General features: G+C 67.3%; 103 protein-coding genes, 1 tRNA gene, 2 pseudogenes and 1 riboswitch (2 of these 107 running past the window's edge). Of the genes and pseudogenes, 56 read left to right on the forward strand and 50 right to left on the reverse strand.

What is annotated here, in order from left to right:
• The 18 genes from SB786_RS12005 to SB786_RS12090 all read left to right on the forward strand — a co-directional run.
• A protein-coding gene (locus SB786_RS12005) for a DUF3683 domain-containing protein (RefSeq protein ID WP_410727648.1) crosses the window boundary here: on the forward strand, positions 1-2,142 show its 3' portion. 1,881 nt of this gene lie to the left of the window's left edge; only the last 2,142 of its 4,023 coding nucleotides appear in the window; its start codon lies beyond the left edge, outside the window; it ends in the stop codon at positions 2,140-2,142.
• Positions 2,143-2,227: 85 nt separating this feature from the next.
• A complete protein-coding gene (locus SB786_RS12010; RefSeq protein WP_006761593.1) occupies positions 2,228-2,671 on the forward strand; it encodes an HIT family protein in 444 nt (147 codons plus the stop codon).
• Complete coding sequence (locus tag SB786_RS12015; RefSeq protein WP_410727649.1) at positions 2,668-3,081, forward strand: gamma-butyrobetaine hydroxylase-like domain-containing protein; 414 nt, start codon at positions 2,668-2,670, stop codon at positions 3,079-3,081. The genes SB786_RS12010 and SB786_RS12015 overlap by 4 nt, the downstream gene beginning before the upstream one ends.
• Before the next feature lie 52 nt (positions 3,082-3,133).
• Positions 3,134-3,865, forward strand: coding sequence for a bifunctional demethylmenaquinone methyltransferase/2-methoxy-6-polyprenyl-1,4-benzoquinol methylase UbiE (gene ubiE, locus SB786_RS12020; protein WP_006751940.1), 732 nt, complete (start codon positions 3,134-3,136; stop codon positions 3,863-3,865).
• A 41-nt stretch (positions 3,866-3,906) separates the two neighbouring features.
• Complete coding sequence (locus tag SB786_RS12025) at positions 3,907-4,941, forward strand: Tim44 domain-containing protein (RefSeq protein WP_410727650.1); 1,035 nt, start codon at positions 3,907-3,909, stop codon at positions 4,939-4,941.
• Between the two features lie 162 nt (positions 4,942-5,103).
• Complete coding sequence (locus tag SB786_RS12030; protein WP_006761590.1) at positions 5,104-5,730, forward strand: SCP2 domain-containing protein; 627 nt, start codon at positions 5,104-5,106, stop codon at positions 5,728-5,730.
• Positions 5,731-5,742: 12 nt separating this feature from the next.
• Entirely contained in the window at positions 5,743-7,320 is a 1,578-nt protein-coding gene (ubiB, locus tag SB786_RS12035) for a ubiquinone biosynthesis regulatory protein kinase UbiB (protein ID WP_006761589.1), read from the forward strand.
• 17 nt (positions 7,321-7,337) lie between these two features.
• The gene (locus SB786_RS12040; protein WP_410727651.1) at positions 7,338-7,964 is read left to right on the forward strand and encodes an SAM-dependent methyltransferase; all 627 of its coding nucleotides are present in this window, start codon (positions 7,338-7,340) and stop codon (positions 7,962-7,964) included.
• 96 nt (positions 7,965-8,060) lie between these two features.
• Positions 8,061-8,396 (forward strand): FmdB family zinc ribbon protein, encoded by a 336-nt coding sequence (locus tag SB786_RS12045; protein WP_410727652.1) that lies wholly within the window; start codon positions 8,061-8,063, stop codon positions 8,394-8,396.
• 61 nt (positions 8,397-8,457) lie between these two features.
• Entirely contained in the window at positions 8,458-9,108 is a 651-nt protein-coding gene (locus tag SB786_RS12050) for a DUF502 domain-containing protein (protein WP_410727653.1), read from the forward strand.
• 67 nt (positions 9,109-9,175) lie between these two features.
• On the forward strand, positions 9,176-10,978 hold the full coding sequence (aspS, locus tag SB786_RS12055; protein ID WP_410727654.1) for an aspartate--tRNA ligase: 1,803 nt from the start codon (positions 9,176-9,178) through the stop codon (positions 10,976-10,978).
• A 157-nt stretch (positions 10,979-11,135) separates the two neighbouring features.
• Positions 11,136-11,630: a dihydroneopterin triphosphate diphosphatase gene (gene nudB, locus SB786_RS12060; protein ID WP_006751500.1), complete on the forward strand. Its 495-nt coding sequence runs from the start codon at positions 11,136-11,138 to the stop codon at positions 11,628-11,630.
• Positions 11,627-12,901 carry a cardiolipin synthase ClsB gene (gene clsB, locus SB786_RS12065; protein WP_410727655.1) on the forward strand — a complete coding sequence of 425 codons (1,275 nt, stop codon included), beginning with the start codon at positions 11,627-11,629 and terminating at the stop codon, positions 12,899-12,901. Before nudB ends, clsB begins: the two co-directional genes overlap by 4 nt.
• A gap of 187 nt (positions 12,902-13,088) precedes the next feature.
• On the forward strand, positions 13,089-13,688 hold the full coding sequence (locus SB786_RS12070) for a TetR/AcrR family transcriptional regulator (RefSeq protein WP_006751498.1): 600 nt from the start codon (positions 13,089-13,091) through the stop codon (positions 13,686-13,688).
• 58 nt (positions 13,689-13,746) lie between these two features.
• A complete protein-coding gene (locus SB786_RS12075) occupies positions 13,747-15,534 on the forward strand; it encodes an acyl-CoA dehydrogenase C-terminal domain-containing protein (RefSeq protein WP_410727656.1) in 1,788 nt (595 codons plus the stop codon).
• Between the two features lie 113 nt (positions 15,535-15,647).
• Positions 15,648-18,083 (forward strand): 3-hydroxyacyl-CoA dehydrogenase/enoyl-CoA hydratase family protein, encoded by a 2,436-nt coding sequence (locus SB786_RS12080; RefSeq protein WP_410727657.1) that lies wholly within the window; start codon positions 15,648-15,650, stop codon positions 18,081-18,083.
• Between the two features lie 22 nt (positions 18,084-18,105).
• Positions 18,106-19,305, forward strand: coding sequence for an acetyl-CoA C-acyltransferase (locus SB786_RS12085; protein WP_410727658.1), 1,200 nt, complete (start codon positions 18,106-18,108; stop codon positions 19,303-19,305).
• Between the two features lie 92 nt (positions 19,306-19,397).
• Complete coding sequence (locus SB786_RS12090; protein WP_410727659.1) at positions 19,398-20,165, forward strand: enoyl-CoA hydratase; 768 nt, start codon at positions 19,398-19,400, stop codon at positions 20,163-20,165.
• A 51-nt stretch (positions 20,166-20,216) separates the two neighbouring features.
• Here the strand turns inward: SB786_RS12090 and fdhD are convergent, their stop codons facing one another.
• On the reverse strand, positions 20,217-21,047 hold the full coding sequence (gene fdhD, locus SB786_RS12095) for a formate dehydrogenase accessory sulfurtransferase FdhD (protein WP_410727660.1): 831 nt from the start codon (positions 21,045-21,047) through the stop codon (positions 20,217-20,219).
• Between the two features lie 114 nt (positions 21,048-21,161).
• Here fdhD and SB786_RS12100 point away from each other — a divergent pair, with 114 nt between their 5' ends.
• Positions 21,162-21,644 carry a nitrate reductase associated protein gene (locus SB786_RS12100; protein ID WP_006757842.1) on the forward strand — a complete coding sequence of 161 codons (483 nt, stop codon included), beginning with the start codon at positions 21,162-21,164 and terminating at the stop codon, positions 21,642-21,644.
• Between the two features lie 49 nt (positions 21,645-21,693).
• Here SB786_RS12100 and SB786_RS12105 read toward each other — a convergent pair whose 3' ends face one another.
• Positions 21,694-22,089, reverse strand: a complete 396-nt coding sequence (locus SB786_RS12105) for an acyl-CoA thioesterase (RefSeq protein WP_006757841.1) — start codon at positions 22,087-22,089, stop codon at positions 21,694-21,696.
• A 175-nt stretch (positions 22,090-22,264) separates the two neighbouring features.
• Here SB786_RS12105 and SB786_RS12110 point away from each other — a divergent pair, with 175 nt between their 5' ends.
• Complete coding sequence (locus SB786_RS12110) at positions 22,265-24,136, forward strand: ABCB family ABC transporter ATP-binding protein/permease (protein ID WP_410727661.1); 1,872 nt, start codon at positions 22,265-22,267, stop codon at positions 24,134-24,136.
• Between the two features lie 138 nt (positions 24,137-24,274).
• On the opposite strand, the gene murU is transcribed toward SB786_RS12110, so the two are convergent.
• Both murU and SB786_RS12120 read right to left on the reverse strand, forming a co-directional pair.
• The gene (gene murU, locus SB786_RS12115) at positions 24,275-24,994 is read right to left on the reverse strand and encodes an N-acetylmuramate alpha-1-phosphate uridylyltransferase MurU (protein ID WP_410727662.1); all 720 of its coding nucleotides are present in this window, start codon (positions 24,992-24,994) and stop codon (positions 24,275-24,277) included.
• Between the two features lie 34 nt (positions 24,995-25,028).
• Positions 25,029-26,078 (reverse strand): aminoglycoside phosphotransferase family protein, encoded by a 1,050-nt coding sequence (locus tag SB786_RS12120; protein WP_410727663.1) that lies wholly within the window; start codon positions 26,076-26,078, stop codon positions 25,029-25,031.
• Between the two features lie 225 nt (positions 26,079-26,303).
• On the opposite strand from SB786_RS12120, the gene SB786_RS12125 reads away from it, so the two are divergent.
• The 4 genes from SB786_RS12125 to rsmA are packed head-to-tail and all read left to right on the forward strand — an operon-like array spanning position 26,304 to position 31,961.
• Positions 26,304-28,664, forward strand: coding sequence for an LPS-assembly protein LptD (locus tag SB786_RS12125; protein WP_410727664.1), 2,361 nt, complete (start codon positions 26,304-26,306; stop codon positions 28,662-28,664).
• Between the two features lie 51 nt (positions 28,665-28,715).
• Entirely contained in the window at positions 28,716-30,074 is a 1,359-nt protein-coding gene (locus SB786_RS12130) for a peptidylprolyl isomerase (protein WP_410727665.1), read from the forward strand.
• Positions 30,075-30,085: 11 nt separating this feature from the next.
• Positions 30,086-31,075, forward strand: coding sequence for a 4-hydroxythreonine-4-phosphate dehydrogenase PdxA (pdxA, locus tag SB786_RS12135; protein ID WP_410727666.1), 990 nt, complete (start codon positions 30,086-30,088; stop codon positions 31,073-31,075).
• A gap of 55 nt (positions 31,076-31,130) precedes the next feature.
• Positions 31,131-31,961 (forward strand): 16S rRNA (adenine(1518)-N(6)/adenine(1519)-N(6))-dimethyltransferase RsmA, encoded by an 831-nt coding sequence (rsmA, locus tag SB786_RS12140; protein ID WP_410727667.1) that lies wholly within the window; start codon positions 31,131-31,133, stop codon positions 31,959-31,961.
• Positions 31,962-32,105: 144 nt separating this feature from the next.
• Here rsmA and SB786_RS12145 read toward each other — a convergent pair.
• Positions 32,106-32,219 (reverse strand): annotated as a pseudogene (locus SB786_RS12145) (EamA/RhaT family transporter); the annotation flags it as partial.
• A gap of 370 nt (positions 32,220-32,589) precedes the next feature.
• Here SB786_RS12145 and gloA point away from each other — a divergent pair.
• Positions 32,590-32,979 (forward strand): lactoylglutathione lyase, encoded by a 390-nt coding sequence (gloA, locus tag SB786_RS12150; RefSeq protein WP_410727668.1) that lies wholly within the window; start codon positions 32,590-32,592, stop codon positions 32,977-32,979.
• 108 nt (positions 32,980-33,087) lie between these two features.
• Here the strand turns inward: gloA and SB786_RS12155 are convergent, their stop codons facing one another.
• From SB786_RS12155 to glyQ, 5 genes are read right to left on the reverse strand one after another with little or no spacing between them, the layout of a single operon-like run.
• Positions 33,088-33,999, reverse strand: a complete 912-nt coding sequence (locus tag SB786_RS12155; protein WP_006757832.1) for a M48 family metallopeptidase — start codon at positions 33,997-33,999, stop codon at positions 33,088-33,090.
• A gap of 46 nt (positions 34,000-34,045) precedes the next feature.
• Positions 34,046-34,810 carry a lysophospholipid acyltransferase family protein gene (locus SB786_RS12160; RefSeq protein WP_410727669.1) on the reverse strand — a complete coding sequence of 255 codons (765 nt, stop codon included), beginning with the start codon at positions 34,808-34,810 and terminating at the stop codon, positions 34,046-34,048.
• Between the two features lie 43 nt (positions 34,811-34,853).
• Positions 34,854-35,417 carry a D-glycero-beta-D-manno-heptose 1,7-bisphosphate 7-phosphatase gene (gmhB, locus tag SB786_RS12165; RefSeq protein WP_410727670.1) on the reverse strand — a complete coding sequence of 188 codons (564 nt, stop codon included), beginning with the start codon at positions 35,415-35,417 and terminating at the stop codon, positions 34,854-34,856.
• A 10-nt stretch (positions 35,418-35,427) separates the two neighbouring features.
• Positions 35,428-37,527: a glycine--tRNA ligase subunit beta gene (glyS, locus tag SB786_RS12170; protein WP_410727671.1), complete on the reverse strand. Its 2,100-nt coding sequence runs from the start codon at positions 37,525-37,527 to the stop codon at positions 35,428-35,430.
• 22 nt (positions 37,528-37,549) lie between these two features.
• Positions 37,550-38,554, reverse strand: a complete 1,005-nt coding sequence (gene glyQ / locus SB786_RS12175; protein ID WP_021161195.1) for a glycine--tRNA ligase subunit alpha — start codon at positions 38,552-38,554, stop codon at positions 37,550-37,552.
• 357 nt (positions 38,555-38,911) lie between these two features.
• Between glyQ and SB786_RS12180 the strand changes: the two genes are divergently transcribed.
• A complete protein-coding gene (locus SB786_RS12180) occupies positions 38,912-40,549 on the forward strand; it encodes a tetratricopeptide repeat protein (RefSeq protein ID WP_410727672.1) in 1,638 nt (545 codons plus the stop codon).
• A 16-nt stretch (positions 40,550-40,565) separates the two neighbouring features.
• Here SB786_RS12180 and lnt read toward each other — a convergent pair whose 3' ends face one another.
• The 8 genes from lnt to SB786_RS12220 all read right to left on the reverse strand — a co-directional run bounded on the left by lnt (position 40,566) and on the right by SB786_RS12220 (position 48,951).
• The gene (gene lnt, locus SB786_RS12185) at positions 40,566-42,254 is read right to left on the reverse strand and encodes an apolipoprotein N-acyltransferase (protein WP_410727673.1); all 1,689 of its coding nucleotides are present in this window, start codon (positions 42,252-42,254) and stop codon (positions 40,566-40,568) included.
• Positions 42,255-42,306: 52 nt separating this feature from the next.
• A complete protein-coding gene (locus SB786_RS12190) occupies positions 42,307-43,194 on the reverse strand; it encodes an HlyC/CorC family transporter (protein WP_410727674.1) in 888 nt (295 codons plus the stop codon).
• A 300-nt stretch (positions 43,195-43,494) separates the two neighbouring features.
• Positions 43,495-43,644 (reverse strand): hypothetical protein, encoded by a 150-nt coding sequence (locus SB786_RS12195; RefSeq protein ID WP_410727675.1) that lies wholly within the window; start codon positions 43,642-43,644, stop codon positions 43,495-43,497.
• A gap of 56 nt (positions 43,645-43,700) precedes the next feature.
• On the reverse strand, positions 43,701-44,333 hold the full coding sequence (locus SB786_RS12200) for a gamma-glutamylcyclotransferase (RefSeq protein WP_006761375.1): 633 nt from the start codon (positions 44,331-44,333) through the stop codon (positions 43,701-43,703).
• 14 nt (positions 44,334-44,347) lie between these two features.
• The gene (gene ybeY / locus SB786_RS12205) at positions 44,348-45,133 is read right to left on the reverse strand and encodes an rRNA maturation RNase YbeY (RefSeq protein ID WP_410727676.1); all 786 of its coding nucleotides are present in this window, start codon (positions 45,131-45,133) and stop codon (positions 44,348-44,350) included.
• A gap of 152 nt (positions 45,134-45,285) precedes the next feature.
• Positions 45,286-46,332, reverse strand: a complete 1,047-nt coding sequence (locus tag SB786_RS12210; RefSeq protein WP_175746034.1) for a PhoH family protein — start codon at positions 46,330-46,332, stop codon at positions 45,286-45,288.
• Between the two features lie 33 nt (positions 46,333-46,365).
• On the reverse strand, positions 46,366-47,739 hold the full coding sequence (gene miaB, locus SB786_RS12215) for a tRNA (N6-isopentenyl adenosine(37)-C2)-methylthiotransferase MiaB (protein ID WP_011657871.1): 1,374 nt from the start codon (positions 47,737-47,739) through the stop codon (positions 46,366-46,368).
• A 279-nt stretch (positions 47,740-48,018) separates the two neighbouring features.
• Positions 48,019-48,951: a LysR family transcriptional regulator gene (locus SB786_RS12220; RefSeq protein WP_410727677.1), complete on the reverse strand. Its 933-nt coding sequence runs from the start codon at positions 48,949-48,951 to the stop codon at positions 48,019-48,021.
• 146 nt (positions 48,952-49,097) lie between these two features.
• On the opposite strand from SB786_RS12220, the gene SB786_RS12225 reads away from it, so the two are divergent.
• From SB786_RS12225 to ribB, 3 genes are all read left to right on the forward strand, one after another.
• Positions 49,098-50,273, forward strand: a complete 1,176-nt coding sequence (locus SB786_RS12225; RefSeq protein ID WP_175790882.1) for an MFS transporter — start codon at positions 49,098-49,100, stop codon at positions 50,271-50,273.
• A 200-nt stretch (positions 50,274-50,473) separates the two neighbouring features.
• Entirely contained in the window at positions 50,474-51,157 is a 684-nt protein-coding gene (locus SB786_RS12230) for a helix-turn-helix domain-containing protein (RefSeq protein ID WP_410727678.1), read from the forward strand.
• Positions 51,158-51,324: 167 nt separating this feature from the next.
• Positions 51,325-51,473, forward strand: a riboswitch (FMN riboswitch).
• A 118-nt stretch (positions 51,474-51,591) separates the two neighbouring features.
• Positions 51,592-52,302, forward strand: a complete 711-nt coding sequence (gene ribB, locus SB786_RS12235; RefSeq protein WP_410727679.1) for a 3,4-dihydroxy-2-butanone-4-phosphate synthase — start codon at positions 51,592-51,594, stop codon at positions 52,300-52,302.
• Between the two features lie 90 nt (positions 52,303-52,392).
• Here the strand turns inward: ribB and SB786_RS12240 are convergent, their stop codons facing one another.
• The 4 genes from SB786_RS12240 to glpD form a co-directional block, all read right to left on the reverse strand.
• Complete coding sequence (locus tag SB786_RS12240; RefSeq protein WP_410727680.1) at positions 52,393-53,079, reverse strand: HAD family hydrolase; 687 nt, start codon at positions 53,077-53,079, stop codon at positions 52,393-52,395.
• A 209-nt stretch (positions 53,080-53,288) separates the two neighbouring features.
• Positions 53,289-54,005 carry an MIP/aquaporin family protein gene (locus SB786_RS12245; RefSeq protein WP_006751300.1) on the reverse strand — a complete coding sequence of 239 codons (717 nt, stop codon included), beginning with the start codon at positions 54,003-54,005 and terminating at the stop codon, positions 53,289-53,291.
• An 84-nt stretch (positions 54,006-54,089) separates the two neighbouring features.
• A complete protein-coding gene (gene glpK, locus SB786_RS12250) occupies positions 54,090-55,592 on the reverse strand; it encodes a glycerol kinase GlpK (RefSeq protein ID WP_006757966.1) in 1,503 nt (500 codons plus the stop codon).
• Between the two features lie 105 nt (positions 55,593-55,697).
• Entirely contained in the window at positions 55,698-57,221 is a 1,524-nt protein-coding gene (gene glpD / locus SB786_RS12255) for a glycerol-3-phosphate dehydrogenase (protein ID WP_410727681.1), read from the reverse strand.
• A 161-nt stretch (positions 57,222-57,382) separates the two neighbouring features.
• On the opposite strand from glpD, the pseudogene SB786_RS12260 reads away from it, so the two are divergent.
• Positions 57,383-57,753: pseudogene (locus tag SB786_RS12260) on the forward strand (hypothetical protein).
• A gap of 97 nt (positions 57,754-57,850) precedes the next feature.
• Here SB786_RS12260 and SB786_RS12265 read toward each other — a convergent pair.
• Both SB786_RS12265 and SB786_RS12270 read right to left on the reverse strand, forming a co-directional pair.
• Positions 57,851-58,048 carry a hypothetical protein gene (locus SB786_RS12265; RefSeq protein WP_006757968.1) on the reverse strand — a complete coding sequence of 66 codons (198 nt, stop codon included), beginning with the start codon at positions 58,046-58,048 and terminating at the stop codon, positions 57,851-57,853.
• A 301-nt stretch (positions 58,049-58,349) separates the two neighbouring features.
• Positions 58,350-59,129, reverse strand: coding sequence for a DeoR/GlpR family DNA-binding transcription regulator (locus tag SB786_RS12270; RefSeq protein ID WP_012364650.1), 780 nt, complete (start codon positions 59,127-59,129; stop codon positions 58,350-58,352).
• 223 nt (positions 59,130-59,352) lie between these two features.
• Here SB786_RS12270 and SB786_RS12275 point away from each other — a divergent pair, with 223 nt between their 5' ends.
• The 3 genes from SB786_RS12275 to SB786_RS12285 all read left to right on the forward strand — a co-directional run bounded on the left by SB786_RS12275 (position 59,353) and on the right by SB786_RS12285 (position 62,713).
• Positions 59,353-60,993 carry a gamma-glutamyltransferase family protein gene (locus SB786_RS12275; RefSeq protein WP_410727682.1) on the forward strand — a complete coding sequence of 547 codons (1,641 nt, stop codon included), beginning with the start codon at positions 59,353-59,355 and terminating at the stop codon, positions 60,991-60,993.
• Positions 60,994-61,309: 316 nt separating this feature from the next.
• A complete protein-coding gene (locus tag SB786_RS12280; protein WP_410727683.1) occupies positions 61,310-62,137 on the forward strand; it encodes a ferritin-like domain-containing protein in 828 nt (275 codons plus the stop codon).
• A 66-nt stretch (positions 62,138-62,203) separates the two neighbouring features.
• Positions 62,204-62,713, forward strand: coding sequence for a hypothetical protein (locus SB786_RS12285; protein ID WP_410727684.1), 510 nt, complete (start codon positions 62,204-62,206; stop codon positions 62,711-62,713).
• Here SB786_RS12285 and SB786_RS12290 read toward each other — a convergent pair.
• The 3 genes from SB786_RS12290 to SB786_RS12300 form a co-directional block, all read right to left on the reverse strand.
• Positions 62,707-64,149, reverse strand: a complete 1,443-nt coding sequence (locus SB786_RS12290) for a DEAD/DEAH box helicase (protein ID WP_410727685.1) — start codon at positions 64,147-64,149, stop codon at positions 62,707-62,709. The two genes, SB786_RS12285 and SB786_RS12290, sit on opposite strands and share 7 nt — an antisense overlap.
• A gap of 129 nt (positions 64,150-64,278) precedes the next feature.
• Positions 64,279-65,577, reverse strand: a complete 1,299-nt coding sequence (locus SB786_RS12295; RefSeq protein ID WP_006757973.1) for a c-type cytochrome — start codon at positions 65,575-65,577, stop codon at positions 64,279-64,281.
• Between the two features lie 19 nt (positions 65,578-65,596).
• Positions 65,597-66,361, reverse strand: coding sequence for a c-type cytochrome (locus tag SB786_RS12300; protein ID WP_034176448.1), 765 nt, complete (start codon positions 66,359-66,361; stop codon positions 65,597-65,599).
• A 377-nt stretch (positions 66,362-66,738) separates the two neighbouring features.
• Here SB786_RS12300 and SB786_RS12305 point away from each other — a divergent pair, with 377 nt between their 5' ends.
• Positions 66,739-67,671, forward strand: coding sequence for a copper resistance D family protein (locus SB786_RS12305; RefSeq protein ID WP_410727686.1), 933 nt, complete (start codon positions 66,739-66,741; stop codon positions 67,669-67,671).
• A 165-nt stretch (positions 67,672-67,836) separates the two neighbouring features.
• On the opposite strand, the gene dgoD is transcribed toward SB786_RS12305, so the two are convergent.
• A complete protein-coding gene (gene dgoD, locus SB786_RS12310; RefSeq protein ID WP_410727687.1) occupies positions 67,837-68,985 on the reverse strand; it encodes a galactonate dehydratase in 1,149 nt (382 codons plus the stop codon).
• A 134-nt stretch (positions 68,986-69,119) separates the two neighbouring features.
• Here dgoD and SB786_RS12315 point away from each other — a divergent pair, with 134 nt between their 5' ends.
• Entirely contained in the window at positions 69,120-69,824 is a 705-nt protein-coding gene (locus tag SB786_RS12315; protein WP_410727688.1) for a FadR/GntR family transcriptional regulator, read from the forward strand.
• Positions 69,825-69,850: 26 nt separating this feature from the next.
• On the opposite strand, the gene SB786_RS12320 is transcribed toward SB786_RS12315, so the two are convergent.
• Complete coding sequence (locus SB786_RS12320) at positions 69,851-70,096, reverse strand: DUF1272 domain-containing protein (RefSeq protein WP_410727689.1); 246 nt, start codon at positions 70,094-70,096, stop codon at positions 69,851-69,853.
• 154 nt (positions 70,097-70,250) lie between these two features.
• Here SB786_RS12320 and SB786_RS12325 point away from each other — a divergent pair, with 154 nt between their 5' ends.
• Entirely contained in the window at positions 70,251-70,598 is a 348-nt protein-coding gene (locus tag SB786_RS12325; protein WP_006757979.1) for a GFA family protein, read from the forward strand.
• Between the two features lie 34 nt (positions 70,599-70,632).
• On the opposite strand, the gene SB786_RS12330 is transcribed toward SB786_RS12325, so the two are convergent.
• The 3 genes from SB786_RS12330 to SB786_RS12340 all read right to left on the reverse strand — a co-directional run bounded on the left by SB786_RS12330 (position 70,633) and on the right by SB786_RS12340 (position 75,415).
• Positions 70,633-73,740, reverse strand: a complete 3,108-nt coding sequence (locus SB786_RS12330) for a transglycosylase domain-containing protein (protein ID WP_410727692.1) — start codon at positions 73,738-73,740, stop codon at positions 70,633-70,635.
• A gap of 244 nt (positions 73,741-73,984) precedes the next feature.
• Positions 73,985-74,872 (reverse strand): LysR family transcriptional regulator, encoded by an 888-nt coding sequence (locus tag SB786_RS12335; protein WP_410727693.1) that lies wholly within the window; start codon positions 74,870-74,872, stop codon positions 73,985-73,987.
• A gap of 195 nt (positions 74,873-75,067) precedes the next feature.
• Complete coding sequence (locus SB786_RS12340) at positions 75,068-75,415, reverse strand: hypothetical protein (RefSeq protein WP_410727694.1); 348 nt, start codon at positions 75,413-75,415, stop codon at positions 75,068-75,070.
• Positions 75,416-75,551: 136 nt separating this feature from the next.
• Between SB786_RS12340 and SB786_RS12345 the strand changes: the two genes are divergently transcribed.
• Positions 75,552-75,836, forward strand: a complete 285-nt coding sequence (locus SB786_RS12345; RefSeq protein ID WP_410727696.1) for a PAAR domain-containing protein — start codon at positions 75,552-75,554, stop codon at positions 75,834-75,836.
• A 43-nt stretch (positions 75,837-75,879) separates the two neighbouring features.
• Here SB786_RS12345 and SB786_RS12350 read toward each other — a convergent pair whose 3' ends face one another.
• Positions 75,880-76,191: a cupin domain-containing protein gene (locus tag SB786_RS12350; RefSeq protein WP_410727698.1), complete on the reverse strand. Its 312-nt coding sequence runs from the start codon at positions 76,189-76,191 to the stop codon at positions 75,880-75,882.
• 81 nt (positions 76,192-76,272) lie between these two features.
• Positions 76,273-76,956, reverse strand: a complete 684-nt coding sequence (locus SB786_RS12355) for a DJ-1/PfpI family protein (protein ID WP_410727699.1) — start codon at positions 76,954-76,956, stop codon at positions 76,273-76,275.
• A gap of 114 nt (positions 76,957-77,070) precedes the next feature.
• Between SB786_RS12355 and SB786_RS12360 the strand changes: the two genes are divergently transcribed.
• Together SB786_RS12360 and SB786_RS12365 are read left to right on the forward strand one after the other, a co-directional pair.
• The gene (locus tag SB786_RS12360) at positions 77,071-78,039 is read left to right on the forward strand and encodes a GlxA family transcriptional regulator (protein ID WP_175703016.1); all 969 of its coding nucleotides are present in this window, start codon (positions 77,071-77,073) and stop codon (positions 78,037-78,039) included.
• 197 nt (positions 78,040-78,236) lie between these two features.
• Positions 78,237-79,208, forward strand: a complete 972-nt coding sequence (locus SB786_RS12365; RefSeq protein WP_410727701.1) for a LysR family transcriptional regulator — start codon at positions 78,237-78,239, stop codon at positions 79,206-79,208.
• 105 nt (positions 79,209-79,313) lie between these two features.
• On the opposite strand, the gene SB786_RS12370 is transcribed toward SB786_RS12365, so the two are convergent.
• From SB786_RS12370 to SB786_RS12385, 4 genes are all read right to left on the reverse strand, one after another.
• Positions 79,314-79,390: transfer RNA gene (locus SB786_RS12370), tRNA-Met, on the reverse strand.
• A 117-nt stretch (positions 79,391-79,507) separates the two neighbouring features.
• Positions 79,508-81,166 carry an MFS transporter gene (locus tag SB786_RS12375; protein WP_410727703.1) on the reverse strand — a complete coding sequence of 553 codons (1,659 nt, stop codon included), beginning with the start codon at positions 81,164-81,166 and terminating at the stop codon, positions 79,508-79,510.
• Positions 81,167-81,399: 233 nt separating this feature from the next.
• Positions 81,400-82,953, reverse strand: a complete 1,554-nt coding sequence (locus SB786_RS12380) for a sensor histidine kinase (protein ID WP_410727704.1) — start codon at positions 82,951-82,953, stop codon at positions 81,400-81,402.
• Between the two features lie 16 nt (positions 82,954-82,969).
• On the reverse strand, positions 82,970-83,698 hold the full coding sequence (locus SB786_RS12385; RefSeq protein ID WP_410727706.1) for a response regulator: 729 nt from the start codon (positions 83,696-83,698) through the stop codon (positions 82,970-82,972).
• On the opposite strand from SB786_RS12385, the gene SB786_RS12390 reads away from it, so the two are divergent.
• From SB786_RS12390 to SB786_RS12435, 10 genes are all read left to right on the forward strand, one after another.
• Complete coding sequence (locus SB786_RS12390; protein ID WP_410727707.1) at positions 83,697-83,837, forward strand: hypothetical protein; 141 nt, start codon at positions 83,697-83,699, stop codon at positions 83,835-83,837. The genes SB786_RS12385 and SB786_RS12390 overlap by 2 nt on opposite strands.
• A 50-nt stretch (positions 83,838-83,887) precedes the next feature.
• Positions 83,888-84,973: a recombinase RecA gene (recA, locus tag SB786_RS12395; RefSeq protein ID WP_410727709.1), complete on the forward strand. Its 1,086-nt coding sequence runs from the start codon at positions 83,888-83,890 to the stop codon at positions 84,971-84,973.
• On the forward strand, positions 84,973-85,842 hold the full coding sequence (gene recX, locus SB786_RS12400) for a recombination regulator RecX (RefSeq protein WP_410727711.1): 870 nt from the start codon (positions 84,973-84,975) through the stop codon (positions 85,840-85,842). Before recA ends, recX begins: the two co-directional genes overlap by 1 nt.
• 145 nt (positions 85,843-85,987) lie before the next feature.
• Complete coding sequence (locus tag SB786_RS12405) at positions 85,988-86,596, forward strand: DUF2889 domain-containing protein (RefSeq protein ID WP_006759667.1); 609 nt, start codon at positions 85,988-85,990, stop codon at positions 86,594-86,596.
• Positions 86,597-86,664: 68 nt separating this feature from the next.
• Positions 86,665-87,831: an ADP-forming succinate--CoA ligase subunit beta gene (gene sucC / locus SB786_RS12410; protein WP_410727712.1), complete on the forward strand. Its 1,167-nt coding sequence runs from the start codon at positions 86,665-86,667 to the stop codon at positions 87,829-87,831.
• A gap of 69 nt (positions 87,832-87,900) precedes the next feature.
• Positions 87,901-88,782 (forward strand): succinate--CoA ligase subunit alpha, encoded by an 882-nt coding sequence (gene sucD, locus SB786_RS12415; RefSeq protein ID WP_006477916.1) that lies wholly within the window; start codon positions 87,901-87,903, stop codon positions 88,780-88,782.
• Positions 88,783-88,941: 159 nt separating this feature from the next.
• On the forward strand, positions 88,942-89,646 hold the full coding sequence (locus tag SB786_RS12420) for a TerC family protein (RefSeq protein WP_006749938.1): 705 nt from the start codon (positions 88,942-88,944) through the stop codon (positions 89,644-89,646).
• 97 nt (positions 89,647-89,743) lie between these two features.
• Positions 89,744-90,340, forward strand: coding sequence for a pilin (locus tag SB786_RS12425; protein WP_410727713.1), 597 nt, complete (start codon positions 89,744-89,746; stop codon positions 90,338-90,340).
• A gap of 161 nt (positions 90,341-90,501) precedes the next feature.
• On the forward strand, positions 90,502-92,280 hold the full coding sequence (locus SB786_RS12430; protein ID WP_410727715.1) for a PglL family O-oligosaccharyltransferase: 1,779 nt from the start codon (positions 90,502-90,504) through the stop codon (positions 92,278-92,280).
• A gap of 417 nt (positions 92,281-92,697) precedes the next feature.
• A complete protein-coding gene (locus tag SB786_RS12435; RefSeq protein WP_410727716.1) occupies positions 92,698-93,048 on the forward strand; it encodes a TonB family protein in 351 nt (116 codons plus the stop codon).
• A 75-nt stretch (positions 93,049-93,123) separates the two neighbouring features.
• Here SB786_RS12435 and SB786_RS12440 read toward each other — a convergent pair whose 3' ends face one another.
• The 5 genes from SB786_RS12440 to moaC form a co-directional block, all read right to left on the reverse strand.
• Positions 93,124-94,338: a hypothetical protein gene (locus tag SB786_RS12440; protein WP_410727742.1), complete on the reverse strand. Its 1,215-nt coding sequence runs from the start codon at positions 94,336-94,338 to the stop codon at positions 93,124-93,126.
• 494 nt (positions 94,339-94,832) lie between these two features.
• Positions 94,833-95,993, reverse strand: a complete 1,161-nt coding sequence (locus SB786_RS12445) for a WD40/YVTN/BNR-like repeat-containing protein (RefSeq protein ID WP_410727743.1) — start codon at positions 95,991-95,993, stop codon at positions 94,833-94,835.
• A 76-nt stretch (positions 95,994-96,069) separates the two neighbouring features.
• Entirely contained in the window at positions 96,070-96,975 is a 906-nt protein-coding gene (locus tag SB786_RS12450; protein ID WP_410727717.1) for a hypothetical protein, read from the reverse strand.
• Positions 96,968-99,655, reverse strand: a complete 2,688-nt coding sequence (locus SB786_RS12455) for a type VI secretion system Vgr family protein (RefSeq protein ID WP_410727718.1) — start codon at positions 99,653-99,655, stop codon at positions 96,968-96,970. Before SB786_RS12455 ends, SB786_RS12450 begins: the two co-directional genes overlap by 8 nt.
• Before the next feature lie 115 nt (positions 99,656-99,770).
• Positions 99,771-100,259, reverse strand: a complete 489-nt coding sequence (moaC, locus tag SB786_RS12460) for a cyclic pyranopterin monophosphate synthase MoaC (RefSeq protein ID WP_006759657.1) — start codon at positions 100,257-100,259, stop codon at positions 99,771-99,773.
• A 241-nt stretch (positions 100,260-100,500) separates the two neighbouring features.
• Between moaC and SB786_RS12465 the strand changes: the two genes are divergently transcribed.
• Positions 100,501-102,195, forward strand: a complete 1,695-nt coding sequence (locus SB786_RS12465; protein WP_410727719.1) for a M48 family metalloprotease — start codon at positions 100,501-100,503, stop codon at positions 102,193-102,195.
• Between the two features lie 32 nt (positions 102,196-102,227).
• Here SB786_RS12465 and SB786_RS12470 read toward each other — a convergent pair whose 3' ends face one another.
• The 6 genes from SB786_RS12470 to SB786_RS12495 all read right to left on the reverse strand — a co-directional run bounded on the left by SB786_RS12470 (position 102,228) and on the right by SB786_RS12495 (position 106,792).
• Complete coding sequence (locus SB786_RS12470) at positions 102,228-102,824, reverse strand: DUF2946 family protein (protein ID WP_410727720.1); 597 nt, start codon at positions 102,822-102,824, stop codon at positions 102,228-102,230.
• Positions 102,817-103,854, reverse strand: coding sequence for a hydrolase (locus SB786_RS12475; protein WP_410727721.1), 1,038 nt, complete (start codon positions 103,852-103,854; stop codon positions 102,817-102,819). The genes SB786_RS12470 and SB786_RS12475 overlap by 8 nt, the downstream gene beginning before the upstream one ends.
• A 33-nt stretch (positions 103,855-103,887) precedes the next feature.
• Positions 103,888-104,334, reverse strand: coding sequence for a nuclear transport factor 2 family protein (locus tag SB786_RS12480; protein WP_006749968.1), 447 nt, complete (start codon positions 104,332-104,334; stop codon positions 103,888-103,890).
• A gap of 115 nt (positions 104,335-104,449) precedes the next feature.
• Positions 104,450-105,487 (reverse strand): lipopolysaccharide heptosyltransferase II, encoded by a 1,038-nt coding sequence (gene waaF / locus SB786_RS12485; protein WP_410727722.1) that lies wholly within the window; start codon positions 105,485-105,487, stop codon positions 104,450-104,452.
• A gap of 136 nt (positions 105,488-105,623) precedes the next feature.
• Entirely contained in the window at positions 105,624-105,818 is a 195-nt protein-coding gene (locus SB786_RS12490; RefSeq protein WP_006749970.1) for a zinc-finger domain-containing protein, read from the reverse strand.
• 50 nt (positions 105,819-105,868) lie between these two features.
• The gene (locus SB786_RS12495) at positions 105,869-106,792 is read right to left on the reverse strand and encodes a branched-chain amino acid transaminase (protein ID WP_410727723.1); all 924 of its coding nucleotides are present in this window, start codon (positions 106,790-106,792) and stop codon (positions 105,869-105,871) included.
• 208 nt (positions 106,793-107,000) lie between these two features.
• Here SB786_RS12495 and SB786_RS12500 point away from each other — a divergent pair, with 208 nt between their 5' ends.
• The 3 genes from SB786_RS12500 to SB786_RS12510 all read left to right on the forward strand — a co-directional run bounded on the left by SB786_RS12500 (position 107,001) and on the right by SB786_RS12510 (position 109,552).
• A complete protein-coding gene (locus SB786_RS12500; protein WP_006761762.1) occupies positions 107,001-107,756 on the forward strand; it encodes an AzlC family ABC transporter permease in 756 nt (251 codons plus the stop codon).
• Positions 107,753-108,076 (forward strand): AzlD domain-containing protein, encoded by a 324-nt coding sequence (locus SB786_RS12505; protein WP_410727724.1) that lies wholly within the window; start codon positions 107,753-107,755, stop codon positions 108,074-108,076. Before SB786_RS12500 ends, SB786_RS12505 begins: the two co-directional genes overlap by 4 nt.
• Positions 108,077-108,355: 279 nt before the next feature.
• Positions 108,356-109,552, forward strand: a complete 1,197-nt coding sequence (locus tag SB786_RS12510) for a phosphoglycerate kinase (protein WP_410727726.1) — start codon at positions 108,356-108,358, stop codon at positions 109,550-109,552.
• Positions 109,553-109,709: 157 nt separating this feature from the next.
• On the opposite strand, the gene SB786_RS12515 is transcribed toward SB786_RS12510, so the two are convergent.
• Positions 109,710-109,838 (reverse strand): hypothetical protein, encoded by a 129-nt coding sequence (locus tag SB786_RS12515; protein WP_260428264.1) that lies wholly within the window; start codon positions 109,836-109,838, stop codon positions 109,710-109,712.
• Here SB786_RS12515 and pyk point away from each other — a divergent pair.
• The 3 genes from pyk to SB786_RS12530 all read left to right on the forward strand — a co-directional run.
• The gene (pyk, locus tag SB786_RS12520; protein WP_006762010.1) at positions 109,837-111,273 is read left to right on the forward strand and encodes a pyruvate kinase; all 1,437 of its coding nucleotides are present in this window, start codon (positions 109,837-109,839) and stop codon (positions 111,271-111,273) included. The two genes, SB786_RS12515 and pyk, sit on opposite strands and share 2 nt — an antisense overlap.
• Before the next feature lie 286 nt (positions 111,274-111,559).
• On the forward strand, positions 111,560-112,624 hold the full coding sequence (gene fba, locus SB786_RS12525) for a class II fructose-bisphosphate aldolase (protein ID WP_011657813.1): 1,065 nt from the start codon (positions 111,560-111,562) through the stop codon (positions 112,622-112,624).
• A gap of 222 nt (positions 112,625-112,846) precedes the next feature.
• On the forward strand, positions 112,847-113,190 hold the 5' end (the start) of the coding sequence (locus SB786_RS12530; RefSeq protein WP_006749977.1) for a phosphoribosylaminoimidazolesuccinocarboxamide synthase. It continues 547 nt past the right edge of the window; the window shows 344 of its 891 coding nt (coding positions 1-344); its start codon is at positions 112,847-112,849; its stop codon lies off the right edge, out of view.

The raw sequence follows: 113,190 nt of genomic DNA on the forward strand, positions 1-113,190 counted from the left end.
GCGCTGGAGCTGCTCAAGCGCGTGCGTGCACGCTGGGAATTCGTGCGCGACCGGCTCGACCAGCCGCTGCGCGAGGCGCAGCACTACCTCGTGCAGCTCGGCTACGAGGCGCTTGCCGAGAAGTTCGCCGACCGTGCTGACGACCAGCCGGGCGCGACCGTGTTCCACATCACGCAGGACCGCACGGTCCGCATCTCGTGGAAGCAGGAGATCCGCGCGGAGCTGCGCGCGATCTTCAACGGCGGCGCGTTCAAGCAGATCCTCGACGAAGCGCAGGCGATCCACAAGCGCGTGCTGCGCGGCCGCGTGTTCGTCGCGCTGCACATGCACGCGGGCGACGGCAACGTCCACACCAACATCCCGGTCAACTCCGACAACTACGAGATGCTGCAGGACGCGCACGCGTCGGTCGCACGCATCATGACGCTCGCGCGCTCGCTCGACGGCGTAATCTCCGGCGAGCACGGGATCGGCATCACGAAGCTCGAGTTCCTGACCGACGACGAGATCGCCGAATTCCGCGCGTACAAGCAGCGCGTCGACCCGCACGGCCGCTTCAACAAGGGCAAGCTGCTCGACGGCGCCGACCTGCGCAACGCGTATACGCCGAGCTTCGGGCTGATGGGCTACGAGTCGCTGATCATGCAGCAGTCCGACATCGGCGCGATCGCCGATTCGGTGAAGGACTGCCTGCGCTGCGGCAAGTGCAAACCGGTGTGCGCGACCCACGTGCCGCGCGCGAACCTGCTGTACAGCCCGCGCAACAAGATCCTCGCGACGTCGCTGCTGGTCGAGGCGTTCCTGTATGAGGAACAGACGCGCCGCGGCGTGTCGATCAAGCACTGGGACGAGTTCAACGACGTGGCCGACCACTGCACGGTGTGCCACAAGTGCGCGACGCCGTGTCCGGTGAAGATCGACTTCGGCGACGTCACGATGAACATGCGCAACCTGTTGCGCAAGATGGGCAAGAAGAAATTCAACGCCGGCAATGCGGCGGGCATGTTCTTCCTGAACGCGACCAATCCGCAGACGATCAACATCGCGCGCGGCGCGATGATGGGCGTCGGCTACAAGGTGCAGCGCTTCGCGAACGACATGCTGAAGAAGGTCGTGACGAAGCAGACGCAGCACCCGCCGGCGACGGTCGGCAAGCCGCCGGTGGTCGAGCAGGTGGTCCACTTCGTCAACAAGAAGATGCCGGGCAACCTGCCGAAGAAGACGGCGCGCGCGCTGCTCGACATCGAGGACAACAAGATCGTGCCGATCATCCGCAACCCGAAGTCGACGACGGTCGATTCGGAAGCGGTGTTCTACTTCCCGGGCTGCGGCTCCGAGCGCCTGTTCTCGCAGGTCGGCCTCGCGACGCAGGCGATGCTCTGGGAAGCGGGCGTGCAGACGGTGCTGCCGCCGGGCTATCTGTGCTGCGGTTATCCGCAGCGCGGCTCGGGCCAGTACGACAAGGCCGAGAAGATCGTCACCGACAACCGCGTGCTGTTCCATCGGGTCGCCAACACGCTGAACTACCTCGACATCAAGACGGTGGTCGTGTCGTGCGGCACTTGCTACGACCAGCTTGCAGGCTACGAATTCGACAAGATCTTCCCGGGCTGCCGGATCATCGACATCCACGAGTTCCTGCTCGAGAAGGGGATGAAGCTCGACGGCGTGACGGGCACGCGCTACATGTATCACGACCCGTGCCACACGCCGATCAAGACGATGGATCCGGTCAAGCTCGTCAACGAGCTGATGGGCGCGGAGAAGGACGGCTACAAGATCGAGAAGAACGATCGCTGCTGCGGCGAATCGGGCACGCTCGCGGTCACGCGTCCGGACATCTCCACGCAGGTCCGCTTCCGCAAGGAAGAGGAAATCCGCAAGGGTGCCGCGAAGCTGCGCAGCATCCCGGTCGTGGCCGGCAACGCGCCGGCGCCGGCCGCGGCCGCGAACGGCCCGGACGTGAAGATCCTGACGAGCTGCCCGTCGTGCCTGCAGGGCCTGTCGCGCTACAACGAGGACGCGAATATCGAGGCCGACTACATCGTGGTCGAAATCGCGCGCCAGGTGCTCGGCGAGAACTGGATGGCCGACTATGTCGCCCACGCGAACAATGGCGGGATCGAGCGCGTGCTGGTCTAATGCGGGCATGACGGCCGCCCGGCCGGGCTTGGGATGAGCGGGCGCCGGCGCACGAGCGCCCGCGCCCGTCCACATGGGAGCGACGATGGAATGCGTGTTTTGCCGTGAAGACGGCGGCGAGGTGCTCTGGCAGGACGACATGCTGCGCGTCGTCCTCGCGGCGGGCGAGCACGACTACCCGGGCTTCTGCCGGGTGATCTGGGGCGCGCACGTGGCCGAGTTCTCCGATCTCGGCGGGCCCGAGCGGGCACATCTGATGCGCATCGTGTATGCGGTGGAGCGCGCCGTGCGCCGCGTGATGCAGCCGAACAAGGTGAATCTCGCGAGCCTCGGCAACATGGTGCCGCACGTGCACTGGCACGTGATCCCGCGCTTCTCGAACGACGCCCATTTCCCGCAGCCCGTGTGGGCGCCGCGCCAGCGCAGCGTGTCCGAGGCGCTGCTGCGCTCGCGCGCGGCGCAGGCCTCGCTGCTGCACAATGCGGTGCGCGAGGAAATTCAACGAACGACCGATTCGAGGCAGCCATGAGCGGTTTGACTTCCACGACGCCGATTCCGTCCGGCGTCGTCGTGCACGCGGTGTCGCGCGTGCTCGAATTGCAGTACCCGAACGGGGAGAACTTCCGGATTCCGTTCGAGCTGATGCGCGTCTATTCGCCGTCGGCCGAGGTGCGCGGCCACGGGCCCGGCCAGGAGACGCTGCAGACCGGCAAGCGCGAGGTGACGATCACCGCGCTCGAGGGCGTGGGCAACTATGCGTTGCAGCCGACGTTCTCCGACGGCCATTCGACCGGCATCTACTCGTGGGATCTGCTGTACGAACTGGCGACGCAGCAGGACACGCTGTGGCGCGACTATTTCGACAAACTGAAGGCGGCGGGCGTCGAGCGCGACGCGCCGATGCAGGCGGCACCCGCGCCGCACGGCCACTGCCACTGAAAGCGACGGCGCCCGCTCGGCGCCGTCTTGCCATTTACTGAGGATCAACGCGATGAGTAAAACCCACTTCGGCTTCGAAAGCGTCGAGGAAACCGAAAAAGCGAAGAAAGTGGCAGGCGTGTTCCATTCGGTCGCGAGCAACTACGATCTGATGAACGACCTGATGTCGGCCGGCATGCACCGCGCGTGGAAGGCGTTCACGATCGCGCAGGCGAACGTGCGCCCCGGCTTCAAGGTGCTCGACATCGCGGCCGGCACGGGCGACCTGACCAAGTCGTTCGCGAAGGCGGCCGGGCCGACTGGCGAAGTCTGGCACACCGACATCAACGAATCGATGCTGCGTGTCGGCCGCGACCGGCTGCTCGACAAGGGCATCGTGACGCCGTCGCTGCTGTGCGACGCGGAGAAAACTCCCTTTCCTGACAACTACTTCGACGTCGTCACGGTCGCGTTCGGGCTGCGCAACATGACGCACAAGGACGCCGCGCTCGCCGAGATGCGCCGCGTGACGAAGCCCGGCGGCCGCGTGATGGTGCTGGAATTCTCGAAAGTGTGGGATCCGCTGAAAAAAGCGTACGATCTGTATTCTTTCAAAGTATTACCGTGGCTTGGCGACAAGTTCGCGAAAGATGCTGAAAGTTACCGGTATCTTGCTGAGTCTATCCGGATGCACCCCGATCAGGACACGCTCAAGACGATGATGGAACAAGCGGGCCTCGATGCCGTCAAATATTACAATTTGTCAGGTGGCGTGGTAGCTTTACACCTAGGAACCAAGTACTAAGGGGTTCTTCCCATACATTCGCCTTACATCTGGAGAAGCTGATGTCCGAATCGCGTTCGTTGTTTAACCGTAGCAAGCCGTCGAAGCCGTGGGCTCGACGGGCCGGCACGCTGCTGATGGTCGGCCTGCTCACGGCCGGCACGTTCGCATCGCTCGACGCCGAAGCCAAGCGCATGGGCGGCGGGCGCAGCATCGGCCGTCAGAATTCCACCGTCACGCAGCGCCAGGCCACGCCGCCCGCGCAGCAGCCGATGCAGCAGGCCGCACCGGCGCAGGCGCAGCGCGCGAACCCGGCCGCACCGGCACCGGCCGCGCAGCCGAACCGCTCGCGCTGGCTCGGGCCGATCGCCGGTCTCGCGGCCGGGCTCGGCATCGCGGCGCTGCTGTCGCACTTCGGCCTGGGCGGCGCGTTCGCGAGCATGATGGCGAACGTCATCGTGATCGCACTGCTCGCGATGATCGGCATCTGGCTGGTCCGCAAGTTCATGAACCGCCGCCGTTCGCAGGAGCCGGCGTATTCGGTCGGCGGCTCGGCATCGTCGTCGGGCGGCTACTCGCAAAGCCCGTCGTTCCAGCAGGGCAGCACCGGCAACAACTACGCGGGCAGCGGCAGCAGCTATGCGAACGAAGCGCAAGGCGTGTTCGGCGGCGGCGCGGCGGCTGCCGGTGCGGCGGGCGCGATGGCGGCCGCACCGCTGCAGGTGCCGGCCGGCTTCGACACCGAAGCGTTCCTGCGTAGCGCGAAGGTCTACTTCGTGCGCCTGCAGGCGGCATGGGACCAGGGCAACCTGGCCGACATCCGCGAGTTCACGACGCCGGAAATGTTCGCCGAGATCAAGATCGATCTCGATTCGCGCGGCAACGACGCGAACCAGACCGATGTCGTGCAGCTCGACGCGGAGCTGGTCGCGATCGAGGATCGCGGCATCGAGCAGTCGGCGAGCGTGCGCTTCCACGGGCTGATCCGCGAGTCGGCGAATGCGCCGGCCGCGCCGCTCGACGAGGTGTGGAACCTGTCGAAGTCGGGCAGCCAGGGCTGGCTGCTCGCGGGTATCCAGCAAATCAACACGCACTGAGCGTGACCGGCGGCCGGCTTGCCGGCTGCCCGGGCGACGATCGCCGCAGTGCGACCGCTTGCCGCCCGGCTGTGCGGTTGGCCGCGGTCCGCCGACGATCCGACGTTACAATAGAAACCCGCGTAGGCGCCCGGCCTGCGCGGGTTTTTCTTTCCCAGCCCGATGACCTTTGCCGCCAAGCCTTTTGCTGCTGCTGTCAATCACCTGCTCGCGCGCGAATCGTGGGCGCGCGACCGCTTGATCCCCTACGCGGGCAAGACCGCCCGGCTCGACGTGCCGCCCGTCACGCTCACGCTGCTCGTGCAGCCCGACGGCTATCTGTCCGCGGTGGACGCGCACGATGCGCAACACGTCGACGTGTCGATCGCGCTCGCGGGCGACACGGTCGCCGCGTTCCTGCAGGGCGGCCAGCCCGCCGTGATGAAGCACGTGAAGATCGAGGGCGACGCGGAGTTCGCCACGCAGATCGCGAAGCTGGCCGAGCACCTGCGCTGGGAACCTGAAGAAGATCTCGCGAAGCTGGTCGGCGACGCAGCGGCGTACCGGATCGCGACGGTCGTGCGCGACGCCGGCGCGCGCGCGCGCCGCACCGGCCGCAACGTGCTCGATTCCGTCGCCGAGTACTGGCTCGACGAGAACCCGCAAGTCGTTCGGCGCACGGTGCTCGGCGGCTTCGACGCCGAACTGGCGCGTGCGCGCGATGCGCTCGCGCGGGTCGAAAAACGGATCGAGCGACTCGAACAAAAAATCGGCGCGCGCACGGGTTCCGGCCCGCGCGGCGCGCACTGAGGGCCGCAGGGCATGCGCATTTTCCGTTTCATCAAGATTGTCTACACCGTCATCCGCTTCGGCCTCGACGAGGTGATGCTGTCCCGGATCGACGACCGGCGCGTGAAGCTGCTGCTGCGGATCACGACGATCGGCCGCCGCTATTCCGATCCGCCGGCCGTGCGGCTGCGTCACGCGCTCGAGAGCCTCGGCCCGATCTTCGTGAAGTTCGGCCAGGTGCTGTCGACGCGCCGCGATCTCCTGTCGGTCGATTTCGCGAACGAACTCGCGAAGCTGCAGGACCAGGTGCCACCGTTCGATTCGGCTGTCGCGATAGCGATCATCGAGAAGTCGCTCGGCGCGCCGGTCGACGAGCTGTTCGACGAATTCGAGCGCGAGCCGATCGCGAGCGCGTCGATCGCGCAGGTGCATTTCGCGAAGTTGAAGCAGGGCGTGCACGCGGGCAAGGCCGTCGCGGTCAAGGTGCTGCGCCCGAACATGCTGCCGGTTATCGATTCCGACCTCGCGCTGATGCGCGACATCGCGACGTGGACCGAGCGCATGTGGGCCGACGGCCGGCGCCTGAAGCCGCGCGAAGTCGTCGCCGAATTCGACAAGTACCTGCACGACGAGCTCGACCTGATGCGCGAGGCCGCGAACGGCAGCCAGCTGCGCCGCAACTTCGCGGGCCTCGACCTGCTGCTCGTGCCCGAGATGTTCTGGGATTTCTCGACGTCGCAGGTGCTCGTGATGGAGCGCATGACCGGCGTGCCGATCAGCCAGGTCGAGACGCTGCGCACCGCGGGGGTCGACATCAAGAAGCTCGCGCGCGAAGGTGTCGAGATCTTCTTCACGCAGGTGTTCCGCGACGGTTTCTTCCATGCGGACATGCATCCGGGTAACATTCAGGTGAGTCTCGACCCGAAAACCTTCGGCCGCTATGTCGCGCTCGATTTCGGGATCGTCGGCGCGTTGTCGGATTTCGACAAGAACTACCTCGCGCAGAACTTCCTCGCATTCTTCAAGCGCGATTACCACCGTGTCGCGACGCTGCACCTCGAATCGGGCTGGGTGCCGCCCGAGACGCGCGTGGAGGAACTCGAAAGCGCGATCCGCGCGGTGTGCGAGCCGTATTTCGACCGCGCGCTGAAGGACATCTCGCTCGGCCAGGTGCTGATGCGCCTGTTCTCGACGTCGCGTCGCTTCAATGTCGAGATCCAGCCGCAGCTCGTGCTGCTGCAGAAGACGATGCTGAACGTCGAGGGGCTCGGCCGCTCGCTCGACCCCGAACTCGACCTGTGGAAGACCGCGAAGCCGTATCTCGAGCGCTGGATGACCGAGCAGATCGGCCTGCGCGGCTGGTACGAGCGCTTCAAGGTCGAGGCGCCGCAGTGGAGCAAGACGCTGCCGCAACTGCCGCGCCTGATCCACCACGCGATGGCGGCGCGCCACGATGCGCCGCGTGCGGCGAGCGAGGACCTGATGCGTCAGGTCCTCGTCGAGCAGAAACGGACCAACCGGTTGCTGCAGGCATTGCTGATCTTCGGTCTTGCCGTCGGCGTCGGGGCGCTCGTCGCGCGCGTGCTGCTCGCGCTCGCGTACGGCGCGTGACCGAAAGGAGCCGCGCGATGTCCGAGCCGAAGCAACCGCCCGCGCCGGGCGCCGCCGATTTCGCGACGCGCGACCCTGGCAGCGCATCGTTCTGGGACGAGCGTTTCGCGCGCGGCGTGACGCCGTGGGAATTCGGTGGCGTGCCGGTCGGCTTTCGTGCGTTTGCGCAGCGGCTCGGGCCGTGCGCGGTGCTGATTCCCGGCTGCGGCAGTGCGCAGGAGGCCGGCTGGCTCGCGCAGGCCGGCTGGCCCGTGCGCGCGATCGATTTCGCCGCGCAGGCGGTGGCGGCCGCGAAGGCGCAGCTCGGCGCGCATGCGGACGTCGTCGAGCAGGCCGATTTTTTCGTGTACCGGCCGCCGTTCGACGTGCAATGGGCGTACGAGCGCGCGTTCCTGTGCGCGCTGCCGCCGAGCCTGCGCGCCGGCTATGCGACGCGGATGGCCGAGCTGCTGCCCGCCGGCGCGTTGCTGGCCGGTTATTTCTTCGTGACGAAGAAACCGAAGGGCCCGCCGTTCGGCATCGAGCGCGCGGAACTCGATGCGCTGCTCGCGCCGCACTTCGAGTTGATCGAGGATCTGCCCGTGACCGATTCGCTGGCCGTGTTCGAAGGGCACGAGCGCTGGCTCACGTGGCGCCGTCGCTGAAGCCCGGGGTGTCGCGGCCATTGCCGGAGCGCGCCGGGGTTTCGGATATAATTCAAGGTTTTGCAAGCCGTTTCCAGTTTCCGCGGGAAAAATATCATGCCGATCTACGCCTATCGATGCGAAGCGTGCGGTTTCGCGAAGGACATGCTCCAGAAGATGAGCGATGCGCCGCTGTCGCAATGCCCCGAATGCGGGAAGGATGCTTTTCGCAAGCAGGTCACCGCCGCCGGCTTCCAGTTGAAGGGTTCCGGCTGGTATGTCACCGATTTCCGCGGTGGCTCGGGCGGCACCAGCGCGCCGGCGGCGACGACGGGCGACGCGGGGGCCGCGGCACCTGCCGCCGCGGCGCCGGCGGCAGCCGCCACGAGTTCCGAAAGTGCGACGACGAGCGCCGCGCCCGCCCCGGCTGCGGCGCCCGCCGCCGGCAGTTGACAGTCGCGGCCCGTCCGGGCCGCGTCCACACCGCGCCTCCGGCGCGGTTCATTGACGGCAGATGATGAAAAAGACGACCCTGAAAACGGTGTTTCTGACCGGCCTGCTGGTTCTCGTCCCGCTCGCGATCACGCTGTGGGTGCTCGGTCTCATCATCGGCACGATGGACCAGACACTGCTGCTGCTGCCCGAATCGTGGCAGCCGGAGCGGATGCTCGGCTTCCGCCTGCCGGGGCTCGGCGCGGTGCTGACGCTCGCGTTCATCTTCGTCGTCGGGCTGGCCACGCAGAACTTCATCGGCCAGAAGCTCGTCACGTGGTGGAACGCGGTCGTGCGTCACATCCCGGTCGTCGGGCCGATCTACACGAGCGTCAAGCAGGTGTCGGACACGCTGCTGTCGAGCAGCGGCAACGCGTTCCGCAAGGCGCTGCTGATCGAATATCCGCGTCGCGGCTCGTATACGATCGCGTTTCTGACCGGCGCGCCCGGCGGCGACGTGGTCAACCATCTGACGGAAGAGTACGTGAGCGTGTACGTGCCCACGACACCGAACCCGACGTCGGGCTTCTTCCTGATGCTGCCCAAGAGCGAAGTCATCGAACTCGACATGTCGGTCGATGCCGCGCTCAAGTACATCGTCTCGATGGGCGTCGTGGCGCCTTCGGCGCCGGCTCCGGTGCCCGCCCGCCGCCCCGTCGAGCCGCCGCTGTAAGTAAAGAATCATCGCCCGGGCCGCGCGTTGCGGCACCCGTTGATCAAACCGAACGAAAGCAAACATCATGTCGATGCGTACTGAATACTGCGGTCTCGTGACCGAACACCTGCTGGGCCAAACCGTGTCGCTGTGCGGCTGGGTGCAGCGTCGCCGCGATCACGGCGGTGTGATCTTCATCGACCTGCGCGATCGTGAAGGCCTCGTGCAGGTGGTGTGCGACCCGGATCGCGCGGAAATGTTCGCGACCGCCGAAGGCGTGCGCAACGAGTTCTGCGTGCAGATCAAGGGTCTCGTGCGCAACCGTCCGGAAGGCACGGTCAACGCCGGCCTGAAGAGCGGCAAGATCGAAGTGCTGTGTCATGAACTGAACGTGGTGAATGCGTCGGTCACGCCGCCGTTCCAGCTCGACGACGACAACCTGTCGGAAACGACGCGCCTCACGCACCGCGTGCTCGACCTGCGCCGTCCGCAGATGCAGCACAACCTGCGTCTGCGCTACCGCGTCGCGATCGAAGCGCGCAAGTACCTCGACGAGCAGGGCTTCATCGACATCGAAACGCCGATGCTGACGAAGAGCACGCCGGAAGGCGCGCGCGACTACCTCGTGCCGTCGCGCGTGAACGCGGGCCAGTTCTTCGCGCTGCCGCAATCGCCGCAGCTGTTCAAGCAGCTGCTGATGGTCGCGAACTTCGACCGTTACTACCAGATCACCAAGTGCTTCCGCGATGAGGACTTGCGCGCCGACCGCCAGCCGGAATTCACGCAGATCGACTGCGAGACGTCGTTCCTCGGCGAGCAGGAAATCCGCGACCTGTTCGAGGACATGATCCGTCACATCTTCAAGACGACGATCGACGTCGAACTCGACGCGACATTCCCGGTGATGCCGTACTCGGAAGCGATGGCGCGTTTCGGTTCGGACAAGCCGGACCTGCGCGTGCAGCTCGAATTCACCGAGCTGACCGACGCGATGAAGGACGTCGACTTCAAGGTGTTCAGCACGCCGGCCAATGCGAAGGATGGCCGTGTCGCGGCGCTGCGCGTGCCGAAGGGCGGCGAGCTGTCGCGCGGCGACATCGACGGCTACACGGAATTCGTGCGCATCTACGGCGCGAAGGGCCTCGCGTGGATCAAGGTCAACGAGAAGGCGAAGGGCCGCGACGGCCTGCAGAGCCCGATCGTCAAGAACCTGCACGACGCGTCGATCGCGGCGATCCTCGAGCGCACCGGTGCTGAAGACGGCGACATCATCTTCTTCGCGGCCGACCGCGCGAAGGTCGTCAACGACAGCCTCGGCGCGCTGCGCCTGAAGATCGGCCATTCGGAATTCGGCAAGGCGAACGGCCTCGTCCAGGCCGGCTGGAAGCCGCTGTGGGTCGTCGATTTCCCGATGTTCGAATACGACGACGAAGACGCGCGCTACGTCGCGGCGCACCACCCGTTCACGAGCCCGAAGGACGAGCATCTCGAATACCTCGAGACCGATCCGGGCCGCTGCCTCGCGAAGGCGTACGACATGGTGCTGAACGGCTGGGAAATCGGCGGCGGCTCGGTGCGTATCCACCGCGAGGAAGTGCAGAGCAAGGTGTTCCGCGCGCTGAAGATCGGTGCGGAAGAAGCGCAGCTGAAGTTCGGCTTCCTGCTGGACGCGCTGCAGTACGGCGCGCCGCCGCACGGCGGTATCGCGTTCGGTCTCGACCGCATCGTCACGATGATGGCCGGTGCCGACTCGATCCGCGACGTGATCGCGTTCCCGAAGACGCAGCGTGCGCAGGACCTGCTCACGCAGGCGCCGAGCCCGGTCGACGAGCGTCAGCTGCGCGAACTGCACATCCGTCTGCGTCAGCCGGAACAGCCGAAGGCGTAACGCCTGTCGCAGGTCGTGCGCGCGGCGACGCGCGCGCGACACCCCAACGAAACAGGCGCCGCGATGCGCCTGTTTCGTTTTTTGCGGTACAGTCGCAGCACTTGCCGCACGTTCGGGCACAGGCCCGGCGCACGGCCCTGTGCCGCATGAAACAAAGATGACGAAGCCGCCGAAAATTCCCGAATCCGTTCTCGTCGTGATCTACACGCCCGAACTCGACGTGCTGGTGATCAAGCGTGCCGACCAGCCCGATTTCTGGCAATCGGTGACCGGATCGAAGGACACGCTCGACGAGCCGCTCGCGCTCACGGCCGCGCGCGAAGTCGCCGAGGAAACCGGCATCCTGGTCGGTACGCACGACGTGCCGGCCACCGCGCTGATCGACTGGCACCACCGGATCGAATACACGATCTATCCGCAATACCTGCATCGCTACGGGCCGGGCGTCACGCGCAACGTCGAGCACTGGTTCGGCCTGTGCGTGCCGCACCGCGTCGACGTGACGCTGTCGCCGCGCGAGCATGTCGACCATGCGTGGCTGCCGTACCGCGAAGCGGCCGCGCGCTGCTACTCGCCGTCGAACGCCGAGGCGATCCTGCAACTGCCGGTGCGCGTGTCGCTCGCGCGGGCGCCGCACGGCTCGTCCGCATGAATTCGGAAACCCGCAAGCGCTTCGCGCAATTGCGGCAGATGTTCCTGCAGGAACGCGGCTCCGCGTCGCGGCTCGCGTTCACCGCCGGCAACACGGTGCGGCTGTGCACGACCGGCGGCGAATTCTTCCACGCGCTGATCGAGCGGATCGATGCGGCGCGCGAGCAGGTGATGCTCGAAACCTACATCTTCTGCGACGATGCGGCCGGCCGCCCGGTGTCGGATGCGCTGATCCGCGCCGCGCAGCGCGGCGTGCGCGTGCGCGTGATTACCGACGGCGTCGGCACCGCGCGCCTGCCGCTGTTCGACACGTGGTCCGACGCCGGCGTCGAGCACTGCATCTACAACCGCTTCCTGTTCGGCCGCTTCGGCTTCTCGCGCACGCACCGCAAGCTCGCAGTGATCGATCAGGCGGTCGCGTACTGCGGCGGCATCAACATCGTCGACGACTTCACGCAGGGCAGCGCGACGCTGCCGTATCCGCGCTGGGATTTCGCAGTCGAGATGGCCGGGCCGGCGGTGTCGGACGTGCGCGCCGCGTTCGAGTTGCAGTGGCACCGCATCCAGTTCGGCCACAAGCCGTACGCGCAATATGCGGCCGGGCTGCACGGCGGCGAAGCGTTCCCGGACATGTTCCGGCGCTGGATGCGCAGCCACCGATGGATCAAGGCCGGGGCGCTGCGGGTCGTCACCGAGCCGAGCGTCGCGTTCGTCGCGCGCGACAACGTCGTGAACCGCCGCGCGATCGAGAAGGCGTATCTCGCCGCGATCGGCCAGGCGCGTCAACGGATCCTGGTCGCGAACCCGTATTTCATGCCGGGCCGCAAGCTGCGCCGTGCGTTGACGGGCGCCGCGCGGCGTGGCGTCGACGTGCGGATCCTGATCGGCCGCAAGGAGTTCACCGCGCTCGATACGGCCGTGCCGTTCCTGTATCACGCACTGCTGCGCGCGGGCGTGCGCGTGGCGGAATACGACAAGACGATCCTGCACGGCAAGGTCGCGGTGATCGACGACAACTGGGCGACGGTCGGTTCGTCGAATCTGGACGCGCTGAGCCTGATGCTCAACAATGAAGCCAATGTCGTGCTGGTGCGCTACGATGCGCTCACCAACGAGCTGCGCGACGCGATCACGATCGCGTTCTCCGAAGGCCGCGAAATCGACGCCGCCCGGTACGCCGCGCGGCCGCGCATCGAGCGTATGCTGAACTGGCTCGCGTACAACACGTACCGCGTCGTGATGAAGGCGTTGACGGTCGGCGGTTACGACTAAGCATCCGCTTCAAAAATCTGTCCGCACGTTCGTGCGGAAAAGCCGCTCCGGCCCCGCCGGAATCGCGCAAAATAGCGGCTCGGTTAGACACCGGTTTCTAATAATTTCCTTGTTTCGCGAGCGGCCGCACTCAATAATAGTACGGCCGTTCGATTTTATTCGAACCCCGAACGGTTAAGAAAAAGCTATGCGAAAAGGCGAACAGACGCGTGCCGCGATACTCGAAGCTGCTTTGGACCTCGCCAGCCGTGACGGGCTGGAGGGGCTGACGATCGGCCTGCTGGCCGAGCGCATGCAGATGAGCAAGAGCGGTGTGTTCGCGCACTTCGGATCGCGGGAAGACCTCCAGGTCGAGGTCGTCCGCGAATATCACCATCGTTTCGAAAACGAGGTGTTCTTTCCGAGCCTGCGCGAGCCGCGAGGCTTGCCGCGCCTTCGGGCGATGCTGGCTCGCTGGACGGAGAAGCGCATCCAGGAGGTGACGACCGGATGCATCTACATCAGCGGAGCCGTCGAGTACGACGACCGGCCTGACAGCCCCGTGCGCGAGCAGTTGATCGCAAGCGTGACGGCCTGGCGTGCCGCGATGCTGCGTGCCATTTCGCAGGCGAAGGAAGAAGGCCATCTGCGTGCGGATACCGATCCGGACCTGATGCTCTTCGAGTTGTACAGCTTCACGCTCGGCCTGCATCACGACGCACGCTTCCTGCATTCGCCGGATGCCGTGCGCCTCACGTGGGCCGCGCTGGAAAAGACGATCGTTTCGTATCAGAGCGAGAGCCGTTAGCGGCGCGTGACCCGCCCGCCAGGAGCTCGAGCCGTTTTGCCCACCTTTGGAGAGAGTCATGGGACAGTACGCCGCGCCGCTGCGCGACATGCAATTCGTGTTGCACGAGCTTCTGAACGTCGAAGCCGAGGTCAAGCAAATGCCGCGGCATGCGGACCTCGACGCCGACACGATCAACCAGGTTCTCGAGGAGGCGGGCAAGTTCTGCTCCGAGGTACTGTTCCCGCTGAACCAGGTCGGCGACCGCGAAGGCTGCACGTATGAAGGCGACGGCGTCGTGAAGACCCCGACCGGCTTCAAGGAAGCGTATCGGCAGTACGTCGAGGCCGGCTGGCCGGCGCTCGGCTGCGATCCGGACTACGGCGGCCAGGGCCTGCCCGCGTTCGTGAACAACGCGCTCTACGAAATGCTGAACTCGGCGAACCAGGCTTGGACGATGTATCCGGGCCTGTCGCACGGCGCCTACGAATGCCTGCACGCGCACGGCGCGCCGGAACTGCAGCAGCAATATCTGCCGAAGCTCGTGTCGGGCGAATGGACGGGCACGATGTGCCTGACCGAGCCGCACTGCGGCACCGACCTCGGCATCCTGCGCACCAAGGCCGAGCCGAACGGCGACGGCTCGTACTCGATCAGCGGCACGAAGATCTTCATCTCGAGCGGCGAGCACGACATGTCGAAGAACATTGTCCACCTCGTGCTCGCGCGCCTGCCGGACGCGCCGCAAGGCACCAAGGGGATCTCGCTGTTCATCGTGCCGAAGTTCGTTCCGGACGCCGCGGGCGAGCCGGGGGAGCGCAACGGCATCAAGTGCGGCTCGATCGAGCACAAGATGGGCATCCACGGCAACTCGACGTGCGTGATGAACCTCGACAACGCGAAGGGCTGGATGGTCGGCGAGCCGAACAAGGGCCTCAACGCGATGTTCGTGATGATGAACGCCGCGCGTCTCGGCGTCGGCATGCAGGGCCTGGGCCTGACGGAAGTCGCCTACCAGAACTCGCTGACGTACGCGAGGGAACGCCTGCAGATGCGCTCGCTGACGGGCCCGAAGGCGCCGGACAAGCCGGCCGATCCGATCATCGTGCACCCGGACGTGCGCCGCATGCTGCTCACGCAGAAGGCCTACGCGGAAGGCGCGCGCGCCTTCACGTACTGGTCCGCGCTGCAGATCGACAAGGAACTGTCGCACGGTGACGAAGCGGTGCGCAAGGAAGCGGCCGACCTCGTCGCGCTGCTCACGCCGATCATCAAGGCGTTCCTGACCGACAACGCGTTCGAGTCGACCAACCACGCGATGCAGATCTACGGCGGCCACGGCTTCATCTCCGAGTGGGGCATGGAGCAGTACGTGCGCGACGCGCGGATCAACATGATCTACGAAGGCACGAACTCGATCCAGTCGCTCGACCTGCTGGGCCGCAAGGTGCTCGGCGACATGGGCGCGAAGCTGAAGAAGTTCGGCAAGCTCGTCACCGAATTCGCGGAAGCCGAAGGCGTGAAGCCGGAAATGGCCGAGTTCATCAACCCGCTCGCCGACATCGGCGACAAGGTGCAGAAGCTGACGATGGAAATCGGCATGAAGGCGATGCAGAACCCGGACGAAGTCGGCGCCGCCGCCGTGCCGTACCTGCGCACCGTCGGCCATCTGGTGTTCTCGTACTTCTGGGCGCGCATGGCGCGCATCGCTCTCGACAACGAAGCGTCGGGAGATCCGTTCTACAAGTCGAAGCTCGCGACGGCCCGCTTCTATTTCGCGCGCCTGCTGCCCGAGACGGCAGCGACGATCCGCGCCGCGCGCGCCGGTTCGAAGACGCTGATGGAAGTCGACGAATCGCTGTTCTGACGCGAGGTCGGGCGGTGCGCGCCGCGCGCCGCCCGGACGCAACGGTTCCTGGTACTCACTTCGCCGTGCAGCCCTCACAACCCGCGCTGCACGACACTATCCGGAGACATCCCGTGAGCAATTTCCTGATTCGCAAGGTCGCCGTGCTGGGCGCCGGCGTGATGGGCGCGCAGATCGCCGCCCACCTCGTCAACGCGCGCGTGCCGGTGCTGCTGTTCGACCTGCCGGCCAAGGAAGGCCCGAAGAACGCGATCGCGCTGAAGGCGATCGAGAACCTGAAGAAGCTGTCGCCCGCGCCGTTTGGCGTGAAGGACGACGCGAAATACCTCGAAGCCGCGAACTACGAGGACGACATCGCGAAGCTCGCCGAGTGCGATGTCGTGATCGAAGCGATCGCCGAGCGGATGGACTGGAAGCACGACCTGTACAAGAAGGTCGCGCCGCACATCGCACCGAATGCGATCTTCGCGACCAACACGTCGGGCCTGTCGATCACGAAGCTGTCCGAAGGTTTCTCGGACGAGCTGAAGTCGCGCTTCTGCGGCGTGCACTTCTTCAACCCGCCGCGCTACATGCACCTCGTCGAGCTGATCCCGACCGCGCATACGCGTGCCGACATCCTCGACCAGCTCGAAACGTTCCTGACGAGCATCGTCGGCAAGGGCGTCGTGCGCGCGAAGGACACGCCGAACTTCATCGCGAACCGCGTCGGCATCTTCTCGATCCTCGCGGTGATCACCGAGGCCGCGAAGTTCGGCCTGCGCTTCGACGAAGTCGACGATCTGACGGGCAGCCGCCTCGGCCGCGCGAAGTCGGCGACGTTCCGCACCGCGGACGTGGTCGGCCTCGACACGATGGCGCACGTGATCAAGACGATGCAGGACAACCTCGCCGACGATCCGTTCTTCCCGGTCTACCAGACGCCTGCCGTGCTCGCCGAACTGGTGAAGCAGGGCGCGCTCGGCCAGAAGACGGGCGGCGGCTTCTACAAGAAGGAAGGCAAGGCGATCAAGGTGCTCGACGCGAAGACGGGCAGCTACGTCGATTCCGGCGCGAAGGCGGACGAAACGGTCGGCCGCATCCTGAAGCGTCCGCCGGCGGAACGCCTGAAGCTGCTGCGCGAGACGGATCATCCGCACGCGCAGTTCCTGTGGTCGATCTTCCGTGACGTGTTCCACTACATCGGCGTGCATCTCGAGTCGATCGCCGACAACGCGCGCGACGTCGACCTCGCGATCCGCTGGGGCTTCGGCTGGAACGAAGGCCCGTTCGAAGGCTGGCAGGCCGCCGGCTGGAAGCAGGTCGCCGAGTGGGTGCAGGAAGACATCGCTGCCGGCAAGGCGCTCGCGAACGTGCCGCTGCCGTCGTGGGTGCTCGAGGGTCCGGTCGCCGAGCAGGGCGGCGTGCACACGGCCGAAGGCTCGTGGGCGCCGGCGTCGAAGCGCTTCGTGCCGCGCTCCGACCTGGCCGTCTACGGCCGGCAGGTGTTCCGCGCGCCGCTGATCGGCGAAACGGGAGCCGATCCAAAGACGTACGGCAAGACGCTGTTCGAAACCGACGCGGTGCGTGCGTGGGTCGATGATCGCGCGGGCGAGGACGACGTCGTGATCGTGTCGTTCAAGTCGAAGATGAACACGATCGGGCCGAGCGTGATCGACGGCCTCGTGCAGGCGATCGAACTCGCGGAGAAGGATTACAAGGGCGTGGTGATCTGGCAGCCGACGTCGCTGAAGCTCGGCACGCCGGGCGGCCCGTTCTCGGCCGGCGCGAACCTCGAGGAGGCGATGCCCGCGTTCATGATGGGCGGCGCGAAGGGCATCGAGCCGTTCGTGAAGAAGTTCCAGGAAGGCATGCTGCGCGTGAAGTACGCGAACGTGCCGGTCGTCGCGGCCGTGTCGGGCATCGCGCTCGGCGGCGGTTGCGAGCTGATGCTGCACAGCGCGAAGCGCGTCGTGCACGTCGAGAGCTACATCGGTCTCGTCGAAGTGGGCGTCGGCCTCGTGCCGGCGGGCGGCGGCCTGAAGGAAGCGGCGCTGCGCGCGGCGGAGGCGGCAACGGCCGCGAACGCGACCACCGACATCCTGAAGTTCGTCACGAAGTCGTTCGAGAACGCGGCGATGGCGAAGGTGTCGTCGTCGGCGCACGATGCGCGCGCGATGGGCTACCTGAAGCCGTCCGACACGATCGTCTTCAACGTGTTCGAACTGCTCGACACCGCGAAGAAGGAAGCCCGTGCGCTGGCCGACGTCGGCTATCGCACACCGCTGCGCGCGAAGGACGTGCCGGTGGCGGGCCGCTCGGCGATCGCGACGATCAAGGCATCGCTCGTCAACATGCGTGATGGCCGCTTCATCAGCGATCACGACTACCTGATCGCGAGCCGCATCGCCGAAGCCGTGTGCGGCGGCGACGTCGAAGCCGGCAGCCTCGTCGACGAGCAGTGGCTGCTCGCGCTCGAGCGCCGCGCATTCGTCGAGCTGCTCGGCACGCAGAAGACGCAGGAACGGATCATGGGCATGTTGCAGACCGGCAAGCCGGTGCGTAACTGAGCGAGCGGATAAGGAGCTTCAAATGAGCAAACAACTGCAAGACGCATACATCGTCGCCGCCAGCCGCACCCCGATCGGCAAGGCCCCGCGCGGTGTCTTCAAGAACACGCGCCCCGACGAGCTGCTGGTTCACGCGATCAGGTCGGCGGTCGCGCAGGTGCCCGGCTTCGACACGAAGCTGATCGAGGACGCGATCATCGGCTGCGCGATTCCGGAAGCCGAGCAGGGCCTGAACGTCGCGCGGATGGGCGCGCTGCTCGCGGGCCTGCCGCAGACGGTCGGCGGCGTGACGGTCAACCGCTTCTGCGCGTCGGGCATCACGGCGCTGGCGATGGCGGCCGACCGCATCCGCGTCGGCGAATCCGACGCGCTGCTCGCGGGCGGCTGCGAATCGATGAGCATGGTGCCGATGATGGGCAACAAGCCGTCGATGTCGCCGCACATCTTCGATCGCAGCGAAGACTTCGGCATCGCGTACGGGATGGGGTTGACCGCCGAGCGCGTCGCCGAGCAGTGGAAGGTGAGCCGCGAAGACCAGGACGCGTTCTCGGTCGAATCGCACCGCAAGGCGCTCGCCGCGCAGCAGGCCGGCGAGTTCGGCGACGAAATCGCCGCGTACACGCTCACCGAGCGTTTCCCGAACCTCGCGACGGGCGAGGTCGACGTGAAGACGCGCGAGATCAAGCTCGACGAAGGTCCGCGCGCGGATACGTCGATCGAAGGCCTCGCGAAGCTGCGCACGGTGTTCGCGAACAAGGGCTCGGTCACGGCCGGCAACAGCTCGCAGACGTCGGACGGCGCGGGCGCGCTGCTCGTCGTGTCGGAGAAGGTGCTGAAGGAATTCAACCTGACGCCGCTCGCACGCTTCGTGAGCTTCGCGGTGCGCGGCGTGCTGCCCGAAATCATGGGCATCGGCCCGAAGGAAGCGATTCCGGCCGCGCTGAAGGCCGCGGGCCTGAAGCAGGACGATCTCGACTGGATCGAGCTGAACGAGGCATTTGCCGCGCAGTCGCTGGCGGTGATCCGCGATCTCGGCCTCGACCCGTCGAAGGTCAACCCGGTCGGCGGCGCGATCGCGCTCGGCCACCCGCTCGGCGCGACCGGCGCGATCCGCGCGGCGACCGTCGTGCACGGCCTGCGCCGCCGCAACCTCAAGTACGGGATGGTCACGATGTGCGTCGGCACCGGCATGGGTGCGGCGGGCATCATCGAACGCCTGTAGGCGGGACGCGACGACAAGCGACGACGGTGCGCGGGCCACGAGCTCGCGCACCGTTTTTTTCATTCCGGTAGAGGACGTCAAAGGAGACGGTTGTGGCCGAAATTCAAGTGGAACGCGCCGACGGCGTGATGACGATCACGATCGCACGCCCGGCGAAGAAGAACGCGCTGACGGCGGCGATGTACCAGACGATGGCCGATGCGCTCGCCGACGCGCAGGAAGACAAGGCGATCCGCGTGATCCTGCTGCGCGGCAGCGACGGCAACTTCAGCGCGGGGAACGATCTCGAGGATTTCCTGAAGGCGCCGCCGAAGGACGAGAACGCGCCGGTGTTCCAGTTTCTCGCGCGGATCAGCCAGGCGAGCAAGCCGATCGTCGCCGCGGTGCCGGGTGTCGCGGTCGGCGTCGGCGTGACGATGCTGCTGCACTGCGACCTCGTCTACGCGGCCGACGTCGCGACGTTCTCGCTGCCGTTCGCGCAGCTCGGGCTGTGCCCGGAAGCCGCATCGAGCGCGCTGCTGCCGCGTCTGGCCGGCCATCAGGTCGCGGCCGAGAAGCTGCTGCTCGGCGAGGCGTTCGATGCGCTGGAAGCGCACCGGATCGGCATCGTCAATCGCGTGCTGCCGGCCGCCGAACTCGACGCATTCGCGGCGAAGCAGGCCGCGAAGCTCGCGGCGCTGCCGGCGTCGTCGCTGCGCGTGACGAAGGCGCTGCTGAAGGATACGGGCGGGATCGCGGTTGCCGCGCGGATCGCCGAGGAAGCCGGCCACTTCTCCGCGATGCTGCGCGCGCCGGAAGCGCGCGAGGCGATGACGGCGTTCTTCGAGAAGCGCAAGCCGGATTTCCGTCAGTTCGACTGACGCAGCGGCCCGCGCCGGCACCAATCCGCCGGCGCGGCCGGACGGCCGGCGTCAGGCCGTGCCGTAATCGACGTGGCCGGTTTCGCGGCAGAAACTGACGAGCCGCAGACCGGCCGCCTTTGCGATCTCGATCGCGAGCGACGACGGCGCGGAGATCGTCGCGACCATCGGGATGCCGACCCGCGCCGATTTGCGCACGAGCTCGTAGCTCGCCCGGCTCGACAGGAACACGAAGCCGTCGGTCGCGTCGGCGCGTGCCAGCACGAGCGAGCCGATCAGCTTGTCGAGTGCGTTGTGGCGGCCGACATCCTCGAACGCCATCTGGATCGTGCCTGTTGCATCGCTCCATGCGGCCGCATGCAGGCCGCCGGTGAGCCGCGTGAGGGCCTGATGGGCCGGCAGCGCGTGGGCCGCGCGCGCGAGCGCGTCGGGCGCGAGGCGCGCGAGAAAGCCGGTGTCGGGCACCCGTTCCGGCGCGAGATCGAGCAGGTCGATGCTTTCGATCCCGCACACGCCGCAGCCGGTGCGCCCGGCGAGCGCGCGGCGCCGGTCCTTCAGCGCCGCGAACGCCTGCTGGACGACCTCCAGATGCACCTCCGCGTGCGGCAGCGGGGCGTCGGCGTGCAGGATCACGTCGATGTCCTTGATGTCGCTGCCGCGTTCGACGATCCCTTCCGAGATCGCGAAGCCGACCGCGAACGCCTCGAGGTCGCGCGGGGTGCACATCATCACCGCGTGCGAGATGCCGTTGAAGACCAGCGCGACCGGCCATTCCTGGCCGACGTAGTCGTGGGCGGTCTCGACCGCGCCGCCGCGCGTGCGGCGCACGGACAGCTCGATCGCGCCGCGCGGTTCGTCTGTTTCAGTCGGATTCACGAGCACTCCCGTTGATTCGATGCAGGGGCGGCGACGATCGTGTGCGCCGCCCGCGCGCAGAGGTTCTAAAATACCCCAGGCAGGCCGGCCGCGCCGGCATCCGCCACTCGGGTAACGACCATGGGACTCAGCGACGCTCCGCTGCTATTCAATTTCGAACACGATTCGTCGGAAAACCTGACGTACATTCCGATGATCGTGCGTTTCAATCTCGACCGCTTCGGTCTGCGGATTTCGCTCGAGCAATGGCAGTTGCTGCCGCTCGAGGACCGCAAGCTGCTCGCGCGCTTTCCGGCTGACGACGACACCGTGATCGAGCCCAATTTCGATCACGCGCTGTTCGAAATGCTGCGCACGCATGCCGATCTCGAGCCGTCGTGGTTCCAGCCGGACGAGCAGCCGAGCTGGCGCGCGACCGACACGGTGCCGGACGCGCTCGTGCAGCAGAGCGCGCTGGCCGGGCTGCCGGCGCCCGCGCTTGCGCAGTGGCAGCGGCTCGCGCCGTTCCAGCGCTACGTGCTGATGAAGCTGTCGCGCAAGCCGACGCTCAATCACGACTTCGTGCCGGCGATGCGGGAGTTCGGGCTGACGGCCACGCATTGACGGGCCCCGGGGAGCGCCGCCTGCGGCGCCGCGGCGCGGCGCGTGCGGATCAGAGCGGCGGCAGTTGACGCGGCTTGCGGTCGGGTCCGGTCGCGACATAGGTGAGCGTCGCTTCGGTCACCTTCACGATTTCGCCCATCAGGCGCATGCGCTGCGCGTACACCTCGACGTCGACCGTCACCGACGTGTTGCCGGTGCGCGTGATGGTCGCGTAGAAGCTCAGCAGGTCGCCGACGAACACCGGCTGCTTGAACACGAACGAATTGACCGCGACCGTCGCGACGCGGCCGTTCGCCCGCTGGCTCGCGGGGATCGAGCCGGCGATGTCGACCTGCGACATGATCCAGCCGCCGAACACGTCCCCGTGGACGTTCGCGTCGTGCGGTTGCGGGACGACGCGCAGCGCGGGCTGGTGTTGCGGAAGTTCGAGGGTCGAATCGGTCATGGCGGGGGCTTTCATCCTGTAATAAATGCGCCGCCGCGCGCAGCCGAGCCGGCGAGGGCGCCGGCAGCGGCGCGAAGCGGCTTCTGCGACAATACAACGTTCGCAAATTGTACGAGAAAGCGGGCGAGTCGGCCGCCGCAGCACGCGTCCGGCAGCGCCGCCGATCCTTCCCCCCATGCGCCGATATTCCACTTCCGGCGAGCCCGCGCCGGCTCCGACCGGGCCACGCAACGACTGGCAGACCATCCGGTCGCTGCTGCCGTACCTGGCCACCTACAAATGGCGCGTCGCGCTCGCGCTCGGCTGCCTGATCGGCGCGAAGGTCGCGAACCTCGGCGTGCCGGTCGTGATGAAACGCATCGTCGATCACCTGTCCGCCGTGCAGCAGCTCACCGCGCTCGGCCGCGCCGAGCAGTCGGCCGGCATCGTGCTCGCGGGCGGCGTCGGCCTGCTGGTCGTCGCGTATGCGTTCGTGCGGCTGTCGACGTCGCTCTTCACCGAGCTGCGCGAGATCCTGTTCTCGAAGGTCACCGAGAGCGCGGTGCGCCAGCTCGCGCTGCAGGTGTTCCGGCATCTGCACGGGCTGTCGCTGCGCTTCCATCTCGAACGCCAGACGGGCGGCATGTCGCGAGACATCGAGCGCGGCACCCGCGGCATCCAGCAGCTGATTTCCTATTCGCTGTACAGCATCCTGCCGACGCTCGTCGAGGTCGGGCTCGTGCTCGGCTTCTTCGTGGTCAAGTACGAGGCGTACTACGCGTATGTGACGTTCGCGGCGCTCGTCACGTACATCGTGTTCACCGTGAAGGTCACCAACTGGCGCACGCATTTTCGTCGCACGATGAACGAGCTCGATTCGCGCGCGAACTCGCGGGCGATCGATTCGCTGATCAACTACGAGACGGTGAAGTACTTTGGCAACGAGGAGTGGGAGGCGCAGCGCTACGACGAGAACCTGAAGCGCTACCGCAAGGCCGCGATCCGCTCGCAGAACTCGCTGTCGGTGCTGAACTTCGGCCAGCAGGCGATCATCGGCACCGGGCTCGTGTTCATCCTGTGGCGCGCGACGCAGGGCGTGCTGGCGGGCAAGCTGACGCTCGGCGATCTGGTGCTGATCAACACGTTCATGCTGCAGTTGTACATTCCGCTGAATTTTCTCGGCGTCGTGTATCGCGAGCTGAAGCAGAGCCTCACCGACATGGACCGGATGTTCGGGCTGCTGGCGGCCGCGAAGGAAGTCCCGGACGCGCCCGACGCGCGGCCGCTCGCGGTGGCCGGCGCGCAGGTGCGCTTCGAGCACGTGAACTTCTCGTACGAAGCGTCGCGCCAGATCCTGCACGACGTGACGTTTACGATCGACGCGGGCACGACAACCGCGGTGGTCGGTCACAGCGGCTCCGGCAAGTCGACGCTGTCGCGCCTGCTGTTCCGCTTCTACGATCTCGACCGGCAGGCGGGCGGCGCGATCCGGATCGACGGCCAGGACATCCGCGACGTCACGCAGGACTCGCTGCGCGCGTCGATCGGGATCGTGCCGCAGGACACCGTGCTGTTCAACGACTCGATCTACTACAACATCGCGTACGGCCGGCCGAGCGCGAGCCGCGACGAAGTGATCGCGGCCGCGCGCGCCGCGCACATCCACGACTTCATCGAAAGTTTGCCGAAGGGCTATGACACGCCGGTCGGCGAGCGCGGGCTGAAGCTGTCGGGCGGCGAAAAGCAGCGCGTCGCGATCGCGCGCACGCTGCTGAAGGATCCGCCGGTGCTGCTGTTCGACGAGGCGACGTCGGCGCTCGATTCACGCTCGGAGCGTGCGATCCAGCACGAGCTCGACCAGATCGCGCGGCACCGCACGACGCTCGTGATCGCGCATCGGCTGTCGACGGTCGTGCATGCGCAGCAGATTCTCGTGATGGACCACGGGCGGATCGTCGAGCGCGGCACGCACGACGAGCTCGTGCGCGCGGACGGCCTCTACGCGCAGATGTGGGCGCTGCAGCAACAGCGCGCGGCGGCGGGCGGGGAAGCGGCCGAGGCCGCGTGAGGATGGATGGCTGCCCGCGCGCGGCGCGAGCGGGTGGGTTGCTGGACGGCCGGTATCGGACGGCCGGTGTCGGAGGGCCGGTATCGGACGGCGTTGCGCGGTCACCGCCGGATCGCCCGGCGGTCGGCCGCGAAACGATCAGCCCGCGGCGCGCAGCCGCGCGTCGAGCTCGCCGAGCTGCGCGGGCGTGCCGACGTTCTCCCAGATACCTTCATGCAATTCGCCGGTCGCGCGGCCGGCCTCGATGGTCGCCCTGAAGTAGGGCGACAGCGCGCGGTGCGTGCCGGGCACGATGTCGCGGAACATCCGCGTGTCGTACACGCCGATGCTGCCGAACGTGACGCGCGGGGCGCCGGCGAGCGCGAGCCGGCCGTCGTCGCGGAGCACGAAATCGCCGTCCGGATGGAACGGCGGGTTCGGCACCATCACGAGATGCATCGCGGGCGCGTCGAGCGCGGCCATTCGAGCGGCGCGGGCGCCGAGCGTCCGGTAGTCGAATGTGCAGTACAGGTCGCCCGCGACGCCCGCGAACACCGTGGGCCGGCCGTCGCGCTCGAGCAGCGGCAGCGCCTGCGCGATGCCGCCGGCGGTTTCCAGCGCTTCGCCTTCGGCCGAATATGCGAGCCGCACGCCCCAGCGCGAGCCGTCGCCGAGCGACGCCTCGAACTGTTCGCCGAGCCACGCGTGGTTGATCACGATCGTCTCGATGCCCGCGCGGGCGAGCGCTTCGATCTGCCAGACGATCAGCGGCTTGCCGCCGGCTTCGAGCAGCGGCTTCGGGCGGGCGTCGGTCAGCGGACGCATCCGTTCGCCGCGCCCGGCGGCGAAGATCATCGCCGTGGTCAAGGTAGTGCTCATGTTGTTCGGCTGAATGTGAGGGCGGTCAGAACGGTCAGAACGTATAGCCGACGTCGGCCGCGGCGTTGCCCTCGAGCTCGTCGAGCAGCTTCGCGAACGGCACGAGCGGGCGGTAGCGCAGCGCGACCTTGCGCGCATAGGCGAGAAAGCGCGGCAGGTCGTTCAGATAGTGCGGCTTGCCGTCGCGGTAGTTGATGCGCGCGAACAGGCCGAGGATCTTGATGTGGCGCTGCAGCCCCATCCATTCGAGCTGGCGGTAGAACTCGCCGAAGTCCGGATCGACCGGCAGACCGGCCTTCTTCGCCCGTTCCCAGTAGTACGCGAAGCAGTCGAGCTCGAACTCCTCGTCCCAGCTGATGAACGCGTCGCGCAGCAGCGACACGACGTCGTACGTCAGCGGCCCGTACACGGCGTCCTGGAAGTCGAGCACGCCCGGGTTCGGCTCGCAGACCATCAGGTTGCGCGGCATGAAATCGCGCAGCATGAAGCCCTGCGGCTGCGCATGGGCGCTCGCGACCAGCAGCGCGAAGGTGCGCTCGAGCGTGCCGCGCATCGCGTCGGTGACGGGCCTGCCGAGGTGCCGGCCGACGAACCATTCGGGCAGCAGCTCCATCTCGCGGCGCAGGAACGCCTCGTCGAACGGCGGCAGCACGTCCGGCCGCGACGTCAGCTGGAAGCGGATCAGCGCATCGAGCGCGTCGCGCATCAGCGGGCGTGCCGCGACCGGATCGGCCGGATCGAGCACCGAGATGTACGACGTGCGGCCGAGGTCGGTCACGAGCATGAACCCCGCGCCGAAATCGTGGGCCAGCACGTCCGGCACGTGGTCGCCAGCCGCGGCGAGCAGTTGCGCGACCTGGACGAATTCGCGGCACTTCTCGGGCGGTGGCGCGTCGACCGCGATCAGCGAGCCGCCGGGGCTCGTGGCCGACGCGACACGGAAATAGCGGCGGAAACTGGCGTCCGACGACGCGGGTGCGAGGGTCGACAGGTCGAGGGCGAAGCGCTCGGCGAGCGGGCGCAGCCACGCGGTCAGTGCTTCGAGGCGGGCGTCGGGCTGGGATGCGGCGGATGGGGGCGTCATGAAACTCGGCGGAGGGGGGAACGTCTTGCCATATAATACCCCACGACTTTTTTGACGCGCCCCGCGTCAGCTTGCGCCGCGCAGGCCCGCCGCCTGTCGCGCCGTCCGCCCGATCGCCTCCCCGGTTTGCGCTCAGCCGCAGTCGCGGTGCGTCGGCGTGGCCCGCCGCGCGCGAACGAATGTGCCGCAGGCGCGGTTGACAAGGGGCGATTCGCCAAACGATAGATGCCGCCCAAACCGCTATTCCCGAATGTCTTCCCCGGTGACGGGGCGCCGCGCAAACGGCGGCTCGCGCTCGCGCTCCTGGCCGTGCCGGGCCTCGTGCCGGCCGTGTCGTACGCGCAGCTGTCGGGCGCGGCCGCGCAGCCGCAGCCGCTCGACTCGCCGTGGGATCTGCGTCTCGCCCCGCAGCTCGAGGATCATCCGCTGAAGGACGGCGCGAAGCCGGCCGCCTTCGTGATTGCCGATCATACGAGCGGCACGGCCGAACAGGACCTGGCCGCGAAGGGCTCGGCCGAGCTGCGCCGCGGCGACGCCGTCGTGAAGGCCGACGCGCTCCACTACGATCAGGATACCGACATGGCCGATGCGTACGGCCAGGTCCGGGTGATCAACGGCGGCACGTCGTTCGCGGGCCCAGAAGCGCATCTGAAGGTCGAGGCGAACCAGGGCTTCATGACGGCGCCGAAGTACCACTTCAACATGACGGGCGGGTCCGGCAGCGCGGAGCGCGTCGACCTGCTCGACAGCGAGCGCTCGGTGTTCGTCAATGGCACCTACACCGCGTGCCAGTGCTCGACGAACCCGGCGTGGTACATCAAGGGCAGCCGCTTCGACTTCGATACGGGCGCCGACGAAGGCACCGCGCGCAACGGCGTGCTGTTCTTCCAGGGCGTGCCGATCTTCGCGAGCCCGTGGATGACGTTCCCGCTGTCGGGCGAGCGGCGCAGCGGCCTGCTGCCGCCGACGTTCTCGATGAACTCGAACAACGGGTTCGAGCTGACGCTGCCGTACTACTTCAACATCGCGCCGAACCGCGACCTGACGATCACGCCGCGCATCATCTCGCGGCGCGGCGTGCAGACCGAAGCGACGTTCCGCTACCTGTCGCCGACGTATTCGGGCACGCTGACGGCCAACTACCTGCCGGATGACCGGCTCGCGCACCGCAACCGCTACGCGATCTACTGGCAGCACCAGCAGAACTTCGGCGGCGGTTTCGGCGGCTACGTCTACTTCAACAAGGTCTCGGACAACACGTATCCGGAAGACCTCGGGTCGACGAACGAGTTCATCAACGGGACGCAGACGCTGTACCAGCAGGAAGCCGGGCTCACGTACAACAACGGCCCGTGGTCGGTGCTCGCGCGCTACCAGCACTGGCAGACGCTGCCGCCGTCGATCGCGCCGTACAGTCGCGAGCCGCAGTTGAACGTGAAGTACACGAAGTACAACGTCGGCGGCTTCGACTTCGGCGCGGAAGCCGACTATTCGCGGTTCCGCATCACGACCGCCGATGCGACCGAAGGCGACCGGATCGTCTTCAACCCGTACATCGCGTACGGCGTGTACGGCCCCGGCTACTTCGTCGTGCCGAAGGTCCAGTACCACTTCGCGTCGTACGACCTGAACTACCTGTCGTCGAGCACGCCGAACAGCCCGAAGCGCTTCACCGAGTCGATCCCGACCGTGAGCTTCGACACGGGCCTGATCTTCGACCGCTCGGTGCGCCTGTTCGGCCAGGACTTCATCCAGACCCTCGAGCCGCGCCTGTACTACGTGTACACGCCGTATCGCGACCAGTCGAACGCGCCGTTGTTCGACACCGCGGAATCGGACTTCGGCCTCGCGGAGATCTACCAGCCGAACACGTTCGTCGGCAACGACCGGATCGCGGACGCGAACCGGATCACCGCCGGCCTGACGTCGCGCTTCATCGATCCGCGCACCGGCGACGAACGCGCGCGCTTCGTGATCGCGCAGCAGTACTACTTCGCCGATCAGCGCGTCACGCTGAACTCGGTGCAGGCCCCCGTGCAGGCGCGCCACTCGGACCTGATCGTCGGTGCGGCGCTCAAGCTCGGCTCCGGCTTCATGTCGGAAACGGCGTTCCAGTACAACCAGAACAACAACCAGCTCGTGAAGTCGAGCCTCGGTTTCGGTTTCAGCCCGGGCGAGCGCCGCGTGATCAACGTCGGCTACCGCTATACGCGGGCGAACACGACGCTCGACAACCAGCCGATCAACCAGTTCCTGGTGTCCGCGCAATGGCCGCTCACGCGCCGCCTGTACGCGGTCGGCCGCTTCAACTACGACCTGGCCGCCAACCGGGTCGTCGACGGTCTGCTCGGCTTACAATACGACGCGGATTGCTGGGCGCTCGGCGTCGGTGCCCAGCGCTTCGCGAACGGCGTGAACTCGTCGGGGCAGCAGAACTCGTCGACGCGATTCATGATGCAGCTGACGTTGAAGGGGCTGTCGAGCATCGACAACGGTCTGGTGGCGGCATTCCGCGCCGGGGTGCCGGGCTATACGGCGCTGCCGTCCGCGCCGCCGCCGATGTCCCGCTTCAGTAACTACGAGTAACGCCGGCTTGTCTGCACCGGTCAGCACGATTTCAATGGAGTATCAGTGGCAATGAAGAAAACCCTTCGTTTCGCGGCAGTCGTGTCCAGCCTCGCCGCGTCCGCCGCGCTGCTCGCCGCCGCGCCGGCCGCGGCGCAGGCGCTTGGTTCCCAAGGCGCGCAGCTCGCCGACGAAGTCGTCGCGGTCGTCAACAACGACGTGATCACGGGCCGCGAACTCGACCAGCGCGTCGGCCTGATCGCGCGCCGGCTGCAGCAGCAGAACGCACCCGTGCCGCCGGCCGACCAGTTGCGTGCGCAGGTGCTGAACCAGATGGTCCTCGAACGCATCCAGGTGCAGAAGGCCAAGGACGACGGGATCCGTATCGACGATGCGACCGTGCAGTCCACGCTGCAGCGCCTCGCGCAGGCGAACGGGATGACGCTCGAACAGTATCGCGCGCGTCTCGAGGCGCAAGGCGTGCCCTGGAGCGTGTTCACGAGCGACGCCCGCACCGAGCTGATGCTGTCGAAGCTGCGCGAGCGCGAGGTCGACGGCAAGATCACCGTGTCGGACGCCGAGGTCGCGAACTACATCGCGAGCCAGCGCGGGCCGAGCGCGTCGCAGCAGCAGGACCTGCGCTTCCAGCACATCTTCATCAAGGCGCCGACCAACGCGCCGCAGGCCGAGATCGAAGTCGCGCAGAAGAAGGCCGAAGCGCTGCTGCAGCAGGCCACGTCGGGCGCTGATTTCGAGAAGCTCGCGAAGAACAATTCGGAAGCGAACGACGCGAAGAAGGGCGGTGACCTTGGCTTCAAGGCGCCGGGCGCGCTGCCGGCCGAGGTCGTCGACGCCGCATCGAAGCTGCGCCCCGGCCAGGTCAACCCGACGTTGATCCGCGTGCCGGACGGCTTCGAGATCGTGCGTCTCGTCGACCGCCGCCAGAGCCAGGGCACGAGCGCCGCGGCACCGAAAATCGTCCAGACGCACGTGCGCCACATCCTGTTGCGCGTCGGCGAAGGCAAGTCGGAAGGCCAGGCCCGTCAGCAGCTGCAGGACATTCGCCGGCAGGTCGAGGCCGGCGGCGATTTCGCGAAGTTCGCGCGCACCTACTCGCAGGACGGTTCGGCGTCGCAGGGCGGCGATCTCGGCTGGATCAGCCCGGGCGAGACCGTGCCGGAATTCGAGCGCGCGATGAACAACCTGCAGGACGGCCAGATCAGCCAGCCGGTGCGTACCGAGTACGGTTATCACCTGATCCAGGTGATCGATCGCCGCGAGGCGGAAGGCTCGGTGCAGCAGCAGATGGATATCGCGCGCCAGGCGATCGGCCAGCGCAAGGCCGAGCAGGCGTATGCCGACTGGCTGCGCGAGCTGCGCGATTCGTCCTACGTGCAGTACAAGATCGGCGGCGTCGGCCCGGCGAACTGAGCGAGCTTCACATGACGGCATCCGCGCTGCAGATCGCGATCACGACCGGCGAACCCGCGGGTGTCGGCCCGGAGCTGACCGTGCAGGCGTTGCAGGATGCCGCGCGGCGCTGGCCCGGCGCGCATTTCACCGTGCTGGGAGACGCCGCGCTGCTCGACGCGCGCGCGGCGGCCGTCGGGGCCGACCGGGCGGTGCTCGCCGGCGGCGGCCCCGTGTCGGTCGAGCATCATCCGCTCGCCGCGCCCGCGCAGGCGGGCAAGCTCGACGCGGCCAACGGCCGCTACGTGCTGGGGCTGCTCGATGCCGCGATCGACGGCGCGCTGGCGGGCCGGTTCGACGCGATCGTCACCGCGCCGCTGCAGAAGAGCACGATCAACGATGCCGGCGTGCCGTTTACCGGCCATACCGAATACCTGGCGGAGCGCACGCACACGCCGCGCGTCGTGATGATGCTGGCGGGCACGGGCGAGCGGCCGCTGCGCGTCGCGCTCGCGACCACGCACCTGCCGCTGAAGGACGTATCGGCCGCGCTGACGATCGACGGGCTCGTCGAGACGCTGGCGATCGTCGATCGCGACCTGCGGCGCGACTTCGGTCTCGCGGCGCCGCGCATCCTCGTGACGGGGCTGAACCCGCACGCGGGCGAGAACGGCTATCTCGGGCGCGAGGAGATCGATGTGATCTCCCCGGCGCTTGCACGCGCGCAAGCGCAGGGCATCGACGCGCGCGGCCCGTATCCGGCCGACACGCTGTTCCAGCCGCGCCATCTCGAGGACGCCGATTGCGTGCTCGCGATGTTCCACGATCAGGGCTTGCCCGTGCTGAAGTATGCGACGTTCGGCGAGGGCATCAACGTCACGCTGGGGCTGCCGATCATCCGCACGTCGGTCGATCACGGCACCGCGCTGGATCTCGCCGGCACGGGCCGCGCGGATCCGGGCAGCATGGTCGCCGCCCTCGACACGGCCGTCGCGATGGCGCGCCATCGCCGCGCGTCGTGACGCACACAGGCGCAGGCCTGACCTAACTCGTCGTATTTTTCGTTTTTCTCAGTCGATGTCGAACAGCAGACAGCACCAAGGCCACTTCGCGCGCAAGCGCTTCGGGCAGAACTTCCTCGTCGATCACGGTGTGATCGATTCGATCGTCACGACGATCTGCCCCGCGCGCGGCCAGCGAATGGTCGAGATCGGCCCGGGGCTCGGCGCGCTGACCGAGCCGCTGATTGCGCGACTCGCGACGCCCGAGTCGCCGCTGCATGCGGTCGAACTCGACCGCGACCTGATCGGTCGCCTGCAGCAACGCTTCGGCCCGCTGCTGGAACTGCATGCGGGCGACGCGCTCGCGTTCGACTTCCGCTCGCTCGCGGCACCCGGCGACAAGCCGTCGCTGCGGATCGTGGGCAATCTGCCGTACAACATTTCCAGCCCGCTGCTGTTTCACCTGATGACGTTCGCCGATGCGGTCATCGACCAGCATTTCATGCTGCAGAACGAAGTCGTCGAACGGATGGTCGCGGAGCCGGGCACGAAGGCGTTCTCGCGGCTGTCGGTGATGCTGCAGTATCGCTACGTGATGGAGAAGATGCTCGACGTGCCGCCGGAATCGTTCCAGCCGCCGCCGAAGGTCGATTCGGCGATCGTCCGGATGATTCCGTACGAACCGCACGAGCTGCCGGACGTCGATCCCGTGCTGCTCGGCGAACTCGTCACGGCCGCGTTCTCGCAGCGCCGCAAGATGCTGCGCAATACGCTCGGCGACTACCGCGAGACGATCGATTTCGACGGGCTCGGCTTCGATCTCGCGCGACGCGCGGAGGATGTGAGCGTGGCCGAATATGTCGGTGTCGCGCAGGCGCTGGCGGCCGTGCGCAAGGCCGCGGAGTAACGGCAAGCCGCGGGCAACGCACACGGCGCGCGCCGGCTCGAGATTCATGAGGCTGTCCTGACTGACGGGCAGCCTTTTTATTTTTCCGAGCCGTTTGCGTTGATTTCGTCGCTTTCGTCGATGAAGGACCACGGCCGTGCGCCCTTACGCGCGCCGGCGTGGCGGCGTGTTGACGAGCGCGATCCCACTCAGCACCAGCGCGGCCGCCGACATGAAGCGCCAGCCGACCGATTCGCCGAGCAGCAGCACGCCGAACGCGGTCATCGGCGGACCTCGCCGAGGCGGCGGGCAGGGGGCACGGACATCGGCAGGGGCAGCGGCGAACGGATGGCGGGTCCGGCACGCCCGAATCGGGGGTTTCGCACGGCAGGCGGTGGGGCTGAATGGGGTGGTGGTCGCGTTCCGGCGGCGGCGGGCATGCCCGCTTTTGGTGCGAAGTGGGAGGATGTTACCCGATCGGCCGGGATGGCGGGAATCGTCGAACGGGGTGGCTTCCACCGGCGCACGGGCGCGGGGCCCACTGCGCGGCTGCGCGATATCAGCGGGCGGCGGACGAGGCGCCGGCGGCGAGATTCACGTGACTCCGGTAGAATTTCCGGCTCTGGAAAGTCCCCACAGGAGTACAACAATGCGTTTGCTGCATACGATGCTGCGAGTCGGCGATCTCGACCGCTCGATCAAGTTCTACACCGAATTGCTCGGCATGAAGCTGCTGCGTCGCGAGGATTATCCGGAAGGCAAGTTCACGCTCGCGTTCGTCGGCTATGAAGCGGAAAGCACGGGCACCGTGATCGAGCTGACCCATAACTGGGATACGCCGTCCTACGATCTCGGCAACGGCTTCGGCCACCTGGCGCTGGAAGTCGACGACGCGTACGCGGCCTGCGACAAAATCAAGGCGCAAGGCGGCAAGGTGATCCGCGAAGCGGGCCCGATGAAGCATGGTACGACCGTGATCGCATTCGTCGAGGATCCGGACGGCTACAAGCTCGAGTTCATCCAGAAGAAGGCGCATTGAGCGCGGGATGAGCGGCTCGCGGCGCACGATAGGCGTCGCGGGCAACGAAAACGGGCGATGCGGAGGAATTCGCATCGCCCGTTTGCATTGTGGGTGCCACTGATCGCGTTACAGCGCCGGCAGCAGTTCGGGCGGGTGATGCTTGAGCGTGTGCCGTGCCTCGCGGAATTCCGGGAAGATCGATTCGACGGTCTGCCAGAAGGCCGGGCTGTGGTTCATTTCGCGCAGGTGCGACAACTCGTGCGCGACGACGTAGTCGACGATCGACATCGGGAAATGGATCAGCCGCCAGTTCAGCCGGATCTTGCCGTCGCTCGAGCAGCTGCCCCAGCGCGTCGCGGCCGACGATAGCGCGTACATCGAATACGTGACGCCAAGCTTTTCCGCGTAGACCACCAGCCGTTCGCCGAAAATCCGCTTCGCTTCGCCCTGCAGCCAGCCTTGCACGCGATCCTTGATCTGCTGCATGTCCGCCTGCACGGGCAGCGGCAGCGACAGCCGCAGCGCGTCGGCGTCGAACGCGACGGCGCCCGCGCCGAGCGCGATCGTGATCGTCTTGCCGAGATACGGGAGTTGCGCGCCGTCGCGCCAGTCGATTTGCGGCAGCGCACGCTGCTCGGTGCGGGTCTTCCACTCCGCGAGCTTCGCGAAGATCCAGCGCTGCTTCTCGGCGATCGCCGCTTCGATGTCGGCGAGCGTGACCCAGCGCGGCGCGGTGATCGACAGCCCGCTGCCGTCGATCGTGAAGCCGATCGTGCGGCGCGCGGAGCGCTTGAGCCGGTATTCGAGCACGCGGCTGTCGAGTGCGAACGTACGGACGCGGGAGCGATCGCGCACGGGGCCCGGATCGAGCGGCGCCGTGGGCACCGCGGGAGCCGCGGCCGCTTCAGGTGACGTGGGCGGCGCGGCGGGCGCCGACGGTGCCGGCGAGGCTGCTGCCGGCCCGTCGAAGAGCGGCAGGTCCATCTGGCGATGATCGAGGGCCACGACGGCAGGCCGTGGCCGCGGACGCTTTTTCATCAGTTCGCTTCGTTTCGTCGTTCGCAACGGCTGCAATCCGGGTGATTCAGACGCGCGCGGCATCGCGCGTGCCGGCATTGCCCGGCTGGCGATACGCATCGGGATCGATGCGGCGCATCTCCGCTTCGATCCAGGCTTCGACCTGCGAGTTCAATACGTCGGGCGTCTTGCCCTCGACGGGAATCGGCTTGCCGATCGACACGGTGACGACGCCCGGGAATTTCGTGAACGAATTGCGCGGCCACACCCGACCTGCATTGTGCGCGATCGGCACGACCGGCGTATTGGTTTCGATCGCGAAGCGCGCGCCGCCCGTCTTGTACTTGCCCTGCTTGCCGACCTGCGTGCGCGTGCCTTCCGGGAACATGATCATCCAGGCGCCTTCCGACAGGCGCTTCTTGCCCTGGCGGATCACCGACGTGAACGCGTTCTTGCCTTCCTTGCGGTCGATGTTGACCATGTGCAGCAGCCCGAGCGCCCAGCCGAAGAACGGCACGTAGAGCAGTTCGCGCTTGAACACATAGCACAGCGGCTTCGGCATCAGCGCCGGAAACGCGAGCGTCTCCCACGCCGACTGGTGCTTCGACAGCAGGACGGCCGGGCCGTCGGGCAGGTTTTCCATCCCTTCGAGCCGGTAGCGGATGCCGTTCAGCCAGCGCACGACCCACAGCGTCGACTTGCACCAGCCGGCCGCCATCCAGTAGCGCGCGTCGGGACGCATGAACGGAAACGCGATGAAGCACGCGGTGGCGTACGGCACCGTGTACAGGATGAAGTAGATCAGCAGCAGCAGGGAGCGGACGAAGCGCATCGGCGTGGGTCTGGTTGTATGGAGGATGCGCGCGGCGGCCGCATCACTCGTGTTCGTGTGAAAGGAAGTCGAGCGCGAACGCGCGCAGGTCGTCGTGGACCTCCGTGCCGTCCGGCAGATTGCCCGCGGCGAGCGTCTTCTTGCCCTTGCCGGTGAGTACGAGGTGCGGCCGGAAGCCGACCGCGACGGCGGCCTGCAGGTCGCGCAGCGAATCGCCGACGGCCGGCGTGTGATCGGGATCGATCTCGAAGCGCTCGGCGATCATCTGCATCATGCCGGGTTTCGGCTTGCGGCACTCGCAACGATCTTCCGCCACGTGCGGGCAGAAGAACACCGCGTCGATGCGCGCGCCGACCGCGGCCGCCGCGCGATGCATCTTCTGGTGCATCTCGTTGAGCGCGGCCATGTCGAACAGCCCGCGGCCGATGCCTGACTGGTTGGTCGCGACGACCACGCGATAGCCTGCGTGGTTGAGCCGTGCGATCGCCTCGAGGCTGCCGGGCAGCGCGATCCATTCGTCGGGCGTCTTGATGAACGCGTCCGAATCGACGTTGATCACGCCGTCCCGGTCGAGGACGACGAGCTTGCGGTTGGGGCTGATCGGCATCGTTCGGCCTTTATGCGGCGAGCTTCGAGATGTCGGCGACACAGTTCATCTGCTGATGCAGCGCGAACAGCAGCGCGAGACGGTTGGCGCGCAGCGCGGGATCCTCGGCGTTGACCATCACGTCGTTGAAGAACGTGTCGACCGGTGCGCGCAGCGCGGCGAGCGCCGACAGCGCGCCCGTGTACGCACGTGCCTCGAGCTGCGACTGCACGTGCGGCGTCACGGCCTCGAGCTGTTCGTGCAGCGCCTTTTCGGCGGCCTCGACGAGCAGCGTCGGCTGCACCGCGCCGTTCGCGCCGCCTTCCGACTTCTTCAGGATGTTCGAGATCCGCTTGTTCGCGGCCGCGAGCGCTTCGGCTTCGGCGAGGCGCGTGAATTCGCGCACCGCGTCGAGGCGCGCGACGAGATCGTCGACGCGCGTCGGGTTCAGGCTCAGCACCGCGTCGACTTCGCCGGCCGAGTAGCCGCGTTCGCGCAACAGGCCGCGCAGGCGGTCCATGAAGAACGCGAAGATCGCGTCGGTCGATTCGGCGACGCCCGGCACGCCTTCGAAGCGCGCATGGGCCGTGCGCAGCAGCGCCACGAGATCGAGCGGCAACTGCTTCTCGAGCAGCAGGCGCAGCACGCCGAGCGCGTGGCGGCGCAGCGCGAACGGATCCTTTTCGCCCGTCGGCGCGAGGCCGATGCCCCAGATGCCGACGATCGTCTCGAGCTTGTCGGCCAGCGCGACGGCGGTCGACACGGGCGTGGTCGGCAGCGCGTCGCCGGAGAAGCGCGGCTGGTAGTGCTCGGCGCATGCGAGCGCGACGTCGTCGGGCTCGCCGTCGTGACGCGCGTAGTATGTGCCCATCGTGCCCTGCAGTTCCGGGAACTCGCCGACCATGTCGGTCAGCAGGTCGGCCTTCGCGAGGCGCGCGGCGCGCTTCGCGTGCGCGGCGTCGGCGCCGATCGCGGGCGCGATCTCGCCCGCCAGCGCTTCGAGGCGCTCGACGCGCGCGAGCGCCGAACCGAGCTTGTTGTGATAAACGACGTTCGCGAGCAGCGGCACGCGGTCGGCCAGCGGCTTCTTCTTGTCCTGCTCGAAGAAGAACTTCGCGTCGGCGAGGCGCGGGCGCACGACGCGCTCGTTGCCTTCGATGATCTCGCCCGGCGTCTTCGTGTCGATGTTCGACACGATCAGGAAGCGCGAGCGCAGCTTGCCGCCGACGTCGGTCAGCGCGAAGTACTTCTGGTTCGTCTGCATCGTGAGGATCAGGCATTCCTGCGGCACCTGCAGGAATTCGTCCTCGAAGCGGCACGGATAGACGACCGGCCATTCGACCAGCGACGTCACTTCGTCGAGCAGCGCTTCGGGCATCACGACCGTGTCGCCGCTCGCGTGTTCGTTCAATTGCGTGCGGATCGTTTCACGGCGATCGGCGAAGTGCGCGATCACGCGGCCCTTGTCGCGCAGCGTGTCGGCATACGCGTGCGCATGCTGGATCGCGACGAGGCCGTCGGACAGGAAGCGGTGGCCGAGCGTGGTGTCGCCGGCGTCGATGCCGAACGCGGTCACGGGCACGACGCGATCGTCGTGCAGCACGGTCAGGCGGTGCACCGGGCGCACGAACTTCACGTCGGAGCCGTCCGGGCGCTGGTAGGTCATGAACTTCGGGATCGGCAGCTTCGCGAGCGTTTCGTCGAGCGCGGCCTGCAGGCCGTCGACGAGCGTCGCGCCGGCTGCCGCGTAATTGACGAAGAACGCTTCGGCCTTGCCGTCCTGCGCGCGCTCGAGATCGGCGATCGACAGGTTCGGGTGACCGAGCGCCGCGAGTTTCTTCGCGAGCGGGGCCGTCGGCTTGCCTTCGGCGTCGAGCGCGACCGAGACGGGCAGGACCTTTTCGCGGACCTGCTTTTCAGGCGCGACGGCGCGCACGTTCTGCACGACGACGGCGAGGCGCCGCGGCGTGGCGTAGCGTTCGAACACGAGTTCGCCTTCGACGAGGTCGCGCGCCGCGAGGCGTTGCGCGAGACCTTCGGCGAATGCGTCGCCGAGGCGCGCGAGGGCCTTCGGCGGCAGCTCTTCGGTCAGCAGTTCGACGAGCAGGGGGGCGGGATGGTTATGCGTCATGTCTGGAATAAATCTCGTCTCGTCAGTCCTGATCGATCTTGCGTTCGACCTTGAGCGGCGGCGCCCATGCCGGCTGCGCGGCGTCCTGGGCGTCGGTGGTGAGGCCCGGCACGCCCGGCGGGTTGCCGAGCATCGGGAAGCCGAGCTTCTCGCGCGAGTCGTAGTAAGCCTGTGCGACGAGACGCGACAGCGCGCGGATGCGGCCGATGTAGGCCGCGCGTTCGGTGACCGAGATCGCGCCGCGCGCATCGAGCAGGTTGAACGTGTGGCCGGCCTTCAGCACGAGTTCGTACGCGGGCAGCGCGAGCTGCGCGTCGATCATCTTCTTCGCTTCCGCTTCGTAGCTGTTGAAGAACGTGAACAGCAGGTCGACGTTCGCGTGCTCGAAGTTGTAGGTGGACTGCTCGACCTCGTTCTGGTGGTAGACGTCGCCGTACGACAGGCGGCGCAGCTCGGGGCCGTTCGGGCCTTGCTCTTCCCACTCGGTCCAGACCAGGTCGTACACGTTCTCGACCTTCTGCAGGTACATCGCGAGGCGCTCGAGGCCGTACGTGATTTCGCCGAGCACCGGCTTGCATTCGAGGCCGCCGACTTCCTGGAAATACGTGAACTGCGTGACTTCCATCCCGTTCAGCCACACTTCCCAGCCGAGGCCCCACGCGCCGAGCGTCGGGTTCTCCCAGTCGTCCTCGACGAAGCGCACGTCGTTCTGCTGCAGGTCGAAGCCGAGCGCTTCCAACGAGCCGAGGTACAGGTCGAGGATGTTCTCCGGCGCCGGCTTGAGCACGACCTGGTACTGGTAGTAATGCTGCAGGCGGTTCGGGTTCTCGCCGTAGCGGCCGTCCTTCGGGCGGCGCGACGGCTGCACGTAGGCGGCGCGCCACGGCTCGGGGCCGACCGCGCGCAGGAACGTGTGGACGTGCGACGTGCCCGCGCCGACTTCCATGTCGATGGGCTGGAGCAGGGCGCAACCCTGCTTGTCCCAATAGGACTGCAGCGTCAGGATGATTTGCTGAAACGTAAGCATGAAGAGCCTTCGTGGCGCTGGCGCTCCGTTGCGAACGGCGCTCCGGGCGGGGCCCGGAGGGTCGGCTCGCGCGGCGGCGCGGCTTGTTAGTGTGCTGAAACGTGCAATTTTACCGGATCGGCGACCGGATGCGGCCGGAACGCGGACGAAGGGGCCGTCGGCGATGCCCCGGCGGCGTTCCGGCGACCCGTGCGAAGCCGGTGCGCGGGGTTGTCGGCGCGCGCGGCGCGCTCGCTTGTGCGGCGTTGCGATGCGCTTGTCGCGTCGGCTGCCGCACCGCTTTGCACGGGCGTTAAGATGCGCGTATTGCGGCGCGCGCGACGCCTGCCGCGTGACCGATTGCCCACTCCGGACCGCATGGACGATTCGAACGACCTCCTCATTCCGCTGATCCCGCCGCTGCTCGCAATGCTCGGGCAGGCCGCCGATGCGCACGCGCGCGGCGAGCACGATGCGCACACGCTCTGGCTCGCCGCCGCCGGCCATCTGCACGCGGTCGACATGGCCGCGCTCGCGCAGCTCACCTCGGCGCTCGTCGCGCGACAGCGCACGGCCGACGCGCTCGCGCTGGCCGAATGCGCGGTGCGCGTGCATCCGGGCGCCGGTGCCCGTTTCAATCACGGCTACGTGCTGCAGATGCTCGGCCGTCACGCCGAGGCCGTCGCGCCGTATCGCGCCGCCTATGCGCTCGATCCGCGCTGGCCGTCGCTGCGCAACAACCTCGCGATCGCGCTGCGGCTGTCGGGCGGCGACCGCAACGAGGAAATCGCGCTGCTCGACGCGGCCGTGGAGGCCGATCCGCACGACGTGCAGGCGTGGATCAACCTGGTCGTCGCGCGGCTCGCGGCACAGGACCTCGACGGCGCGCTCGCGGGTGCGGCGCGGCTCGCGCAGATCGCGCCCGACAACGCGCTCGCGCTGAACAACATCGCGATGGCGATGAAGGAAGCGCAGCGCTGGGACGACGCCGAGCGCTATGCGGCGCGTGCATGCGAGCTGGCGCCCGACGACGCGTCGTTCCGTTTCAACCTCGCGATCATTCAACTCGTGCGCGGCAACTACGCGGCCGGCTGGCGCGGCCACGAGGCGCGCTGGGACGGTGCGGGCGAGCTGCGCGGGCGCCGGCCGGCGCTGCCGGGCCCGCGCTGGCAGGGCGAGCCGCTCGCGGGCAAGACGCTGCTCGTGTGGGGCGAGCAGGGGCTCGGCGACGTGCTGCAGTTCGCGCGCTTCGTCGCGCCGCTCGCCGAGCGCGTGCACCGCGAGGGCGGCCGGCTCGCGTGGAACACGTTTCCGCAGGTGGGCACGCTGATGCAGCGCAGCCTCGGTGCGCATGCGGACGCGTTCAGCGCGGGCGGCGGCGTTGACGAACTGCCCGCATTCGACTACGAGGTGCCGTTGATCGGCTTGCCGCTGATGCTCGGGATGGAGACGTCGACGCTCGGCGAGTCGGTGCCGTACCTGCATGCCGACCGCCACGCGCGCGACGCGTGGCGCGCGCGGCTCGCGGGCGATGGCCGATTAAAGGTGGGGCTCGTCTGGACGGGCAGTCCGGGACACCAGCGCAACCCGTTCCGGCGCGTCGGGCTCGATCGCTACGCCGATGCGTTTCGCGGTATCGACGGCGTCACGTTCCATTCGCTGCAGCCGGGCGCGGACGCGGATGTCGCCGCGGCGCGCGCGGCCGGTTTCGCGATCGACGACCGCACGGCGGAACTGAAGAGTTTCGACGATACGGCCGCGTTCATCGGCGCGCTGGATCTGGTGATCACGGTATGCACGTCGGTCGCGCATCTGGCGGGCGCACTGGGCGCGCGCACCTGGGTGCTGCTCGACGTGAATCCGCACTGGCCGTGGCTGCTCGAACGCACCGACAGCCCGTGGTATCCGAGCGCCACGCTGTACCGGCAGCCGACGTTCGGCGCATGGGCGCCGGTGATGGACGCGCTCGGGCGGGATCTGCGCGGGCTGGCAGCGGAGGCCAGGCGGCCGGCCTGAGCGGCCGGCCGTTGCGTCACGCGTTGGGGTCGTCGCCGGCCTTCGAGCCGTTGCGGCGGCGCAGGGCCGGCCCGAACGTGAAGCCGAACGCGAGCAGCACCAGCGATACCGCGAGCACGGCGTTGTTGCCGCTCGTCACGTACGGCGTGAAGCCGCTCGTGCCTTCGATCCGCAGGTCGAGCGAGCCGATCGTGAACGGTTTCAGCTGGCCGAGCACGCGGCCGTGCGCGTCGATCGCGGCCGTCATCCCGGTATTGGTCGCGCGCAGCATCGGCCGGCCCGTTTCGAGCGCGCGCATCCGCGCGATCTGCAGATGCTGGTCGAGCGCGATCGTATCGCCGAACCACGCGAGGTTCGTCACGTTGACGAGCACGCCGGGCGGCTGCGGATTGTTGCGAATCGTCGCGGCGATTTCCTCGCCGAACAAGTCCTCGTAGCAGATGTCGGCCATCACCGGCTGGTTGTGCACGAGGAACGGCTTCTGCACCGGCGCGCCGCGCGCGAAGTCGCCGAGCGGCATCTTCATCAGGTCGACGAACCACCGGAAGCCCCACGGGATGAATTCGCCGAAGGGCACCAGATGGTGCTTGTCGTAGTGATAGATGTCGCGCGAATGCGGCGTCACGCCGTACAGGCTGTTCGTGTAGTCGACGTAGCGGCCCTCCGGCGTCACCGACGCGCCGACCGCGCCGAACAGCACGGCCGAGCCTGTCGTGTCGCTGAACTTGCGGATCGCGACGGCGAACGGCTCGGGCAGCTCCTGGATCATCACCGCGATCGCGGTCTCCGGCGTGACGATCAGGTCGGCGGGTTTTTCGACGATCATCTGCTGGTACATCTTGATCGCCGCGTCGATGCCCTCCTGCTCGAACTTGATGTCCTGCTTCACGTTGCCCTGCAGCAGCCGCACGCTGAGCGGCGCGTTCGCGGGCACGGTCCACGTGGCCTGCGACAGCCCGATGCCGGCCGCGACGAGCGCGACGGCGACGCCGGCCGGCGCGGCGATGCGGATGCTTGCGTTGCCGCCGGCGCGTTCAGGGGCGGGCGACCGGCGCGCGGCGACGAGCGCCTGCACGACCAGCGCGGCGAACAGCGCGAGCACCCAGCCGATCCCGTACACGCCGACCACCGGCGCGAAGCCCGCGAACGGGCCGTCGACCTGCGGATAGCCGCTCGCGAGCCACGGAAAGCCGGTCAACACGGTGCCGCGCAGCCATTCGCCGAGCGCCCACGCGCTTGCGAACGCGAACGCGCCGTGCCAGGTCGGCGAGAACGGCCGCGGGTCGGCTTCGCGGCGATGCCACGCATGGCCCGCGCAGAACGACCACAGCCCGGCGGAGAACGCCGGGTACAGCGACAGGTACAGCGAGAACAGCACCAGCGCGCCGCCCGCGAGCGGCGCGGCCATCTCGCCGTACACGTGCATGCTGATGTAGAGCCACCACACGCCGGTGATGAAGTTGCCGAAGCCGAACGCGCCGCCGGTGAGCGCGGCGCCGCGCCAGCTCGACGTGCGGGTGAGTTGCGCGAAAAACCAGACGAATACGACGAGCTGCAGCCAGCCGCCGTGCGGGGTCGGGGCGAAGCCGAGCGTATTGGCCGCGCCGGCGAGCAGCGCGGCCGGATAGTGCCAGCGCGGCAGCGCGCGGCCGGGCGCCGGCGCGAGAAGGCCGCCAGCCGGGCGGGACGGGATCGGATCGTCCATGTGAAGCGAAAGGGGGCGAGCGGTTGAAGGAGACGCGGCCGGCGCGAGACGGTCAGTCTTCGTGCGAGGTTTCGGCGCGGCGGCTCGCGTGCGGGTTGCGGCGCACCAGCAGCACGTGGATCTGGCGCGCATCGCCACGCTGGATCTCGAACACGAGGTTGCCGAGCTGCAGCTTCTCGCCGCGGTGCGGCACGCGGCCGAAATGATGGGTGATCAGGCCGCCGATCGTGTCGACCTCGTCGTCGGGGAAGTCGGTGCCGAACGATTCGTTGAACTGTTCGATCTCGGTGAGCGCGCGCACGCGGTAGCGGCCCTCCGGCCCCGAGATGATGTTGCCGGCCTCTTCGTCGAAGTCGTATTCGTCCTCGATGTCGCCGACGATCTGCTCGAGCACGTCCTCGATCGTGATCAGGCCCGCGACGCCGCCGTATTCGTCGACGACGATCGCGAGGTGGTTGCGGTTCACGCGGAAGTCGTGCAGCAGCACGTTCAGGCGCTTCGATTCGGGAATGAACACGGCGGGGCGCAGCATCCCGCGCACGTCGAATTCCTCTTCGGCATAGAAGCGCAGCAGGTCTTTCGCGAGCAGCACGCCGATCACGTTGTCGCGGTTCTCCTCGTACACGGGGTAGCGCGAGTGCGCTTTCTCGAGGACGAACGGGATGAAGTCTTCCGGCTTGTCGGCGATGTTGATCGCGTCCATCTGCGCGCGCGGCACCATGATGTCGCGGGCGCACAGGTCGGACACCTGGAACACGCCTTCGATCATCGACAGCGAATCGGCGTCGATCAGGTTGCGTTCGTGGGCGTCCTGGAGGATTTCCAGCAGCTCGGTCCGGGATTCCGGCTCGGGCGAGATGAAGTCGGTCAGGCGCTCGAGCAGCGAGCGCTTTTCTTGCGGTTTGTCGGTGAGCTTACGACTGGGATACGAATCGTTCATGGTGGTGCGCCCGGGTCATGCCGGGGCGCGCGGTCACGGAGTAGGCAAGGATACACCAAGGGCATGGCGCGGCCGTGTCACCCCGGCCGTCCGGCCGGGGGCAGGCGGAGTGCGCGTGCCCCGCTCGGGAACGGCCGCGCCGGGCGCCGCCGTCCTTCGTATCCATCCTATCTCAGAACGACGCGCCGGGGCAGCGGCGGCAAAAAAGCGGGGCGCAACGGCGACCGGCTGGGCGGCCGGGGCCGGCGGCATTTCGTCGCGGGCCTGGCGGGCCGGGCTGGCCCGCGCAGGCTCGGAAATTCAGAAGCGCATGCCGGCCGAGCAGCCGCCGGCCGCCGCGCCGTTGGTCGCGGCGCCGCCGCAGCCCAGGATGCCGCAGCCGGACAGCGCGACGCTCGCGGCGACGAGCAGCGCGGCCAGCGCGCCGCGCGATCTGCGTGACGATTTCATGGGCATGGCGCCTCCTTTCGCATGCGTGGGGGTGGCGCGCGCCGGCCCGTCGAACGTCACCGGCATCGTGCGAGCAGCCCTTCCAGCGCGCGATCGGGGATGCCGCTCGCGCGCAGCGCCTCCACGGTGCGGCTCACGTAGTCGAGCGTCGTGCCGTAGCGGCCGGCCGCGCAGCCGAACACTTCCTTCACGACGGGGTCGGTCAGCTTGCCCGTATAGGTGGGCGCGTCGCGGCGCATCACGAAGGCCAGCGCGTTCACGCGCTCGCCGGTCTCGAGCGAGCACGGCAGCCACGCGGGCCGGTACGAGCCCATCGGCATCTCGCGTTTCCACAACGTCTCGAGATGCGGCTGCGCGGTCGGGCCGGCGAGCCGGAATGCGATGCCCGAGCACGAGCCGCCGCGATCGAGCGCGAGCACGAGGCCCGGACGTTCGGGCGTGCCGCGGTTCACGCGCGACCACAGGTAGAGCCCGCGATGGTAGCCGTGTACCTTGCCGCGCACGGCGGCGACGGTCGGCAGCCCGGGGTTCCAGATCAGCGAGCCATAGCCGAACAGCCAGAGATCCTGCTGGCCGTCCCAGTCGCGCATCGTGTGCGCGAGCGACGCCGCGAGTTCGTCTTGCGTCAGCAGCCGTCCCTCGCCGATCGACGGCGGGTAGGCGGGCGGCAGCATCGCGGCGTGGCGCATGGCGCGGACGGCTCTTACTGGTACGGGTTCGGGAAGCCCAGCTTCGCGAGGATGGCGACTTCGAGCGCTTCCATTTCGGCGGCGTCCTCGTCGCTCGTCTCGTGATCGTAGCCCTGCGCGTGCAGTGCGCCGTGCACCAGCAGGTGCGCGTAGTGGGCCGCGAGCGGCTTGCCCTGTTCGTGCGCTTCCTTCTCGACGACGGGGCAGCACAGCACGAGGTCGCCGATCACGGTGCCGTCGGGCGCCGGATCGTACGCGAAGGTCAGCACGTTGGTCGGGTAGTCCTTGTGGCGGTAGCCGTCGTTCAGCGTGCGGCCTTCTTCCTCGCCGACGAAGCGCACGGTGAGCTGCGCGCTCGAGAACAGCGCCGGCTCGATCCATTCGGCGATCAGCTTGCGCTTGGGGCAAGCCTTGCGGACGTCGCCGGTGATTTCGTCGCCGTACTGCACGGACAGGTCGAACTCGAGCTCGCGCGGCTCGTTCGCCATTTCCGCGATTTCCTCGTCGCGCGGTGCGGGCTCGGCACCCACGTGGAGGGTTACGCTGTCGTAATGCTCGGGCTGCAGCGCGAGTTTCGCGCGCATCGCCGGATCGTTGTGCTGCGCGACGATCGCGACGGCCGTGTCGCCCGAGCTGCCCGACAGGTCGAACATCAGGCTGCGGCCGTCCGGGAAGTCGATTCGCAGCCCTTGTGCGGCGACGGTCCGGGCCTTGCCCTTCGCATCGAACAGCGAAAGACGGGGGGAATCGGGCGCGGCGGACTGGTCGCGCCCGGACTTGCGAGAACGGGAAGATTTCATGACGGGTGCGGCGATTGGAACGCGTTGAGGATACACCAAACGGCCGATCGCTCCCGAATTCGGAGCGCCCGCGCGCGGACGAAAAAAAGCCCGGCGCGCCGTCGGGCGGGCCGGGCCGTGGGCCGGTGCGGCACGCGGGCGCCGCCCGTGCGTCACGCGTCCTTGTGCTGCGCGTGGAAGTCGTCGTACGCCTCGACGATGCGCGCGACGAGCGGATGACGCACGACGTCCACGCTCGTGAAGCGCGTGAGCGCGATGCCGCGCACGCCGCCGAGCACTTGCTGCGCCTCGACGAGGCCGCTCTTGTGCCCGCGCGGCAGGTCGACCTGGCTCGTGTCGCCGGTGACGACGGCCTTCGAGCCGAAGCCGATCCGCGTGAGGAACATCTTCATCTGCTCGGGCGTCGTGTTCTGCGCCTCGTCGAGGATGATGAACGCGTGGTTCAGCGTGCGGCCGCGCATGTACGCGAGCGGCGCGATCTCGATCATCTGGCGCTCGAACATCTTCGCCGTCTTGTCGAAGCCGAGCAGGTCGTACAGCGCGTCGTACAGCGGCCGCAGGTACGGGTCGACCTTCTGCGCGAGATCGCCCGGCAGGAAGCCGAGCCGCTCGCCGGCCTCTACAGCTGGGCGCGTGAGCACGATCCGCTTGACCTGGTCGCGCTCGAGCGCGTCGACCGCGCACGCGACCGCGAGGTAGGTCTTGCCGGTGCCGGCCGGCCCGATGCCGAACGTCACGTCGTGCGACAGGATCTGCTTCAGGTACTCGCGCTGGGCGGGCGTGCGCCCGCGCAGGTCGGCGCGCCGCGTGTACAGCTTCGGTCCAGGTTCCTCGTCGGGCCCTGCGTCGTCGAGCTGCACGGCCGGTTCGTCGAACGGATGGTCCGGGTCGCCGCGAAAGCGCACGTCGAGCGTGTCCTGGCGGCCGTTGCCGGCGGTGTGACGCACTTCAACCAGCGCGAGCTGGATATCGTCGACCGACAGCGGATCGCGCGAGCGGTTGTAGAAGTTCTCGAGCGCCGCGAGCGCGAGCTTCGCGCCGCGCCCGCGGATCGTGATCCGGTGGCCGCGCCGCGCGAGCGTGACGTCGAGTGCCTGTTCGATCTGCCGCAGGTTCTCGTCGAGCGGGCCGCAGAGGTTGGCGAGGCGCGCGTTGTCTTCGCGCGGCGCGGTAAATTCCAGTGCTTGGACGGTCTTCAAAGTAGCGTCGGGCTCCTGTCGGGCGTCAGTCGGTCAGTGGGTGGCCGCGCTCGCGTCGTCGCTCACGAGCAGCAGCTCGCCGCGCAGCGAATGCGGGTACGCATGGTTGATCTTCACGTCGATCATCTGGCCGATCAGGCGCGGGTGCGACGCGAGCGGCGCCGGGAAATTCACGACCCGGTTGTTCTCGGTGCGGCCCGACAGTTCGTTCGGATCCTTGCGCGACGGGCCCTCGACGAGGATCCGCTCGACCTTCCCAACCATCGACCGGCTGATGCGCGCGACGTTTTCCTCGATGGTCGCCTGCAGATGTTGCAGGCGTTTGAGCTTGACCTCGCGCGGCGTGTCGTCGTGCAGGTTCGCGGCCGGCGTGCCGGGGCGCGGGCTGTAGATGAACGAGAAGCTGGTGTCGTAGCTCATCTCGTGCACGAGCGCCATCATCTTGTCGAAATCCTCCTCGGTCTCGCCGGGGAAGCCGACGATCATGTCGGTCGACAGCGACAGGTCCGGGCGGATCGCGCGCAGCTTGCGGATCACCGACTTGTATTCGAGCACCGTGTAGCCGCGCTTCATCGCCATCAGGATGCGGTCCGAGCCGTGCTGGACCGGCAGGTGCAGATGGCTCACGAGCTTCGGCACCTTCGCGTAGGTGTCGATCAGGCGCTGCGTGAATTCCTTCGGGTGCGACGTCGTGTAGCGGATTCGCTCGATGCCGGGGATGTCGGCGACGTATTCGATCAGCGTCGCGAAATCGGCGATTTCGGTCGAGCCGGCCGTCAGTGCGCCGCGGTATGCATTCACGTTCTGACCGAGCAGCGTGACTTCGCGCACGCCCTGGTCGGCGAGGCCGGCCACTTCGGTGAGCACGTCGTCGAGCGGGCGCGACACTTCGTCGCCGCGCGTGTACGGCACGACGCAGTAGCTGCAGTACTTCGAACAGCCTTCCATGATCGACACGAACGCGCTCGGCCCCTCGACGCGCGCGGGCGGCAGGTGGTCGAACTTCTCGATCTCGGGGAACGAGATGTCGACCTGCGCACGGCCGCTCGCGCGGCGCTGGTCGATCATCTGCGGCAGGCGGTGCAATGTTTGCGGGCCGAACACGAGGTCGACGTACGGTGCGCGCGACACGATCGACGCGCCTTCCTGGCTGGCGACGCAGCCGCCGACGCCGATCAGCAGGCCCGGCTTCGCTTCCTTCAGCTCGCGCACGCGGCCGAGGTCGGAGAACACCTTTTCCTGCGCCTTCTCACGCACCGAGCACGTGTTGAACAGGATGATGTCCGCGTCTTCCGGGGTATCGGTCTTTTCGAGGCCTTCGGCCGCATTGAGCACGTCCACCATCTTGTCCGAGTCGTACTCGTTCATCTGGCAGCCGAAGGTCTTTACGTAAACTTTTTTCGTCATGGGGATTCGCCGTTCGCAGTGGTTGACCTGGGGGCGTCGTCAAGGGTGTATCGGGACGGCTGCAGCCGGTGCAGCGGCTCGTGCCGGCGCCGCGTGGCGGACCGGGGCGCGCGCAGCGCGTCGAGCGAGCCTGTCGTGCACTCGTGAGAAGCCGTCGGGCAAGCTTTCCATTATAGCTTTACGCGCCGTCCCGGGCGGGCGGCGGGTTGCGGCCGCGCGACGCGATTCGTCGCGCTCCGACCCTGATAGGGCGGCGCGGCGAGCGTGTCGGTGTCAGTGTCAGCGGCACGCGTTCAGCAGGTCGTCGAGCGCCGCTTCCTCCCGCGCGAAGCGTTCGGCGAGGAAGTCGAGCAGCACGCGCACGCGCGGCGCCATGTAGCGCTTGCTGTGATAGATCGCGTGCAGCGGCGCGTCATGGTGTCGCCAATCGGGCAGCAGCACGCGCAGCCGGCCGGCGCGCACGTCGTCGGCGATGTCCCACAGCGACTTCAGCGCGATGCCGTGGCCGCGCAGCGTCCATTCGCGGGTGAGGCCGCCGTCGTTGGTCTCGAACGCGCTCGACACCGGCACAGTGTGAGTCTGCACTTCGTCGCCGCGCGTGAAGCGCCACGTGTTCATCGGCCCCGACGCGATCGTGATCACGTTGCAGGGAAAGCGGGCCAGATCATGCGGATCGGCCGGCACGCCGTGGCGCTCGACGAACGACGGCGCCGCGCACAGCACGCGCCGGTTCGCGGCGAGCCGGCGCGCGATCAACGCGCCGTCGGGCGGCGCGGCGAAGCGGATCGCGAGGTCGATTTCGTCCTGCCACAGGTTCGACGCCGAATCGGACGCCGTCAGCGAGAACGTGACGCCAGGATGCAGCGTGGTGAATTCATCGAGCCAGTCGAGCAGCTGGTTGCGGCCGAAATCGGACGTCGACGACAGCCGCACCTTGCCGGCCACCACGTTGCGGCCTTCCTGCAGCAGCGCGTGCGCGTCGTCGAGCGCCTGCAGCGCCTGCCGGCAGCAATTCAGGTAGAGGCGGCCTTCGTCGGTGAGCCGCAGCTGCCTGGTGGAGCGCTCGAACAGCCGCGTCGCGACCTTTGCCTCGAGCTTCGCGAGGCGCGCGCTCGCGGCGGCCGGCGTGAGGTTCAACTTGCGCCCGGCCGCGGTCAGGCTGCCCAGTTCCGCCGCCTCGACGAACAGCCGGATATCGCCCAGTCGATCCATTGGATTTTCCAGAATCTTTTGAAAATGGTTCAAATGCCACGCCAATTATCAAAGATAGGCGTATTCGGGACAATGCGCGCACATCCCGCTTTTTGTGCGGTGCGGCACCGACCGGGCGCCGCGTCCGCCGCCATCCGGAGAACGTCATGCCCATCCCGTTACTGGCGCTCGCGATCAGCGCCTTCGCCATCGGCACCACCGAATTCATCATCATGGGGCTCCTGCCCGAAGTCGCGCACGACCTCGCTGTGTCGCTGCCGTCGGCCGGCCTGCTCGTCACGGGCTACGCGCTTGGCGTCGCGGTCGGTGCGCCGCTGCTCGCGGTACTGACGAGCCGCATGCCGCGCAAGGCCGCATTGCTGCTGCTGATGGCGATCTTCATCGTCGGCAACGTGCTGTGCGCGACCGCGTCCGGCTACGCGATGCTGATGGTCGCGCGCGTCGTCACGTCGTTCGCGCACGGCTCTTTCTTCGGGATCGGCGCGGTGGTCGCCGCGTCGCTCGTGCCGGCCGACAAGCGCGCGAGCGCGATCGCGCTGATGTTCACGGGCCTCACGCTGTCGAACGTGCTCGGCGTGCCGTTCGGCACGTTCGTCGGCCAGTTGCTCGGCTGGCGCGCGTCGTTCTGGATCGTCGCCGCGCTCGGCGTGCTGTCGCTCGGCGGCGTCGCGCTGCTGGTGCCGAACCGTCATGACGGCGGGCCCGTCGGCCTCGGCCACGAAGTGCGCGTGCTGAAGGAGCCGCAGGTCTGGCTCGCGCTGCTGATGACCGTGCTCGGCTTCGGCGGCGTGTTCGTCGTGTTCACGTACATCGCGCCGATCCTCGAAACCGTCACCGGCTATTCGCCGCGGGCGGTCGCGCTGATCCTCGTGCTGTTCGGCGCCGGGCTGACGGTCGGCAACACGCTCGGCGGCAAGCTTGCCGACCGCGCGCTGATGCCGTCGCTGATCGCGATCCTGGTCGCGCTGATGGCCGTGATGGCCGTGTTCGCGAAGACCAGCCACCTGCCGGTCGCGGCCGCGGTCACGGTGTTCGTGTGGGGGATCGCCGCGTTCGCGACGGTGCCGCCGCTGCAGGCGCGCGTCGTCGAGAAGGCCGCGAGCGCGCCGCATCTCGCGTCGACGCTGAACATCGGCGCATTCAACGTCGGCAATGCGGGCGGTGCGTGGCTCGGCGGACTGGCGCTGGAGCACGGCTTCGCGCTCGATGCGTTGCCGTGGGTCGCCGTTGCGGTGACGTTCGCGGCGCTCGTCGTCACGTGGTTCGCGATGCGGCTCGATGCGCGCGCGCCGGCGCGCGGCGCGGCCCCGGCGGCGCACTGAGCGGCGCTGCGCCGACGCCATGGCGACGGGAAAACGTTCGCGCGGAACGCATTCCTCCGCGATGCTGATAACGGTGTGAAGATAACTTCGTTTGCCGGGGCAGGGCCGGGTGATAGCGTCTCGATACGCGCCGTTCGTGGCGCAACCCGATTCCGGCTCACCCCATTCGCAGGGCCGCACGGCGGCCCGGAGGCCATGCTATGTCTTCACCCCTGGCGCTGGTGCGCGATGTGTCTTCCTTCGATTCCGGCGATGCCGCCGGCGCGCGGACGTCCGCGTCGCTCGACGTCCTTGAGCAGGTCGTCGGCGTGAATCTCGCGCGCTTGCGCGCCGAGCGGCAGCTGTCGCTCGATGCGCTTGCGCGTCTGTCCGGCGTATCGCGCGCGATGCTCGCGCAGATCGAATCCGCACGCAGCGTGCCGTCGATCAAGGTGCTCTGCAAGATCGCCGCGGCGTTGAAGGTGTCGGTCGCCGCCTTCCTGCGCCGCCACGCGGTGAACGGCTTCGAGCACCTGGCGGCGGAGCGCGCGGCGCGCGTCGTCAGCTCGAGCGGCCGTTTCTCGGCGCGTGCGCTGTATCCGGAGGGCGAACCGGCCGCGGCCGAATTCCACGAGCTGCGGATCGCGCCGCTGCACACGGAGCCCGGCACGCGCCGCGCGCCCGGCACGACGGTCAATCTGGTCGTCAGCGAGGGCACGCTCGAAGTCAGCGTGCACGATCGCCGCCAGTTGCTCGCGACCGGCGACGCGATCGTGTTCGACGCCGACCAGCCGTACAGCCTGCGCAACCCGGGCGACAGCGAGGCGCGCGCGTTCCGCGTGACGGTGAGCCCCGAAGTGCCGCCGCGCTGGCTGGTGCCCGACGCCGCGCACGCGGCCGGCTGAGCGCGTGCGGGGTGCCGGCGCGGTCAGGCCGGTGCCGGTGCCGGCCGTTCGGACGATGCCGTTAGACGGAGTCGTCAGTAAGGTTTTACGTGTGGTTCGCTGCGCGGCGTGCGCAGCTGAGGTATGCTTGGCCCGCCGGTTCCGGGGTAGCTCCCGGCCGGCAATCAGTGCGTCTTCAGGGCGGGGCGAAATTCCCCACCGGCGGTAGGCTGGCGAAAGCCGGCGAGCCCGCGAGCGCCCGCGCATCCGCGCGGGGTCAGCAGATCTGGTCGAATGCCAGAGCCGACGGTCATAGTCCGGATGAGAGAAGATGTGCAGATAGTCATGTCCGTCAGGGCCGCTTCGCCGTGCGTGCGAAGCGGGTTGTCGTTCTGTCTGTTTGCAATGCCCTGAAACGTTTTTCGCCCCAATCGAAATTGCGAGGAGCGTTTCACATGTCCTTCCTGTCCGTTTCGTCGGCACCCGCCGACGCCTTTGCCGATCTCCCGTTGCTCGATTCCGAACCAGTGCCGCCGCGCATCGCCGCCGCGCTCGACGCGTTGCGCGCGGGCCGCGCGGTCGTGTTGCAGGACGATCACGACCGGGAAAACGAGGCCGACCTGATCGTTGCCGCCGAGCGCATCACCCCCGAGACGATGGCGCTCCTGATCCGCGAGTGCAGCGGCATCGTGTGCCTGTGCCTGACCGACGACAAGGTCCGCGCGCTCGAGCTGCCGCCGATGGTGCAGACCAACGAGAGCCGCAACGGCACCGCGTTCACCGTATCGATCGAGGCGCGCGAAGGCGTGCATACCGGCGTGTCCGCGGCCGACCGCGTGACGACGATTCGCGCGGCGACCGCCGACGATGCGAAGCCGTATGACATCGTGCGCCCGGGCCACGTGTTTCCGTTGCGTGCGCAACCGGGCGGCGTGCTGGCGCGCCGCGGTCACACCGAAGGGACGGTCGACCTGTCGATCCTTGCGGGTTTGAAGCCAGCCGGCGTGCTGTGCGAGCTGATGAATCCGGACGGCACGATGACGCGCGGCGACGACGTCGAGCGTTTCGCGCAGCAGCACGGGCTGCCGATGCTGACGATCGCGGAGCTGGTGGAATTCCGCGAGGCGCTGGCGGCCGCGCGCGAGCGCTGCTGCGAACCGGCCTGACAGCCGGTGTGGCGGGCGCGCCGATGCGCGCGCGGTACGGCGTGCGCATCGGGCCGCACGCCGGTCCTGTCGATCCGGCGCGGCCGCTCGTCAGGACTGCACGTCGCCGAATTCGCCGCGCAGGCCGGCCGCGACGAGCGCCGGCAGTTCGTCCATCCTGCGCATGATCCGCGTGATACCCATCGCGCGCAGCGCGTCCGCGTAGTTGTCGGGGATGTGGCTCGCGCCGACGAACGCGATCGTCTTCATGCCCGCCGCGCGCGCGGCGTTCAGGCCCGACACGCTGTCCTCGACGACGATGCAGCGCGCCGGCGCGACGCCGAGCGTGTGCGCCGCATGCAGGTACACGTCGGGGTAGGGCTTCGGCCGCGCGACCTGCTCTGAGCTGAACACGCGATCGCCGAAGATTTCGGTGAGCGACGCGCGCTTCAGCGAGCTGCGCACGCGTACGAGCCGGCTGTTCGATACCACCGCGGCCGGCAGGCCGACCTTCAGCAGCGCATCGCGCACGCCGGTGATCGGCGCGAGCGATTGCGCGAGACCGGTCTCGATGTTGCGTTCGACGATCTCGATGAAGTCGTCCGGCATCCGGATTCCGAAATGCGCTTCGAGCCCGGCGAGAAAGCGCGACGTCTGCTGGCCGAACGCGGACTTCGCGGCGTCTTCGAAATCGAGGTGAGGGAAGGTGGCGGACAGCGTTTCGAACAGCACGCGGTCGGCAATGACTTCGCTGTCGACGAGCACGCCGTCGCAGTCGCAGATAAGGTGATCGAGCATGGTGGTGAAAAGGCGGGTGTCGGCGACGCCGATCATGCCGCCATGATACGTGCTTTCGCGGCCGTGCCGCGCACCGTTCGGCGAGCTGCTTGCGCGGCCGGATCGATCCGGCGACCAGCATTTCTGGAGAGAGGCGGGAGGAGGAAGGCGGAAGAACCGGAAGCGCGCGGCAGCCGCTGCCGCGCGCTCGAACTCGAGTAAAACGTTGCTCAGGCCATCGCGTGCAGACGCAGATACAGGCCGGCCGCGGCGGCGCCACCGAGCAGCGGGCCGATCACCGGCACCCACGCATAGCGCCAGTCGCTGTCGCGCTTGCCGGGGATCGGCAGCAGCGCATGCATCAGGCGCGGCGACAGGTCGCGCGCCGGGCTCATCGCATAGCCGGTCGGGCCGCCGAGCGAGATGCCGATGCCGAGCACGAGCAAGCCGACCGGCAGCGCGTCGAGCGCGCCGAGGCCGACCTGCGGCGACGCGAGGTACAGCACGCCGAGAATCAGCACGAACGTGCAGATCGCTTCGGTCAGCACGTTGTGCGTGACGCTGCGGATCGCGGGCGCCGTGCAGAACACCGCGAGCTTCAGGTCCGCATCGACTTCCTTCGCGAAGTGCTGGCGATACGCGAGCCACACGAGCAACGCGCCGGCCATCCCGCCGAGCATCTGCGCAACAATGTAGCCGCCGACCTTCGACCATGCGAACTTGCCCGCGAGCGCGAGGCTGATCGTGACGATCGGGTTCAGGTGCGCGCCGCTGAACGAAGCCGTCACGTAGACGGCGACGAACACCGCCATCGCCCAGCCCATCACGATCACGATCAGATCCGCGCCTTTGCCCTTGGTCTTCGCAAGCAGCACGTTTGCGACCGCGCCGTTGCCGAGCAGCACGAGGATCGCCGTGCCGATGAATTCCGCAATATAAGGTGACATGTTGTCTCTCGTAGATGACGGCGGACTCGCGCGCCGCGCGGTCCGCCGGTGTTGTTGTATTTCGTTTGTATCGGTGTGCTGCGCTTACTGCGTGTCGTCGGCCCATGCCTTGGCGGCGCGCACCGCGCGCTGCCAGCCCGCCATGCGTTGCTCGACCTGCTCCTTCGGCATCGACGGCGCGAAGCGGCGATCGAGCTGCCACTGGCTGCGCACTTCGTCGAGGTTCTTCCAGTAGCCGATCGCGAGGCCGGCGAGGTAGGCCGCACCGAGCGCGGTCGTCTCGGTGATCTGCGGACGCACCGCGTCGACGCCGAGCAGGTCGGCCTGGAACTGCATCAGCAGGTCGTTCGCGCTCGCGCCGCCGTCGACGCGCAGCTCGCCGATGCTGATGCCCGAATCGGCTTCCATCGCGGCCAGCACGTCGAGCGACTGGTACGCGATCGCATCGAGCGCCGCGCGCGCGAGGTGCGCGGCGCTCGTGCCGCGCGTCACGCCGAACACCGAACCGCGCGCCCGCGCATTCCAGTGCGGCGCGCCGAGGCCGGCGAACGCCGGCACGAGATAGACGCCGTCGGTATGCGGCACGCTTGCGGCGAGCGCTTCGATTTCGGCGGCGGTCTTGATGATGCCGACGCCGTCGCGCAGCCACTGCACGACCGCGCCCGCGATGAAGATGCTGCCTTCGAGCGCGTACTGCACGTCGTCGCCGATCTGCCACGCGATCGTCGTGACGAGGTTGTTCTTCGACTCGATCGGCTTGTCGCCGGTGTTCATCATCAGGAAGCAGCCGGTGCCGTAGGTGTTCTTCACCATGCCCGACGTCGTGCACATCTGGCCGAACAACGCCGCGTGCTGGTCGCCGGCGATGCCCGCGAGCGGGATCTTCGACGCGAATACGGTGGTTTTCGTGTGGCCGTAGATTTCCGACGACGCCTTCACGTCCGGCAGCATGCTGCGCGGGATGTCGAGCAGTTCGAGCAGCTCGCTGTCCCACTCGCGCGTGTGGATGTTGAACAGCATCGTGCGCGACGCGTTCGTCACGTCGGTCACGTGCAGCTCGTGCTTCGTGAAGTTCCACACGAGCCAGCTGTCGACGGTGCCGAACGCGAGCTTGCCCTGGCGCGCCTTGTCGCGCGCGCCCGGCACGTTGTCGAGGATCCAGCGGATCTTCGTCGCGGAGAAGTACGAGTCGATCGGCAGGCCGGTCTTCGCGCGCACCTTCGCTTCGAGGCCCTGCTTCTTCAGCGAATCGCAGAAGTCGGCGGTGCGGCGGTCCTGCCAGACGATCGCGTTGTAGACGGGCTGGCCCGTCTCGCGATCCCAGACGATCGTCGTCTCGCGCTGGTTGGTGATGCCGATCGCGGCGATCGACGTGCCGTTCAGGCCGGTGCGCGTGACGGCTTCCGCCGCGACGCCCGCCTGCGTCGACCAGATTTCCTGAGGGTCGTGCTCGACCCAGCCGGGTTGCGGGTAGATCTGTTCGAATTCCTTCTGGGCAATCGATACGATATTGCCCTGGCGATCGAACAGCATTGCGCGGGAACTCGTGGTGCCCTGGTCAAGCGCGAGGATGTACTGGTCCTGCATGTCTCTCATCTCCATCCGTGGATCGGCGTAGTTGTGATGCGCGCCGCATGTCGGGCGGCGCGTCGGTGAATCAACATCGGTAAGACAACTGCAACTGCAAGCGGATCACGCGTGCGGCGCGTGCGCGGCGGCGAACCAGGCGTCGACCGCGGCCGTCACCGCGTCGAGCGTGCCCGGCGCGACGTGCAGGCCGAGCTTCGAGCGACGCCACAGCACGTCCTGCGCGCAGGTCGCCCATTCGACGTCGCGCAGGTAGCGCAGTTCGGCGTCGTACAGGCCTGGCGCGATTTCGGTGCCGAGATCGGCGAGCGATTGCGCGCCGTCGACCACGCGTTCGGCACGCGTGCCGTACGCACGCGCATAGCGGCGCGCGAGCGCGGCGGGCAGCCACGGATGGCGCTTCGCGAACGCATCGGCGAACACGTCGAACTTCGCGTTCGCGATGTCGCCGCCCGGCAGCGGCGCGCCGGCGGTCCAGGTCTTCGCATCGCGGCCGAGCGCGCCGCACAGCAGGTCGCCGGCTTCTTCCGCGAGCTTGCGGAAGGTCGTGATCTTGCCGCCGAATACCGACAGCAGCGGCGCGCCGGCGCCGTCGTCGAGCTCGAGGCGGTAGTCGCGCGTGACGGCCGATGCGTTCGCCGCGTTCTCGTCTTCCAGCAGCGGGCGCACGCCCGAATAGGTCCAGTGCACGTCGGCCGGCGAGATCTTGCGCTTGAAGTAGCGGTTGATCGAATCGCACAGATACTGCGTCTCGTCGCGATCGATCGCGACCTTCGCGGGATCGTTCGTGTATTCGACGTCGGTCGTGCCGATCAGCGTGAAATCGTGCTCGTACGGAATCGCGAAGATGATCCGCTTATCCGGGTTCTGGAAGATGTACGCGTGATCGTGATCGAACAGGCGCCGCGTGATGATGTGGCTGCCCTTCACGAGCCGCACGCTGTGCTGCGCGCCGCGGCCGAGCGCGCCGTGCAGCACGTCGCCGACCCACGGCCCGGCCGCGTTCGCGACCGCGCGCGCCCGCACGACGCGGATCGAGCCGTCCGCGTGCTGCAGCCGCGCTTCCCATTCGTCGCCGTGACGCTCCGCCGACACGAGCTTCGTGCGCGTGAGGATCTCGGCGCCGCGCTCCTTCGCATCGAGCGCGTTCAGCACGACGAGGCGCGCATCGTCGACCCAGCCGTCCGAATACACGAAGCCGCGCTTGATCGAGTCGATCAGCGGCGCGCCGGCCGCATGGCGGCGCATGTCGATGCCGCGCGAGCCGGGCAGCAGTTCGCGTTTCGCGAGGTGATCGTAGAGGAACAGGCCGATGCGGATCAGCCAGGCCGGGCGCAGGTTCGGCATGTGCGGCATCACGAAGCGCAGCGGCCACATGATGTGCGGCGCCGCGCGCAGCAGCGTCTCGCGCTCCTGCAGCGCTTTGCGCACGAGGCCGAATTCGTTGTATTCGAGGTAGCGCAGGCCGCCGTGAATCAGCTTCGTGCTGCACGACGACGTGTGTGACGCGAGGTCGTCCTGCTCGCAGAGCAGGACCGACAGGCCGCGGCCGGCCGCATCGCGCGCGATGCCCGCGCCGTTGATGCCGCCGCCGACGACGAGCAGATCGTAGCGATTCCGTTGGGTCACCTGCTGTCCTTATCGTCTGATGGAAATGGGCGAACGTGAAATGTTCGAATTCGAAATTTAACGAACGAAATCGAAAAAGTAAAGTTCGAAAAAGCGGGGCAGTAGCGCGTACGGCGATCCCGGACGATACTGGCGGCATCGACCGTTTCGCGAGGTGAATCATGCGTATTGGGATGTGGGCCGGCGTCTGCGCCGTCGTTCTGGCAGGGTGCAGCGCCGGCACGCCGCCGCTTGCCGGCAACTGGCGTGCACCATCTCATTCGTCGACCTGCAGACGTCGTGCGGCGGCGCCGCACACGATTGGGGCGGGGACGCGCAGCCGGTCTACTCGACGTTGTACGACGCGTACGTGGCGAAACGGTATCGTGGGCTCACGCAAGCGAACTATTGCGCGTTCGTAAACGAACTTTGGGCGCGCTATGCGGCACCCGATGCGGCGGGGCGCGCCGGATGGGTCGCGTATTTCAACGGCGCACGCGCACAGGCCGTCAGCTGGCGGGCCGCGGTCGATCCGACGCTGCGCGGCGGCTGACGCGGGAAAGCTGAGGGAGGCGGGAAAAGCGGATAAGCAGGAAAAGCGGCGCGGCCGGGAATCCGGCCGGCGCGCTCGGGTCAGGATCAGCGGTGTTTCAGGAATATCGGTATTTGATAGATCGCAACGCGGCGTCGCCGGTCTCGGTCACGCAGTATTTGCGTCCCGAGCCGAGCCCTTCCAGGCGGACGAGCTGCTGTTCGAGCAGTGCGTCGATTTCGTCCCGATCCATGCAGGTTTGATCGGGCGCATCCTTCACAAGCAATAGCGTGGCGAATTCATGCGGACTCAGCATCGTTCTCTCCATGGCGACCAGTATGCCCGCGCGGCTGGCGCGAACGCCGCTGCGCGATACCCCGCGGGTATGGCTTGGGGGGAAAGCTGTATTCGCCGGCCTTGGGATTCGCACACGCCTTGGCACGGGCGGATCGTGCGAACGGGCCGGGGAACTGGAGTCTAGTCGAGCGCGCGAGCAACGACAAATCGCGCCCCGTTAATTTTCAGTTTGACAGGCCCGCAGGCCGCTAGCGGTTCGGCCGGTGCGCCAACTTCTTGATTTCACTTGAAGTTTCGGGTGCGGTGCAGCATCGCAACGGTCATTCGGCGACGTACACTTCGGTGCCCGCGGCGGCCACCGCGTCGGCCATCTCCGGCGGCAGCGGCTTGTCGGTGAAGAGCGCATGGACCTGGCTCAGATGCCCCTGGCGCACGAGTGCCGGGCGGCCGACCTTCGAGTGGTCGGCGACGAGATAGACCGTGCGCGCATGCTGCATGATCGCCTCGGCCACGCGCACCTCGCGCGTGTCGAAGTCGCGCAGCGTGCCGTCGGCCTCGATCGCCGACGTGCCGATGATCGCGTAGTCGACCTTGAACTGGCGGATGAAGTCGATCGCGAGTTCGCCGACGATGCCCTTGTCCCACGGCCGCACGATGCCGCCGGTGATCAGCACCTCGCAGTCGGGATAGCCGCTCATCATCGACGCGACGTTCAGGTTGTTCGTGATCACGTGCAGCCCGTGATGGCGGTTCAGCGCGCGCGCGACTTCCTCGGTCGTCGTGCCGAGGTTGATGAACAGCGAGGCCTGGTCGGGGATGTGCGACGCCGCCAGCGCCGCGATGCGCCGCTTCTCGTCGTGGAACATCCGCTGGCGCGCGGTGTATGACACGTTCTCCGAGCTGGTCGGCAGGCTGGCGCCGCCGTGGTAGCGGCGCAGCAGGTTCAGATCCGCGAGCCAGTTGACGTCGCGGCGGATCGTCTGCGGCGTGACCGCGAAGTGCGCGGCGAGATCGTCGACGGTCACGAAGCCGTCGCGCTGCACCCATTCGAGCAATTCCTGCTGGCGCGCGTTGAGGGTGAGGCGGGGATCTCGGGTCATGGCTGGGCGGTCGATCGTGAGGCGGAGCGCGTATTGTAAGGGGCGGGAAGGGCGTTCGGCCGGCGCGGAGCGCACGGTGGCCCGTCATTCATGCGGAAAGTGCATGGATTCATTTGACAAATGAATTTGCGCGATCGCACGGATCGCGCTGCAATGGCGGACTGTCCGCGCACGCCGAGCTTGCGCGCGGCGCGTTCATTCAGCTTTCGACGAGGTGGCACCGATGACTGGCTTCAACTGGCACAACCCGTATCCGACGATCCGCATTCCGGTGTTCGCGCGCAACGTCGTGTCGACGTCGCACCCGCTCGCCGCGCAGGCCGGGCTGCGGATGCTGTGGAAGGGCGGCAATGCCGTCGATGCGGCGCTGGCCGCCGCGGCCGCGATCACGGTGGTCGAGCCCGTGTCGTGCGGGCTCGGCGGCGATGCGTTCGCGCTCGTGTGGGACGGCGGGCGGTTGTCCGGGCTGAATGCGTCGGGCGTCGCGCCGGCCGCGTGGAACCCCGACTACTTCCGCAAGCGCCACGGCGAGGACGCGCACGGCATCGCGAACAAGCCGACGCGCGGCTGGGACACCGTGACGGTGCCGGGCGTGATCGCGGGCTGGGAAGCGCTGCATGCGAAGTTCGGTTCGCTGCCGTTCGCGGATCTGCTCGAGCCGGCGATCGAGCTCGCCGAGCGCGGCTATTCGGTGTCGCCGATCGTCGCGCACAAGTGGGCGGCCGCGGTGCCCGAGCTGCAGGGGCTGCCGGGCTTCGCCGATACCTTCATGCCGCGCGGGCGGGCGCCGCTCGTCGGCGAGCGCATATGCCTGCCCGGCCATGCGCGCACGCTGCGCACGCTCGCGAAGGACGGCCCACGCGCGTTCTACGAGGGCGCGCTCGCCGCGCAGCTCGCGGCGTTCGCGCGTGAAGGCGGCGGCGCGTTGACCGAAGCCGATCTGCACGGATACCGCCCGGAATGGGTCGAGCCGATCGGCAAGCGCTTCGGCCGCCACACGATTCACGAGATCCCACCGAACGGGCAGGGCATCGCCGCGCTGATCGCGCTCGGCATCGCCGAGCATGCGGGCGTGACCGAATGGCCCGTCGATTCGGTCGACTCGCAGCACTTGCAGATCGAGGCGATGAAGCTCGCGTTCGCGGACGTCTATCGCTACGTCGCCGATCCGCGCGCGATGGAACTGACGCCCGAACAGATGCTCGACGACGCGTATCTCGCCGAACGCGCGAAGTTGATCGATCGCACGCGCGCGACGCACTTCGCCGCCGGCCGGCCGCATTCGGGCGGCACGATCTATCTGTCGGCGGCGGACGAGCGCGGGATGATGGTGAGCTTCATTCAGTCGAACTACATGGGCTTCGGCTCGGGGCTCGTCGTGCCCGGGACGGGCATTGCGTTGCAGAATCGCGGGCACGGCTTCTCGATGGACCCGGGCTCGCCGAACGTCGTCGCAGGCGGCAAGCGGCCGTTCCACACGATCATCCCGGCGTTCGTCACCGAGGAAGTCGACGGTCGCACCGAGGCCGTGATGAGCTTCGGCGTGATGGGCGGCGACATGCAGCCGCAGGGCCATCTGCAGACCATCGTGCGGATGCTCGGCTACGGACAGCAGCCGCAGGCTGCCTGCTGCGCGCCGCGCTGGAAGGTCAATCGCGACTTCACGCTCGACGTCGAGGCGACGATGAACCGCGAGACGGTCGAGGCGCTTGCCGCGCGCGGCCATACGATCAAGTCGATCGACGATCCTTACATGGATTTCGGCTCGGGGCAGTTCGTGTGGCGCCTCGATCCCGACGATCCCGACCGCGGCTACGTGGCCGCGAGCGACAGTCGTCGCGATGGGCTCGCGGCCGGTTTCTGACGGAACGCTTCCAGTTTCTTGCGTGGCGACGGGCGGCCGAATGGCCGTCCGTTTTGCCTGGCGCCGCGCATACCGTCGAGCGCGCGCAACCGGTTCGAAGAACTCGTCTAACGAACCGCAACATTCGCAGCGGAACTGCGCCAGCCGGGTATGGTCAGTGCTTTGAAGCACGAACATTCAAGTGCGGCTAAGATGCCAGCATGGTTCGGCCGGACCAATCCACTATAAATGCAAGCAACACGTCGCCTGCGGGCGCGCCGGGCCCGTGCCGAAGGCATCGGCCGGGCGGCCGCGCGACGACTGGGAGCGCACCACCATGCCTACTGAAACGACGCATGTCATGCCGTGGCGTATCGAGGACATCGACCTGAACCGGATCGATCGTCAGCGTGCCGCCGCAAACGAGGATCTGCTGCTGCTGCTGTGCGCGTCGTCGTTCATCGAAAGCGGCTCGGATCTCTACACGAGCAACCTGAGCGAGTTCTTCAACGACGACCCGGAAGTGTCCGCGTGGCTCAACAGCGCGTGGGAGCCGGAGGAACTGCAGCACGGGCGCGCGCTGAAGGCGTACATCGCGCACGTGTGGCCCGAGTTCGACTGGGATACCGCGTTCGCGAATTTCTTCGCCGAGTATTCGAAGACCTGCTCGGTCGACGCGTTCGAGAAGACCCGCGCGCTCGAGATGGTCGCACGCTGCGTCGTCGAGACGGGCACGGCCACGCTCTATCGCGCGATCAACGAATGCTCGGACGAGCCCGTGCTGAAGGAAATCACCGACAACATCCGCACCGACGAAGTGCGTCACTACAAGCACTTCTTCAAGTTCTTCAAGAAGTACAACAAGCTCGAAGGCAACGGCCGGCTCGCGGTGCTCGGCGCGTTGATGCGCCGCGTGATGGAAATCAAGAACGAGGATTCTGAGATCGCGCTGCGCCACGTGTTCGCGATCCGCTATCCGGATCGCGTCGGCGACAGCCAGTACAACCGCGAGCGCGTCTCCCGCATCAGCTCGCTCGTGCGGCGCAACCTGTCGGCCGACATGTGCGTGAAGATGCTGCTCAAGCCGCTCGACCTGCCCGCGAAGATCCAGCCGGGCGTTCACTATCCGCTGACGAAGATCACGCGGCACGTGTTCATGCGCTGATCGTCACCGCGCGGCCCAGCGCGTATGCTGCGGCATCATCGTCTGCTTTTCACCGGGGCCGCCATCATGACCGATTCCCATCGCCACGCGCTCGAACAATGGACGTTCGACGCGTGGCCGCCGGCCGTCGTCGCGCTGTTCGACGGCACCGCGCTCGAGCGCCATGCCGACTTCGCCGCGTCGCTGATCGTCGCGACCGACGACGGCCAGCTGCGCACGACGCTGCTCAGCGTCGGCGAGATTCATGCGCGCGACGCGCATACGCTGCTGCTCGCGCTATGGCCGCAATCGCGCGCGGCGCGTGCGATCGCGCAGCGGCGCGCGGCCGCGCTGACGCTCGTCGCGGACGGCGCATTCTTTCAGGCACAACTGAGGATCGAGCCGCTCGAAGGCGACTTCGGCGGACTGGCCGGATTCGCTGCGACGATCGCGCACGGCGATGCGCAGCGGGTCGGCTATGCGCGTCTCGCGACCGGCGTCACGTTTGCGCTGGAAGGGGAGGCGCGCGCCGAGGTGCTCGCGCGCTGGCAAAGCCAGGTCGAGCACCTGCGGCGCGCGGCGGCGCGGCTTCAGTGACCGCGCTGGCCGCTGCGCGACGAACGATTGCGGTTCGGGTGCGCGGCGTTGCCGTTCGCGGGGCGTGCGCCGGTGCCGCCGGCCGGACGGCCGCTGCCGGCATTGCCGCCCGCGCCGCCGGCCGTGCGCGGCTTGGCGGCCTTCGCGGCCTTCGGCTGTGCACTGCCTTCGCGCTTCGCGGCCGGCTGGCCTGAGCCGCCTGCACGCGGCTGGCGATTGCCGCCGCCACCACCACTGCCGCCGCGCGGCTGCTGCTGCCCGCGGCGCTGCTGGATTGGTTCCGGCTTCGCGCTCGGATCGGGTTCGAAGCCCGCGATCACTTCCTGCGGAATCTCGCGCTTGATCAGCCGCTCGATGTCGCGCAGCAGCTGCTTCTCGTCGACGCACACGAGCGACACGGCTTCACCGGTCGCACCTGCGCGGCCCGTGCGGCCGATCCGGTGCACGTAATCTTCCGGCACGTTCGGCAGGTCGAAGTTGACGACGTGCGGCAGCTGGTCGATGTCGATCCCGCGTGCGGCGATGTCGGTCGCGACCAGCACCTGCAGCGTGCTGCTCTTGAACTCCGCGAGCGCGCGCGTGCGGGCCGACTGGCTCTTGTTGCCGTGGATCGCCATCGCGCTGATGCCGTCCTTCGTCAGCTGTTCGGCGAGCCGGTTCGCGCCGTGCTTGGTGCGCGTGAACACGAGCACCTGGAACCAGTTGTGTTCGCGGATCAGGTGCGTGAGCAGCTCGCGCTTGCGATCGCGATCGACCGGGTGGATCTTCTGCGCGACGCTTTCCGCGGTGGTGTTGCGGCGCGCGACTTCGATCAGCGCCGGCGAATCGAGCAGGCTGTCGGCGAGCGACTTGATCTCGTCGGAGAAGGTGGCCGAGAACAGCAGGTTCTGGCGCTGCGGCGGCAGCTTCGCCAGCACGCGCTTGATGTCGTGGATGAAGCCCATGTCGAGCATCCGGTCGGCTTCGTCGAGCACGAGGATGTCGAGATTCGACAGGTCGATCGTCTTCTGCTGCATGTGGTCGAGCAGACGCCCCGGCGTCGCGACGACGATGTCGACGCCGCGCTTGAGCGCGTCGATCTGCGGATTGATGCTGACGCCGCCGAACATCACGGTCGAGCGCAGCTTCACGTACTTGCTGTACGCGCGCACGCTTTCCTCGACCTGGGCGGCGAGTTCGCGGGTCGGCGTGAGGATCAGCGCACGCACCGCGCGCTTCGCACCGCGATGCTCGGCGTAGTACGTGTGCAGGCGCTGCAGGATCGGCAGCGTGAAGCCGGCGGTCTTGCCGGTGCCGGTCTGTGCGCCGGCGAGCAGGTCGCCGCCGCCGAGGACGGCGGGGATGGCCTGCTGCTGGATGGGAGTCGGCGATGTGTAGCCAAGTTCGTTGACCGCCTTGACAAGCGGTTCGGCCAAGCCGAGAGATTCGAAAGACATAGATACCACTCTTGAGTTTTATGATCTGCGACGCCTCGCGCGGCCCGCGCGGGGAATGGCGTCGCAAAAAGCAAAGGGGCGCGGCTGCGGTTTTCCCGCAGCCGCGCCCCCGTCTGTGTCGCGCGTTATTTAGTCAAGCGGCGCGGAACGCAGGTCGCTCACCTGTTGCGGCGAGATCGGCGTACCGTTGTTGCCCCACGACATCCGGATATACGTGACGACTGCCGCAACTTCCTGGTTCGACAGCGACTGTGCGAACGGCGGCATCCCGTACGGACGGGGATTCTTGAACGTGCTCGGCGGGTAGCCACCGTTCAGCACCATGCGGATCGGGTTGACTGCCGATTCCATCACGATCGAATGGTTGCCCGCGAGCGGCGGATACGCGGGCGGCTTGCCCGCGCCGGTTTCGGCGTGGCAGGTCGCGCAATTGTCCGCGTAGATCTTCTTGCCCTGGTCGAACAGCGTGTTGCCGAACTGCTTCGACGGCTCGTACTGCATGTTCTTCGGCGCTTCAGCCTTCTGCGGGATCGACTTCAGGTACGTCGACATTGCGCGCGTATCTTCGTCGTTCATGTACTGAAGGCTGTTGTGCACGACGTCGGCCATCGGGCCGAACACCGCGCCCTTGTTCGACACGCCGGCCTGCAGCAGGTCGGACAGCTCCTGCACGTGCCAGTCGCCGAGGCCGAGTTCCTTGTCGTTCGTCAGCGACGGAGCATACCAGTTCTGCAGCGGGATCAGGCCGCCCGCGAAGGCCGCCGAGTTCACCGGGCCGCCCATCATGTTGATCGACGTGTGGCACATCGAGCAGTGGCCGAGGCCTTCGACGAGGTACGCGCCGCGGTTCCATTCGACCGACTTGGTCGGATCCGGCTTGTACTCGCCTTCCTTGAAGAACAGCGTGCGCCAGCCGATCAGCAGGTTGCGGTTGTTGAACGGGAACTTCAATTCGTGCGGACGGCTCGGCACCGAGACCGGCGGGACCGAACGCAGGTACGCGTAGATCGCGTCCGAATCGGCGCGCGTGACCTTCGTGTAGCTCGCGAACGGGAAGCCCGGATAGAGCAGGCTGCCGTCCTTCGAACGACCGGTGTGCATCGCGCGGTAGAAGTCGTCCGACGTCCACTTGCCGATGCCGTCCTTGTCGTCCGGCGTGATGTTCGGCGTGTACATCGTGCCGAACGGCGTCGCCATCGGCAGGCCGCCCGCGAACGACTTGCCGCCGCGCACGGTGTGGCACGCGATACAGTCGCCGACGCGCGCGAGGTATTCGCCCTTCTTGATCAGCGCGGCCTGGTCGGCCGGCGTGGCCGCGACGGCGGCAGCGCCGTGCAGCGTGTCATTGCCCGGCCACAGGACCGGCACGAGGGCGACGGCCGCGACGATCGCGACAGCCGAGAGTGCAAACAGGGACTTGCGTTTCATTGTGTCTGTCTCCCTTGCCTTATTGCGGTTCGCTGCCGCAGGCGAGCGGAGTCTTCATCGAACGCGCCGGGGCCGGCACGGGGTTGGCGGGCGCCGGTTGCGCGGCGAGCCACGCGGTCACGGCCGTGACGTCTTCATCCGACAGCTTCGACGCGATATCGTGCATGCAATCCGGTGCCTTCGCGTGGCGGTTGCCCGAGCGCCATGCGCCGAGCTGTGCGCTCAGGTAATCGGCGTGCAGGCCGACGAGGCCCGGGATCGCCGGCTGCATGCCGGTCAGCCCGGCGCCGTGGCAGGCCACGCAGGCCGGCAGCTTGCGCGACGGATCGCCTTGCGTGACGAGCTGCTTGCCGCGCGCGAGCGTGGCGGCCGGCAGCGTCGGCTTGGCCGGCGTCGGGTACGGCGGACGCTCGGCCGAGAAGTGCTCGGCGATCTCTTTCAGGTAATCGTCGTTCAGGTACGTCAGCAGGTAGTTCATCGGCGGGTACTTGCGCCGTCCGTCACGGAAGTTGACGAGCTGGTTGTACAGGTACTCGGCCGGCTTGCCGGCAAGACGCGGGAAATAGTCGTTGTCCGTGCCCTGGCCGTGAACGCCGTGGCATGCGGTACAGCCGCGCACACGCTCGGCCATCGTATCGGGTGCCTTGAGCGGCGCCTGCTGGGCGTGCGCTTGCTCCGTGGGCTTGGTCTGCGCTTGAGCAGCGCTCGTAAGGCCCGCGCCACCGATCAAGAGAACGGCGAGCAACGGACGGAAGAGGCGTCTTGAAGACACACGAGACTCCATGTTTATTCGTCGGGGACCTGTCCGGGCTACGATCGGCTCGGCGCATGGATGGCAGGGCAGCCGGGCTGCTGCGACGCGGCATTCTATCATCGATGGGTAATGACGGCTATTTGGCAAAAGGACATGGGTTCGTGTCTGTTTGCGACTTGCGACAATTTGCCGCGCTATCTGTACGGATGATGTGAACCGGCGTGCGCTTTGACCATCGAAGACCGTACACTCGCGGGTCGCGCGGCGCCGCCTCCGCCGCAGATCCAGTCATTTCTCCCGTTTCCGGATTCATCGATGACGTTCCCTACCGTGCCGTTGCCGTCTTCCCGCTGTCGTTCCACTTGCCGCCGCGCCGCGGGCCGGCCGTTTGCGGGAGGGCGCGTGCGATGAGGATCGACAGCTTGTGGATCGGGCAGGTCGCGCTCGCGGCGTTGATGGACGCGACGTTCGCGATGGCGGTCGGCTCGGCGCTGCTCAAGGCGTGGCTCGGCAAGGACGGCGCGCGGCCGGTCCTCGCACCGTCGCATCATGCATGGCTGCGCGCGCAACATTCACTGGTCGCGGCGGCGCTGGCGCTCGTGCTCGCCGATCTCGGCTGGCTCGTGTACGAAGCCGCGTCGATGAGCGGCGCGGGCCTCGGCGGCGCGTTCGATGCGATCCCCACCATGCTCACGCAGACGCATGCGGGCTTTGCGTGGAGCGTCGCGTTCGCCGGCGCCGTGGTGCTCGCGATCGTCGCGCTGGCGAAGCCCGAGGGCCCGGTCGCGCACGCGGTGCTGTGGCTCGCGGTGATCGTGGTCGCGGCCGGCAAGGCGTCGCTCGGCCATGCGGCCGACACGGGCCCGCTGTCCGCGGCTGTCGGCGTTCAGACGCTGCACCTGCTCGCCACCGCGGTGTGGGGCGGCCTCGTGCTCGCGGCCGGGCTCGCGGTGCTGCCGGTGCTCGGTTCGTCGGTTGCGCGCGGCGCACTGATCCGGATCGGCCAGCGACTGTCGCGAACGTCGGCGATCGCGGTCGTCTTCGTGCTCGGCACCGGCGTGCTCAATGCGCTGCGCGGGCTTGGCGGCTCGCTCGCGCCGCTCGACGGCAGCACGTGGGGGCGCGTGCTGTTGCTCAAGCTGCTGCTCGTCGCGCTCGCGCTCGTGCTCGGCGGGCTGAACCGCTTCTCCGCGCTGCCGCGCCTGCGCCGTACCGCGTCGACCGAAGACGCGCATACGTTCCGCAACATCCTGCATCTCGAAGCGCTGACGATGATCGCCGTGTTCGTCGCGGCCGCCGTGCTGTCGTTCAGCGTGCCGGGGTTCGCGGCGCTCGGCTGACGGCCGGTTCGGCGCGGGGCGCCGTCCCCGCGTGAGCTGCATGAGCCACATGAGTCACATGCCGCGGATGTAAAAGCGGCCGCCTGTCGGGCGGCCGTCTCGACCTGCAATGCGCGGCCGGTCCGCCGCGCAACGCAAGTCATCTCATCTCACCTCACCGCTGCATCACCACTCGGCGACGCTGCCGTCCGCATGGCGCCACACCGGATTGCGCCAGCGGTGGCCCGTCTTCGCCATCTCGCGCACCTTCTCCTCGTTGACGTCGATGCCGAGCCCCGGGCCCTGCGGGATCGCGACGAAGCCGTCTTCGTAGCGGAACACCTCGGGGTTGCGCAGGTAGTCGAGCAGGTCGTTCCCCTGGTTGTAGTGGATGCCGAGGCTCTGTTCCTGGATGAACGCGTTGTAGCTGATCGCATCGAGCTGCAGGCACGCGGCGAGCGCGATCGGGCCGAGCGGGCAGTGCAGCGCGAGCGCGACGTCGTAGCTTTCCGCGAGCGTCGCGATCTTGCGGCACTCGGTGATGCCGCCCGCGTGCGACGCGTCGGGCTGGATGATGTCGACGTAGCCGCCCGCGAGGATGTGCTTGAAGTCCCAGCGCGAGTAGAGCCGCTCGCCGAGCGCGATCGGCGTGTTGGTCTGATTCACGATGTCGCGCAGCGCCTCGGCGTTCTCCGACAGCACCGGCTCCTCGATGAACATCAGCTTGTACGGATCGAGCTCCTTCGCGAGCACCTTCGCCATCGGCTTGTGCACGCGGCCGTGGAAGTCGACGCCGATCCCGACGTGCGGGCCGACCGCGTCGCGCACCGCCGCGACGTTCGCGATCACCTGCTCGACCTTGTCGTAGGTATCGACGATCTGCAGCTCCTCGGAGCCGTTCATCTTCACGGCCTTGAAGCCGCGCTCGACCACCGCGCGCGCGTTGTTCGCGACGTCGCTCGGCCGGTCGCCGCCGATCCACGAATACACCTTGATGCGCTCGCGCACCTGGCCGCCGAGCAGCGCGTGCACCGGCACGCCGTGATGCTTGCCCTTGATGTCCCACAGCGCCTGGTCGACGCCCGCGATCGCGCTCATCATGATCGGGCCGCCGCGGTAGAAGCCGGCGCGATACATCACCTGCCAGTGATCCTCGATCAGCAGCGGATCCTTGCCGACCAGATAGTCGGCGAGTTCCTGCACGGCGGCTTCTACCGTGTGCGCGCGGCCTTCGACCACCGGCTCGCCCCAGCCGACGATGCCTTCGTCGGTTTCGATCTTGAGGAACAGCCAGCGCGGCGGGACGACGAAGGTTTCGAGGCGGATGATTTTCATGTCGCGAGTCTCCTGGGTTGCGCGGCGCGGACGTGCGGCGGCGGCGCCGGTCGAGTACGTGACGGTTATCCTAGCGTAGCCCGATAAAAAATAGTATTAATAGCACTATTGTGCAGATAGTGGACAGTCGCGGCATGCCCGGCCAACGGAGAACGATCATTCAACACGACCTGCATGGACAGACGTCCTTCCGCCTGGCGACGGCGATCCTGCGCGGCGACTATCCGCCCGAATCGCTGCTGCCGCGGGAGCCGGACCTGATGGAGATGTTCGGCGTGAGCCGCACGGTGCTGCGCGAGGCGCTGCGCACGCTGACGTCGAAGGGGCTGGTCGAATCGCGGCCGAAGGTCGGCACGCGTGTGCGGCCGCGCCGCGCATGGAATCTGCTCGACGCCGACCTGCTCGACTGGTACGCGCGGGTCGCGCCGCCGCTCGCGTTCGCGCTCAAGCTGCAGGAGATGCGCGAAATGATCGAGCCGCACGCGGCCGCGCTGGCCGCGCGTTCGCACGGGGAGGCCGCGTTCGACGCGATCGATGACGCGGTGCGCGCGATGGCCGCCGCGCGCAACGTCGACGAATGGGTGCGCGCGGACCTGCGCTTTCACCTGAGCGTGCTGGAGGCTGGCGGCAACGAGCTGCTGGTGCCGCTCGGCGCGTTGATCGACCGCACGCTCGAGGCGCAACTGCACCTGAACGCGCGCCGGGCGCACGTGTTCAATGCGTCGCTCGCCGAGCATGCGGCTGTGAGCGACGCCATTCGCGTACGCGACGAGGATGGCGCGCGCCGCGCGATGGCGTCGCTGCTCGCGATCACGCGCGCGCGGATCGAGATGTCGTGACGGAAGCGGCGGGCGATGCGGCGCCGTCAGGCGTTCGCGCAGCCGCCCGGCTTGTGGATGCGCTCCGTCGACGCCGGATACTTCGCGAGCAGGCTCGCGGGCCGGCGCGGGCGAGCGACCAGGTCGCCGCCGCAGTTCGGGCAGCGGCCCTTCAGCACCTCGTCGGTGCAGGTCGCGCAGAACGTGCATTCAAAGGTACAGACGCGCGCGTCCGCCGAATCGGGCGGCAGGTCCTTGTCGCAGCATTCGCAGCCGGGGCGCAGTTCGAGCATGACGGTTTTCCTTGGTTTGGGGCGGGTCGGGACGGGCGCCGCCGGACATTGCGTGCGGCGCATGTGCGCGCTACTGTACCTGCATGGATCGGCCCGGCCAACGGTGTCCCGCCTGGGCGCCGTCGTCGCGCACGGGCCGCACCGGGAGACGACCATGCTCTATCGCGGAAGCTGTCACTGCGGCGACGTGAAGTTCGAGGCGCAAGGCGACCTGCAGGGCGTGATGGCCTGCAACTGCTCGATCTGCCGGCGCAAGGGCGCGCTGATGTGGTTCGTGCCGCGCGACCACATGACGCTCCTCACGCCCGACGACAATCTGTCGACCTACCTGTTCAACAAGCACGTGATCCGCCATCGCTTCTGCAAGCGCTGCGGGATTCACGCGTTCGGCGAGGGTACGCACCCGAACGGCACCGAGATGGCCGCGATCAACGTGCGATGCCTCGAGGATGTCGATATCGACGCGCTGCCCGTCACGCATTTCGACGGCCGCTCGGTCTGAGCGGCGCGTCGTCGCGTAAGCGTGCGGGAGGCGGTCAGGACGGCTCGACCGGTGCGGCCTGCGGCGTGGGCGTTTCCGCCTGCGGTGCGGGGCCCGTCGTGCGCGTGCCGGCTCCGACCGGGCGCTCGATCAGCGGCGCGAGCGCCGGCGCCATCGACTTCAGCAACTGCACGGCCATCGCGCTCGTGAAGTCGTAGCGCGCCGCGTACGGCTCGTGCGCCGTCGCCGTCAGCACGCCGAAGAAGCGGTCGCCGAGCACGAACACGAACGTGCCGCTGCGGTTGACCTTGCGCGACTCGATCAGCCGCGCGCCGCGTGCGTAGACATTGAAGCGCTGGTCGCCCGTCCCGGTCTTGCCGTACACCTCGAGCGTCTTGCCGTCGGGCAGCGTGAAGCCGCCCGCGAGGCGCCGCGCGGTGCCGTTCAGCACGACGTCGCGCAGCAGCGTGCGCGCCACCTGGACGATCTCGGGCGCCAGCACCGGCTGCGGCTGCGCGGCCGCGCGCACGAAGCGCGTTTCGTACGGCGTGCCCTTCGCGAAATCGAGGCGCGTGATCGTCTCGGTCGGCGCCTTCTGGCCCCCGTTCGCGATCAGGCCGATCAGTTTCGCGAGCGCGTCCGGCTGGTCGCCCGATGCGCCGATCGCGGCCGCGAACGACGGCGTGACTTCCTCGAACGGATAGCCGAGCGCGCGCCACGCCTTCGTGATTTCCCCATACGCGCGCAGCTCCACCATGTGGCGGATGCGCCGGTCCTGGGTCGCGTGGTAGCGGGTCTTGTACAGCCACGAGTACGTGTAGAAGCGCGCATCGCGGCTGTCGCGCTGGACGTCGGCGAGCGGCGCGTTCGGGTGGGCGCGCAGGTAATTGAGCGTCCACAGCGCGAGCGGGTGGACGCTCGCGATGTAGCCGCGATCGTTGAGGTTGAAGCGGTCGATCGCGTACTTCGCGTAGAGCGCAGCGAGATCGTCGTCCGACAGCGTCGCGGCCGGCGTGCCCTTCAGCTGCGCGCGCATGTGCGCGCTGAACCACGCGAGCGATTCGTTCGGCGCGACGCTGCGCAGCACCGTCGCGATCTTCGGCGGCGACTTGCGCACGTCCTGCAGCATCAGCGCGAGCGCGTCGTCGGGCGTCTTGCCCGCGTAGCGCGTGTAGTAGCGCTTCACGTACACCTTGCTTTCGCCGTCGACGAACTGCTCGAGGTAATGCTTGCGCTGCTCCGGATCGCCGAGCCACGACGTCGACGGGCCGGCCGCCTTCAGCATTTCGTAATGGACGATGTCGCGCATCAGCCGCACGAACACCAGGTTGACCGAATGCTCGAAAGCTTTATGCAGCGTCAGGATGCGGCCGTTGTCCGACTTTTCGAAGTTCGAGAACACCTGCGCGCCGCCGCCCGTGTAGAACACGTCGGGGCTCGCGGAGTACTTGCGTTCGACCGCCGCGTCGAGCATCGCCTGCAGCGAGCGGTCGCGCGTATGCGACAGGTAGTCGAGCGCCCAGTGCGACAGCGCGTCCATCGGATCGGGCTTCACGTGCGCGAGTTGTGCGTTCGACAGGTTGCCGTAGCGCGCGTGCAGCTCGGAGACGATCTGCAGGTAGGTGATCAGCGTGCGCAGTTTCGCGGTCGAGCCGAGGTTGATGCGCCCGCCGCGGTTCACGTCGAACGGCTGGTTCACGCTGTCCGTCTGCACGCGCAGCATGTTCGCGCCGTTGCGATGCTCGTACAGCGTGAAGCTGTACGTCAGATGAGACGGGTCGTCCTTCGGCGCGAGCATCTCGTAGCCGTACAGGCCGGCAGCCTGTGCGCCGTCGCGGGTCGACGCCCGCGCGAGCCGGTCGGCGACCGCCTGCTGCACGCCGTTGTCGAGCGTGCTCGTGGCTTCCAGATCGAGCTGGTCGAGCTGGTACAGGTCGCTGATGCCGAGCGCCGAGAGCAGCGACGCGCGCGCCGACGACACGGCCTTGCGCGACACGAACGACTGCACGTGCGCGGCGGCCGGCGGCGCGCTGCGCTCGATCTGCGCGGCGAGCGCCGCATCGCGCAGCGCGGGTGAGATCACGCCGCCGTTCGACAGCAGCCGCAGGTAGCTGTCGGTCAGCTTCTGCAGCGCCGGGTAGCCGCGATTCAGGAAGTACGACGGCGCGCGCTGCGCGATGATCAGCGACAGCACCTCGCGGAACGCCTTGCCCTGTTCGTCGACGTTGTCGCCGGTCGTCGGCGCGGACAGGATGCGGTTCACGTCGGTGAAGTCGCGGCCGTACCACGCGGTGAGACCGTCGCCGATACCGTTGATCTCACCCACGTGCGGCCGCGCGGCGAGCGGCACCGAATTCAGGTAGCGCACCAGGATCGCGCGGCGCGCGAGCATCGTCTGCGGGCCGTTCAGGTACGCGAGGATCGACGCGGACGCGATCTGGCGCAGCTTCTCCGGCGGCGTCGCGGTGCGGCCGTCAGGCGAATGGCGGAACTTCTCGATCTGCGTCGCGAGCGTGCTGCCGCCCGGGCGCGCCTGGTGATGATTGACGACGTGCATCGCCTGGTCGGCGAGCGCGCGGCTGAAGCGCCCCCAGTCGATCGCCGGATTGCGGTTCGGCTGGTTCGCGTCGAGCAGGTAGCGATCCTCGATGAACATCAGCGAATCGGCGACCACGCGCGGCACCGTGTCGAAGTCGGCGTAGACGCGCTGCGGGAACACGGTCGCGAACAGCGGCGAACCGGTCGAGTCGAACAGCATCAGCCCGGTCTGGTCTTTCTCTTCGTAAGGAAGGAACAGCCCGCGATCGGCGAGCTGCAGCATCCGGTCGGAATCGCGCGCCTGGTGGCCGACGACGAAGCCGCGCGCGAGCAGACGCTGCTGGAACGCGGGAATCATCGAATAACCGAGGCGCTCGTCGTAAGGCCCGTTGGCAGGGAAGCGGATGTGGTCGCTCGCGCCCGCCTCGACGGTGTAGCCGACGTCGCGGGTGAGTTCGGACAGGTAGTGCGCCTGCATGCGCGACGTCGCGATCTCGGTCATCACGAGCCGCACGATGATCGCGACGGCGATCACCAGCGCGGCCAGCAACGACCACTTGATCCACGTCCAGACCGATGCACTACCGGTCACGCGCGGCAGGATGCGATTCAGTGGCCGATTCATGGCGGCGTCTCCCTGGAGGCACGGGCTCCGGCCGCACCTCATTAAGGATTAGTGTAGTCCTCAACGGCCGGCTGCCAAGAGCGGTTCACTACTGAGATGCAGCGGCGCAACAGGTGTGCCCGCACCGTGCACGGGCGGCGGCGCGGCCGCCCGTGGCCGGGCTGGCGCGGTTGCGCGGCGGGCCGCGGGTTTGTCTCCCGCACCCGTCGTCGATGCAAAAAAGGTGCGCGAGTGAACGCTTCTTTCACCTGACGAAATACTCGACCAGGTGATCGACGAAAAGCCGGGTCTTGCGCGGAAAGTGCCGCCGGCTCGGGTACGCGATATTCATCTCGAGTTCCTCCAGCCGATAGTCGGGAAGCAGCGGGAGCAGCCGTCCGTCGGCGAGATCCGATTCGACGAGGAAGTCGGGCAGCACCGCGATGCCCATGCCCGACAATGCCCAGTTCCGGATCAACCCGATGTTGTTCGACGACGCGGATTTATTCGGCCGCACGGCGACGCGCGCAGGCTCGTGATCGAACGACAGGTATTCGCCCGCGAAATCGGCATGGAACGTCAGGTACGCGTGCGACGCGAGATCGTGCGGATGGATCGGTGCGCCGTGGGCTTCGACATATCCGGGCGCCGCACAGACGATCATCTTGAGTCGCGTGAGCGGGCGCGTGACCAGCGTGTTGGTGCTGATGCGCTGCGACAGCACCAGCCCGACGTCGAAGCCCTCCGACACGAGGTCGACATGGCGGTCCACGATCGTGACTTCCGGCACGATGGCCGGATGCAGCGTCTTGAACGCATCGATCGCCGGTGCGAGCACGTGCATGCCGAACATCACCGGCGCGGTGATCTTCAGCGACCCAATCGGCTCGTGATGCATCGACGCGATCGTGTCCTCGACGCGGTCGATTTCCTCGATCACGTGACGAATCTGCGCGAGATACAGATGACCGGCGTCGGTGAGCGACAGGCTGCGCGTCGTGCGGTTCAGCAGGCGTGCGCCGAGCCGATCCTCGATGCCCATGACGAGGCGGGTGGCCGACGAGTTGGAGATGTTCAGTTCCGTGGCTGCACGCGCGAAACTGTGAAGTTCGGCTACTTTGATGAATAGCCGCATTGGCAGAAGTTCGTCCATTTTTTTATCAATAAATAGAATTGTTTGTTGAATTCTATCTGTCGATACGTTGTATTTGAACGGGCAATTAACGCGAATAAGTATTATGGAATGATGTATTGCTCAACTGCCGGATCCGTCTCAAAATAATGGCCAGGCGGGCCATCGGCGGGTCGGATTATATTGCTGGGATTTGTCCTATATACACTTTCTTTCTCAATTTGTATTTAGTAATTGTACGAAATTAGACATGATTTTTCTTATAAAGAAAATCAATATTCGTAGTGCGATTCGAATTGGATAGGACAGGACGCTATCGCCATAGAAGTTTCGCGGGATCGTACCGGCGCACAGCCTCGAGGAAGCAGGGATCAGGTCGTCGCACGCGACCGTGGTCAGCGCATCGCGCCGCGTGAGCACGCCGGCCGACACGGCCGGAATCGTCTCCTTCACGTCGATCGTGACGATCCGTTCGACGGGGCATCTGGCCGTCGCGGCGATCAACTGGCCCGGTGCATCCGCGAACGACCGGCAGTTCCAGGCGCGCGCGTCGGCATGCGGCACAAGTTCCGATCCGCGCGGTGGCGCTCGACCGCGCGGTGATATCCTCGCGAAACGCCCGCGACCGACGGGCGGATACCGACTGCCCGTACGCGGCCCGACGCCGTGCCGCGCGGCGTTTCCGAGGGAGAGCCGAACCATGAGCCGCAAATTCATTCTGAAGGGCGACACGACCGACCATGGCGGCGTCGTGCTCGAGGGCATCGCCAATTCGTCGTTCGACGGCCGCGAACTCGCCTATCTCGGCGCACCCGTGTTCTGCGCCGCATGCAAGACCCAGGGCGTGATCGTGTCCGACGGCGGCGAGCGGACGATGACCGTGATGGGCAAGGTCGTCGCGCTCGAACACGACCTGTGCCAGTGCCTGTGTACGCCGCAGCCGAAGCTGATCCCGTCGCAGGCCACGGGCACCCTCTCGGGCTGATGCCCGTCGAATCCGTGCGACGCCCGCCGCGGGCTGCCCGTCGTCACGCGCTGCCTTTGGTCTCGATCACCAGGATGCGCGCTTCGCCGAGCGGGTGCGCGACGTGCTCGGTGCCGATCGTCGCGTGGAATACGTCACCCGTTTCGAGCACCGTCGCGTGCTCGATGCCCGCTTCCCGGTAGCGCATCTCGACACGGCCGTCGAGCACCGCGAACACCTCCTCTCCGTCGTTCACATGCCACCGGTACGGCTGATCGGTCCAGTGCAGGCGGACCGTGATGCCGTTCAGGTTCGCGATGTCCAGCGCGCCCCATGGGCGCTCGGCGGTGAACGCGGTGCTGCGGATGATGTTCATCGTAGGTCCGTGAGTGTGGATGCCGCGCAGGGCGGGCGGCGTGGTCGCGTCGCCAGCCCTGCGGATTCGGTGTGCTCGGGATCAGCGCGCCATCGCGCGCAAGGCCGTGTCGATCATCTGCCTGCGCTTCTCCAGCCCTGCTGCCGAGCGCTCGGTCACCCGCTTCAGGACCGACGCGGGCGCGGTATCCGGCGAGCCCGCATCGAACGGCGGCGCCGGCGCGTATTCGAGCGCCAGTTGAATCGACTGCGCCTCTTCGTCGCCAACGAGTTCGGCGGCGATCGTCAATGCGAAGTCGATGCCGGCCGTCACGCCGCCGCCGGTGATCAGGTTGCCGTCGCGCACCACGCGCTCGCGCACGGGCACCGCACCGAGCGGCTCGAGCAGCCCGTGAAACGCCCAGTGCGTCGTCGCGCGGCGTCCGCGCAGCAGGCCGGCCACGCCGAGCAGCAGCGCGCCGGTGCAGACCGACGTCACGTAGCGCGCGGTGGCCGCGCGCTGCTGCACGAACGCGATCGTTTCCGCATCGAGCAGCAGGTCGTTGATTCCGATTCCGCCGGGCACGCAGATCACGTCGAGCGGCGGGCAGTCGTCGAACGTGCAGGTCGGCGCGAGCGCGAGGCCGCTGCTCGACGCGACGGTGTCGCGCGATTTCCAGACCAGATGGACAGCCGCGTCGGGCAGCGACGCGAGCACGTCGTGCGGGCCGGTGAGATCGAGTTGCTGGACGCCCGGAAACACGAGAAGGCCGATATGCAGGGTCATGCGAACACTCCGTAGGGAAGGGGCGCCGCGACCGGCGCACGATTGGACAGATCGATTCTAGGCGCGTAGTGTTTGGCGAAATTGCCATATCACCCACGTTTTCAGCCAATCATCATGTCTACCGCGCCGCGCTCGATCCTGATTCTCGCGTTCCCCCGTGCGCAGTTGCTCGACGTGAGCGGGCCGCTGCAGGTGTTCGCGTCCGTCAACGAACTCGCCGAGGAACGGGGGCAGCCGGCGCCGTATGCGCCGCGCGTCGTCGCCGCCGAGGCCGGGCCGCTCGAGACGTCGTCCGGCCTCGTCGTGATGGCCGATTCGCTGCGCTCCGCCGGACGGCCGGATACGGTGATCGTGGCCGGCGGCAAGGGCGTGCGCGCCGCGTCGCAGGATGTACGGATGGTGCGCTGGGTCCGGCAGCAGGCGCAGCGCGCGCGACGTGTCGCGTCGGTCTGCACCGGTGCGTTCCTGCTCGCCGAGGCCGGCCTGCTCGACGGGCGGCGTGCGGTCACGCACTGGGCGCGCTGCGACGAATTCGCGGCGCGTTACCCGAACGTGCGCGTCGAGCCCGATCCGATCTTCATCCGCGAAGGCGCGCTGTGGACGTCGGCCGGTGTGACGGCCGGCATCGATCTCGCGCTCGCGCTCGTCGAGGAGGATCTCGGGCGGGCGGTCGCGCTCGACGCCGCGCGCGAACTCGTCGTGTTCCTGAAGCGGCCGGGCGGGCAGGCGCAGTTCAGCGCGATGCTGTCGATGCAGCGCACCGACGATCGCTTCGGCGAACTGCATGCATGGATCGCCGAGCACCTGACGGCCGACCTCTCGGTGCCCGCGCTCGCCGAGCGCGTCAGCATGAGCGAGCGCAGCTTCGTGCGTCACTACCGGGCGGGCACCGGCCGCACGCCCGCGCGCGCGGTCGAACAGATTCGCGTCGAGGCCGCGCAGCGTTTGCTCGGCGAAACCGCGTGGCCCGTCAAGCGGATCGCCACGCGGTGCGGCTTCGGTTCGGAAGAGACGCTGCGGCGCAGTTTCGTGCGCGTGCTCGGCGTGTCGCCGCAGGGCTATCGCGAGCGGTTCGTGCGGTAACGCGCGGGCGTGCCGCGCGCGGCCGGCGTGCGGTAGCCGGGGACGGAACGATCGTCGTGCCGAACTGAACGAAAGCCGATCATTTTCCAGTCCGAAGTGCGTTGACTATTCAGAAGTGGAGAACAATGGGCGGGGGCTTGTGCCGCGCCCGTTGCGCGCTCTATTCTGTCCTGTTGGCGATTCGAAGGGGGCGCAGCATGGACCGCATCCAGGCAATGGAAGTTTTCACCCGCGTGGTCGACGCGAACAGCTTTACGCGCGCGGCCGACACGCTCGCGATGCCGCGCGCGTCGGTCACGACCATCATCCAGAATCTCGAGGCGCTGCTCGGCGTGCGGCTGATGCACCGGACGACGCGCCGGCTGTCGCTGACGCCGGAGGGCGCCGCGTACTACGAGCATTGCATGAAGATCATCTCGGAGATCGCGGAGGCCGACGCGAGTTTCCAGTCCGGCAACCGCAAGCCGAGCGGCGTGCTGCGCGTGCACATGCCGAGCTCGCTCGGGCGGCGCGTGGTGTTGCCGGCGCTGTCGATCTTCCGGCAGCGCTATCCGGACATCACGCTCGATCTCGGCTTGTCGGACCGCTACGTGGATCCGGTCGAGGAGGGCATCGACTGCATGATCCGGGTCGGGCCGCTCGAGGATTCGTCGATGGTCGCGCGGCGGATCGGGATGCTCAAGCGCGTGACCTGCGCGTCGCGCGACTATCTGGCGCGTCACGGCGAGCCGCAGGAGATCGCCGATCTGGCCGACCATCATTCGGTCAATTTCCGCGCGAGCCACGGCGCGCGGGCGATTCCGTGGGTGTTTATGATCGACGGCAAGCCGCTCGAGGTGCGGATGAACGGCAGTGTCACCGTCAACGATTCGGATGCGTACGTGACGTGCGGGCTCGAAGGGTTCGGGATGATCCAGCCGACGCTGTTCATGGTGCTGCCGAACCTGCGCGACGGCTCGCTGGTCGAGGTGCTGCCCGACTGCAATCCGAAGCCCAAGCCGATTTCGATCGTGTATCCGCACAACCGGCATCTGTCGCAGAAGGTGCGTGTGTTCGCGGACTGGCTCGCGGAGCTGTTCGAGTCGACGCCGGCGCTGGAGGGCGGGGAGAACTGGCGGGGGAAGGTGCGTGCGGATGCCGTGGAGGAGCGCGGATCGGTGGTGGCGTAGCGCCACGCGCGTGGCCGGAAGGATGGGCGACGCGCGATATCTCGTGTGCCGGATGACGCAATGAAAAAAGCCGCTGTTCCTTGCGGAACAGCGGCTTTTCGCATTTGGTGGCGAATCAGGGATTCGAACCCCGGACCTGCGGATTATGATTCCGTCGCTCTAACCGACTGAGCTAATTCGCCGAAGAATTGAATTATGTAGATGTGTCGCCGGGCTGTCAACACCTTTTTTCATCTTCCCCGAAAAAAGTTGTCGGCGGCCCGGGTTGCAGGCGGGGTGCCCCCGCCTGCCCGACCTCATCAATCCTGCGCGTAGATGTTCGAGTCCTTCGTCTCCTTGACGAACAGCAGACCGATCACGAACGTGGCCAGCGCGATCACGATCGGATACCAGAGCCCCGAATAGATGTTGCCCTTCGCCGCGACGATCGCGAACGCGGTCGCCGGCAGGAAGCCGCCGAACCAGCCGTTGCCGATGTGATAGGGCAGCGACATCGACGTGTAGCGGATCCGCGTCGGGAACATCTCGACCAGCATCGCGGCGATCGGACCGTAGACCATCGTCACGTAGATCACGAGGATCGTCAGTATCACGATCGTCATCGGCCAGTTGAGCTGCGCCGGGTCGGCCTTGGCCGGATAGCCGGCGCCCTTCAGCGTCGACGCGAGCGTCTTGTCGAATGCCGCGCCCTGCGCCTTCGCATCGGCCGCCTTGCCGTCATAGGCCGGGATCACCGTGTCGCCCACCTTGATCTGGGCGGTCGAGCCTGCCGGCGCCGCGACGTTCTCGTAGTTCAGGCCGGCCTTCGCGAGCGCGCTCTTCACGATGTCGCACGAGCTCGTGAACTTCGACGTGCCCACCGGGTTGAACTGGAACGAGCAGGTGGCCGGATCGGCGATGACCGAGATAGGTGCCTTCTGCGTCGCGAGTTCGAGCTGCGGGTTCGCGTAGTGCGTGAGCGCCTTGAACAGCGGGAAGTAGGTGAGCGCCGCGATCAGGCAGCCGGCGAGGATGATCGGCTTGCGGCCGATCCGGTCCGACAGCGAGCCGAAGAACAGGAAGAACGGCGTGCCGATCAGGAGGGCGATCGCGATCAGGATGTTCGCGCTGGCGCCGTCGACCTTCAGCGTCTGCGTGAGGAAGAACAGCGCGTAGAACTGGCCCGTGTACCAGACGACGGCCTGGCCGGCGGTCAGCCCGACGAGCGCGAGGATCACGATCTTCAGGTTGTTCCACTGGCCGAACGCCTCGGTCAGCGGCGCCTTCGACGTCTTGCCCTCGGCCTTGATGCGCAGGAACACCGGCGATTCGTTCAGCTGCAACCGGATCCACACCGACACCGCGAGCAGCAGGATCGACGCGACGAACGGCACGCGCCAGCCCCAGTTGCCGAACGCTTCCTCGCCGATGAACGTGCGCACGCCGAGGATCACGAGCAGCGACAGGAACAGGCCGAGCGTGGCGGTCGTCTGGATCCACGCGGTGTAGAACCCGCGCCGGTTCGCCGGCGCATGCTCGGCGACGTAGGTCGCCGCGCCGCCGTACTCGCCGCCGAGCGCGAGGCCCTGCAGCAGCCGCATCGCGATGAAGATCACGGGCGCCGCGATGCCTATCGTCGCGTAGCCGGGCAGGAAGCCGACCACGAAGGTCGAGATGCCCATGATCACGATCGTCACGAGGAACGTGTGCTTGCGGCCGACGAGGTCGCCGAGGCGGCCGAACACGATCGCGCCGAACGGCCGCACGGCGAAGCCGGCCGCGAAGCCGAGCAGCGTGAAGATGAAGGCGGCGGTCGGATTGACCCCGGAGAAGAAGCTCTTGCTGATGTAGGCCGCGAGTGACCCGGCCAGGTAAAAGTCGTACCACTCGAACACGGTGCCGAGCGACGACGCGAAGATCACCTTCTTTTCTTCGGCCGTCATCGGCGAGTGCGAAATTTGCCCGCCTAAGGTTGCCATGAATCGTCTCCAAGTCCCTTGATATAGATATGCGGCCGCCTTGGGTGGGCGGGGCCTGTCGACGATTATTGGCACGGAAACTTACGGCGCACTGACTTGCGGGCACAAAACGACTGCGCGTTAACCCGCGCCGAATCGGCCGCTTCGCCCCTCGATCGGGTCGCAAACGGGCGGTAAAGTGCCGGTTTCGATGCGATCGCGGCGTGGCGCGCGGTGGACGAGGCCCGCGCGTGTCAGGATGGATCCGCGGCGGGCGCCGACAGCGGCAGGCTGATGCGCACGAGCGTGCCGGCGAGGCGCGGCGCGTGCTGATAGACATGATCGTCGAGCGTCAGCGTGCCGCCGTGCTGCGTCGCGATCTCGCGCACGATCGCGAGCCCGAGGCCGCTGCCGTCGCCTTCGCGGCCGAGGATCCGGTAGAAGCGCTCGACCACGCGCTCGCGTTCGGCGGCCGGGATGCCGGGTCCGGTGTCCTCGACTTCGAGATGCACGCGCCGCGCCGCCTGCTCGGCCCGCACGCGTACGGTGATGCGGCCGCCTTCGGGCGTGTAGCGGATCGCGTTGTCGACCAGGTTGCCGAGCATCTCGCGCAGCATCACGGGATTGCCGTCGACGTCGAGCGGCGCGTCGTCCTCCGGGCCTTCGTAACCGAGGTCCATGCGCTTCGCGAGCGCGGCCTGCACCCAGTCGCGCACCGTGCGGCGCGCCAGCGCGCCGATTTCGACCGGCTCGAACATCAGCCCGCTCGCGCGGTTCTCGGCGCGCGCGAGCGCGAGCAGTTGCGTGACGAGCCGCGCGGCCTGCTCGGAACTCGTCGCGATCTGTTCGAGCGAGCGCTGCACGTCGGGCGGCACGGGGTGGCGCAACGCGAATTCGGCCTGCGTGCGCAGCCCCGCGAGCGGCGTCTTCATCTGGTGCGCGGCGTCGGCGATGAAGCGTTTCTGCAACGCCATGTTCTGCTCGAGCCGCGCGAGCAGGTCGTTGAACGACGTGACGAGCGGTTCGATCTCGGGCGGCGCGCGCTGCGCCTCGACGGGCGACAGGTCGTCGGGCCGCCGCGCGCGGATGTGCGCCTGCAGCGCATTGAGCGGCGCGAGCCCGCGCGACAGCCCGAACCAGACGAGCAGGATCGCGAGCGGCAGGATCACGAATTGCGGCAGGATCACGCCCTTGATGATGTCGTTCGCGAGTGCGTTGCGCTTGTCGAGCGTCTCGCCGACCTGCACGAGCACGGGCTGCGCGCCGCCCGGCTCCGGCAGTGCGACGGTCGTATACGCGACGCGTACGTCGTTGCCGCGCAAAAGATCGTCGCGGAACACGACGACGCCCGGCGGCGGGCGGTCCTCGTCGCGCGGCAGCGGCATGTCGGCCTCGCCCGCGACCAGCTCGCCGCGCGTGCCGAGCACCTGGAAGTACACGCTGTCGACGTTGTCCGCGCGCAGGAAGTCGCGCGTCTGCTGCGGCAGCGTCAGCTCGGCGACGCCGTTGACCGGATGGATCTGGCGCGCGAGCACGTATGCGTTGGTCTCGAGCGCGCGGTCGAACGGGCCGTTCGCGATCGTCTTCGCGACGAGATAGGTGACGGCGATGCTCATCGGCCACAGCAGCAGCAGCGGCGCGAGCATCCAGTCGAGGATTTCGCCGAACAGCGAGCGCGGGCGCGGCGCCTCGGGCGCATCGGTTTCGTCGGGCGGCGCGAACGGGTTTTCGTAACGCGCGTCGCGTGCATCGTCGGCGGCCGACGCCGGCGCGCCGCTCGGGCGGCGGGAATGGGCCGGGGTGGCCATCGCGGCGCGCCCGGCTTCAGCGCAGCGGCGTGCCGGCCACCGAGGGCTGGGGCGCTGCGGTATCGGCCGGCGCGGCGGGCGCGACCTTCTCGAGGCAATAGCCGAGGCCGCGCACGGTCGAGATCCGCACGCCGCTCGGTTCGATCTTCTTGCGCAGCCGGTGCACGTAGACCTCGATCGCGTTGTTGCTGACTTCCTCGCCCCATTCGCACAGATGATCGACGAGCTGCTCCTTGGACACGAGCCGGCCGATCCGCTGCAGCAGCACCTCGAGCAGGCCGAGCTCGCGCGCGGAGAGATCGAGCACGTGATCGTTCGCATAGGCGATGCGGCCGACCTGATCGAACGCGAGCGAGCCGTGGCGCACGACGGTCGGGCCGCCGCCCGCGCCGCGCCGGGTCAGCGCGCGCACGCGCGCCTCGAGCTCGTTGAGCGCGAACGGCTTGGCCATGTAATCGTCGGCGCCGAGGTCGAGCCCCTTCACGCGTTCGTCGACGCTGTCGGCGGCGGTCAGGATCAGCACCGGGAGATTGGAATTGCGGGCGCGCAGGCGCTTGAGCACGTCGAGGCCGGACATTTTCGGCAGCCCGAGATCGAGGATCAGCAGGTCGAATGTCTGCATCGACAGCGCCGTATCGGCGTCGACGCCGCTCTTCACGTGGTCGACCGCATAGCCCGATTGGCGGAGTGACCGGGTGAGGCCGTCCGCGAGTATGCTGTCATCTTCGGCGATGAGAATTCGCATGGTGCTGACCGATGGCCGGCGGGCATTCGCGCCGGCGCGGCTGTCTCCGAAGTTATTCGTGTACAACGCAGCCCGCATTGCGGGCTTGCACAAAACACTGTTTTTTTATACAGTGTCTGCATTCATGGGCGGCGCTTGAAAGCGGGCGCGCCTCTAACAGACGCTGCTCATCATAGCAAAGGACGATTCATGGAAGATAGCAAGAAGGGCTCCGGGATGACCGCCGAGAAGAGCAAGGCGCTGGCGGCCGCACTCGCGCAGATCGAGAAGCAGTTCGGCAAGGGCTCGATCATGCGCATGGGCGACGGCGAAGTGGCCGAGAACATCCAGGTCGTGTCCACGGGCTCGCTCGGTCTCGATATCGCGCTCGGCGTCGGCGGCCTGCCGCGCGGCCGGGTCGTCGAGATCTACGGTCCGGAATCGTCGGGTAAAACCACGCTGACGCTGCAGGTCGTCGCCGAACTGCAGAAGCTGGGTGGCACGGCGGCGTTCATCGACGCCGAGCACGCGCTCGACGTTCAATATGCAGCGAAGCTCGGCGTGAACGTGCCGGAACTGCTGATCTCGCAGCCGGACACCGGCGAGCAGGCGCTCGAAATCACCGACGCGCTGGTGCGTTCGGGCTCGGTCGACATGATCGTCATCGACTCGGTCGCGGCGCTCGTGCCGAAGGCCGAAATCGAAGGCGAGATGGGCGATTCGCTGCCGGGCCTGCAGGCCCGCCTGATGTCGCAGGCGCTGCGCAAGCTGACGGGCACGATCAAGCGCACGAACTGCCTCGTGATCTTCATCAACCAGATCCGGATGAAGATCGGCGTGATGTTCGGCAACCCGGAAACCACGACGGGCGGCAACGCGCTGAAGTTCTATTCGTCGGTGCGTCTCGACATCCGCCGGATCGGCTCGATCAAGAAGAACGACGAGGTGATCGGCAATGAAACCCGCGTGAAGGTCGTCAAGAACAAGGTGTCGCCGCCGTTCCGCGAAGCGATCTTCGACATCCTGTATGGCGAAGGCATTTCGCGTCAGGGCGAGATCATCGATCTCGGCGTGCAGGCGAAGATCGTCGACAAGGCGGGCGCCTGGTACAGCTACAACGGCGAGAAGATCGGTCAGGGCAAGGACAACGCGCGTGAATTCCTGCGCGAGAATCCGGAAATCGCGCGCGAGATCGAGAACCGTATCCGCGAATCGCTCGGCGTGGTCACCATGCCTGATGGTGCTGGTGTGGCTGCGGACCGCGACGAAGCCGAGGCGATGGACGAAGAAGAGTGATGGTCGGGCGCCGAGGTCAGGCAGGCAAGCCGGAGGAGAGCGACGCGCCCGAAACGGCGGGTCGCTCCGGTCGACGAGCCGGATCCTCGGGTGCCGACCGGCCGGTCGCAGGCGGCAACGCCGCGAACCGCACCGCGACGAGGGCATCCGATGATGCCCTCGTTTCGTTTGAGATTGCCGCGCCGGACGATCCGTTTGACGACGACGAATCGTTCGATGCGCACGACCGCTCCCGCCGTCGTGTTTCCGGTGTCAGCTTCCCCGGCGAGCGCGCGGCCGATGCGGCGGCGCCGGCCAGGGAAGACGTCTATACCCGCAGCAGCCAGCATCCGCGCCGCACGCGCCGTGCGTCCGGCACGTCGTCAAGCACGTCTGCCGGCGACGATCCGGGCGCCAGCAAGCGCCAGTCGGCGAAGCCGCCGCGTTCGCTGAAGGGCCGCGCGCTCGGTTATCTGTCCAGGCGCGAATACAGCCGTACGGAACTCGCGCGCAAGCTTGGGCCGTACGTCGGCGAAGACGAATCCGTCGAGCCGGTGCTCGATGCGCTGGAAAAGGAAGGCTGGCTGTCCGACGCGCGCTTTGCCGAGAGCCTCGTGCATCGCCGCGCGTCGCGCGTCGGCGCCGCGCGCATCGTCAGCGAACTGAAGCGCCACGCAGTTGGCGACACGCTCGTCGAGGAAGTCAACGCGCAGTTGCGCGAGACCGAATGGGCCCGCGCGCAGGCCGTCTGGCGCAAGAAATTCGGTGCACTGCCGCAAACGCCGGCCGAGCGCGCGAAGCAGGCGCGCTTCCTTGCCGCGCGTGGCTTCTCGAGCGGGATCATCGTGAAGTTGCTGAAGGTCGGCGACGATTTCCTGGTCGACGATTGACCGGCCCGTCACGCGCGCTGCGCGCGATTTTGCTGCAATGCAACCGTTTCCGGACAGGCGGGAATACCCGCCGTCGCGGCGGGCTGCCTCCAATACCCGATATGCTAAAATCCACGGGTTTTCCTCTTCGGCCTCAACCTCCAGCATGCCGCTATCCGAGCCCGTGCCCCGTCAGTTGCGACATCGACGCGCAATCCGAGCGGAAGCCTACGAGCGCGGCGACGGCTTGTGGGACATCGAAGCCTGCCTGACCGACCACAAGCCGCGCGATGTCGCGCTTGCGTCGGGCATCCGGCCACAGGGCCTGCCGATCCACGAACTCTGGCTGCGCGTGACTATCGATCGTGATCTCAACGTCGTCGACGCCGAAGCGTCTTCGGAATGGGTTCCCTATCCCGGTCACTGTCAATCCGCCGCTCCCGCCTATCGGGCCCTCATCGGGCTCAATCTCTTCCGCAATTTCCGCCGCAACGCGAACCGGCTGCTCGCCGGTGTCGCAGGCTGTTCCCATCTCACCGAACTGTGCGCCGTGCTGCCGACGGCAGCGATCCAGGCGTTCGCCGGCGATGTGTGGAACGTGCGCGAGGAAGGCGGCGACGGGCCGGATCATGGCGGCGCGCACGACGAAGCGCCTTTCCAGCTCGGCCGTTGCCGGGCGTTGCGGTTCGACGGCGAGGTCGTGCGGCAGTACTACCCGCGCTGGTATGGCGCGAGCCGGCCGGACGTGCCCGGTGAAGGCAGCACGAAGGAATGAACGGAAATCATTCGAAGAAGCGTCTTAAGCGACTTTTCATCCAACTCTCAGACTGAAGGGAATCACGCATGAAGATTCACGAGTACCAGGGTAAGGAAATCCTGCGGAAATTCGGCGTCGCGGTACCGCGCGGCAAGCCGGCGTTCTCGGTTGACGAGGCCGTCAAGGTGGCAGAAGAGCTCGGCGGCCCGGTGTGGGTCGTGAAGGCTCAGATTCACGCGGGTGGCCGTGGCAAGGGCGGCGGCGTGAAGGTGGCGAAGTCGATCGAGCAGGTGCGCGAATACGCGAACCAGATCCTCGGCATGCAGCTCGTCACGCACCAGACGGGCCCGGAAGGCCAGAAGGTCAACCGTCTGATGGTCGAAGAAGGCGCCGACATCAAGCAGGAACTGTATGTCAGCCTGGTCGTCGATCGCGTGTCGCAAAAGATCGTTCTGATGGGTTCGAGCGAAGGCGGCATGGACATCGAAGAAGTCGCCGAAAAGCATCCGGAACTGATCCACAAGGTCATCGTCGAGCCGTCGACGGGCCTGCTCGACGCGCAGGCGGACGACCTCGCCGCGAAGATCGGCGTGCCGGCTGCTTCCATTCCGCAAGCGCGCGCGATCCTGCAAGGCCTGTACAAGGCATTCTGGGAAACCGACGCGTCGCTGGCTGAAATCAACCCGCTGAACGTCTCCGGCGACGGCAAGGTCATCGCACTCGACGCGAAGTTCAACTTCGACTCGAACGCGCTGTTCCGCCACCCGGAAATCGTCGCGTACCGTGACCTGGACGAAGAAGATCCGGCCGAAATCGAAGCGTCGAAGTTCGACCTCGCGTACATCTCGCTCGACGGCAACATCGGCTGCCTCGTGAACGGCGCAGGCCTCGCGATGGCGACGATGGACACCATCAAGCTGTTCGGCGGCGAGCCGGCGAACTTCCTGGACGTCGGCGGCGGCGCGACGACCGAGAAGGTCACGGAAGCGTTCAAGCTGATGCTGAAGAATCCGGACCTGAAGGCGATCCTCGTGAACATCTTCGGCGGCATCATGCGCTGCGACGTGATCGCGGAAGGCGTGATCGCCGGTTCGAAGGCCGTGAACCTGAACGTGCCGCTCGTCGTGCGCATGAAGGGCACGAACGAGGACCTGGGCAAGAAGATGCTGGCCGATTCGGGCCTGCCGATCATCTCGGCGGACAGCATGGAAGAGGCTGCGCAGAAGGTCGTCGCGGCTGCCGCAGGCAAGTAAGCACGCGCTAATGAACACGCATGGCGGCGCGGTTTGCTCGCGACGCCAATCGAACAGAGGTCAAAATACATGTCGATTCTGATCAACAAGGACACGAAGGTCATCACGCAGGGCATTACCGGCAAAACCGGTCAGTTCCATACGCGCGCCTGCCGTGAATACGCAAACGGCCGCGAAGCATTCGTCGCGGGCGTGAACCCGAAGAAGGCCGGCGAAGACTTCGAAGGCATTCCGATCTACGCGAGCGTGAAGGAAGCGAAGGCAGAAACCGGCGCGACCGTGTCGGTCATCTACGTTCCGCCGGCGGGCGCTGCTGCCGCGATCTGGGAAGCCGTCGAAGCCGACCTGGATCTCGCGATCTGCATCACGGAAGGCATCCCCGTGCGCGACATGATCGAAGTGAAGGACCGCATGCGTCGCGAAGGCCGCAAGACGCTGCTGCTGGGGCCGAACTGCCCGGGCACGATCACGCCGGACGAACTGAAGATCGGCATCATGCCGGGTCACATCCACCGCAAGGGCCGCATCGGCGTCGTGTCGCGTTCGGGCACGCTGACGTATGAAGCCGTTGCGCAGCTGACGGCACTCGGTCTCGGCCAGTCGTCGGCAGTCGGTATCGGCGGCGACCCGATCAACGGTCTGAAGCACATCGACGTGATGAAGATGTTCAACGACGATCCGGATACGGATGCGGTCGTGATGATCGGCGAAATCGGCGGTCCGGACGAAGCCAATGCAGCCGAGTGGATCAAGGACAACATGAAGAAGCCGGTCGTCGGTTTCATCGCGGGTGTCACGGCGCCTCCGGGCAAGCGGATGGGCCACGCCGGCGCGCTGATCTCGGGCGGTGCGGATACGGCCGAAGCGAAGCTGGAAATCATGGAAGCGTGCGGCATCACCGTCACGCGCAACCCGTCGGAAATGGGCCGTCTGTTGAAGAAGGCGCTGTAATTCCCGCGTGGTTCGTCCTGCAAAAAACGCCGGCTTAGCCGGCGTTTTTTGTTATGCTCGCGCAATGAATTTGTAAGCCCCGGGCATGCGCGACGCATGTGCCGGTAATGAACCGGGCCGCCTTTTCAGATGGTCGTTGCCCCGCACCTATATCCACTCATGCTTGAATTCCTGACGTCGCTGCACTGGGGCGCCGTGTTCCAGATCGTCATCATCGACATCCTGCTCGGCGGCGACAACGCGGTCGTGATCGCGCTCGCGTGCCGCAACCTGCCGGCCAACCAACGGCTGCGCGGCGTCGTGTGGGGCACGGCCGGCGCGATCCTGCTGCGGGTCGTGCTGATCGCGTTCGCGGTCGCGCTGCTCGACGTGCCGTTCCTGAAGTTCGGCGGCGGCCTGCTGCTGCTGTGGATCGGCATCAAGCTGATGGCGCCGGACGCCGACGCACACGACAACGTGAAGCCGGCCGACCGGCTGTGGGACGCGGTGAAGACGATCGTGATCGCCGACGCCGTGATGAGCCTCGACAACGTGATCGCGATCGCCGGCGCGGCCGAGCAGGCCGATCCGTCGCACCGGCTGGCGCTCGTGATCTTCGGGCTCGTCGTCAGCGTGCCGATCATCGTGTGGGGCAGCACGCTGGTGCTGAAGCTGCTCGACCGGTTCCCGATCGTCGTCGCGTTGGGCGCCGGGCTGCTCGGCTGGATCGCCGGCGGGCTGATGGTGCACGACCCGGTCGGCGATCGCTGGCCGGTGCTCGATACGCAGGCCGCGATCTACGGCGCGAGCATCGCCGGCGCACTGTTCGTCGTGGGCGCCGGATACGCGCTCCGACGCCGCCGCAGCATTCCGCACCCGCAATGACGTTGGCCGTCCGGCCGACTGCCGGGGCCGCGGCCCACTGGCTACGATCGAAACGCCTGCCTGATTCGGCAGGCGTTTTTCGTTTCCGGAGCCAGTCATGTTCGAAGCCTTTTCAGTTTCCCTGTTCCGTCGTGTCGCCGCCGATCTGCGGCGCGCGCGCCGGCCGGTGCCGCGTTGGCGGCCGGCCGGCTTCACGCTGATCGAGCTGATGATCGTACTCGCGATCGTCGGCGTGATCGCGGCCTATGCGATTCCCGCGTACCAGGATTACCTCGCGCGGTCGCGCGTCGGTGAGGGGCTCGCGCTCGCGGCCTCCGCGCGGCTCGCTGTGGCTGACAACGCGGCGAGTGGCGCGGGCCTCGATGGCGGCTACAGCCCGCCGGTCGCTACCCGGAACGTCGAATCCGTTCGGATCGACGCCGATACGGGCCAGATCACGGTGGCGTTCACCACCCGCGTCGCCGCGGCCGGCGCGAATACGCTCGTCCTGGTGCCGTCCGCGCCGGACAAGGCCGACACCCCTACCGCACGGGTGGCGCTGAAAAAGGGCGCGATGCAGGCCGGCGCGATCGCGTGGGAGTGCTTTGCCGCCGGCAAGGCCGCATCATCGCTGCCGGCGCCGGGCGCGGGCCCGTTGCCGACGGAGGCGGCGACGTTGCCCGCGAAATACGCGCCGGCGGAATGCCGCGCATAGTGCGGGCGGCCTGCGGGCCCGTGCGGGGCCGCGCGTACGGCGCGGCGCCCGCCGTGCCGGCCGGCCGAGCCGGTCCGGCCATACCGGGTGACGGCGCGGCGGGGCGCACAGACGGGGGAAAGTTTTGTATAGTGCGCCGGTTGCTGACATCCGGTTCGCTCATGCCTTCTACTTTTTCCCGTTCGTTGCCGCTCGTTGCGCTGGCTGTCGCCCTGATCGTGCCGTACGCGATCACGAATCACACGTATCCGATCCCGACTTTCTATTCCGAGTTTGCTGCGTTGGTGCTGTATCTGCTGGTGGGGCTCTCCGTCGTCCTGCTCGCGCGCACGGGCCGCCCGGCCGAGCCGTTCGCCGCGCCGGCCGCGTTTGTCGCGCCGCTCGGGTTCGCGGCGGTGCTGCTCGCGCAGGTCGCGCTGATGCCGCTGAAAGTGCCGTCGATGAACTGGCTGGCGCTCGGCTATCTGGCCGCCGCGCTGGTCGCGATGCAGGCTGGCTACACGCTCGCGCGCGAGGGGCTCGCCGAAGCCACCGCGCGAATGATGGCCGGCGCGCTGCTCGTCGGCGGCGTGTTTGCGGTCGCGAGCCAGGTCGTGCAGTTGTTCCACCTCGAAACCGCGGTGTCGCCGTTCGTCGTGGTTTACAACATCGCGGTCGATCGCCGTCCGTACGGCAACATGGCGCAGGCGAACCACCTGGCGACCTACATCGCTTTTGCGCTCGCGGGCGCGCTGTATCTGGTGCAGACGCGCCGGCTCGCGGTATGGGCATGGTTCGCGCTGTCGATCGTGCTGTCGGTCGGTCTCGCGCTGACGGTGTCACGCGGCCCGTGGCTGCAGGTCGCGGTGATGGTCGTCGCGGGCTTCTGGATGGCATGGCTCGAGTCGCGCCGCACGCCGGGCAACCGCCGCGCATGGCTGATACCGGCGGCGCTCGCGGTGGCCTTCGTCGCGGTGAACGTCGCGGTGCGCTGGGCCAACGTGCACTTCCACCTGGGGCTTGCCGAGTCGGCCGCCGAGCGGATGCGCGACGCGGGGCAGATCGCGCCGCGGCTCGCGCTGTGGAAGTACGGGCTCGCGATGTTCCGCGAGCATCCGCTGCTCGGCGTCGGCTGGGGCGAATTCCCGTCGCACCAGTTCGCGCTCGTGCGCACGCTCGGCGGTGTCGAGATCGCGAACAACTCGCACGACATTTTCATCGACCTGCTCGCGAAGTCCGGTCTGCTGGGTCTCGGCGTGCTCGTCGTCGCGCTCGTGACGTGGTTCGTGCGCGCGGTGCGCGCGCCGCAGTCGAGCACGCGCGTGTTCGGCCTCGCGCTGATCGGCATCCTGCTGATGCATGCGCTCGTCGAATATCCGCAGCAGTACATGTTCTTCCTGCTGCCGGCGATGTTCGTGATCGGGCTGCTCGACGTGAAGCCGCTGCGGCTCCTGCCGGGCCGCGCGGCGTTCGGGCTGTTCGCGGTGCTGTCGGTCGGCGGCGTGCTGGCGGCGGTACCCGTGCTGCGCGACTACCAGCGCGCGGAAGTGCTGTATTACGGCAGCGATCCGGCCGCGCAGTACCGCGATGCGCCGTCGCAGCTGTTCGGCGCGTGGGGCGATTATGGAGTGGCCACGCTGCTGACGATTTCGCCGGAGAACCTGCCGCTCAAGCTCGCCGCGCACGAGCGCGCGATCGCGCTGCTGCCGGGCGAGACGGTGCTGCGCCGCTATGCGGCGCTGCAAGCGCTGGCCGGTCGGGAAGCCGATGCGCTCGATACGGTCGCGCGCCTGCATGTGTTCGCGAAGGAATTGAAGGACTGGCCGCAGCAGTTGGCGTTGCTGTACAAGCTGTGCGACCAGCAACCGGCGCTGAAGGCGTTCAAGGCGGCCGTCGTCGCGAAGTACGGGGAAGTGCCGGCCGATGCGGACGAGGACGATTCCGACGACGATTCCGAGTGATACCACGCTGAACACCGGGCTGACACCGCGCGGCGCCGGGCGGGGACGCCCGACGCTGGCCGGATTGCGATGAGGCGGGTGGGCGGCGGCGAGCCGGGCCGGTGAGGCGATTGCTTCCCGAGGGGAATGGATGCCTGCCGAATGCGGTGTGATTCGCGTCAATCATTGTCAAATCGCGGCCACGCGCAAGGCGGCGCGTGCACAATGCGCGAAAGCGTTCGCGTGCACGGCTGCCCGAGGCGGGCCGCTGCCGCGAACGCCGCCCCCGGATCTCCGGGAACCCGCGAAGCAGGATCGCGACCGGGCAGCCATCGGTCGTGCGGCCGTAACGGCGCGCCGGTCCGATGGCCGCGGCGCAGGGCGATGTCCGCTGGCGCGGCGTTCGTCCGGAACAGTACTGAAGAACGATATTCGACCATGGCCCTTCGCTCGACCATCCTGATCCTGGCTGCCGTCGCCGTGCTGTTGTCCGGCTGCGCGATGCTGTCGTCGTCGCAGGAAAGCAAGCTCACCTGCCACATTCCGCGCGCCGTCTATCCGGATAGCGCGAAGCCGCTCACGCGTCCGGTCACCGTGCTCGTGCGGGCGCTGATGACGACCTCGGGCGAAGCGCAGAACGTCACCGTCACGACGAGCAGCCGCAATGCGGCGGCGGACCGCGCGGCCGTCGACGCGATGACGCACGCGACCTGCGCGCAGACCGGCGCCACCGCGAATCCGTTCCTGCTCACGCAACCGTTCGTGTTCGAGCCGCGACGCGCCCAATGATGGGCGGTCGGTCACGCCGCGGCGCGCCTGCCGCTTGCCGTCGTTTCCTGTCCGGCGCCGCCGTGCCGCCGACGTTCAGTGCCGCGGCATCAGGTTCGCGCCGTGGCACGCCGGCTCGGCCGCCTTGCGCAGCCCGAGCATCGTGAACCCGTTGCGCTCCTGGCGGATCAACGCGTAGCGTCGCGCAACCGTGTTTCCGTCCTTGCCCGTCAGATCCAGTTCGACCTGGAAGCGATCCTTGCTGTCAGAGCAGCCGCGTACCGGTCCATAGGCGAACCCGGTATCGGGCGCCTTGCTTTCCGCAATGAACGCCTGCCGGGCTTGCAGCGCCGCCGCAGCGGACGCAGGTTCGCTCCATGCGCGCGCGAGCGCATCGTCCACGCGCAGCCATTCATCGACGAAATCGCGGCCGTTGACCGCGACCGGCTGCACGCGTTGCACGGAGTCGCCGTCGATGCGATAGCGGAAGATGCCCGGCCGTGTCATCACGTCGGTGTCGCGCGAGCCGACCGTCGTGCGCAGCTCGAAGCCGTCGGGGCGCACCTTGAAGCGGAGCGCGTCGTCGTCGAGCACGTAGCCGTGCTCCGTATGGAACAGCGTGCGTTGCGCGGCCGCGCCGTTTGCCGGCGCGACCACGTCCGCGCCGAACCGGCTCCAGCGCGACGAGCACCACGGCGTGCCGTGGACGATCGCCACCTGGCCGCCGGGCAATGCGCCGAACCAGAAGCCGCCGCCGTAGGCGCCGCCGATGTCCTTGTAGTCGTCGGCCTGCCAGCGCAGCACGCGGCGCCAGCCGCCGTTTTCCCATGCGTAGGCCGTGAGCAGGTTGTCGTCGCCGCATGCGATGTCGAAGCCGGCGCGCACGAAGAGGAGCGAGCGGGACGTGCCGTCGCGCTCGACGTCGACGTCCGGGTTGCGGCCGAATGCCGATTCGCCGTTTTTCGGCTGGGCGGATTGGGCGGATTGGGCGGGTACGCCTAGCGCGGCTGCAAGCGTGCGTTTCAGCGCGGCCGGTTCGACGTGTTCGTCGCTGCACGCGAGCCGCGCGTCGATCGCGCCGACGAGCGCCTGCTTGTATGCGCGAAGCGCGTCGCCCAAAGGCGGTGTGACGTCGACGGTGCCGCCGCCGTCGCCTTGCGAATTACGGACTTGCTGTACGCGGTGCTGCGCGTCGAGCGCCGCGCGTGCGGCGGTGTCGGCGGCGGGGCAGGGGCTGGCGGCGGAGGCGGTGGTAGGTATGGCACAGGCGATGGAGAGCGCGAGTGTTACGCGATTCAGCAAGTTTTTCATCGAAACATTTTTTTCGTTCTTTTCTTGGTTCATCACGGCGAGCAGTCCTGCTTCGGTCGGCTCGGGCCGCTGCGGCTCGTTCGATACGGCCTGGGGCTTGAACGTCACTTCGGGATTGGCGAGCTTGACGCTCATCACGTCATTGCCCTTGATGCGGAAGTTGCCGCCGCCATACGGCGTGTCGTTTCGCATGAAGTTTGTCGAAATCGTCTCCCGATCCATCGTGGGGCGGATATAACTCAATGTCGCCACGACCAGGACGGCGAGGCTCACGACGAATCCTATCCGGCGAGTGTGTTTTTGCATGTCATTGGATACGCGGTCACCCCGAGACATGACCGACCCGGCAGGACCGGTATCCGACGGTTCTGGCAGGCGTCGCGTCGCGATCGTGCGGCCGGGCCCCGCATTGCCCGGCCATTTCGGATCGGCCGCAGGCCGCGGAGCCGACGCCCGAATCGCGACGGGGCCCCGCGGTAATCGCATCGGAACCGTCAGAACTGCCGCTTCTTGAGCGTATAGGCAACCAGCGAATACAGCGTGTTCGTCTGGGCGTTGAAATATCCGCCCTGAGTCGTCTTCTCCCTGCTCGAGTTCCAGGTCTTCCCCCCGTCGCTGCTGACGAACGTGAGATCGAGCGGTGTGCCGTTGCGGCTGGCGTCGGTTGCGTAGACGAGCAGCAACCCATCCCGGCCGACGCTCAGGCTATCGAGCGTCAACGTGTCGTCAAACGAATGCAATTGCCGCACCTGCTCGGGTGCGCCGTTCGTCCAGGTCGAAATGGCGCCGACGCGTTTTCCCTTGTCGGCGGGATTATCGAAATTGCGCGGTTCGCCGAGGCGCGACAGCGCATAAAGCGCATAGTGATCCGACGCGGTCGGTGACGAGGACAGGCTGACGATCACGTGTTCGGGCAACACGGCGTCCAGGGCGAACCCCGATTGTTCCCAGCCGAGCCGATAGACGACGCTTCCGGCGGAAGCATGCTCGGATTTCTCGACGTGGTATGCCACGCGCAAGGTACCGTCCGGGCCCAGGTCGATGCCGTCAAAGGTGCGGTGGGGTTTGCCGGCGTCGGCGGCACCCGGCGGCAGTTCGATTTCCCGCCACGACTGACCGCCGTCGGACGTGCGCCACACGTGCGGGCCCCAACCGATCGCATAGCCGCGCTGCGGATCCAGAAAGAGCAGGCGACCGATGTTCCGGTCTTCGGGCCACGCGAGCTGCACCCAGTCGCGTCCGCCGTTGGACGACTTCCAGAGCTTGGTCACTTGCGGCGTCAGCCCGTCGGCAGGCTGAGGCGACTTGTAGTCCATCCAGCCGGTGCTGATGAATTCGACCGTCCAGTCCTTGGCGTGCCACCAGGCGGCGGTCTGGCCCACCTGCTTGAAATGGCGCGTCATGTCTCCGTTCACCGGGCCGCGCCAGAATTCGACCGACGTCCGGTTCAGCGTTTCGCGACTGTCGTTCATCCACGCTTCGGCCGGCTCGGCTTTTTCCTTGTCCTTCCATTCGGCATATGGCTTGAACGTGATTTCAGGATCGCTGATCTTCAGCGTGATCGCCTCGTTTCCCGATATCACGAAGTCGCCTCCGCCGTAAGGCTTGCTGTTCTTCATGAAAGTGTTGGAAACGACCTGCCAGTCATTCGACATATACGAGAACCCGACAATCAAAACAATGAGCACGACTGCCGCAGCCAGCGACAGCTTCAGGAATTTTTTCGTCATTTCATTTCGGCATCAGTTTTTCGAGTGCCTGTGCAACAGGGTCGATGACATGTTCGTTGACGGCATCACCGGCCTTTTTCGCATATTCCACGGTATTGTCGACGTACTGTTTGCCCACGCCGACACCGCTGTCGAATGCCTGGGAGAATGTCCTGAGATCCCCCCATTCCTGGGCGTTGGGTTGCTTCAGGATGTAATACATATCGACAGGCCCGAGCCCGGCCAGACCGCCGTCGAGATAGGCGAGAGGGTGGGTCTTGAACGCGTACGTCTTGAAGGTGTCGTCATCCAGTTCGAGCGCGTACTGCGGCACGTTCATCACGCAGCTGCCGCTGTTCGGCTTCTTGCCCCTGATCGAAATGGTGTCGCCGCGCATGTTCTGCTGCAAACCCTGTTCCAGATAATGCTGCAGGAACCAGCGTGCGCTCGCAAGCCACGCTTTGCCCTTGTCGCTCAATTCCGGCAGCAGGTATTTGCCGTAATTCGAGCAGTAGTAGTAACCGTAGCTGACGTAATATCCCGGCGGCTTATGCCCGCACCCGATATGACGCATCATGAAATTGCCGTGGCGGGACCAGTCGGAATCGGTGCTTTCCGCTTGTATCAGGTTTTCCCGCCGATGCAGCAGTTCACGGGCAACTTTCGTGTCTTTCCACGGATCCCATGACGTCGCGAATTTCTTGACGGTCGCCCAGATACTCGACGTGCTGACTTTTTCGACCGTTTCCCAGTACTCGCCGTGCAGCGGCCGGTAGTAGTACGGGCACGTTCCGATAATGGAATCCGCGGCCGGCGTCACATGCTTGTCGCAGATGTTGATCTGCACCTTCGGCCGATCCTGGTACCCCGTCGGCGTCAGCATCCCCGAGCCGGTGCCCAGCACCTTGTCCTGTTGTCCGTCAGCCATTCGATTTCCCCAGAAACTTGACGACGACGTCGTGCGGCACGTGGCTCTGCGTGAGCCCCGTCTCACCTGCCGCGTTGGTGACGCCTTCCGACAGCAGCTTGCCGTTCGAGAACATCTGGTATCGCGTGTTCGCTACCGGAATGTCGGTACCGGCCCAGTGCGCGATGAACGCCTGATCGTAGTTGCCGGTCGAGTTCGGCAGGGTCGGCATCGCTTGCGACAGGTGCGTGGGGCCGCTGAACACGTGCTGCGCGCCTTTGATGTCGATCTTGCCCGGTGCGTGCACTTCGATGTTGCCGTTCGCGATGCGGATGTACGCGCCGCCGGAGGTCAGCAGGATTTCCTTCGCCGCGGCGCCCTCGATCGACTCGGTGACCGCTATCAGCTTCAGCGCCTTCTGGGCGGTCAGCTCGATGTTGTCCGCCTGCGCCTGCACTTCGACCTTGCCCTTGCCGGCGAACAGCTTGATCCCCGAGTTCTGCGCGAACAGGCTGATCCGGTCGAGGACACTCGCGATCAGCGACTTGCCGGCGGCCACGTGCGTGCTTTGCCCGCTGACGAGGTTGACGTGCTGGTCCGCCGCAAGCTGCACGGACTGTTGTGTAGACATCCCGATACCGGCCGGGCTGCCGAACAGCATCACGGGTTCCTTGAACGCGTTGGCCGTGCCGGTTCCGCCGCCCGCGGTCCTGCCGCCGGACGTGCCGCCGCTCACGCTGTTCTGCGTCGCGTCGGTGAACTGCTTCAGCGCCGAATGGCCGCGCTCAAGCGACTCGGCCTGATGCTGGGCGCCGACCTCCGACATGGCCTCCAGCAGGCCTTCCGCACGGACGAGCTGCTGTTGCGTTTCCTGAACGTCGAGCGGCTGGCTCGCCGGCTGCTTCGGGTGCGTCGTGACGTACAGCCCGCGGCTCGCGCGTACGGCGCCGTACGCGTCCGAGCGCAGGTCGAAGCCGCTGCCGAGATAGCTGCCGCGGTTGTTGCCCGTATGGTCGATCAGGTAACCGAGATGCAGGTGCGCATTGGTCTGGCTGCTGTACAGGTGCACGCGGTTCTGCGATGTCGCGTCGTCGAGCACGAGCTGGTTGTAGCCGGCGCCCGCGTATTCCTTCGACCGGTATCCGGACAGGATGCCGTTGCTGTGCCATTGCGGACGGGTCGCGCCGTTGTAGACCTTGCCGACGATGATCGGGCGGTCGCAGTCGCCGCCGAGGAAATCGACCAGCACCTCCTCGCCGCTACGGTGCGGGTGAACGGCGCCATAACCGTTGCCCGAATCCGACGCGGTGGCACGCAGCCAGCACGACGCCGTTTCATCGCCGTCGTTCAGGCGGTCCCAATGGAAGCGAACCTTGACCCGGTTGAGCGCGTCGGTGTGGACTTCTTCGCCCTGCGGCGCGACGACGATCGCCGTTTGCAAATGCATCGCGGGTTTCGCATGGTCGAACGGGCTGCGAAACGGTACGGTCGTGCGCTGGGCTTCGACGCGGATCTGAAAGAAGCCTTCGCTGCCGTCGGGATGACGCACGCGCGACTGGCCCGTATCGGTTGCCAACACGATGCTGCCGACCTCGGCTTGCAAGCTATGCGGGAAAACCGCCTGTTCGTCCGCCACGGGCAGGTTGTTGACGATGACCCACGTCGTCTCGATCACGGCGAATTCGCGTTGCCCGGCATCGTCCTTGTCGTGTTCGGGGTGATCCGCCAGTTCGAAGGTCCGCCCGGCATCCATGCGCCGCACGCCGCCGACGCCATGAAAGCGTTTCGCGCGCGACTCCTGTTCCTCCATCCATATCTTCGACAGATGGTCACCGCGGGACTGTTCGGGATACGTGTACGCACCGGTGTATTCGTAGACTTCGAGCTGCGGCGGCAGGTCACCCTGATTTGCGATCGTCGGCGTATGGGTCGCCTTCGGATTCGCCGCGCTCGGCGGCTGCTTGTAGTCGAACGTGCGTGTGGCGCGGGCGACACTGCGCAGCGTGCGCGTACCGGAGAACTGGACGAACGTGTCGGCCTCGTCACCCGTGCCCGCATGATGAAAGCGCACCGTTCGCGGCGACAGCGCGGGCAATGCGTCGATGCGGTCGACGACGACGAGCCGGTGCGACCTGCCGTCCTGGTCCTGTTCCCAGAAGCCATACAGGCCTTCGGATTCCATCAGGCGATGCACGAAATTCCAGTCATCCTCGTACTGCATGCAGAACGACCGGAGCGGCAGCGGCTGGTGGAGCTTGAAGGTGAAGCGGCCCTTGGCCTGCGGATGCTGGTTCAGCACGTCGGCGATGATGTCGTCCGCGGTCTGGTTCTGCCAGATCCGCTGGTCGCGGCGGAACTTCAGGAAGTGCAGGAACGAAGCGAAGACGATCTGGTAGTGCGTGACGCCGCTGTCCGAGCCGAGCCGGCGGGCGGAATGCACGTAGCCGTGGTGAGGCGTGAAAGACTGGTCGGCCTGCAGGATCCACAGCGTCACCGGCTGCGCGATCAGCTTCTTGAGTTCGAGGTTATCGGATACCGACACGGTATCGACCGTGAACTCGAAGTGACGTCCGAGCTGCGATCGTCCGATGACGCGATGCGGCAGCAGGACGTTGGCGCCCAGCGGCGTATCCAGTTTGACAAGGCGCTCGTGCTGGACCGGTCCGGCCAGCAATGCGCTTCTTAACGCTTGCGAATTCATCACCCGTGCTCGCTTTTTTTGTGCTGGTTCGCACGCTCTCTCGTGCGGAATCCGGTAATTGTATGAGATAAACGGGCGCTATCCCGAATTTGCCGGCCGACAGGGTTCCGACCGGTCAGCCGGCGGCGTCCTCCGCCTTCCAATCCCCCGACTTCCCGCCACGCTTCTCCCTGACGCTCACCTCGGTGATCACCATCCCGCGATCGACCGCCTTGCACATGTCGTACACGGTCAGCAGCCCGACCTGCACGGCGGTCAGCGCTTCCATCTCGACACCGGTGCGCCCGAACGTCTCGACCTGCGCGACGCAGTGCACGCCCGGCAGCGCGTCGTCGAGTTCGAAGTCGACGGCCACGCGCGTCAGCGCGAGCGGGTGACACAGCGGAATGAGGTCGGCGGTGCGCTTGGCACCCTGGATCGCGGCGATGCGCGCGACGCCCAGCACGTCGCCTTTCTTCGCCTTGCCGTCGCGGATCAGCGCGAACGTCGCCGGCAGCATCCGGATCGTGCCGCGCGCGATCGCGATGCGTTGCGTTTCCTGCTTGCCGCCGACGTCGACCATGTGCGCGTGGCCCGCGGCGTCGAAATGGGTAAGTCCTGACATGTCCTGCTCCGATCTCTTGTGTCGCGGCCGGTCGATCCACCGCGTCGGGCGCCGTGCCGCAACCATCCGCAACGTTTCAACGGGCGCCTATCATAGCAGCGGCCCGCCCGACGCCGGGCGGGCAGACGGCGCATCCGCCGCAGCGAACAGTCGCGATCCCGCCGGTACAATGACCGGGATCTTCAGACCAAACGCCGCGATGCGCGCCCGGCGCCCGGGGGCGCGTCGTCTTCATCCTGCCATGCGTGTCAAACAGTTGCTTGCCGTGTTGCTGTCGACGGCGCTCGTGCTGCCGCCGAGCGGCCATGCACAGCGCCCGTCCGCGCCGCCGCTCGAGCCGGCGGCCGGCGCTTCGCCGTCGATTTCCACGGTGCCGTCCGGCATCGCGACCGGTGTATTCGGCACCTACGGTGGCGCGGAAAGCCGGTTCTCCGGCGGCGACGGCGCGTCCGCGCCCGTCGCGAGCCTGCGCGCACCGCTGCGCGCGCTGGAACTGCCCGACCTCGGCGACGGCTCCGGCGGTTCGCTCACGCCGCAGGCCGAGCGCCGTCTCGGCGAGCGCGTGATGCGCGAGGTGCGGCGCGACCCGGACTACCTCGACGACTGGCTCGCGCGCGACTACCTGAACGCGATCGCGAAGCGGCTCGCGGCTGCGGCCGCGGCGCGCTACATCGGCGGCTACACGCCGGACTTCGAGCTGTTCCCGGTGCGCGATCCGCAGATCAACGCCTTCTCGATGCCCGGCGGTTTCATCGGGATCAACAGCGGGCTGGTCGTCACGACGCAAACGGAATCCGAACTCGCATCAGTGGTCGGCCACGAGATGGGCCACGTGCTGCAGCGGCACATCGCGCGGATGATCAGCGCGAACGAGAAGACCGGCTACACCGCGCTCGCGACGATGCTGCTCGGGGTGCTGGCGGGGGTCCTCGCGCGCAGCGGCGATCTCGGCAGCGCGATCGCGATGGGCGGGCAGGCGTATGCGGTCGACAACCAATTGCGCTTCTCGCGGTCGGCCGAGCGCGAGGCCGATCGCGTCGGTTTCCAGCTGCTCGCGGGCGCCGGCTACGACCCGTACGGGATGCCCGGCTTCTTCGAACGGCTCGAGCGCGCGTCGATGGGCGACGCGGGCGTGCCGGCCTATGCGCGCACGCACCCGCTGACGGGTGAACGGATCGCCGACATGGAGGATCGCGCGCGCCGCGCGCCGTACCGGCAGCCGCGCCAGTCGGCCGAATACGGCTTCGTGCGCGCGCGGCTGCGCATTCTGCAGAACCGTGCGCCGAACGACATCGCGGTGGAGGCGCGCCGGATGCAGCTCGAGATCGACGATCGCACGGCGCCGAACGTCGCGGCGAACGAGTACGGAATCGCGCTCGCGAACACGCTGCTCGGCCAGTACGACGCGGCCGACAAGGCGCTCGCGTCGGCCCGCGCCGCATTCGATGCGCGCGCGCGGCGCGCGGACGATCCGGAGACGAGTTCGCCGAGCCTCGACGTGCTCGCCGCCGACCTCGCCCGCCGCGCGGGCCGGACCGACGACGCGGTGCGTCTCGCGGCGCTCGCGCAGCGGCGCTGGCCGGCGTCGCACGCGGCGATCGTCGCGCATCTGCAGGCGCTGATTGCCGCGCGCCGCTTCGACGAAGCGCAGACGCTCGCACGCCAGCAGGCGAAAGCGGACCCGGAGCAGCCGGACTGGTGGGACTACCTCGCGAAGGCGAGCGACGGCCGGGGCGACGTGCTCGCGCGGCGCCGTGCGCTCGCGGAGAAGCTGGCGCTCGACGGCGCGTGGCCGTCGGCGATTCGCCAGTTGAAGGAGGCGCGCGACGCGAAGGACGTGTCGTTCTACGACCAGTCGATGATCGGCGCGCGGCTGCTGGAATTCGAGGCGCGCTACAAGGAAGAGCGCGAGGACGAAAAGAACGGCCGCGGATAACGGTCGTCGTCAGGCGGGCAAGGCGGGGCGCTTCAGCTTGCGGCGCTGCCGTTGCCACCGTCCGGCGTGTCGCGCTGCGCGGGACTCGCGACGAAGCCGAACGTTGCCGGCACATCGGCACACGCCAGGTTGCCCAGCGCCAGCGTGCGCCCGTCACGCCAGCGCAGCACGGGCGGCGTCGCGTCGAAGTCCGCATGATCGGCGAACAGGCCGAGGTCGTGGTCGTGCAGCGCCGCGATGCGCGGCGGCGTGCCCGCCGCGCGGAACAGCACGCCACCCGCATCGTCGAGCCATGCGGCATCGGGCTCGAACGGCGCGCCGGTCTGATCGGCCAGCGTGAGCTGCCCGTCGCGTTCGGCCAGGCGCACGACCCACGGCGTGTACGCCAGCTCGACGTACACGCGCTGCGGCCCGTTCTGGAAGAACCACTGGCCATGCGCGTCGCATTCGTAATTGCGTCCGATGAACGCGTTCAGTGCCGCATGCCGGATCGGCGAGCCGAGCTCGCCGGCGGCCTGCGCGGCGTCGTCGCGCAGCCGCCACTCGCCGCGCCGGTCGAGCAGCAGCCAGCCGGTGCAGTGCGGGACGTTCGGCCACTTGGCGAGGGCCTGCCTGACGATGTCATCCATGGTCGACGAATTTCGAGCAATAGCCGAACACCCGCGCCGACAGCCAGTCGAGGCGGCCGGGGAACGGTCCGGTCATGAATCCCGCGTGGCCGCCGTGCGCGGGCTGGTCGAGCTCGATGGCCGGCGACACGTCGGCGGCGCTCGGCAGCGCGGATTCGGGCAGGAACGGATCGTTGCGGGCGTTGAGGATCAGCGTGGGCACGTCGATGGCCGGCAACAGCGGACGCGTCGTGGCCTGGGTCCAGTAGTCGTCGGCGTCGGCGAAGCCGTGCAGCGGCGCGGTCACGACCTCGTCGAAGTCGCGCATCGTCACGGCGCGCAGCATCGCGTCGCGATCGAACAGGCCCGGATACTGGTCGAGCTTGGCGAGCGCCTTGCGCTTCAGCGTCTTCAGGAAGCTGCGCGTATAGACCATCGCGAAGCCCTGCGACAGCGCGCGGCCGCCCGCATGCACGTCGATCGGCGTCGAGATCGCGGCGGCCGCGTGCACGATCGACGTGTCGCTGCGGTGCTCGCCGAGCCAGCGCAGCAGCACGTTGCCACCGAGCGACACGCCGGCCGCGACGATGGGCCCGCGATGCCGCATGGCCAGCCGCTGCAGGATCCAGTCGACTTCGGCGCTGTCGGCGAGGTGGTAGAAGCGCGGCTGGCGGTTCATCTCGCCGCTGCAGCTGCGAAAGTGCGGAACGACCGCGTGCCAGCCCTTCGCGCGCGCGGCGGCCATCATCGCGAGCGCGTAGTGCGAGCCGGAACTGCCTTCGAGGCCGTGGAACAGCACGAACAGCGGTGCGTCGGGCGGCGGCGCGGCACTGTCGAGATGCGCGACCCAGTCGAGATCGATGAAGTCGTGGTCGGGGGTTTCCCATCGCTCTCGTCGGTAGGCGACAGCCGGACGCCGTGCGAACAGCGCGGGCACGATGGTTTGCACATGGCTGTTCGGCAGCCAGCGCGGTGCGCGATAGCGCAGTGAATCGTCGTCGGGGGCCGGGGCCCCGGTCAGCGGCGAGGTGGGCGGAGAAGCCGTACTCATGATCGCCCCGCTAATGCGTTGCTTCGTTGTTCGTCAGTGCAGCGGACCCTGCCCGTGACGGATCTTCGCGGCGAATTGTCCGGCCGCCTGTTCGGGAATCGGGCTCGCGTGAATATGCGCGATGCGCCACTCGCCGCGTTCGTGAATCATCACGTACGTCGCGAAAACCATGTCGGGTTCGGCCGTCAGGTCGGCCTGCTGATGCGCTTCGGCGATCGTATAGACGACGGTGCCGAGACTGTCGTATACGCGGATGTCGAGCGGTTCGATCGTCACCGGGCGCGTCGCGAGCCGGTTGGCCAGCCCGCTGCGGATCTGGTCGAGGCCGTGCAGATGCTCGCCGTCGGCCCAGACGCAGCTGGCGAAGTCCTCGTCGATCCACAACCCCAGCAGCGCGTCGAGATTGGCATCGGCGACGGCCTGGTAGTAGGCGTTCAGCGTATCGGCAGCGGCTTCGAACAGGCGGGCAAAACGTGGCATCGGGGTTATCTCTCGCGCGCGTCGCGCGCCGTATTCAGCACGGCGGCCCGGGTGGAGCCGCCGTGCACCGGTGAATCGGATTGCCCGGCGCGCCGTGCGACGCTGCCGGTCAGGGTCAGCGCTGCCCGACGAGCATGCCGCGCAAATCGCCGAATACCTGCTCGGGACCGAGTTCGCGCAGGCAATTCAGATGGCCGAGCGGGCACTCGCGTTCGAAGCAGGGACTGCATTCGAGATGAAGCCATTGTACCTTCGCCAGGTCCGACAGCGGAGGGGTGTGGCGCGGATCGGTCGATCCGTACAACGCGACGAGCGGCCGTCGCAGCGCGGCGGCGACGTGCATCAGCCCGGAATCGTTGGTCACGACCGCGTTCGCGCGCGCGATCAGCGCGCACGCCTCGGACAGCGACGTCTGCCCGCACAGGTTGCGCACGTTCGGCGCGTGGTCGGCGATCGCCTGCGCGGCGGCGGCGTCCTTCTGCGAGCCGAGCGCGACGATTTGCGTATACGGGAACGACTGGTGGACGATCGTCGCGAGCGTCGCGAAATGCTCGGGCGGCCAACGCTTGGCCGGGCCGTATTCCGCGCCGGGGCAGAACACGACGAGCGGCTTGCGCGTATCGAGATTGAAACGCGCGGATACGCGCGCCGTCTCGTTCAGGTCGGCATCGAGGCGCGGCGGGGGCAGCATCTTCATCGACTCGGGCAGCTTCGCGCCCGGCGCATACGCGAGCGCCGCGTAGTGGGTCGTCATCGGCGCTCGCTCGGCCGATTTGTCGGGGTTCGCGTGCCGCACGTTGAGCAGGCCGTAGCGGTGCTCGCCCGTGTAGCCAATCCGCAGCGGAATGTTCGCGAGCCACGGGATCACCGCGGACTTCAGCGAATTCGGCAGCACGTACGCCGCGTCGTAGCCGACGTCGCGCAGGTCGCTCGCGAGCTGCCAGCGGCGCAGCACCTGCAGCTTGCCGTGCGCGAGGTCGGTTGCGTAGACATCGTGGATCTCGGGCATCCGCTCGAGCACGGGCGCGACCCAGGTGGGCGCGACGGCATCGATCGCGATGCGGGGATGGATTTTTTTCAGCAGCGCGAAAAGCGGCTGCGCCATCAATGCGTCACCGATCCAATTCGGTGCGATAACCAGCGCTCGACGCATCAGGTCGACTTCCGATGTCGTAATGAAGCACGGCGCGCATGCACCGCGTTCGGGTTGTCAGAACAGGAAAAGGGCGGCGCGCCGGAGTTCCGGCTGCGCCGCCTCGCGTGCGGCGGGCCCGCGGGCCCGGGCGGGCTCAATGTCCCTTGACCACCTCGCCGTCACGCAGCTTGTAGCGCGTGCCGCAGTACGGGCAGCGCGCCTCGCCGTGCGAGACGTCGATGAACACCCGCGGGTGCGCGCTCCAGCGCGCCATGGCCGGGTTCGGGCAGTAGGCGGGGAGATCCTTGGCCGTCAGTTCGACCAGCGGCATTTCCTTGATTTCACTCATGAGACTTTCTCTTATCACTCTTTGGTGGGGCGGTCGGTGGCGCGGCGCGCTCAGACCTTCGTCAGCCAGTGCGCGTACTTCGCGTTCTTGCCCGACACGATATCGAAAAACGCCGACTGGAGCTTTTCCGTCACGGGGCCGCGCGCGCCGCTGCCGATCGTGCGGTTGTCGAGTTCGCGGATCGGCGTGACTTCGGCGGCCGTGCCCGTGAAGAACGCTTCGTCGGCCGTGTAGACCTCGTCGCGCGTGATGCGCTTCTCGATCACCGCGATGCCTGCGTCCTTCGCGAGCGTGATGATCGTGTCGCGCGTGATGCCGTCGAGGCACGACGACAGGTCGGGCGTGTACAGCTTGCCGTTGTTCACCAGGAAGAAGTTCTCGCCGGAGCCCTCCGACACGTAGCCGTCGACGTCGAGCAGCAGCGCTTCGTCGTAGCCGTCGGCGGTCGCTTCCTGGTTCGCGAGGATCGAATTCACGTACCAGCCCGACGCCTTCGCGCGCACCATCGACACGTTCACGTGGTGGCGCGTGAACGACGACGTCTTCACGCGGATGCCCTTCGCGAGGCCGTCCTCGCCGAGGTACGCGCCCCACGGCCACGCGGCGATCGCGACGTGGATCGTGTTGCCCCTCGCGGACACGCCGAGCTTTTCCGAGCCGACCCAGATGATCGGGCGCAGGTAGCCCGACTCGAGCTTGTTCTCGCGCACGACTTCGAGCTGCGCGGCTACGAGGGTTTCCCGGTCGAACGGCACGTCCATCTGGAAGATCTTCGCCGAATTCAGCAGACGTTTGGTGTGCTCGGGCAGGCGGAAGATCGCGGTGCTGCCGTCGGCCGTCCGGTACGCGCGCACGCCTTCGAAGACGCCCATGCCGTAGTGCAGCGTATGGGTCAGGACGTGGATCTGGGCGTCGCGCCAGTCGATCAGCTTGCCGTCCATCCAGATCTTGCCGTCGCGGTCGGCCAGTGACATGGGATTCTCCTGTGAAGCAATTGGGTACAGCGGCTTGCGTGCAGCATTGAGCCGGAAAGACGCTTATTTTAGCGTCATTTGGTGTCGAGCCGGTCGGTCGGCGCAGGGCCGGCGCTATAATCGTCCGGTACCGATTCCAATAACGACGGGCCGTGCCGGCAGGAGACGCCGGAGCCCGCACGAACCGCCCGCCGCGGCCCGCTTTCCGATGCTCGCTCGATTGTCCGCCACCGACCGCTTCGCGCTGATCCAGGGCGCGCGCGACTATTCCCCGACACTGATGGCGATTCTCTCGTGGGGGCTCGTGACCGGCGTCGCGATGAGCAAATCGGTGATGACGCTCGGGCAGGCGAGCGCGATGTCGATCCTGGTCTACGCGGGCTCGTCGCAGCTCGCGGTGCTGCCGCTCCTCGTCGCGAAGCTGCCGATCTGGACGATCCTGCTCACGGCCGCGATGGTCAACATGCGCTTCGTGATCTTCAGCGCCGGCCTTGCTCCCCATTTTTCCTACCTGCCGCTGTGGCGGCGCCTCGCGATCGGCTATTTCAACGGCGACGTGATCTACCTGCTGTTCCAGAAACAGGGCTTCGCGTACGGCCACGTGCCGGGCAAGGAAGCCTACTTCTGGGGGATGGCGCTCGCGAGCTGGCTGTCGTGGCAGGTGTCGTCGCTCGCCGGCATCCTGCTCGCGAGCGTCTTTCCCGCGAGCTGGGGGCTGGAGCTGGCCGGCACGCTCGCGCTGATCCCGATCATGGTGTCGGCGGTCGCGAACCGCTCGACGCTCGCCGCCGTCGCGGTCGCGGGCATCGTGTCGCTGATCGCGTTCGACCTGCCGTACCGGCTCGCGCTGCCGATCGCGGTGCTGGCCGCGCTGGCGGCCGGCTGCACGGCCGACTTCTTCGTCGAACGCGCCGACTGGCGCCGCATCCGCACCGAAACCGTGCACGAGAAGGAAATCGAATGAGCGCCACGGAAATCTGGATCGTGATCGTCGGGATGACGATCGTCACGGCCGTCACGCGCGCGCTGTTCCTGCTCGGCGGCGAACGCACCGTGCTGCCCGAGCGCGCGCAGCGCGCGCTGCGCTACGCGCCGGCCGCCGCGCTCGTCGCGGTCGTGCTGCCCGACGTGCTCGAAACGCCGGCCGGGCTGTCGTTCACGCTGTCCAATCACCCGTTCTACGCGGCGCTCGCCGGCCTCGGCTGGTTTTTGTGGCGGCGCAGCATGCTCGGCACGATCGTGATCGGGATGCTGGTCTTCACCGTGCTGCGCCTGATCTTCTGACGGATCGCCGCGCCGGCCGGCCGGCCATCGGCCGCGTGCGCACGCGCATTGCTGCGTTGCGGCAATGTGCCGGTGGCCGCGTTCGATCCCAAATAGGCGGAATTCGCCGCCGCACGGGTCAGTCTGCCGGATGGATCGGCTAGAATGCCCGTTCGAGATTTTTACCCGTGCGCGTCATGCGAACCGCCAGCCACGGCCGCATCCGGCGCCCTTTCGCGGCTGCCCGCGCACGTCCAGCGTGAACCCCCTTTCCCCATCCACTACTTCAATCTGTTCAACATGAGCCAAGTCAAGCGTCTTACCGACCTGATCGCCGCCGGCCAGCTCGCCGGCAAGCGGGTGTTCATCCGTGCCGACCTGAACGTCCCGCAGGACGATCACGGCAACATCACCGAAGACACGCGCGTGCGCGCGTCCGTGCCGGCCATCCAGGCCGCGCTCGACGCCGGCGCGGCCGTGATGGTCACGTCGCACCTCGGTCGTCCGACCGAAGGCGAACTCAAGCCGGAAGACTCGCTCGCGCCGGTCGCGAAGCGCCTCGCCGAACTGCTCGGTCGCGACGTGCCGCTGGTCGCGAACTGGGTCGAGAACGGCGTGAACGTCGCGCCGGGCCAGGTCGTGCTGCTCGAGAACTGCCGCGTGAACAAGGGCGAGAAGAAGAACTCGGACGAGCTCGCCCAGAAGATGGCGAAGCTCTGCGACGTGTACGTGAACGACGCGTTCGGCACCGCGCACCGCGCGGAAGCGACCACCCACGGGATCGCGAAGTACGCGCCCATCGCGTGCGCGGGCCCGCTGCTGGCCGCCGAACTCGACGCGCTCGGCAAGGCGCTCGGCAACCCGGCCCGCCCGCTGGTGGCGATCGTCGCCGGTTCGAAGGTGTCGACCAAGCTGACCATTCTCAAGTCGCTCGCCGGGAAGGTCGACCAGCTGATCGTCGGCGGCGGCATCGCGAACACGTTCATGCTCGCGGCCGGCCTGTCGATCGGCAAGTCGCTGGCGGAAGCCGATCTCGTCGCCGAAGCGAAGGCGATCATCGACGAAGCGCGCGAGCGCGGCGCGTCGGTGCCGATCCCGTCCGACGTCGTGACGGCCAAGGAATTCTCGCCGACGGCCGCGGCCACGGTGAAGCAGGTCGCCGACATCGAAGCGGACGACATGATCCTCGACATCGGCCCGGATACGGCCAAGGCGCTCGCCAGCCAGCTCGAGAAGGCCGGCACGATCGTGTGGAACGGCCCGGTCGGCGTGTTCGAGTTCGACCAGTTCGGCAACGGCACCAGGACGCTCGCCGAAGCGATCGCCAAATCGTCCGCGTTCTCGATCGCGGGCGGCGGCGACACGCTCGCGGCCATCGCGAAGTACGGCATCCACGACCAGGTCAGCTATATCTCGACCGGCGGCGGCGCCTTCCTCGAATTCCTCGAGGGGAAGAAGCTGCCGGCGGTGGAAGTGCTCGAAACGCGGGCGGCCTGAGCGTGGCGGCGCGCGCAGGGGTGACCAGGGCCGCGCGCTCCGCTAAAGCGGAGCAGCCGGCCGGCGCGGGCAAGCGCAAACGCGCGCCCGCGCGGGCGAACTCAGCCCCGCGCGCACCGGCGGCCGCCGGCGACGCGGCCGTGCAGCACCACGAGATTCAGAACAAAGCGATGCCGGGCGCAAGCACCGGCACGCTCCCCGGAACGGCCGCCGCTGGGCTCGCCGATTCCGGCTCTCGCAGCGTTTCACCCAGCGCATCCACCTTGATCCAGATGAGGAGTTTCATGCAGCGCGCCACCAAGATAGTCGCCACGATCGGCCCGGCTTCCAGTTCGCCGGAGATTCTGCTGCAGATGATGCAGGCGGGCCTCGACGTCGTGCGGCTCAATTTTTCGCACGGCACGGCCGACGATCACCGCCAGCGCGCCGAGATGGTTCGCGAGGCCGCCCGCAAGGTCGGCCGCGAGATCGCGATCATGGCCGACCTCCAGGGCCCGAAGATCCGCGTCGGCAAGTTCGAGAACGGCAAGACGACGCTCGTGCCGGGCCAGGCCTTCATCCTCGACGCGACCTGCGAGCTCGGCAACGACGAGCGCGTCGGCCTCGACTACAAGGAACTGCCGCGTGACCTGAAGCCGGGCGACCTGCTGCTGCTGAACGACGGCCTGATCGTGCTGACCGTCGAGCGCGTGCTCGGCGACGAGATCCACACGGTCGTCAAGGTGGGCGGCGAGCTGTCGAACAACAAGGGGATCAACCGCCAGGGCGGCGGCCTGTCGGCGCCCGCGCTGACCGCGAAGGACATGGAGGACATCCGCACGGCGATGTCGCTCGGCGCGGATCTCGTCGCGGTGTCGTTCCCGAAGAACGCGACCGACATGGAAATGGCGCGCCAACTGGCGAACATCGCGGGCGCGCCTTACGGCATCAAGCCGAAGATGATCGCGAAGATCGAGCGCGCGGAGGCGATTCCGGCGCTGCAGAGCATCCTCGACGCGTCCGACGGCATCATGGTCGCGCGCGGCGACCTCGCGGTGGAAGTCGGCAACGCGGCCGTGCCGGCGCTGCAGAAGCGGATGATCCGGATGGCGCGCGAGTCGAACAAGCTCGTGATCACCGCGACGCAGATGATGGAGTCGATGATCCTCGCGCCCGTGCCGACCCGCGCGGAAGTGTCGGACGTCGCGAACGCGGTGCTCGACGGCACCGACGCGGTGATGCTGTCGGCCGAGACGGCCGCCGGCAAGTACCCGGTCGTCACGATCGAGACGATGGCGGCCGTGTGCGTCGAGGCGGAAAAGTCCGAGCACGTCGAACTGGACAAGGATTTTCTCGACCGCACGTTCACGCGGATCGACCAGTCGATCGCGATGGGCGCGCTGTTCACTGCCTATCACCTGGGCGCCAAGGCGATCATCGCGCTGACCGAATCGGGCGCAACGGCGCTGTGGATGTCGCGTCACTACACGCACGTACCGATCTTCGCGCTGACGCCGCGCGTCGGCAGCGAGCGCACGATGGCGCTGTACCGCAACGTGACGCCGCTGCACGTCGACTTCAACAGCGACCGCGACTCGGCGCTGCAGGCGGCGCTCGAGATCGTCGTCAAGCAGGGTTACGTGCAGCACGGCGACATGGTCGTGCTGACCGTCGGCGAGCCGATGGGGCAGGCGGGCGGCACCAACACGCTGAAGATCGTGCGGGTCGGCGAGCATTATTGAACGCCGACCTTGAGCACCTGCCGCCCGAACTGATCGGGCACCGTTTATAGACGAAAGCCGTGCGGGGTCCGATACCCCGCGCGGCTTTTTTTCTGTTTTTTGCCCGCATTGTGCCGTGCGAAGGTAACAAATTGCGAGTACGCGCCACCGGGCGGTCGGAATCGGAGGCGCTTCGCGATAAAATGCCGCTATTCGACGCTCAGCCGCGCCGTGCCCCCGGTTCGAACCGGAGCGAGCGCCGCGCCGGCGTCAGGGCGCACCGGTTTTCATTCCAAGGAGTTCCACAATGCCTCTCGTATCAATGCGTCAATTGCTGGACCACGCGGCAGAGCACGGTTACGGCCTGCCGGCCTTCAATGTGAACAACCTGGAGCAGGTCCAGGCGATCATGGCGGCGGCGGATCAGGTCGGCGCGCCCGTGATCATGCAGGCATCGGCCGGCGCGCGTAAGTACGCGGGCGAGCCGTTCCTGCGCCACCTGATCGAAGCGGCGGTCGAGTCGTATCCGCACATCCCGGTCGTGATGCACCAGGATCACGGCCAGTCGCCGGCAGTCTGCATGGGCGCGATCCGCAGCGGCTTCACCAGCGTGATGATGGACGGTTCGCTCGAAGCCGACGGCAAGACGGTCGCCTCGTACGAGTACAACGTCGACGTGTCGCGCAAGGTCGTCGAGATGGCGCACTCGATCGGCGTGACGGTCGAAGCCGAGCTCGGCGTGCTCGGCTCGCTCGAGACGATGAAGGGCGACAAGGAAGACGGCCACGGCGCGGAAGGCACGATGACCCGCGAGCAGCTGCTGACCGATCCGGAGCAGGCGGCCGACTTCGTGAAGCTCACGCAATGTGACGCGCTCGCGATCGCGATCGGCACGTCGCACGGCGCGTACAAGTTCTCGAAGAAGCCGACGGGCGACATCCTGTCGATCCAGCGCATCAAGGAAATCCACGCACGCATCCCGAACACGCACCTGGTGATGCACGGTTCGTCGTCGGTGCCGCAGGAGCTGCTGGAAGAAATCCGCCAGTTCGGCGGCGACATGAAGGAAACCTACGGCGTGCCGGTCGAGGAAATCCAGGAAGGCATCAAGCACGGCGTGCGCAAGATCAACATCGACACCGACCTGCGTCTCGCGATCACCGGCGCGATCCGCCGCTACCTGTTCGAGAACCCGGGCAAGTTCGATCCGCGCGACTACCTGAAGCCCGCGCGCGAAGCGGCGAAGAAGGTGTGCGTCGACCGCTACCTCGCGTTCGGCTGCGAAGGCCAGGCCGCGAAGATCAAGCCGGTGTCGCTCGACAAGATCGCCGAACAGTATAAGTCCGGCGCGCTCGCGCAGGTCGTACGCTGAGACTGTAGTACGATTGCCCCCGCCGAAAGGCTGGGGCCGGCTGCCCGATGCCGGATTTGATCCGGCCCCGGCAGCCGTTCCGTCCGGCCGAACGAGGGCCGGCCGGCAACCGGCGGGCGCGATCGCCCGCCGGTTCGCCGACGCATTGCAAGACCGCCGTTCCCGCCTGCCGCGGGGAACGGCGTTTCCCTTTTTGTTTGGCTCCTTATCTGCGAAAAGACGATGTCTACCCTTTACGAATCCACGCTCCGCTCGCTGCCGCTCCTCGGTCGCGGCAAGGTCCGCGATAACTACGCGGTCGGCAACGACAAGCTCCTGATCGTCACGACCGATCGCCTGTCGGCATTCGACGTGATCATGGGCGAGCCGATTCCGAACAAGGGCCGCGTGCTGAACCAGATGGCGAACTTCTGGTTCGACAAGCTCGCGCACATCGTGCCGAACCACCTGACGGGCGACGCGCCGGAAGCGGTGGTCGCGGCCGACGAGGTCGAGCAGGTCAAGGGCCGCGGCGTGGTCGTCAAGCGCCTCGAGCCGATCATGATCGAAGCGGTTGTGCGCGGCTA

It is taken from the genome of Burkholderia sp. SIMBA_062, assembly GCF_046534765.1.
Classification (GTDB): Bacteria; Pseudomonadota; Gammaproteobacteria; order Burkholderiales; family Burkholderiaceae; genus Burkholderia; species Burkholderia ambifaria.

Excerpts from the sequence above, each read along its gene's own strand:
- SB786_RS12360 (WP_175703016.1), top strand. The coding sequence starts at position 77,071 with ATGTCTACCGCGCCGCGCTCGATCCTGATTCTCGCGTTCCCCCGTGCG.
- SB786_RS12195 (WP_410727675.1), bottom strand. The coding sequence starts at position 43,644 with ATGAAATCGTCACGCAGATCGCGCGGCGCGCTGGCCGCGCTGCTCGTC.
- moaC (WP_006759657.1), bottom strand. The coding sequence starts at position 100,259 with ATGTCAGGACTTACCCATTTCGACGCCGCGGGCCACGCGCACATGGTC.
- gloA (WP_410727668.1), top strand. The coding sequence starts at position 32,590 with ATGCGTTTGCTGCATACGATGCTGCGAGTCGGCGATCTCGACCGCTCG.
- SB786_RS12240 (WP_410727680.1), bottom strand. The coding sequence starts at position 53,079 with ATGCTCGATCACCTTATCTGCGACTGCGACGGCGTGCTCGTCGACAGC.
- SB786_RS12295 (WP_006757973.1), bottom strand. The coding sequence starts at position 65,577 with ATGAAACGCAAGTCCCTGTTTGCACTCTCGGCTGTCGCGATCGTCGCG.
- SB786_RS12200 (WP_006761375.1), bottom strand. The coding sequence starts at position 44,333 with ATGCGCCACGCCGCGATGCTGCCGCCCGCCTACCCGCCGTCGATCGGC.
- SB786_RS12445 (WP_410727743.1), bottom strand. The coding sequence starts at position 95,993 with ATGTCGAATGACTGGCAGGTCGTTTCCAACACTTTCATGAAGAACAGC.
- SB786_RS12380 (WP_410727704.1), bottom strand. The coding sequence starts at position 82,953 with ATGGCCACCCCGGCCCATTCCCGCCGCCCGAGCGGCGCGCCGGCGTCG.
- SB786_RS12085 (WP_410727658.1), top strand. The coding sequence starts at position 18,106 with ATGAGCAAACAACTGCAAGACGCATACATCGTCGCCGCCAGCCGCACC.
- clsB (WP_410727655.1), top strand. The coding sequence starts at position 11,627 with ATGAATTCGGAAACCCGCAAGCGCTTCGCGCAATTGCGGCAGATGTTC.
- SB786_RS12180 (WP_410727672.1), top strand. The coding sequence starts at position 38,912 with ATGGACGATTCGAACGACCTCCTCATTCCGCTGATCCCGCCGCTGCTC.
- SB786_RS12245 (WP_006751300.1), bottom strand. The coding sequence starts at position 54,005 with ATGTCACCTTATATTGCGGAATTCATCGGCACGGCGATCCTCGTGCTG.
- SB786_RS12470 (WP_410727720.1), bottom strand. The coding sequence starts at position 102,824 with ATGGATGACATCGTCAGGCAGGCCCTCGCCAAGTGGCCGAACGTCCCG.
- recX (WP_410727711.1), top strand. The coding sequence starts at position 84,973 with ATGGTCGGGCGCCGAGGTCAGGCAGGCAAGCCGGAGGAGAGCGACGCG.
- glyQ (WP_021161195.1), bottom strand. The coding sequence starts at position 38,554 with ATGCTTACGTTTCAGCAAATCATCCTGACGCTGCAGTCCTATTGGGAC.
- SB786_RS12100 (WP_006757842.1), top strand. The coding sequence starts at position 21,162 with ATGGGACTCAGCGACGCTCCGCTGCTATTCAATTTCGAACACGATTCG.
- SB786_RS12300 (WP_034176448.1), bottom strand. The coding sequence starts at position 66,361 with ATGGAGTCTCGTGTGTCTTCAAGACGCCTCTTCCGTCCGTTGCTCGCC.
- miaB (WP_011657871.1), bottom strand. The coding sequence starts at position 47,739 with ATGACGAAAAAAGTTTACGTAAAGACCTTCGGCTGCCAGATGAACGAG.
- ribB (WP_410727679.1), top strand. The coding sequence starts at position 51,592 with ATGTCCTTCCTGTCCGTTTCGTCGGCACCCGCCGACGCCTTTGCCGAT.
- pdxA (WP_410727666.1), top strand. The coding sequence starts at position 30,086 with ATGACGGCATCCGCGCTGCAGATCGCGATCACGACCGGCGAACCCGCG.
- fba (WP_011657813.1), top strand. The coding sequence starts at position 111,560 with ATGCCTCTCGTATCAATGCGTCAATTGCTGGACCACGCGGCAGAGCAC.
- SB786_RS12465 (WP_410727719.1), top strand. The coding sequence starts at position 100,501 with ATGCGTGTCAAACAGTTGCTTGCCGTGTTGCTGTCGACGGCGCTCGTG.
- SB786_RS12365 (WP_410727701.1), top strand. The coding sequence starts at position 78,237 with ATGGACCGCATCCAGGCAATGGAAGTTTTCACCCGCGTGGTCGACGCG.
- SB786_RS12335 (WP_410727693.1), bottom strand. The coding sequence starts at position 74,872 with ATGGACGAACTTCTGCCAATGCGGCTATTCATCAAAGTAGCCGAACTT.
- SB786_RS12420 (WP_006749938.1), top strand. The coding sequence starts at position 88,942 with ATGCTTGAATTCCTGACGTCGCTGCACTGGGGCGCCGTGTTCCAGATC.
- SB786_RS12025 (WP_410727650.1), top strand. The coding sequence starts at position 3,907 with ATGTCCGAATCGCGTTCGTTGTTTAACCGTAGCAAGCCGTCGAAGCCG.
- SB786_RS12225 (WP_175790882.1), top strand. The coding sequence starts at position 49,098 with ATGCCCATCCCGTTACTGGCGCTCGCGATCAGCGCCTTCGCCATCGGC.
- SB786_RS12355 (WP_410727699.1), bottom strand. The coding sequence starts at position 76,956 with ATGACCCTGCATATCGGCCTTCTCGTGTTTCCGGGCGTCCAGCAACTC.
- SB786_RS12480 (WP_006749968.1), bottom strand. The coding sequence starts at position 104,334 with ATGCCACGTTTTGCCCGCCTGTTCGAAGCCGCTGCCGATACGCTGAAC.
- SB786_RS12455 (WP_410727718.1), bottom strand. The coding sequence starts at position 99,655 with ATGAATTCGCAAGCGTTAAGAAGCGCATTGCTGGCCGGACCGGTCCAG.
- SB786_RS12275 (WP_410727682.1), top strand. The coding sequence starts at position 59,353 with ATGACTGGCTTCAACTGGCACAACCCGTATCCGACGATCCGCATTCCG.
- SB786_RS12270 (WP_012364650.1), bottom strand. The coding sequence starts at position 59,129 with ATGACCCGAGATCCCCGCCTCACCCTCAACGCGCGCCAGCAGGAATTG.
- murU (WP_410727662.1), bottom strand. The coding sequence starts at position 24,994 with ATGAGCACTACCTTGACCACGGCGATGATCTTCGCCGCCGGGCGCGGC.
- SB786_RS12490 (WP_006749970.1), bottom strand. The coding sequence starts at position 105,818 with ATGAGTGAAATCAAGGAAATGCCGCTGGTCGAACTGACGGCCAAGGAT.
- ubiB (WP_006761589.1), top strand. The coding sequence starts at position 5,743 with ATGCGCATTTTCCGTTTCATCAAGATTGTCTACACCGTCATCCGCTTC.
- sucD (WP_006477916.1), top strand. The coding sequence starts at position 87,901 with ATGTCGATTCTGATCAACAAGGACACGAAGGTCATCACGCAGGGCATT.
- SB786_RS12505 (WP_410727724.1), top strand. The coding sequence starts at position 107,753 with ATGAGCGCCACGGAAATCTGGATCGTGATCGTCGGGATGACGATCGTC.
- gmhB (WP_410727670.1), bottom strand. The coding sequence starts at position 35,417 with ATGCCGATCAGCCCCAACCGCAAGCTCGTCGTCCTCGACCGGGACGGC.
- SB786_RS12440 (WP_410727742.1), bottom strand. The coding sequence starts at position 94,338 with ATGAAAAACTTGCTGAATCGCGTAACACTCGCGCTCTCCATCGCCTGT.
- SB786_RS12045 (WP_410727652.1), top strand. The coding sequence starts at position 8,061 with ATGCCGATCTACGCCTATCGATGCGAAGCGTGCGGTTTCGCGAAGGAC.
- ubiE (WP_006751940.1), top strand. The coding sequence starts at position 3,134 with ATGAGTAAAACCCACTTCGGCTTCGAAAGCGTCGAGGAAACCGAAAAA.
- SB786_RS12510 (WP_410727726.1), top strand. The coding sequence starts at position 108,356 with ATGAGCCAAGTCAAGCGTCTTACCGACCTGATCGCCGCCGGCCAGCTC.
- SB786_RS12030 (WP_006761590.1), top strand. The coding sequence starts at position 5,104 with ATGACCTTTGCCGCCAAGCCTTTTGCTGCTGCTGTCAATCACCTGCTC.
- glpK (WP_006757966.1), bottom strand. The coding sequence starts at position 55,592 with ATGCAGGACCAGTACATCCTCGCGCTTGACCAGGGCACCACGAGTTCC.
- nudB (WP_006751500.1), top strand. The coding sequence starts at position 11,136 with ATGACGAAGCCGCCGAAAATTCCCGAATCCGTTCTCGTCGTGATCTAC.
- SB786_RS12325 (WP_006757979.1), top strand. The coding sequence starts at position 70,251 with ATGCTCTATCGCGGAAGCTGTCACTGCGGCGACGTGAAGTTCGAGGCG.
- SB786_RS12390 (WP_410727707.1), top strand. The coding sequence starts at position 83,697 with ATGGTGCTGACCGATGGCCGGCGGGCATTCGCGCCGGCGCGGCTGTCT.
- SB786_RS12430 (WP_410727715.1), top strand. The coding sequence starts at position 90,502 with ATGCCTTCTACTTTTTCCCGTTCGTTGCCGCTCGTTGCGCTGGCTGTC.
- rsmA (WP_410727667.1), top strand. The coding sequence starts at position 31,131 with ATGTCGAACAGCAGACAGCACCAAGGCCACTTCGCGCGCAAGCGCTTC.
- SB786_RS12120 (WP_410727663.1), bottom strand. The coding sequence starts at position 26,078 with ATGACGCCCCCATCCGCCGCATCCCAGCCCGACGCCCGCCTCGAAGCA.
- sucC (WP_410727712.1), top strand. The coding sequence starts at position 86,665 with ATGAAGATTCACGAGTACCAGGGTAAGGAAATCCTGCGGAAATTCGGC.
- SB786_RS12385 (WP_410727706.1), bottom strand. The coding sequence starts at position 83,698 with ATGCGAATTCTCATCGCCGAAGATGACAGCATACTCGCGGACGGCCTC.
- aspS (WP_410727654.1), top strand. The coding sequence starts at position 9,176 with ATGTCGATGCGTACTGAATACTGCGGTCTCGTGACCGAACACCTGCTG.
- SB786_RS12305 (WP_410727686.1), top strand. The coding sequence starts at position 66,739 with ATGAGGATCGACAGCTTGTGGATCGGGCAGGTCGCGCTCGCGGCGTTG.
- SB786_RS12320 (WP_410727689.1), bottom strand. The coding sequence starts at position 70,096 with ATGCTCGAACTGCGCCCCGGCTGCGAATGCTGCGACAAGGACCTGCCG.
- SB786_RS12050 (WP_410727653.1), top strand. The coding sequence starts at position 8,458 with ATGATGAAAAAGACGACCCTGAAAACGGTGTTTCTGACCGGCCTGCTG.
- SB786_RS12285 (WP_410727684.1), top strand. The coding sequence starts at position 62,204 with ATGACCGATTCCCATCGCCACGCGCTCGAACAATGGACGTTCGACGCG.
- ybeY (WP_410727676.1), bottom strand. The coding sequence starts at position 45,133 with ATGAAATCTTCCCGTTCTCGCAAGTCCGGGCGCGACCAGTCCGCCGCG.
- SB786_RS12110 (WP_410727661.1), top strand. The coding sequence starts at position 22,265 with ATGCGCCGATATTCCACTTCCGGCGAGCCCGCGCCGGCTCCGACCGGG.
- SB786_RS12290 (WP_410727685.1), bottom strand. The coding sequence starts at position 64,149 with ATGTCTTTCGAATCTCTCGGCTTGGCCGAACCGCTTGTCAAGGCGGTC.
- SB786_RS12450 (WP_410727717.1), bottom strand. The coding sequence starts at position 96,975 with ATGGCTGACGGACAACAGGACAAGGTGCTGGGCACCGGCTCGGGGATG.
- SB786_RS12130 (WP_410727665.1), top strand. The coding sequence starts at position 28,716 with ATGAAGAAAACCCTTCGTTTCGCGGCAGTCGTGTCCAGCCTCGCCGCG.
- SB786_RS12500 (WP_006761762.1), top strand. The coding sequence starts at position 107,001 with ATGCTCGCTCGATTGTCCGCCACCGACCGCTTCGCGCTGATCCAGGGC.
- SB786_RS12515 (WP_260428264.1), bottom strand. The coding sequence starts at position 109,838 with ATGAAACTCCTCATCTGGATCAAGGTGGATGCGCTGGGTGAAACGCTG.
- SB786_RS12425 (WP_410727713.1), top strand. The coding sequence starts at position 89,744 with ATGTTCGAAGCCTTTTCAGTTTCCCTGTTCCGTCGTGTCGCCGCCGAT.
- SB786_RS12015 (WP_410727649.1), top strand. The coding sequence starts at position 2,668 with ATGAGCGGTTTGACTTCCACGACGCCGATTCCGTCCGGCGTCGTCGTG.
- SB786_RS12070 (WP_006751498.1), top strand. The coding sequence starts at position 13,089 with ATGCGAAAAGGCGAACAGACGCGTGCCGCGATACTCGAAGCTGCTTTG.
- lnt (WP_410727673.1), bottom strand. The coding sequence starts at position 42,254 with ATGGACGATCCGATCCCGTCCCGCCCGGCTGGCGGCCTTCTCGCGCCG.
- SB786_RS12125 (WP_410727664.1), top strand. The coding sequence starts at position 26,304 with ATGCCGCCCAAACCGCTATTCCCGAATGTCTTCCCCGGTGACGGGGCG.
- SB786_RS12280 (WP_410727683.1), top strand. The coding sequence starts at position 61,310 with ATGCCTACTGAAACGACGCATGTCATGCCGTGGCGTATCGAGGACATC.
- SB786_RS12230 (WP_410727678.1), top strand. The coding sequence starts at position 50,474 with ATGTCTTCACCCCTGGCGCTGGTGCGCGATGTGTCTTCCTTCGATTCC.
- SB786_RS12435 (WP_410727716.1), top strand. The coding sequence starts at position 92,698 with ATGGCCCTTCGCTCGACCATCCTGATCCTGGCTGCCGTCGCCGTGCTG.
- SB786_RS12330 (WP_410727692.1), bottom strand. The coding sequence starts at position 73,740 with ATGAATCGGCCACTGAATCGCATCCTGCCGCGCGTGACCGGTAGTGCA.
- glyS (WP_410727671.1), bottom strand. The coding sequence starts at position 37,527 with ATGACGCATAACCATCCCGCCCCCCTGCTCGTCGAACTGCTGACCGAA.
- SB786_RS12350 (WP_410727698.1), bottom strand. The coding sequence starts at position 76,191 with ATGAACATCATCCGCAGCACCGCGTTCACCGCCGAGCGCCCATGGGGC.
- SB786_RS12010 (WP_006761593.1), top strand. The coding sequence starts at position 2,228 with ATGGAATGCGTGTTTTGCCGTGAAGACGGCGGCGAGGTGCTCTGGCAG.
- SB786_RS12220 (WP_410727677.1), bottom strand. The coding sequence starts at position 48,951 with ATGGATCGACTGGGCGATATCCGGCTGTTCGTCGAGGCGGCGGAACTG.
- SB786_RS12105 (WP_006757841.1), bottom strand. The coding sequence starts at position 22,089 with ATGACCGATTCGACCCTCGAACTTCCGCAACACCAGCCCGCGCTGCGC.
- SB786_RS12315 (WP_410727688.1), top strand. The coding sequence starts at position 69,120 with ATGCCCGGCCAACGGAGAACGATCATTCAACACGACCTGCATGGACAG.
- SB786_RS12160 (WP_410727669.1), bottom strand. The coding sequence starts at position 34,810 with ATGCGCTTCGTCCGCTCCCTGCTGCTGCTGATCTACTTCATCCTGTAC.
- SB786_RS12405 (WP_006759667.1), top strand. The coding sequence starts at position 85,988 with ATGCCGCTATCCGAGCCCGTGCCCCGTCAGTTGCGACATCGACGCGCA.
- SB786_RS12495 (WP_410727723.1), bottom strand. The coding sequence starts at position 106,792 with ATGTCACTGGCCGACCGCGACGGCAAGATCTGGATGGACGGCAAGCTG.
- pyk (WP_006762010.1), top strand. The coding sequence starts at position 109,837 with ATGCAGCGCGCCACCAAGATAGTCGCCACGATCGGCCCGGCTTCCAGT.
- SB786_RS12475 (WP_410727721.1), bottom strand. The coding sequence starts at position 103,854 with ATGAGTACGGCTTCTCCGCCCACCTCGCCGCTGACCGGGGCCCCGGCC.
- SB786_RS12155 (WP_006757832.1), bottom strand. The coding sequence starts at position 33,999 with ATGAAAAAGCGTCCGCGGCCACGGCCTGCCGTCGTGGCCCTCGATCAT.
- recA (WP_410727709.1), top strand. The coding sequence starts at position 83,888 with ATGGAAGATAGCAAGAAGGGCTCCGGGATGACCGCCGAGAAGAGCAAG.
- SB786_RS12265 (WP_006757968.1), bottom strand. The coding sequence starts at position 58,048 with ATGCTGAGTCCGCATGAATTCGCCACGCTATTGCTTGTGAAGGATGCG.
- SB786_RS12375 (WP_410727703.1), bottom strand. The coding sequence starts at position 81,166 with ATGGCAACCTTAGGCGGGCAAATTTCGCACTCGCCGATGACGGCCGAA.
- SB786_RS12040 (WP_410727651.1), top strand. The coding sequence starts at position 7,338 with ATGTCCGAGCCGAAGCAACCGCCCGCGCCGGGCGCCGCCGATTTCGCG.
- SB786_RS12190 (WP_410727674.1), bottom strand. The coding sequence starts at position 43,194 with ATGAACGATTCGTATCCCAGTCGTAAGCTCACCGACAAACCGCAAGAA.
- waaF (WP_410727722.1), bottom strand. The coding sequence starts at position 105,487 with ATGCGTCGAGCGCTGGTTATCGCACCGAATTGGATCGGTGACGCATTG.
- SB786_RS12075 (WP_410727656.1), top strand. The coding sequence starts at position 13,747 with ATGGGACAGTACGCCGCGCCGCTGCGCGACATGCAATTCGTGTTGCAC.
- dgoD (WP_410727687.1), bottom strand. The coding sequence starts at position 68,985 with ATGAAAATCATCCGCCTCGAAACCTTCGTCGTCCCGCCGCGCTGGCTG.
- SB786_RS12345 (WP_410727696.1), top strand. The coding sequence starts at position 75,552 with ATGAGCCGCAAATTCATTCTGAAGGGCGACACGACCGACCATGGCGGC.